The 115,343-nt window shown below is 71.4% G+C and carries 93 protein-coding genes and 1 pseudogene (1 of these 94 running past the window's edge); 24 read left to right on the forward strand and 70 right to left on the reverse strand.

The genetic code is table 11. The features are described 5' to 3' along the window. Positions 1 to 588 (reverse strand): carboxyl transferase domain-containing protein (locus JOC24_RS26370; protein WP_275588603.1); only part of this gene is annotated, 588 nt, incomplete at its 3' end. A gap of 597 nt (positions 589 to 1,185) precedes the next feature. Between JOC24_RS26370 and JOC24_RS26375 the strand changes: the two genes are divergently transcribed. Together JOC24_RS26375 and JOC24_RS26380 are read left to right on the forward strand one after the other, a co-directional pair. Next, complete coding sequence (locus JOC24_RS26375) at positions 1,186 to 2,397, forward strand: glycoside hydrolase family 64 protein (RefSeq protein ID WP_205023008.1); 1,212 nt, start codon at positions 1,186 to 1,188, stop codon at positions 2,395 to 2,397. Positions 2,398 to 2,516: 119 nt separating this feature from the next. Next, positions 2,517 to 3,839 (forward strand): metal-dependent hydrolase family protein, encoded by a 1,323-nt coding sequence (locus JOC24_RS26380; protein WP_205022896.1) that lies wholly within the window; start codon positions 2,517 to 2,519, stop codon positions 3,837 to 3,839. A 151-nt stretch (positions 3,840 to 3,990) separates the two neighbouring features. Here the strand turns inward: JOC24_RS26380 and JOC24_RS26385 are convergent, their stop codons facing one another. Beyond that, positions 3,991 to 4,515 carry a hypothetical protein gene (locus JOC24_RS26385; protein WP_205022897.1) on the reverse strand — a complete coding sequence of 175 codons (525 nt, stop codon included), beginning with the start codon at positions 4,513 to 4,515 and terminating at the stop codon, positions 3,991 to 3,993. A gap of 240 nt (positions 4,516 to 4,755) precedes the next feature. Between JOC24_RS26385 and JOC24_RS26390 the strand changes: the two genes are divergently transcribed. After that, complete coding sequence (locus JOC24_RS26390; protein ID WP_205022898.1) at positions 4,756 to 5,370, forward strand: YceI family protein; 615 nt, start codon at positions 4,756 to 4,758, stop codon at positions 5,368 to 5,370. Positions 5,371 to 5,700: 330 nt separating this feature from the next. Here the strand turns inward: JOC24_RS26390 and JOC24_RS33500 are convergent, their stop codons facing one another. The 3 genes and pseudogenes from JOC24_RS33500 to JOC24_RS33510 all read right to left on the reverse strand — a co-directional run. Continuing rightward, positions 5,701 to 6,339: an SAM-dependent methyltransferase gene (locus tag JOC24_RS33500; RefSeq protein WP_239581021.1), complete on the reverse strand. Its 639-nt coding sequence runs from the start codon at positions 6,337 to 6,339 to the stop codon at positions 5,701 to 5,703. Then, entirely contained in the window at positions 6,336 to 7,376 is a 1,041-nt protein-coding gene (locus JOC24_RS33505; protein ID WP_239581022.1) for an NAD(P)/FAD-dependent oxidoreductase, read from the reverse strand. The genes JOC24_RS33500 and JOC24_RS33505 overlap by 4 nt, the downstream gene beginning before the upstream one ends. Positions 7,377 to 7,752: 376 nt before the next feature. Next, positions 7,753 to 7,863: pseudogene (locus JOC24_RS33510) on the reverse strand (RNA polymerase subunit sigma-24); the annotation flags it as partial. Between the two features lie 302 nt (positions 7,864 to 8,165). Between JOC24_RS33510 and JOC24_RS26405 the strand changes: the two are divergent. Further along, entirely contained in the window at positions 8,166 to 8,900 is a 735-nt protein-coding gene (locus tag JOC24_RS26405; RefSeq protein ID WP_205022900.1) for a translation initiation factor IF-2, read from the forward strand. A gap of 28 nt (positions 8,901 to 8,928) precedes the next feature. Here JOC24_RS26405 and JOC24_RS26410 read toward each other — a convergent pair whose 3' ends face one another. Further along, a complete protein-coding gene (locus JOC24_RS26410) occupies positions 8,929 to 9,987 on the reverse strand; it encodes an RNA polymerase sigma factor (protein ID WP_205022901.1) in 1,059 nt (352 codons plus the stop codon). A gap of 120 nt (positions 9,988 to 10,107) precedes the next feature. Next, the gene (locus JOC24_RS26415; RefSeq protein ID WP_205022902.1) at positions 10,108 to 10,329 is read right to left on the reverse strand and encodes a hypothetical protein; all 222 of its coding nucleotides are present in this window, start codon (positions 10,327 to 10,329) and stop codon (positions 10,108 to 10,110) included. 579 nt (positions 10,330 to 10,908) lie between these two features. Here JOC24_RS26415 and JOC24_RS26420 point away from each other — a divergent pair. Further along, complete coding sequence (locus JOC24_RS26420) at positions 10,909 to 11,787, forward strand: SMI1/KNR4 family protein (RefSeq protein ID WP_205022903.1); 879 nt, start codon at positions 10,909 to 10,911, stop codon at positions 11,785 to 11,787. 25 nt (positions 11,788 to 11,812) lie between these two features. Here JOC24_RS26420 and JOC24_RS26425 read toward each other — a convergent pair whose 3' ends face one another. Next, positions 11,813 to 12,265, reverse strand: a complete 453-nt coding sequence (locus JOC24_RS26425; RefSeq protein WP_205022904.1) for a hypothetical protein — start codon at positions 12,263 to 12,265, stop codon at positions 11,813 to 11,815. Positions 12,266 to 12,548: 283 nt separating this feature from the next. Between JOC24_RS26425 and JOC24_RS26430 the strand changes: the two genes are divergently transcribed. Continuing rightward, positions 12,549 to 13,919 carry a cellulase family glycosylhydrolase gene (locus JOC24_RS26430; RefSeq protein ID WP_205022905.1) on the forward strand — a complete coding sequence of 457 codons (1,371 nt, stop codon included), beginning with the start codon at positions 12,549 to 12,551 and terminating at the stop codon, positions 13,917 to 13,919. 321 nt (positions 13,920 to 14,240) lie between these two features. Further along, the gene (locus JOC24_RS26435; RefSeq protein ID WP_307792760.1) at positions 14,241 to 15,455 is read left to right on the forward strand and encodes a M23 family metallopeptidase; all 1,215 of its coding nucleotides are present in this window, start codon (positions 14,241 to 14,243) and stop codon (positions 15,453 to 15,455) included. A 106-nt stretch (positions 15,456 to 15,561) separates the two neighbouring features. Here JOC24_RS26435 and JOC24_RS26440 read toward each other — a convergent pair whose 3' ends face one another. The 12 genes from JOC24_RS26440 to JOC24_RS26500 form a co-directional block, all read right to left on the reverse strand. Next, on the reverse strand, positions 15,562 to 16,851 hold the full coding sequence (locus tag JOC24_RS26440; protein WP_205022906.1) for an NADase-type glycan-binding domain-containing protein: 1,290 nt from the start codon (positions 16,849 to 16,851) through the stop codon (positions 15,562 to 15,564). After that, on the reverse strand, positions 16,848 to 17,441 hold the full coding sequence (locus JOC24_RS26445; protein WP_205023009.1) for a phage tail protein: 594 nt from the start codon (positions 17,439 to 17,441) through the stop codon (positions 16,848 to 16,850). Before JOC24_RS26445 ends, JOC24_RS26440 begins: the two co-directional genes overlap by 4 nt. Before the next feature lie 62 nt (positions 17,442 to 17,503). Next, positions 17,504 to 19,462 carry a putative baseplate assembly protein gene (locus JOC24_RS26450; protein ID WP_205022907.1) on the reverse strand — a complete coding sequence of 653 codons (1,959 nt, stop codon included), beginning with the start codon at positions 19,460 to 19,462 and terminating at the stop codon, positions 17,504 to 17,506. Further along, positions 19,462 to 19,905 (reverse strand): GPW/gp25 family protein, encoded by a 444-nt coding sequence (locus JOC24_RS26455; protein WP_205022908.1) that lies wholly within the window; start codon positions 19,903 to 19,905, stop codon positions 19,462 to 19,464. The genes JOC24_RS26450 and JOC24_RS26455 overlap by 1 nt, the downstream gene beginning before the upstream one ends. Continuing rightward, positions 19,905 to 21,776: a VgrG-related protein gene (locus JOC24_RS26460; protein ID WP_205022909.1), complete on the reverse strand. Its 1,872-nt coding sequence runs from the start codon at positions 21,774 to 21,776 to the stop codon at positions 19,905 to 19,907. The genes JOC24_RS26455 and JOC24_RS26460 overlap by 1 nt, the downstream gene beginning before the upstream one ends. Next, positions 21,776 to 22,498 carry a CIS tube protein gene (locus JOC24_RS26465; protein WP_205022910.1) on the reverse strand — a complete coding sequence of 241 codons (723 nt, stop codon included), beginning with the start codon at positions 22,496 to 22,498 and terminating at the stop codon, positions 21,776 to 21,778. Before JOC24_RS26465 ends, JOC24_RS26460 begins: the two co-directional genes overlap by 1 nt. A 3-nt stretch (positions 22,499 to 22,501) precedes the next feature. Beyond that, the gene (locus tag JOC24_RS26470; protein WP_014153878.1) at positions 22,502 to 22,939 is read right to left on the reverse strand and encodes a phage tail protein; all 438 of its coding nucleotides are present in this window, start codon (positions 22,937 to 22,939) and stop codon (positions 22,502 to 22,504) included. Positions 22,940 to 23,036: 97 nt separating this feature from the next. Continuing rightward, entirely contained in the window at positions 23,037 to 23,186 is a 150-nt protein-coding gene (locus tag JOC24_RS26475) for a hypothetical protein (RefSeq protein WP_205022911.1), read from the reverse strand. Between the two features lie 3,662 nt (positions 23,187 to 26,848). After that, positions 26,849 to 27,007, reverse strand: a complete 159-nt coding sequence (locus JOC24_RS26485; RefSeq protein ID WP_198959632.1) for a DUF6760 family protein — start codon at positions 27,005 to 27,007, stop codon at positions 26,849 to 26,851. Beyond that, on the reverse strand, positions 27,004 to 27,486 hold the full coding sequence (locus tag JOC24_RS26490) for a hypothetical protein (RefSeq protein ID WP_205022912.1): 483 nt from the start codon (positions 27,484 to 27,486) through the stop codon (positions 27,004 to 27,006). Before JOC24_RS26490 ends, JOC24_RS26485 begins: the two co-directional genes overlap by 4 nt. After that, positions 27,486 to 27,929: a phage tail protein gene (locus tag JOC24_RS26495; RefSeq protein WP_014153883.1), complete on the reverse strand. Its 444-nt coding sequence runs from the start codon at positions 27,927 to 27,929 to the stop codon at positions 27,486 to 27,488. The genes JOC24_RS26490 and JOC24_RS26495 overlap by 1 nt, the downstream gene beginning before the upstream one ends. Before the next feature lie 75 nt (positions 27,930 to 28,004). Next, entirely contained in the window at positions 28,005 to 29,627 is a 1,623-nt protein-coding gene (locus tag JOC24_RS26500; RefSeq protein ID WP_205022913.1) for a phage tail sheath family protein, read from the reverse strand. Between the two features lie 343 nt (positions 29,628 to 29,970). On the opposite strand from JOC24_RS26500, the gene JOC24_RS26505 reads away from it, so the two are divergent. Further along, positions 29,971 to 31,503 (forward strand): COG1470 family protein, encoded by a 1,533-nt coding sequence (locus JOC24_RS26505; protein WP_205022914.1) that lies wholly within the window; start codon positions 29,971 to 29,973, stop codon positions 31,501 to 31,503. Positions 31,504 to 31,579: 76 nt separating this feature from the next. Here the strand turns inward: JOC24_RS26505 and JOC24_RS26510 are convergent, their stop codons facing one another. The 3 genes from JOC24_RS26510 to JOC24_RS26520 form a co-directional block, all read right to left on the reverse strand. Beyond that, positions 31,580 to 33,712, reverse strand: coding sequence for an ATP-binding protein (locus JOC24_RS26510; protein ID WP_205022915.1), 2,133 nt, complete (start codon positions 33,710 to 33,712; stop codon positions 31,580 to 31,582). Next, positions 33,709 to 34,398 carry a Pvc16 family protein gene (locus tag JOC24_RS26515; RefSeq protein WP_205023010.1) on the reverse strand — a complete coding sequence of 230 codons (690 nt, stop codon included), beginning with the start codon at positions 34,396 to 34,398 and terminating at the stop codon, positions 33,709 to 33,711. Before JOC24_RS26515 ends, JOC24_RS26510 begins: the two co-directional genes overlap by 4 nt. 293 nt (positions 34,399 to 34,691) lie before the next feature. After that, the gene (locus tag JOC24_RS26520) at positions 34,692 to 35,330 is read right to left on the reverse strand and encodes a helix-turn-helix transcriptional regulator (RefSeq protein ID WP_205022916.1); all 639 of its coding nucleotides are present in this window, start codon (positions 35,328 to 35,330) and stop codon (positions 34,692 to 34,694) included. A gap of 126 nt (positions 35,331 to 35,456) precedes the next feature. Here JOC24_RS26520 and JOC24_RS26525 point away from each other — a divergent pair, with 126 nt between their 5' ends. Both JOC24_RS26525 and JOC24_RS26530 read left to right on the forward strand, forming a co-directional pair. Next, entirely contained in the window at positions 35,457 to 38,417 is a 2,961-nt protein-coding gene (locus JOC24_RS26525) for a helix-turn-helix transcriptional regulator (protein WP_205022917.1), read from the forward strand. Between the two features lie 195 nt (positions 38,418 to 38,612). Then, positions 38,613 to 40,733 carry an eCIS core domain-containing protein gene (locus JOC24_RS26530; RefSeq protein WP_205022918.1) on the forward strand — a complete coding sequence of 707 codons (2,121 nt, stop codon included), beginning with the start codon at positions 38,613 to 38,615 and terminating at the stop codon, positions 40,731 to 40,733. Positions 40,734 to 40,839: 106 nt separating this feature from the next. On the opposite strand, the gene JOC24_RS26535 is transcribed toward JOC24_RS26530, so the two are convergent. Next, a complete protein-coding gene (locus JOC24_RS26535; RefSeq protein WP_205022919.1) occupies positions 40,840 to 40,980 on the reverse strand; it encodes a hypothetical protein in 141 nt (46 codons plus the stop codon). Between JOC24_RS26535 and JOC24_RS26540 the strand changes: the two genes are divergently transcribed. Then, positions 40,961 to 41,704: a DUF4097 family beta strand repeat-containing protein gene (locus tag JOC24_RS26540; protein WP_205022920.1), complete on the forward strand. Its 744-nt coding sequence runs from the start codon at positions 40,961 to 40,963 to the stop codon at positions 41,702 to 41,704. The genes JOC24_RS26535 and JOC24_RS26540 overlap by 20 nt on opposite strands. Before the next feature lie 16 nt (positions 41,705 to 41,720). Here JOC24_RS26540 and ppk2 read toward each other — a convergent pair whose 3' ends face one another. From ppk2 to JOC24_RS26565, 5 genes are all read right to left on the reverse strand, one after another. Next, a complete protein-coding gene (gene ppk2, locus JOC24_RS26545) occupies positions 41,721 to 42,674 on the reverse strand; it encodes a polyphosphate kinase 2 (protein ID WP_205022921.1) in 954 nt (317 codons plus the stop codon). 68 nt (positions 42,675 to 42,742) lie between these two features. Beyond that, positions 42,743 to 43,768: an iron-siderophore ABC transporter substrate-binding protein gene (locus JOC24_RS26550; RefSeq protein WP_205022922.1), complete on the reverse strand. Its 1,026-nt coding sequence runs from the start codon at positions 43,766 to 43,768 to the stop codon at positions 42,743 to 42,745. Between the two features lie 31 nt (positions 43,769 to 43,799). After that, positions 43,800 to 44,621 carry an ABC transporter ATP-binding protein gene (locus tag JOC24_RS26555; protein WP_205023011.1) on the reverse strand — a complete coding sequence of 274 codons (822 nt, stop codon included), beginning with the start codon at positions 44,619 to 44,621 and terminating at the stop codon, positions 43,800 to 43,802. Positions 44,622 to 44,667: 46 nt separating this feature from the next. Beyond that, complete coding sequence (locus tag JOC24_RS26560) at positions 44,668 to 45,741, reverse strand: FecCD family ABC transporter permease (protein ID WP_205022923.1); 1,074 nt, start codon at positions 45,739 to 45,741, stop codon at positions 44,668 to 44,670. Continuing rightward, the gene (locus tag JOC24_RS26565; protein WP_205023012.1) at positions 45,738 to 46,775 is read right to left on the reverse strand and encodes a FecCD family ABC transporter permease; all 1,038 of its coding nucleotides are present in this window, start codon (positions 46,773 to 46,775) and stop codon (positions 45,738 to 45,740) included. Before JOC24_RS26565 ends, JOC24_RS26560 begins: the two co-directional genes overlap by 4 nt. Positions 46,776 to 46,972: 197 nt before the next feature. On the opposite strand from JOC24_RS26565, the gene JOC24_RS26570 reads away from it, so the two are divergent. Beyond that, the gene (locus JOC24_RS26570; protein WP_205022924.1) at positions 46,973 to 47,569 is read left to right on the forward strand and encodes an MSMEG_1061 family FMN-dependent PPOX-type flavoprotein; all 597 of its coding nucleotides are present in this window, start codon (positions 46,973 to 46,975) and stop codon (positions 47,567 to 47,569) included. Between the two features lie 126 nt (positions 47,570 to 47,695). Here the strand turns inward: JOC24_RS26570 and JOC24_RS26575 are convergent, their stop codons facing one another. From JOC24_RS26575 to JOC24_RS26615, 9 genes are all read right to left on the reverse strand, one after another. Then, entirely contained in the window at positions 47,696 to 49,066 is a 1,371-nt protein-coding gene (locus JOC24_RS26575; RefSeq protein ID WP_205022925.1) for a hypothetical protein, read from the reverse strand. Positions 49,067 to 49,127: 61 nt separating this feature from the next. Continuing rightward, the gene (locus JOC24_RS26580; RefSeq protein WP_205022926.1) at positions 49,128 to 52,214 is read right to left on the reverse strand and encodes a glycoside hydrolase family 3 N-terminal domain-containing protein; all 3,087 of its coding nucleotides are present in this window, start codon (positions 52,212 to 52,214) and stop codon (positions 49,128 to 49,130) included. A 24-nt stretch (positions 52,215 to 52,238) separates the two neighbouring features. Continuing rightward, positions 52,239 to 53,651 carry a GH1 family beta-glucosidase gene (locus JOC24_RS26585; protein ID WP_205022927.1) on the reverse strand — a complete coding sequence of 471 codons (1,413 nt, stop codon included), beginning with the start codon at positions 53,649 to 53,651 and terminating at the stop codon, positions 52,239 to 52,241. A 51-nt stretch (positions 53,652 to 53,702) separates the two neighbouring features. Further along, positions 53,703 to 54,689 carry an ABC transporter ATP-binding protein gene (locus JOC24_RS26590; protein ID WP_205022928.1) on the reverse strand — a complete coding sequence of 329 codons (987 nt, stop codon included), beginning with the start codon at positions 54,687 to 54,689 and terminating at the stop codon, positions 53,703 to 53,705. Then, positions 54,686 to 55,723, reverse strand: coding sequence for an ABC transporter permease (locus JOC24_RS26595; RefSeq protein WP_205022929.1), 1,038 nt, complete (start codon positions 55,721 to 55,723; stop codon positions 54,686 to 54,688). Before JOC24_RS26595 ends, JOC24_RS26590 begins: the two co-directional genes overlap by 4 nt. 5 nt (positions 55,724 to 55,728) lie before the next feature. Then, complete coding sequence (locus tag JOC24_RS26600) at positions 55,729 to 56,709, reverse strand: ABC transporter permease (protein WP_205022930.1); 981 nt, start codon at positions 56,707 to 56,709, stop codon at positions 55,729 to 55,731. Then, complete coding sequence (locus JOC24_RS26605; protein WP_205022931.1) at positions 56,706 to 57,761, reverse strand: ABC transporter ATP-binding protein; 1,056 nt, start codon at positions 57,759 to 57,761, stop codon at positions 56,706 to 56,708. The genes JOC24_RS26600 and JOC24_RS26605 overlap by 4 nt, the downstream gene beginning before the upstream one ends. Before the next feature lie 19 nt (positions 57,762 to 57,780). Further along, positions 57,781 to 59,460, reverse strand: coding sequence for an ABC transporter substrate-binding protein (locus JOC24_RS26610; protein ID WP_205022932.1), 1,680 nt, complete (start codon positions 59,458 to 59,460; stop codon positions 57,781 to 57,783). A gap of 141 nt (positions 59,461 to 59,601) precedes the next feature. Beyond that, positions 59,602 to 60,576 carry a LacI family DNA-binding transcriptional regulator gene (locus JOC24_RS26615; RefSeq protein WP_205022933.1) on the reverse strand — a complete coding sequence of 325 codons (975 nt, stop codon included), beginning with the start codon at positions 60,574 to 60,576 and terminating at the stop codon, positions 59,602 to 59,604. A gap of 280 nt (positions 60,577 to 60,856) precedes the next feature. Here JOC24_RS26615 and JOC24_RS26620 point away from each other — a divergent pair, with 280 nt between their 5' ends. Then, on the forward strand, positions 60,857 to 62,725 hold the full coding sequence (locus tag JOC24_RS26620) for a ricin-type beta-trefoil lectin domain protein (protein ID WP_205022934.1): 1,869 nt from the start codon (positions 60,857 to 60,859) through the stop codon (positions 62,723 to 62,725). A 9-nt stretch (positions 62,726 to 62,734) separates the two neighbouring features. Here the strand turns inward: JOC24_RS26620 and cimA are convergent, their stop codons facing one another. The 5 genes from cimA to JOC24_RS26640 form a co-directional block, all read right to left on the reverse strand. After that, positions 62,735 to 64,342, reverse strand: coding sequence for a citramalate synthase (gene cimA, locus JOC24_RS26625; RefSeq protein ID WP_205022935.1), 1,608 nt, complete (start codon positions 64,340 to 64,342; stop codon positions 62,735 to 62,737). A 437-nt stretch (positions 64,343 to 64,779) separates the two neighbouring features. Next, entirely contained in the window at positions 64,780 to 65,883 is a 1,104-nt protein-coding gene (locus JOC24_RS26630) for a branched-chain amino acid aminotransferase (protein ID WP_205022936.1), read from the reverse strand. Between the two features lie 284 nt (positions 65,884 to 66,167). Then, a complete protein-coding gene (locus JOC24_RS26635) occupies positions 66,168 to 67,211 on the reverse strand; it encodes a 3-isopropylmalate dehydrogenase (protein WP_205022937.1) in 1,044 nt (347 codons plus the stop codon). A 138-nt stretch (positions 67,212 to 67,349) separates the two neighbouring features. Continuing rightward, entirely contained in the window at positions 67,350 to 67,478 is a 129-nt protein-coding gene (locus tag JOC24_RS33870) for a hypothetical protein (RefSeq protein WP_275588604.1), read from the reverse strand. Positions 67,479 to 67,756: 278 nt separating this feature from the next. Next, positions 67,757 to 68,356 (reverse strand): TetR/AcrR family transcriptional regulator, encoded by a 600-nt coding sequence (locus JOC24_RS26640; RefSeq protein WP_205022938.1) that lies wholly within the window; start codon positions 68,354 to 68,356, stop codon positions 67,757 to 67,759. Between the two features lie 187 nt (positions 68,357 to 68,543). Here JOC24_RS26640 and JOC24_RS26645 point away from each other — a divergent pair, with 187 nt between their 5' ends. Next, a complete protein-coding gene (locus JOC24_RS26645; RefSeq protein WP_205022939.1) occupies positions 68,544 to 70,835 on the forward strand; it encodes an exo-beta-d-1,3/1,6-glucosidase in 2,292 nt (763 codons plus the stop codon). Positions 70,836 to 70,937: 102 nt separating this feature from the next. Here the strand turns inward: JOC24_RS26645 and pruA are convergent, their stop codons facing one another. After that, on the reverse strand, positions 70,938 to 72,569 hold the full coding sequence (gene pruA, locus JOC24_RS26650) for an L-glutamate gamma-semialdehyde dehydrogenase (RefSeq protein WP_205022940.1): 1,632 nt from the start codon (positions 72,567 to 72,569) through the stop codon (positions 70,938 to 70,940). A gap of 93 nt (positions 72,570 to 72,662) precedes the next feature. Then, a complete protein-coding gene (locus JOC24_RS26655) occupies positions 72,663 to 73,589 on the reverse strand; it encodes a proline dehydrogenase family protein (protein WP_205022941.1) in 927 nt (308 codons plus the stop codon). Between the two features lie 176 nt (positions 73,590 to 73,765). On the opposite strand from JOC24_RS26655, the gene JOC24_RS26660 reads away from it, so the two are divergent. Further along, positions 73,766 to 74,905, forward strand: coding sequence for a PucR family transcriptional regulator (locus JOC24_RS26660; protein ID WP_205022942.1), 1,140 nt, complete (start codon positions 73,766 to 73,768; stop codon positions 74,903 to 74,905). A 195-nt stretch (positions 74,906 to 75,100) separates the two neighbouring features. Here JOC24_RS26660 and JOC24_RS26665 read toward each other — a convergent pair whose 3' ends face one another. After that, a complete protein-coding gene (locus JOC24_RS26665) occupies positions 75,101 to 76,006 on the reverse strand; it encodes an NADP-dependent oxidoreductase (RefSeq protein WP_205022943.1) in 906 nt (301 codons plus the stop codon). Positions 76,007 to 76,120: 114 nt separating this feature from the next. Between JOC24_RS26665 and JOC24_RS26670 the strand changes: the two genes are divergently transcribed. Continuing rightward, positions 76,121 to 76,555: a MerR family transcriptional regulator gene (locus JOC24_RS26670; protein ID WP_205022944.1), complete on the forward strand. Its 435-nt coding sequence runs from the start codon at positions 76,121 to 76,123 to the stop codon at positions 76,553 to 76,555. Between the two features lie 209 nt (positions 76,556 to 76,764). Here JOC24_RS26670 and serA read toward each other — a convergent pair whose 3' ends face one another. The 6 genes from serA to JOC24_RS26700 all read right to left on the reverse strand — a co-directional run bounded on the left by serA (position 76,765) and on the right by JOC24_RS26700 (position 86,436). Then, entirely contained in the window at positions 76,765 to 78,357 is a 1,593-nt protein-coding gene (gene serA, locus JOC24_RS26675) for a phosphoglycerate dehydrogenase (RefSeq protein ID WP_205022945.1), read from the reverse strand. A gap of 297 nt (positions 78,358 to 78,654) precedes the next feature. Continuing rightward, on the reverse strand, positions 78,655 to 79,656 hold the full coding sequence (gene ilvC / locus JOC24_RS26680; protein ID WP_205022946.1) for a ketol-acid reductoisomerase: 1,002 nt from the start codon (positions 79,654 to 79,656) through the stop codon (positions 78,655 to 78,657). Between the two features lie 105 nt (positions 79,657 to 79,761). After that, entirely contained in the window at positions 79,762 to 80,289 is a 528-nt protein-coding gene (ilvN, locus tag JOC24_RS26685; RefSeq protein ID WP_031091631.1) for an acetolactate synthase small subunit, read from the reverse strand. 22 nt (positions 80,290 to 80,311) lie between these two features. Next, on the reverse strand, positions 80,312 to 82,162 hold the full coding sequence (locus JOC24_RS26690) for an acetolactate synthase large subunit (RefSeq protein ID WP_205022947.1): 1,851 nt from the start codon (positions 82,160 to 82,162) through the stop codon (positions 80,312 to 80,314). A gap of 223 nt (positions 82,163 to 82,385) precedes the next feature. Further along, a complete protein-coding gene (locus tag JOC24_RS26695) occupies positions 82,386 to 85,217 on the reverse strand; it encodes a putative bifunctional diguanylate cyclase/phosphodiesterase (RefSeq protein WP_205022948.1) in 2,832 nt (943 codons plus the stop codon). Between the two features lie 268 nt (positions 85,218 to 85,485). Next, entirely contained in the window at positions 85,486 to 86,436 is a 951-nt protein-coding gene (locus tag JOC24_RS26700; RefSeq protein ID WP_205022949.1) for a 2-hydroxyacid dehydrogenase, read from the reverse strand. A 94-nt stretch (positions 86,437 to 86,530) separates the two neighbouring features. On the opposite strand from JOC24_RS26700, the gene JOC24_RS26705 reads away from it, so the two are divergent. Continuing rightward, complete coding sequence (locus tag JOC24_RS26705; protein ID WP_239581023.1) at positions 86,531 to 87,523, forward strand: aldo/keto reductase; 993 nt, start codon at positions 86,531 to 86,533, stop codon at positions 87,521 to 87,523. A gap of 309 nt (positions 87,524 to 87,832) precedes the next feature. Then, entirely contained in the window at positions 87,833 to 89,053 is a 1,221-nt protein-coding gene (locus tag JOC24_RS26710) for a PQQ-dependent sugar dehydrogenase (protein ID WP_205022950.1), read from the forward strand. Positions 89,054 to 89,199: 146 nt separating this feature from the next. On the opposite strand, the gene JOC24_RS26715 is transcribed toward JOC24_RS26710, so the two are convergent. The 12 genes from JOC24_RS26715 to JOC24_RS26770 all read right to left on the reverse strand — a co-directional run bounded on the left by JOC24_RS26715 (position 89,200) and on the right by JOC24_RS26770 (position 105,600). Next, entirely contained in the window at positions 89,200 to 89,844 is a 645-nt protein-coding gene (locus JOC24_RS26715) for a hypothetical protein (protein WP_239581024.1), read from the reverse strand. A 255-nt stretch (positions 89,845 to 90,099) separates the two neighbouring features. Further along, a complete protein-coding gene (locus tag JOC24_RS26720; protein WP_205022952.1) occupies positions 90,100 to 92,316 on the reverse strand; it encodes an MMPL family transporter in 2,217 nt (738 codons plus the stop codon). 224 nt (positions 92,317 to 92,540) lie between these two features. Then, complete coding sequence (locus tag JOC24_RS26725; RefSeq protein ID WP_205022953.1) at positions 92,541 to 94,652, reverse strand: phosphocholine-specific phospholipase C; 2,112 nt, start codon at positions 94,650 to 94,652, stop codon at positions 92,541 to 92,543. 196 nt (positions 94,653 to 94,848) lie between these two features. Beyond that, entirely contained in the window at positions 94,849 to 96,357 is a 1,509-nt protein-coding gene (gatB, locus tag JOC24_RS26730) for an Asp-tRNA(Asn)/Glu-tRNA(Gln) amidotransferase subunit GatB (RefSeq protein ID WP_205022954.1), read from the reverse strand. Between the two features lie 16 nt (positions 96,358 to 96,373). Then, positions 96,374 to 96,607 (reverse strand): hypothetical protein, encoded by a 234-nt coding sequence (locus JOC24_RS26735; RefSeq protein WP_205023014.1) that lies wholly within the window; start codon positions 96,605 to 96,607, stop codon positions 96,374 to 96,376. Positions 96,608 to 96,612: 5 nt separating this feature from the next. After that, entirely contained in the window at positions 96,613 to 98,115 is a 1,503-nt protein-coding gene (gene gatA, locus JOC24_RS26740; protein ID WP_205022955.1) for an Asp-tRNA(Asn)/Glu-tRNA(Gln) amidotransferase subunit GatA, read from the reverse strand. A 5-nt stretch (positions 98,116 to 98,120) separates the two neighbouring features. Then, entirely contained in the window at positions 98,121 to 98,417 is a 297-nt protein-coding gene (gene gatC / locus JOC24_RS26745; protein ID WP_014153935.1) for an Asp-tRNA(Asn)/Glu-tRNA(Gln) amidotransferase subunit GatC, read from the reverse strand. A 154-nt stretch (positions 98,418 to 98,571) separates the two neighbouring features. Continuing rightward, the gene (locus JOC24_RS26750) at positions 98,572 to 100,716 is read right to left on the reverse strand and encodes a putative bifunctional diguanylate cyclase/phosphodiesterase (RefSeq protein WP_205022956.1); all 2,145 of its coding nucleotides are present in this window, start codon (positions 100,714 to 100,716) and stop codon (positions 98,572 to 98,574) included. A gap of 331 nt (positions 100,717 to 101,047) precedes the next feature. After that, entirely contained in the window at positions 101,048 to 103,243 is a 2,196-nt protein-coding gene (ligA, locus tag JOC24_RS26755) for an NAD-dependent DNA ligase LigA (protein WP_205022957.1), read from the reverse strand. A gap of 38 nt (positions 103,244 to 103,281) precedes the next feature. Continuing rightward, positions 103,282 to 104,307, reverse strand: coding sequence for a methionine synthase (locus JOC24_RS26760; protein ID WP_205022958.1), 1,026 nt, complete (start codon positions 104,305 to 104,307; stop codon positions 103,282 to 103,284). A 32-nt stretch (positions 104,308 to 104,339) separates the two neighbouring features. Beyond that, the gene (locus tag JOC24_RS26765) at positions 104,340 to 105,029 is read right to left on the reverse strand and encodes an SDR family oxidoreductase (RefSeq protein ID WP_205022959.1); all 690 of its coding nucleotides are present in this window, start codon (positions 105,027 to 105,029) and stop codon (positions 104,340 to 104,342) included. A 31-nt stretch (positions 105,030 to 105,060) separates the two neighbouring features. Continuing rightward, on the reverse strand, positions 105,061 to 105,600 hold the full coding sequence (locus tag JOC24_RS26770; RefSeq protein WP_014153940.1) for an LOG family protein: 540 nt from the start codon (positions 105,598 to 105,600) through the stop codon (positions 105,061 to 105,063). An 81-nt stretch (positions 105,601 to 105,681) separates the two neighbouring features. On the opposite strand from JOC24_RS26770, the gene JOC24_RS26775 reads away from it, so the two are divergent. Then, a complete protein-coding gene (locus tag JOC24_RS26775) occupies positions 105,682 to 106,017 on the forward strand; it encodes a DUF427 domain-containing protein (protein WP_205022960.1) in 336 nt (111 codons plus the stop codon). Positions 106,018 to 106,079: 62 nt separating this feature from the next. Further along, positions 106,080 to 106,883: an alpha/beta fold hydrolase gene (locus tag JOC24_RS26780; RefSeq protein ID WP_205022961.1), complete on the forward strand. Its 804-nt coding sequence runs from the start codon at positions 106,080 to 106,082 to the stop codon at positions 106,881 to 106,883. 87 nt (positions 106,884 to 106,970) lie between these two features. On the opposite strand, the gene mnmA is transcribed toward JOC24_RS26780, so the two are convergent. Next, positions 106,971 to 108,104, reverse strand: coding sequence for a tRNA 2-thiouridine(34) synthase MnmA (mnmA, locus tag JOC24_RS26785; RefSeq protein WP_205022962.1), 1,134 nt, complete (start codon positions 108,102 to 108,104; stop codon positions 106,971 to 106,973). A gap of 61 nt (positions 108,105 to 108,165) precedes the next feature. Here mnmA and JOC24_RS26790 point away from each other — a divergent pair, with 61 nt between their 5' ends. Continuing rightward, a complete protein-coding gene (locus tag JOC24_RS26790) occupies positions 108,166 to 108,852 on the forward strand; it encodes an N-acetylmuramoyl-L-alanine amidase (RefSeq protein WP_205022963.1) in 687 nt (228 codons plus the stop codon). Here JOC24_RS26790 and JOC24_RS26795 read toward each other — a convergent pair. Together JOC24_RS26795 and JOC24_RS26800 are read right to left on the reverse strand one after the other, a co-directional pair. Continuing rightward, positions 108,845 to 110,014 carry a cysteine desulfurase family protein gene (locus JOC24_RS26795; protein ID WP_205022964.1) on the reverse strand — a complete coding sequence of 390 codons (1,170 nt, stop codon included), beginning with the start codon at positions 110,012 to 110,014 and terminating at the stop codon, positions 108,845 to 108,847. The two genes, JOC24_RS26790 and JOC24_RS26795, sit on opposite strands and share 8 nt — an antisense overlap. A 118-nt stretch (positions 110,015 to 110,132) precedes the next feature. Next, entirely contained in the window at positions 110,133 to 111,917 is a 1,785-nt protein-coding gene (locus tag JOC24_RS26800; protein WP_205023015.1) for a serine/threonine-protein kinase, read from the reverse strand. Positions 111,918 to 112,065: 148 nt separating this feature from the next. Between JOC24_RS26800 and JOC24_RS26805 the strand changes: the two genes are divergently transcribed. Then, complete coding sequence (locus JOC24_RS26805; RefSeq protein WP_205022965.1) at positions 112,066 to 112,659, forward strand: TetR/AcrR family transcriptional regulator; 594 nt, start codon at positions 112,066 to 112,068, stop codon at positions 112,657 to 112,659. A 24-nt stretch (positions 112,660 to 112,683) separates the two neighbouring features. On the opposite strand, the gene JOC24_RS26810 is transcribed toward JOC24_RS26805, so the two are convergent. Both JOC24_RS26810 and JOC24_RS26815 read right to left on the reverse strand, forming a co-directional pair. Then, positions 112,684 to 112,986: a DUF4190 domain-containing protein gene (locus JOC24_RS26810; RefSeq protein WP_205022966.1), complete on the reverse strand. Its 303-nt coding sequence runs from the start codon at positions 112,984 to 112,986 to the stop codon at positions 112,684 to 112,686. A gap of 15 nt (positions 112,987 to 113,001) precedes the next feature. Beyond that, positions 113,002 to 113,157 carry a hypothetical protein gene (locus JOC24_RS26815; protein ID WP_205022967.1) on the reverse strand — a complete coding sequence of 52 codons (156 nt, stop codon included), beginning with the start codon at positions 113,155 to 113,157 and terminating at the stop codon, positions 113,002 to 113,004. A 104-nt stretch (positions 113,158 to 113,261) separates the two neighbouring features. Here JOC24_RS26815 and JOC24_RS26820 point away from each other — a divergent pair, with 104 nt between their 5' ends. Together JOC24_RS26820 and JOC24_RS26825 are read left to right on the forward strand one after the other, a co-directional pair. Continuing rightward, positions 113,262 to 113,885: a TetR family transcriptional regulator gene (locus JOC24_RS26820; RefSeq protein WP_205022968.1), complete on the forward strand. Its 624-nt coding sequence runs from the start codon at positions 113,262 to 113,264 to the stop codon at positions 113,883 to 113,885. Positions 113,886 to 113,895: 10 nt separating this feature from the next. Next, on the forward strand, positions 113,896 to 114,729 hold the full coding sequence (locus tag JOC24_RS26825) for an alpha/beta fold hydrolase (RefSeq protein ID WP_205022969.1): 834 nt from the start codon (positions 113,896 to 113,898) through the stop codon (positions 114,727 to 114,729). An 85-nt stretch (positions 114,730 to 114,814) separates the two neighbouring features. Here the strand turns inward: JOC24_RS26825 and JOC24_RS26830 are convergent, their stop codons facing one another. After that, positions 114,815 to 115,343, reverse strand: partial view of a thioesterase family protein gene (locus JOC24_RS26830; RefSeq protein WP_205022970.1) — the 3' portion only. Its footprint extends 344 nt past the window's final position; only the last 529 of its 873 coding nucleotides appear in the window; the start codon falls outside the window, past its right edge — the gene reads right to left on this strand; its stop codon occupies positions 114,815 to 114,817.

Here is a 115,343-nt window from a genome sequence, read left to right on the forward strand (position 1 = left end):
CATGAACACGAAGTCGGTCAGCGCCGGACTGTAGGCCGCGCCACCCGCACACGGGCCGAGCATCACGCTGATCTGCGGGATGACACCGGAGGCCCTGGTGTTGCGCTGGAAGATCCCGCCGTACCCGGCGAGCGCGCTGACACCCTCCTGGATACGGGCCCCGGCACCGTCGTTCAGCGACACCAGCGGGGCACCGGCCGAGATCGCCATGTCCATGATCTTGTGGATCTTCGTGGCGTGCGCCTCACCCAGCGCCCCGCCGAAGATCCGGAAGTCGTGCGCGTAGACGAACACCGTCCGGCCCTCGACCGTGCCCCAACCGGTGATCACACCGTCGGTGTACGGCTTCTTCGCCTCCAGGCCGAACCCGGTCGCCCGGTGCCGGCGCAGCTGCTCGACCTCCTTGAACGATCCCTCGTCCAACAGCAGCGCGATACGCTCCCGCGCCGTCAGCTTGCCCTTGGCGTGCTGCGCCTCGGTCGCCCGGTCGCTCGGTCCACGCCGGGCCTGCTCACGCAGCGCCAGCAGCTCGGCCACCCGGCCACGCGTGTCGCTCGGCTCGCCCGGGATTTCGTCCACAACGGTCATACGTCGACCCTACGAACCCGACCCGGAAAACCCTGCCGTTCACTCCGCACAGTCTCCTGCCCCGATTCCTGGAGGCACCTGACAGAAGTCGAGCAGCGGGCACCCGATCTGCCAGCTCATGGCGCATCGGCTTTGTAGGGCCTCGACAAAGGAGAAGATGTGACCCCAGCCACACGCCGGCCCGCGCGCCACGCCGTGGATCCACTTGGCCGGGCGACTCGACGCACCGCAATGGCTGAGGGTCCGCACCCGGGGCCGATCCCCGTCGGGCCGGGGCGACTGTACCCGCCCGCCACCCGGACGGGCCGACCGGGCGCACCCGCGAACAGCCCCGCACCGGTCGGCCGTCGCGTTCAGCTTCTGTTCACTCCGTGCATGCGATGGTCGACCAGGCGTGGCCAAAACCCTTCCGGCGACGTCGAGTTGTGAAGAACGACTACTTCTTGAGAGCGCTCTCAGTCATAAGTCTTGACGCTCGCCGAAGGCGTCGCGAGAGTGGTGCGCACCGCAGACGGCCCCACCTCCCCGCACCACCCCCCTGACCCCCGTCTGCGAACCCCCCCACACCTCGGGAGTTCCTTCGTGATTTCTCGCCGAATGTTCCTGACGGGCGCCGCCGCCTCCGCGACCGCGCTCACCTACCCCGTCTGGGGAAGCGCTCTGAGCCCCCGCACGTCGGCGGCCGCCGCGACGTGCGAACTGGCTCTGGAGAACCGCTCGTTGCCCGGAACGGTCCACGCGTACGTCACCGGCCACGAGCAGGGCACCGACCGCTGGGTGCTGCTGCGCCCCGACGGCAGCGTCTACCGCCCCGACTCCCCCGGCGCCCCGCAGACCCCGCTGCCGGTGGACTGCGCCATCCCCCTGAAGGCCGCGGGCGCCGGACCCGTCGTCCTGACCCTGCCCCAGATGTACGGGGCCAGGGTCTACTTCGTGCGCGACGACAAGCTGGACTTCTACCTCAACCCGGGGCCGTCCCTGGTCGAGCCGGCCTTCGCCACGCCCACCGACCCGAACTACGGCAGGACCTGGTCGTTCTGCGAGTTCACCTTCAATCCGCAGCAGCTGTACGCGAACATCAGCTACGTCGACCTGGTGACGGCCCTGCCCATCGGGCTGACCCTGGAGGGCGACTCCACGCACACGGTGGCTCCGCTCCCGGACGGCGCCGTCCAGCGCATCGCCGACGACCTCACCGCCCAGGCGGCCTCCGACGGCCAGCCCTGGGACAAGCTGGTCACCCGCGGCTCGGACGGCCAGGTCCTGCGGGTCGTCTCGCCGCAGAACCTGATGGCACCGTTCTTCGACCGCCCGGCCGAGATGCCGTTCCGGGACCTGTTCACCGCGCAGATCGACGAGGTCTGGGAGAAGTACCGCTCCACCGACCTGCGGATCGACCTGCAGGGCGGCCGGGGCACCCTGGCGGGCCGGGTCAGCGGGGACACGCTGACCTTCGAGGGCGGTCACACCTTCGTCAAGCCGACGTCGAAGGACATCTTCACCTGCAACCACGGCCCCTTCACGAACAACCCGGGCGACTCCGACGACAAGAAGGCGCTGCTGGCCAGGATCGCGGCGGGCTTCAACCGCTCGATCATGCTCAGTCATCCGCAGCAGCCCAACGGCACCACGGTGTCGGACTACTACAAGGGCGGTGTCACGAACCACTGGTCGCGCGTCGTCCACGCGAACTCCCCGATCGGTTACGCGTTCCCCTACGACGACGTACGCCCGGACGGTGAGCCGGACGTGTCCGGGGCGGCGCACGACGGCAACCCCCGGCGCTTCACGGTGAGCGTGGGCTCCTGACCCACCCCTGACACTGTGCCCGCCCGCCGCCGGTCCGCGGCGGGCGGGCACAGTCGCGTCCGCACCCGTGCGGCCCACCACGGCCTGCGCCGCCGGCCCCCGGGGCCGATCGTTGACAGATGTCCTCCCTCGGCGAGACCTCGGCCGGCGACCCCGGTGAGCGCGTCCTCCTCCACGGCCTGCGTCTGATCGACGGCACCGGCCGGGCTCCGGTACCGGACGCCGCGCTGCTGATCGAGGGTGAGGCCATCGGCTGGGCAGGCCCCTCGGCGCGGCTTCCCGGGGACCTCGGTCCGGTGCGACGGCTGGATCTGGCAGGCCGGACCCTGTGCCCCGGTTTCATCGACACCCATGTGCATTTCGCCCTGCCGGGACCGGCCGGCAATCCCCTCCAGGGCCTGTACGAGCTGCCGACCTACCGGACCCTGAAGGTCCTGGACCGGCTGCGCGCCACCCTGGAGAACGGGGTCACCACCGCCAGGGACCTGATGGGGCTGGACGCGGGCTTCCGGCAGGCCGTGGCGGAGCGGAGGGTCCCCGGGCCGCGACTGCTGGTCTCGGTCACCATGCTCAGCCAGCGTGCGGGGCACGCTGACTTCACCCTCGCCGGCGGGATCGACGGGCTCGCCGTCACCGTCGCCTTTCCCGAGAGCCCGCGCAGCCTGGTCGGTTCCGTCGACGACATGCGGGCGCGGGTGCGCGACCTGGTCGCGGCGGGTGCCGACTGCATCAAGCTCGCCACCAGCGGCGGCGTCACCTCCCCGCACGACCGGCCCGAGTGGCTGGGGCTGCGACCCGAGATGATCAGGGCGGCCGTCGAGGAGGCCCAGGCCTACGGCGGGCTGCCGGTCGCGGCGCACGCCATCGGGCGTCCCGGCATCGAGGCCGCCGTCCGCGCCGGGGTGAGCAGCATCGAGCACGGCTACGCCCTGGACGACGGGCTGCGGGCGGAGATGGTCGAACGCGGCCAGTACCTGGTGCCGACGCTGCTGGAGACGACGCAGGACCTGGATCCGGCGCGCACCTCTCCCTCGGCGTACGAGAAGGGAGTGCGCTGGCACCGGATCGCCCAGGAGTCGGTGGCCCTGTCCGCCGCCGCGGGGGTCAGGATCGCGATGGGGACCGACAGCGGCCTGGCCGTCGGCCACGGCAGGAACCTCCAGGAGCTGGGGCTGCTGGTCGACGTCGCCGGCCTGTCGCCCATGGCGGCGATCGTGGCCGCGACCGGCGACGCCGCGCGGCTGTGCGGCGTCGACGACGTCACCGGGACTCTGGAGGCGGGCAAGGCTGCCGACCTGGTGGTCACGGACGTAGACCCGCTGTCCGACATCGCTTCGCTGGGCGATCCCGCCCACATCCTGGCCGTGGTGAAGGAGGGCCGGATCGCCGTCGACCGCGCCGGCGTCCTCGGCGGAGGCGTCCTGCCCCCGCTCTGCCCCTGAGCCGGTCCGGCCCGCCTCCGCCGGGGCCGGGAGAGCAGCCGGAGGGTCGGGACGGCCACGCAAACGCCCCCGTCCGTCCCGGGTTCGGGTGGACGGGGGCGTCTCCGTGTGCGGGAGCAGGCGGTGCGGGTGGCCGGATCGCGCCGTCCGGTCAGCAGCCGCCGCAGTTGTAGTACGTCACGTCCCAGTGGTTGCCCTCGTCCGCGTAGATGTTGCCGGAGCCGGACTTGTACTGCGGCGCGCCGTCGCCGCGGACACCGATGTAGCTGAACACGCCCTTGACGTAGTTCGTCAGGCACGTGGTCTTGCCGAAGTCGAGCTTGTAGCCGTTCCAGTGCGAGTACGTGCCGCTCGCGTGCCCCGTCTCCGTGCCTCCGGTGATGTTGAGCGCGCAGCCCGTGGCGCTCTTCAGCGTCTGGGCGCCCTGGGCGCTGGCCAGGTTGAGCTGGTCGAAGGACGTGCAGGTGGAGACGTTCCGGTTGGAACAGCCGCCCGAGGACGACCAGGTGATCCCCGAGGAGCTGAAGCGGGAGGTCGCCTGGGAGTGGGTCAGCTTGGTGACGGCGTGCGCCTCGGTGGCACCGCCGCCGAGGACGCCGACGCCGGGCGCGAAGAGTGCGCCGAGGACGAGGGCGAGGGCGGTGAGGGCCGAGCGGAGTCTGGGGCGGGTCAGCATGGGGAGATGTCCTCCTGCTCATGACAATTAAGGGCAAGGAGATAGTGCCCCAGCTCTACGCGCGTCCGCCAGGGTGCGGCGGAGGCGCGCACGGCATTCCCCCCGACTTTCGGACCGGCCTGGACCCTTGATGTTGAACTTTGAACAAAAAGGGTCTACAGTCAATCTCGTTGAAGGTTAAACCAAACGTTCGGCGGTCTGCTCTGCAGAACGCGTCGGAACCGTCCCCGAGGAGGAGCCATGGCTCTGTTCAACCGCAAGAACGCCGCCCCGTCCACCACCGCCACCCTCGTCGTGGACCCGGCGCTGGCAGCCCTGACCGGCACCTACACGATCGACCCGGCTCACAGCAGCATCGGTTTCACCGTGCGCCACGCCATGGTCACCAACGTGCGCGGCTCCTTCGGTGAGCACGAGGGCACTCTGGTACTGGACGGGGCCGCCCCCTCCAACTCCTCCGCGTCCATCGACGTCAAGATCGCCAGCGTGGACACCGGCATCGCCGACCGTGACGGCCACCTGGTCAGCGGCGACTTCTTCGACGCCGAGAAGTTCCCCCTGATGTCGTTCCGCTCGACGCAGGCCGAGCAGCTCGGCGGCGACACCTACCGTGTCACCGGCGACCTCACGATCAAGGACGTCACCCGTCCGCTCGCCATCGACCTGGAGTTCAACGGTTCGGCCACCGACGTCTACGGCAACGAGCGCGTGGGCTTCGAGGGCAGCACCGACATCCTGCGCTCCGACTGGGGCCTGACCTGGAACGCCGCCCTGGAGACCGGTGGCGTGATGGTCAGCGACAAGGTGAAGCTGAACTTCGACATCTCCGCGATCAAGGCCGCCCCGCAGGCCTGATCCTCCGGAACCGAGCGCGCCCGCCGGCCCTCCCCTTCGGGGGGAGGACGGCGGGCGCTCGTCGTTCGCCCCGCGCGCGGCCGGCTTCCGCGCCCGCCCTCTCGGAGAGTTCAGCCGGCCGACGACCGGACGATCCCGCGCCCCGCCCGGGGTGCCGGGCCGAACGCGTCCGCGCAGCACCCCCGCCGCCCGGGGCGGCTCGCGTCGCGTGAGCGCCCACCAGCCGGGGAGACGGACCCACATGGCGAAGGACCCCCGGGACCGTCACGCGGGGCCCTCCGGGTTCCGGGGCCCCGCTGAAGGACGGCTCTCATCTGCTCCCGGGCCGGTTTACCGGCCTGCCACGCGGCGCACCTTCAGCGCGTTGTCGGTGCGCGTGGTGGGGTTGCCGTCCGGGTCGTTCTGAATGCGCTCGTGCTCCTCGCTGAGCAGCACCTCCCACTCCCCCTCCGGGAGTTCGAGGGAGGCGAGCACCTCGTCCGTCGTCGGCAGCTCCATGTCCGGGTGATCATGCTCCCAGGAGGGGAAGCCCGCGTGCCCGACGACGAGGAGCACACCTCCGGGCGCGACCACCGAGGCCGCCTGCCGCAGGATCCGCTCGCGCGGCAGGTCCCCCATGGAGTGCAGGAACTGGGCGGAGACCAGGTCGTACTCCCCCTCGGGGAACGAGGCCCCCAGGTCGTGCCACTGCCAGTCGATCCGGTCCGCGACCCCGGCGTCGGCCGCGTGGACCGCCGCACGCTCAAGGGCGACGCGCGAGATGTCCGTGGCGGTGACCGTCCAGCCGAAGCGGGCGAGCCAGACCGCGTCGGCGCCCTCACCGCAGCCCAGGTCCAGGGCACGACCGGGCGTGAGGCCCTCCACCTCGCGGACGAGGGCGGCGTTGGGGTTGCCGCTCCAGATCCGGTTGCTCTCGCGGTAGCGGTCGTCCCACATCTCGGCGTCGGTCCGGGTGCTGTCGGTGGTCATCGAATCTCCTGAAGTCCGTGACGACGGTCCCCGAGCACACGCTCGGTGACCTGGCGCTCGGCCTCGGCCGAGAAGGGTGCGCGGCGGGCGTCGACCGCGCGGCGGGTGTCGTCGGTGACGAGGTCCATGTTGATCATCGACGCCGCCTTGAGCCCGGCTGCGGCGGCTCCGACGACCTGCTCCATGAGGTTGGCGACGTTACCGGCCACCCACACGCCGGGCACGTCGGTGGCGCCCGAGGGGTCGGCCGCGATGTAGCTGCCGACGACGTGGTCGCCCATCAGCATCTCGGTGGGCGCCAGGCCGAGGCTCTCCAGCACCGCCGACCGAGCGGTGAAGCGGGGCTGGACGACGACTGCCTCACGCGGGACGACCGTGCCCCCGGCCAGCCGCACACCGGTGAGCCGGTGGTCTGCCGCCTCCAGCCCGGCCACCGTGCCCTCCATCACGCAGATCCCACGGGCGGCGAGCTGCTCGTACTCCTCGTCGGTGAAGTCGGCCTGCTCATGGCGGAACAGCATCACGTCATCGGTCCACTGCCGCCAGAGCAGGGCCTGGTGCACGGCCATGGGGCTGAGCGCCAGAACACCGACCGGCCTGTCCCGTACCTCCCAGCCATGGCAGTACGGGCAGTGCAGTACCTCGTTGCCCCAGTGCTCGGCGAGGCCCTCCACCGGCGGCAGCTCGTCCACGATTCCCGTGGTCACGAGCAGTCGACGGGCCTCGACGACTTCCCCGTCCGCCCGCACGACACGGAAACCGCCGCCGGGCAGCTTCTCGGCCGAGACGACCTCTCCCCGGACGATCTCGGCGCCGTAGTCCGCCGCCTCGGCCCGGCCGATGGCCAGCAACTCCAGGGGCGGAATGCCCTCCCGGCCGAGGTAGTTGTGGGCGTGGGACGCGGGTGCGTTGCGCGGGCTGCCCGCGTCGATCACCAGCACGGAACGCCGTGCCCGGGCCAGGGCGAGCGCCCCGCTCAGCCCGGCGGCCCCACCACCGATCACCACTACGTCGTACCGCTGGTTCGTCTCGCTCATGCGGATCACCTCCTGTTGTGGAGATGGTGCGCGCGCGGCGCCGGTTCGACAAACTTACTTGCCGAAGCGGCAAACTCGCACCAGGCGGTCTCCCCGGATCCCGCTTCTCCGCCCCCAGGCGCCCTGACGATCACCAGCCCGCGCCCGCACTCCGCGTCCGGCGCGGGCCGCGCGGCCTCCACGGCCTCGCCGCCACCGCTGTCGCGCACCTCGATCCGGAGCACGCCCCCAGGGTGAGCTGGATGTGTGGCTCCCCGAGCGCGCCGGACTCGCGGGCCCGATGGTGCTTCCGGAGACCCCTGACCACGACCATCCGGCCTACGTGGAGGCCCGGCCGGCCAGCAGGCTCCACGACGATCCGGATGACGCCGGCGCCCTCGGCATCGGCCGCCGGGCCGAGCATCTCGTAGGCGGCGGTGAAGGGGAGCAGGCCGCGTCGGGCGACGAAGGTCTCGGTCGCCAGGTCAACGGCATGTCCATCACCCATGACTTGATCATCTCCCCCTCGACTGCCCCAGGTCTGGGCGGTTCGAGCGGTTCGAGCTCAAGACACCACCTGCACGGCCCCGGTGACAGCATGTGACCCGCATCACTCGCCGTGCGTGGCTGAACGGACGAACACCGGCCGGCCTGCGGGACGCCGCCGGGCAACTGACACCGGATCCCGGCTTCCACGTTCCGAGGCGTCGGGACGATGTCTGATCGTCACACCGGCTGCGTACGATCACCTGTACCGGTCCAGGTACGTGAGCGGCCGGCCGCCGCGCGCGGCACCGGAAGGGTGGACACATGCGTCAATTGCTGCTTCTCGCACCGCTGTTGCTGGTCACCGTCGGCTGCGGAGTCGTGCAGTCCTCCGAGGGTGAGGCGACGGACGAAGCGCGGGGTGTGGCCACGACCGTGGGCGAACGTCTCCACGGCCAGCGTCCGCGCACGGCGGAGGAGGTGGGGCGCTTCGCATCCGGCATCGACGGGGTGGAGGTGATGCGGGTGACGGGCAACTCCACTCATGACGGGGACGGCATCGACGTGGTCGTCCGCACATCCGGTTCGGCGTACAACGGATGGTTCGACGTGGAGGAGATCACCGTGCTGCGCTGTTTCGCGGTGCGGGTGTCGCCCAGGTCGGAATGGCGTGAGGAGCCCGATGACGTCGACTGCCCTGACAGCCGTCCGCTGACCTTCGCCCCGCCGCCCGAACCGCCCCGACTGCCGTACGAGGAGCTCCGTACGAAGCTTCCCCGGGTGCCTGAGAGCGGCCAGGTGGACGAGGCCGAGGTGCGCCGCAGGGTCGCCGCCCTGGACATGGATCCGGCGATCCGTACCGAGGTGAAGGCGGACGGCGGCCGGGTCGGCGTCCTGCTGTCGGTGAAGGGCAACGGCTACGACCCGCAGGACTGCCTCCTTGGCCGCGTGGCTCCCGGCGCCACCAAGGTGTGGGTGCCGGCCCGGATCCAGCGGATGCCCGGAGAGGGTGGCTGCACCATCGCCAACGCCCTGGACCCGCTGCCGCCACCGCACTGATCGCGGACCGGAGCACGGGGCGGCCCGGTCATCCGTGGGTCAGCCCGTCGGGCAGGTCGACTGTGCCGTCGACACCGACGGTGGTGACGGCGGACGGTGCCGAGTGCGCCTCCCGACGACGGACGTCCGACGCGTCGACCGGCAGTGCCGGTATCGACGTGGAGGCGGCCACCGACGGCAGCGCGGGCGCCGCGCGGCCGGATCCGATCGATATCTCCACGGCCACCGTGTCCAACTGCCCGTCGGTGCTCGGAGGCACCCTCGGGACGGGCCGGGAGGTGTCCTGGCGCGCCCGGTCGACGCGACGGGGAACCGGAGAGGGGGTTGCCGCCGGCGGACGTGCCGGAGCCGCACGGGGAGCGGGTATCTCCGCGGCCGGGGCGGCCCGCGGCGCCACGGTCTCGGGCCCGTCCCCCGGAGACCGGCCGTCCGGCCGGTCGAAGGGTCCGGCAGGGAGCACGAGTCCCGCCACGGCGAGCGTCACCGCCGCCGATGTCACCCCGGCGGACTGGGTGACACCCGTACGAGGAAATCTGCGTGCGCACATCCACACGGTCGCGGCCAGTGTGAGGCTGCCGGCCAGGACGTCACGCAGCGACCGTCTGGCTCGGGCCAGCAGTGACTCGGTCGCCCGGTAGCTCAGCCCCATGGTCCGGGCGACCTGTCCGACGTCGAGGTCCTGTGCCTGGAGCCGCAGCGCATGCGCCTGGCGTGCGGGCAGCAGTTCAGCACTGCGGTCGGCCAGCCATTCGGCCTCCGCGCGGTCGCATGCCCTCTCCTCCACCGGGAACGGCTCGACCGGAGCGGCGGAGAGGCTCCTGCTCAACTCGCGGTCGCGGGCGACCTGACGGTGCCGTTCGGCGCATGCGCGTACCGTCGCGGTCCTGAGCCATGAACGCACCCGACCGTAGTGGACGTCGGGGTTCTCGACCGCGCGGATCATCGCTTCCTGCACGGCGTCCTCGGCCTCTTCGGCACTCGAGGAGCGACTGTGCGCGATCTCCAGCAGTTCGTCCCGGTGACTCCAGATGAGCTCCCACCGGTTGCCCGGGCCACCCGGACGGCGAGCGGTGGACGGGTCGCTCACGTTCGAAGCCTCTGGTCCGTGGGTTTCAGGTCCGGTGTTGCCTGGACCATGGTGCCTGACGGCCCCTATGCCCCGCGACCCGGCAGGTCGGGTTCCGGGGCATACGGGCTCAGCGCCGGATCAGACCGAGAGCGTGGCGGCGGAGCCGAGACCGGCGACACCCAGCACGTTGCCGCCGACGGCGCCCGAGACGCTGCCGGAGAGCAGGTCGGCGTCGAGCCCACCCACGACGCCACCGACGAGGGGCGCCTCGACGGAAGCAGCGCCGGCGAGGCCGCCGGACACGACGTCCAGGTCCGCGTCGGAGATTTCCTGGGTCTGAATCTGGGGGGCGGAGCTCATGATGTGCATTCCCTTCGCATTAATTCCGAATGGCTCGGGCCAAATCCGCAGTGGGGATCGGCACGTGCCGCTTTCACGGTCACCGGAGCGATTTCACGGTTCGCCCGGAGGCGTCGAATTTCCCTGCGGCTTCCGCGATGTGAGGGATGTAAGCACGCGAGGCCGTGACGAAGCCACCCTCCACCGCTTTCACGCATGGCATTTCGACATCGAGGGGCCGACGCGGTCACATTGCTTCCCGGACCGGTACAGCTTCTTCACTCGACCGACCGACGGACGTTCCGTGGGCCGCATTCTTGATCCGCCGCGAAAAGGGACATAGTCGGCCGCGGACATGATGTATACGGTCCGCCCCCGGAGAACCTTCGGGTGCGCCTCGCCGCCTGCGGACACCGTGTGCAGATCCGCCGCAGACACCCCCGGGCCCGCCCATCGGGAAGCTCAGCCGGTGCGGGTGCGACCGGGGATCTGGGATGCTGCCGATGCCGTCGCGTGTCCGCCGGAGGCACGAAGCGCCGGCCCGCCGGACGACCTTCCTGGAGAAGTCATGACGCGTACAGCAACCGCCGAGGTGGGGACGTGACCGGTCCGCACAGCTCCGTCGCCCGGGTGATCGAACGCGTGCGCCCTCCCGTGACCGCGGTGGACGGGTACGGCGACTGGGGGGAGGCCGAGCGCGCCCTGGGCACCCCGCTGCCCGAGGACTTCAAACAACTGGTCACGACGTACGGGCGCGGGGACTTCTGGGGCGCGCTGTGCCTGTGCACCCCGTTCGGTGACGACAACCCGGTCCCGCTCAGGGGGGAACTCCTGGAGGACTACGGTCCGCTGCGCGACGACTCGCCCGACCAGTACCCCTACCCCCTCTTCCCGGAGCCCGGCGGGCTGCTCGCCTGGGCGGTGACGGAGAGCGCGGCGCACGTGTGCTGGCTGACGGAAGGGCCTCCGGAGTCCTGGCCCGTGGTGATCTGGTCGCGGGACGACGACTACGAGCGGTTCGACTGCGGGGCCGGCGCGTTCCTCGACGGGGTGACGAGCCGCGGCATCACCTCCGAGCTCCTGCACCACGACCCGGAGATCGCCCCCTGGTTCGACCCCGCGATCGAACTCGACCACGTCTACGTCCGGCTGGGCGAGGGGCCCCGCCCCTACGAGGAGCGCCTGCGGATCCTGCGCGACGCGTTCGCCCCCACGTCCGACCGGGGTGACTACGAGTACAACGGTCAGCGGCAGGACCACTTCGCCGTCGACGGCACCGGCTGGCTCATGACGTACGAGTGCGCCTACGGTCATCAGCTCCGGGTCGCGTTCCCGCCCGCCGACAGTGCGGACGCCCGCCGCGCCGTGCTGGCGGCGGTGGATCTGATGGGGTGCCCCGTGCTGTCGGCGGACACCGTGCACGGCACCTCGTCGTGGGGCTCCGAGGCCGGACCGGCGGACGGGTCTCCGTCGCGGTGAACCCGCGGCCCGGCCGCGGCCGGTCTCACCGCTGCGCCCGCGTGAACGCCGGATCGTGCAGATCGAGATGGAGCAGATTCCCCCAGTCATTGGTGAAGACCGCTCGCGCCCCCTCGTGACGCACGCCCACGAACGGGTTCGACAACCACATGGCGAGGACCCACACCAGGGTGCGGTCGGCGTCGAGGCGGGCGAGGTAGCCGATGTTGCCCATCCCGCTGCCGCCGCCCGACATCCAGCCGGATCCGTCGGGCAGCGGGTGCTCGAAGCCGGGGTCCGCTTCCGTGGAGCCTTCGGCCTCGACGGCCTCGGCCACGTCGAACGGTCCTCCGAGGCGGAAGGGAACGGGCTGCCCGGCCTCCGGGTGGTAGGCCCCCGGGCCCTCCACATACACCTCCAGGCCGGTGTCGTCCGGTCGGTAGAGCCCGTCCCGGACAGGGAACTCGCCTGCCATCCAGAGGCGTTCGACCACTCCCATCCGCCTCACCTTCCCTTCGTCGCGCCCGAAACGTGTTGCGTAGGCCCTCATCCTGCGACAGATCACCGTGCGGGAGATGCCGGGTCCCCCGCGTGCGGCCAGGAGTTCTTCACCGTCCCGCCCCCGCCAGGGCCGGGGCGCGATGCCGTTCCTCCCGTACGGCACTTCGTCGAATGCCTGTCGAATCTCTGTACGCGCGTCCGCGTACCGGTGTACGGTCTCGGGCCGATGGACCTTGGGAGCGCTCCCACATCTGATTCCGCTTCGCACGAGGAGGAACACCATGAAACGCCTGTTCGCCTTACTGGCGACCTTCGCGACCGTCCTGGGTCTGACGGCGGCGTTCGGACCCCAAGCCGCGGCCGCCACGGGCTGCAAGGTCGAGTACACGGTCGCCAGCCAGTGGCAGGGAGGCTTCCAGGCCGGAGTGAAGGTCACCAACCTGGGAGCCCCTGTCAGCGGATGGACGCTCCGGTTCGCCATGCCGGACGCCGGACAGAAGGTCGCCCAGGGCTGGAACGCGACCTGGTCGCAGTCCGGTTCGGCGGTCACCGCCGTCGGCGTCGACTGGAACCGCACCCTGGCCACCGGCGCGGTCGCCGACCTGGGCTTCTCCGGTACCTTCACGGGCGCCAACCCGAAGCCCACGGCGTTCACGCTCAACGGCGTCGCCTGTACGGGATCCGTCGACGAGCCCACCCCCGACCCGGTCGCAGGCACCCCCGTGGAGGTCAACGGCTCGCTCCACGTCTGCGGCGTGAACCTGTGCAACCGGTTCGACCGCCCCGTCCAGCTGCGGGGCATGAGCACGCACGGCATCCAGTGGTTCGACCAGTGCTACGACGCCGCGTCCCTGGACGCGCTGGCGAACGACTGGAAGTCCGACCTGCTGCGTATCTCCATGTACGTGCAGGAGGACGGCTACGAGACCGACCCGGCGGGCTTCACCAGCCGTGTGAACCGTCTCGTCGACATGGCCGAGGCCCGGGGCATGTACGCGTTGATCGACTTCCACACCCTGACGCCGGGTGATCCGAACTACAACCTCGACCGCGCCAAGACGTTCTTCGCGTCCGTCGCCGCGCGCAACGCCGGCAAGAAGAACGTGATCTACGAGATCGCCAACGAGCCCAACGGCGTGAGCTGGCCGGCCATCAAGAGCTACGCCGAGCAGGTCATCCCGGTGATCCGGGCGGCCGACCCGGACGCCGTCGTCATCGTCGGCACCCGCGGCTGGTCCTCGCTGGGCGTCTCGGACGGCTCGAACGAGAGCGAGGTCGTCAACAACCCGGTCGCCGCCGCCAACATCATGTACGCGTTCCACTTCTACGCCGCGAGCCACAAGGACTCCTACCGCTCCACGCTCAGCCGGGCGGCCTCGCGACTCCCCCTCTTCGTGACCGAGTTCGGGACGGTGAGCGCCACCGGCGGCGGGGCGATGGACGTGGCGAGCACCACGGCGTGGCTGGACCTGCTCGACCAGCTGAAGATCAGCTACGCGAACTGGACCTACTCCGACGCCCCCGAGAGCAGTGCCGCGTTCCGTCCCGGCACCTGCGGCGGCGGCGACTACAGCAGCAGTGGTGTGCTGACGGAATCCGGGGCGCTGCTGAAGAACCGCATCAGTACGCCCGACAGTTTCCCCACCGGCTGACCTCCGTCGGGGCTCCGGCAGGTCCGGAGCCCCGACGGCTCTCTCGCGACGCGTCCGGCCGGCAGGTCGAGCGCACGGCGAACGGGCCGACAACGGCCGCACGTCACGGACCCTGACGGCGCGCGCGCCCGGACGGCATCGGACATCTCCGCGAGCCTCCCGCGCACCCGATCACGCCGCCCGGGACTGCGCAACGGCGCGGCACTCGCCGATGCGTCCCGCGGTTCCCGGCGCGGGATGCGCGGGCCCCGGCCGGGCCTTCCGGGGCGGATGACATAGTGATCCTCATCGCGACGGTCGAGTTGGGGGAGAACCGGGCCTGTGAAGATCGCTCGCTGGATGGTGCCTGTCATCGTCGGGGTCGTGGTGACGCCGTTATCCATCGGAGTCGGGGGCCTTCTGCTCGGGACCTTCGACGACAGCGAGACGGCCGGCGGGGAGGTGCCCGCGCCGATGAGCACCGAGTTGAAGGCGGGCGACGTGGGGGTCCCCGTCGTCTACGCGAAACTCATACGCGACGCCGCGGCCGACTGCGACGAGAAGCTCCTCACCGCGCCCGTGCTGGCCGCCCAGTTGAAGCGGGAGAGCAACTTCAACCCGAGGGCCAGGTCCGTGGCCGCCGACGAGCCGGTCGGCGACGAGGGCTCGCTGACGGATCCACGGAGCGAGGAACAGCGGGCAGAGGACGGGGACCCGGCAGAAGACGGCCTCACCGGTGAGGACTCTGCCACCGGCTCCGCAAACGCCTCCTCGGGCGGGGAACTGCCCGACGTGGCACAGGCCGAACGCCCCGTCACCAGGGGCATCGCGCAGTTCTCCGACGCCGACTGGGCGGCCGCGGGCATCGACGGCAACAACGACGGCGTCAAGGACGTGCTGGACCCGGCGGACGCCATACCGGCGCAGGGCAGGAAGATGTGCGAACTCCTGCGGACCGCGAAGCAGCACCCGGGCTACCGGGGCGCCCCCCTCGAACTGGCACTGGCCGGCTACCGCGTGAGCTGGAAGACGGTCGAGGAGTACGGCGGTGTGCCGCGGGCGAGCGGGGCGGACGGGGAGACGTACGAGTACGTCGAGGCCGTCATGAAGTCCTACCCGAAGATGGTCGTCCCGGTCGGCGGGGCCGTGTCCGGCGGCTGGACCCTTCCCGTCGAGGGCCCGGCCGGCACCCCGTACCACCAGCGTGGCTCGTCCTGGTCCACCGGTCTGCACACCGGGGTCGACTTCGTGGTCCCCACCGGGACGCCGGTCAAGGCCATCGGCCCCGGCGAGGTCGTCACCGCCGGGGCGGGCGGGGACTACGGCAACCAGGTCGTGATCCGCCACGAGGACGGTACGTTCAGCCAGTACGCCCACCTCTCCGAGGTGAAGGCAGTCGTCGGCCAGAGCGTCCAGGGCGGCACGCTCATCGGCTGGTCCGGAGAGACCGGCAACGCCTCGGGGCCGCATCTGCACTTCGAGATCCGCACGGGGCCCGCGTTCGGGTCCGACCTCTCCCCCGTGCCGTATCTGCGCGCCAAGGATCTGATCCTGTGAGGACGTCCCGGCCGTGAGCGCCTGAGGGACACACGGCCGCCCCCTCGACGCGACGCTCCGGGGAGCCGGTCGAGGGGGCGGGACCCCGCGGATGACGGGACAGACCTCAGGTGCCGCTGGTCGTGGCGCGGGTGAAGAACTCGATCTCGGCTATCGAGACCTGCTTGTCGGAACCCACGTTGAACGCCGAGCGGATGATGAACCGTACGCTGACGACGTTCTGCGCCCGGAACTTCCGCTGCTGGGGGCCGCTCATCTGGTCGAGCTTGATGTGACGCGTGCTCTTCTTCCCGTCGGCCGTGGTGATGACCGCGTCCATACGGTGCGGCAGCGCGGCCTCGGAGAGGTCGGAGGGCTTGGTCGAGATGCCGGACGTGATGAGGATGTCCAGCAGACGCGTGGGTTCCAGGAAGCGCGCCTCCACCCATTCGCCCTCGGCGGACTGCGAGACGCCGGGGCCCCACCAGCTGTTGTTGATCTTGTCGAAGATCGCCTTCGGTGGGTGGCCCTTGAAGGAACGGGACGCCTCGGCGGCGTCCGGGCTGATCTGGGCCCGCTTCGCGAAGTGGTCGCGTCCCGCGTTCCATGCGTTGTCCACGTGGAACGCCCCGTAGATCACCAGGCCGAGCGCGAGACCGTAGGCGACCCAGGTGAAGATGCGGCCGATGCCCCGGCGCAGCCTCGGGCGTTCACCCGCCCAGGGCGTCGGGCGGTCGCCGAAGCCCCGCATGCGGCGCCACCAGGGGCGCCGGGCTTCCGGGACGCCGGGGCGCTCCGCGAGGGACATGCCGCAGCGTCGGCAGAAGTGCCGGTCGGGGCGGTTGCCGACCTCGCACCAGGGGCACGGGGGGCCGGTCTCGTCGGCCGGCTCACCGCTGGGGGCCTGGACCCTGGGGCGGGCCGCGGCGGGCATGCCGGGCAGGACCGGGGCGACTTCCGGTGCCGGGTCGACGGCCCGCTGGTCGGCGACCGGTACGAGCAGCGCCCTGGCCCGCGCACTCGCGTCCGGTTCGGGGTCCGGGGTCGCGGCCTGTGGAGCGGGCTGCGTGGCGGAGATCACCGGGATCGAGGTCAGGGTGTCGTCCTCCTCCTCGGGCTCCGCCCTCGGCGCGTCGGCACGCGCGGGTTCGCGCGCCGGGTCCGTGGTCCCGGCATCCGCTTCCGCGCCGGCCGACGTTGCCGGGTCCTGGTCGGAGTCCGGAGCACCAGGGGTGTCCGTGGCGGCGACCCATCCCCTGCGCGGGGTCCAGCCCAGTACCGCGCCGCAGCCGTCGCAGAAGGACTGCCCGGGGGTGGGCAGCGTGCCGCATTCGGCACAGTGACGTGGCTGGTCCCCCGTGTCTCCGGTGCCTGTGGAAGAAGGTGGCGTGGAGGGGGAAGCCTGCTGACTGGTCACCTGTCGGAAGTCCTTTCGGCGGTGATCACTTGGACCGTGTAAGGCATGTGTGCGGGGCGAGCTGCCGCTACGAGGCGCTCCAGCCGGTGCTCGGCGGCGGGGCCGGGCTCCGGCAGCCGTAGGGTGACGTGCAGATGGGGGCGGTTCTCCCCGGGGACCGGGCCCAGGGGTCTGGCGTCCCAGGCGGCCGCGCCGCTCTCGGTGATCTCCGGCTCCACGCCGAAGGCCAGCCGTACCGCCTCGGAGAGTCCGCGCCGGGTGCCGCGGATGCGGTGGAGCCGTACGGCGGCGGTCACCGCGGCGCGCAGCGCGGCCGTCGCCTCCGTGTCCTGCGGGTGGCCGGTGGACGGAGCGGTGAGCGGGGCAGGGTCCCCGCCCGCGGGTGCGTCGGTGTCGCCGGCCGTCTCCGGGTCCTCGGTCTCCGCGCCCACCCAGCCGCCGAGCCAGCGGGTGAAGTCCGCAGGCGCGAGCGACGGCGTGAAGTAGGCGTCCAGGCAGTCGAGCACGTTGTGGAGCGGAGCGAGGACCTCGTCGATACCCGCGACGAAGCGCTGGGCGAGGTCGTCCTCGGCGAACACCGCCGGCAGCATCACGCCCAGCGGTGCCGAGGAGCCGAGTCCGTCGACGGAACCGCGCGTGCTCCCGCTCGTGGTCACGAGTCGTCCCCTATCACCCGGACGCGGTGGTCGAACGAGAAGACGAGCGCGGGCGGTTCGAGGTCGATCCGCTCCGTGGGGTCGCCGCGCTTGCCGCTGAGCGGGTCGGCGGGGTGCAGCAGCACCTCGTCCACCAGCTCGACGCCGGGCACCCTCTGCAGCACCGCGAACACCTCACCGGCCTGGACGGGGCGGCCGAAGGGCCAGCCCGCGCCGTGGGCTCCGCCGGTCAGCGGATCGAGGTGGCGGTACAGGGCGTCGTGCGCCTGCCGCCTGACCCGGTCGGTGTCGGTGCCGCGGAAGGCGTGCACCGTCGCGACGACCGTCACCCCCTGGTAGAACGGCGGCCCGACCGCCAGCCGGGTGCCGATCAGGCGCCGCTCGTCCAGGTAGCGGGTGATGCGTCCCAGCAGGGCGTCGCCGGGGACGAGTTGCTCGAAGCGCAGCCGGCCGCCGGGGTCGGACACCGCCTGCGGGACGACCAGCACCCGCACGGCGTGCGCGCCGTGCTCGTCCGGATCGGCCGCGAGGCAGGTGATGCGCGCGGTCTCGGGTGCCGCGCGCCGCGCGAGTTCCTCGTAGTCCCGCAGGGTCACGGCCCGGTCCTGCGCGCTCAGCGCGATGGGCGCCCTGCGCTTCGCCTCCTCGACGCTCTCGCCGTCGACCCCGCCGCGCGCGGCCTCCCGGTTGATGACGTCGGAGATGTAGGGGATCGAGTCGCGCAGCACCTGGATGGCGCCCCGCGCGACGTTGCCCGCCTTTCCGCCGCCCGTACGGTAGCGGCGGGCCCGGATGGGCGCGCCCTTGGGCGGTACGGCCCCGTACTGGCGCAGGGTGCCGTCCGGTTCGCGGACGGACGGGCCGAAGGCGATCTCGCCGGTGGTCGCGTCCAGGGTGATGTGCCGGTCGGTGGGGCCCGAGGCGGCGAAGTGGCCGACGGTCTCCCAGCCGATCCAGCCGTCCCGCTCGGCGACCTCGAGGAGCAGGGGCTGTGTGTCGCCGACGACGGGGCTGTTGGCCAGCCGCAGCCGGTGTCCCGGCAGCCCGGTGGACTCCCCCAGCGCTTCGTCGCGCACCGTGTCGGCGTGCACGACGCCGGTGGTGCCGCCGATGCTGAACGCCTCGGCGGACCGGATGGTGGGCGAGGTGGTGTAGAAGGGCTGGCCCTGTGCCGGCTCGGTGACGCGGCAGCGCAGCCAGCCCGCCTCGCGCCGCCCCGTGCGGGAGAGCGCGTGGCCGCCGGGGACGTGCAGCACGACCTCGCCGGGGCGGTTGAGTCCGCCGGTGGTGTCCCGCTCGACGTCGCAGTCGATCCAGCCGTCGGCGGTCCACGCCTCCCAGGCGAGCGGCGGCTGCCTGGGGTCGACACCGACACCGTCCACCTGGCTGTCGAGCTCCAGCACGACCACGCACTCCGGAACGGCGGCGCTGAGCCCGAACAGCATGCGGTCACCGGGGTTCGGAGCCTCGGTGAAGCAGTGCACGTCCTTGGACTCGGCGAGGTCCGAGGTGCGGTCGACCGCCTCCTGGTCGACCCGCTGGACCACGAGGTACGACAGCTCGCACGGGATCACGGTGAGTTCGCGTTCGGTGGCGAAGACCACCGCGTCCTCGGTCTGTGTGCGCACCGTGGCGACCTCGGTGCCCGTCGCGAGCACGACGGGCTGCTGCTGCGGCGCCGACAGCCAGAAGGTGACGTCGGCACGCGCGGCGGAGGGCGGGAAGAGCGTGATCCCGATGAGGTCCAGGAACGCCAGGTGGTTCTTCTCGGGGACCCGGTTGAGCCGGTACACGATCTGGTCGGCCATGTGGGCGACCGTCTCGACGAGGGTCACACCCGGGTCGGAGACGTTGTGGTCGGTCCACTCGGGGGCGCGCTGCTGGATGTAGCGCTTGGCGTCGTCGACGAACTGCTGGAAGCGCCGGTCGTCGAGGTTCGGGGAGGGCAGGGCCATCAGCGGTCGCTTCCATGGTGCTCGTCGGGCGTGCCGGACCCCTCGGGCCCGTCGTGGGAGGGGATCACGTAGAACGGGAAAACCAGGCTGCGCGGGTTGTTGGTGCCGGTGATCGAGTAGCGGACGTCGATGAAGAGCACGCCCTGTTCCGTGCCGGCTGTCACCGTGACGTCGTCCACCTCGATGCGCGGTTCCCAGCGGTCGAGGCAGCTGTGCACCTCGTGCTGGATCCGACCCGCAGTGGCTTCGTTGACGGGGGCGAAGACCATGTCGTGGATGGCGCAGCCGAATTCGGGCCGCATCGGCCGCTCGCCGGGGGCGGTGGACAGGACGAGCCGGATGGCCTCCTCGACCTCGCGTTCCCCGCTGACCATGGCGATGCCGCCGGTGGGGCTGATGCGCAGCGGGAAGGCCCAGCCGGATCCGACGAACTGTTCTGCCATCAGGCTCCTCCTACCGTCAGCACCGGCTTCATGTTGAAGAGCAGGGTGAGGGGCGGGGATTGCAGACCGATGTTGATGGCCGCGGTGATCCGGACCGCCATCCCCGCGGTGAGCGACGCGGCCCCGCCGGCCGTCATGTTGAGCGCCGCGCCCGCGGACACGGACAGGGTGCTCGCCCCGTTGATGCTCATCGGTCCACCGCTGCGGATCGACAGGGAGCCGCCCGCTTTCAGCGAGAGATTGCCGCCCGCTGTGATGCTCACGGCCTGTGCCCCTCTGATGGAGACCCTTCCCTTGCTGTCCACGACGATCTCGGTCTTCGTCCGGTCCAGATTGACGGTGAGCCGGTTGTCGCCGGTGGAGAGCCGCACCCCGCGCTTGAGGCCGACGCTCTGGTCGAGCAGGTCGACACGGTTGTTGCTCCGGTCGGACAGGGTGCGCCGGGTGACCTTCCCGCGCGTCGGGTCGTACACCGGCACGTCGACGGGATCCGGCTTGTCGACGCCGTTGTAGAGGCCGCCGATGACGTACGGGTGGTCCAGGGCGCCGCGGTCGAACGCCACCAGCACCTCGTCGTCCACGTCCGGTGAGATCATGCTGCCGCCCTTGGCCCCGCCGAACTGGACGGTCCGGGTCCAGTCGCTGACGTACATGTCGTCCAGCCACGGGAACCTCAGCTTGACCCTGCCCTGCCTCAACGGGTCCTTGATGTCGGTGACCAGGGCATTGGCGACGCTCGGCAGGCCGGCCGGGCCCGTCCCGCCGCCTCCGGAGGTGAGCCCGTACAGCGAACGCCACTGACGGCCGCTGACGTTCAGGTACGTCTCGTAGTGCTCCTGGTCGCCGAAGGTGTGGCGGGCCGCCGTGACCGTGTACTTGCCCTGGAACGGCTTGCCGACGTCCGTGACGGTGACGGCGACCCCGGGACGCAGTTCGGTGTTGCCCCGCGCCGTGATCTCGACCTCGGCGAAGGAGGAGGTCACGTCGTCCGCCACGGCGTCGGCGGCGTGTTTGACCTCGTCGAGTTTGTCGTACGGCGTGTCGGTCACGACGAGGTCGGCCTTGCCGAACATCTTGGACACCTCGGACGGCGTCGTACCGATGGCGAAGCCGGTGTTGTCCAGGGCGGGCGACTTGGAGACCAGGGGCTGCTTGGTGGTGACGTTCCAGCCGCGTGCCTCGACAGCGGTCACCTGGTCGGCGGAGGTGACCGCCGCGCGGCAGCGCAGGATCTCCTCGCCTCCCCTCAGAAGGAGCGCGTTCTTTGCGCTCGGCGTGCTCGGCGTGCTCTCCGAGGGCGCCGACGCGGCGTGCTGCCGCTTGACGAACTGGAATCTGCCCTTCGAGTTGATGGACATCACCATCTCGTTCTCGTCCGCGAGCCGTTGGACGAAGTCCCAGTCGGTGACGTTGGCCTGGCTGATGAACTCGTACTGGCCCTTGGTCCGTTGGGTCTTGCCCATCGGAATGCCGCTCTTGCGCGCCAGTTCGACCGCGATCTCGGTGGCGGTCTTGTTCCTGTACGCCGCCACCCTGCGCTGCCGCAGCATGCGGTGACCCTTGTCGTAGCCGCGGATGACGGTGAAAGTACCGGTGCGGTCGTAGTCGGTCTCCAGGGCGGTGACCTCGCCGGTGATCAGTGGCGTGCCCTTGCCGTCCGAAAAGGGGGCGATGACCACCGGCACGCCGATCTCGGCGTTCAGGCCGGAGAGGATGTCCTTCTTGTCGTCACGGAAGGTGAGCTGGAACGCCCCGGGCACGCCCGCACCGAAGTCGACGCGGCCGGCCACCAGTTTCCTGTCCTCCGGGGACTTGAGCTTCCTGCCGGCGATCTGCACCGTGAGGACGTTGGAGAAGCCGATGTCGGGCATCAGGCGCCGACCTCTTCCGCGGCGGGAAGCATCAGTTCGACGCCGGGCGTCAGCGCCTTCGGGTCGTCGATGTCGTTGGCCTCGGCGATCGTGCGCCATGCGGTCGCGTCGCCGTACTCGCGCCAGGCCAGGAGCGGGAGCGAGTCACCGGCCACGACCCGGTGCACCCGGCGGGTGGTGAGCGCGCCGGAGGTGGGGTTCTGGCCGAGGGTGCTGCTCGGGATCTCGTGCAGGTTCACCTGGCAGACGGCCCGGATCGGCATCCCGTTGGTGTTGAAGAGGGTGTACTGGGCCTCCACGGAGCTGACGTAGGCGTTGAAGCGGGCCGTGGAGAAGGCACCCCATTCGAAGACCACCCACGGGGTCGACGGCTGCTTCGCCGCGATGCTCGCGGTGGTCGTCTCGCAGCAGGAGAAGAGGGCTTCGACCTTCTTGCGCACGTCGTTGCTGTCCGGATCCTCGGAGCGGTCGAGGAAGATCTCCACCGTCATCTCCCGGGGCTCGGGCCCCATGAACTCCGGGACCGCTCCGTCCCTCACCGCGGCGGTGGGCGTGGTCTTCCACTGGGCCCTGCGGGTCAGCGACAACTGGGACGGGTTGAAGTCGAAGTTGAACGTCTTCATGAGCGCGCCGGGTTTGGTGCTGCTGCCGATCGGTGGCTGATGGATGGCGAGCGTCGCCCGCACCAGGCTGTCACCGATGCCGAAGCTGGAGAGGTTCATCGGCTACGCCTCCCCCGCGTCCGTGAATCCGTGATGGGCGATCTCCAGGACCTCGGTGGCCACGGCGGGGCTCGCCGGGTCGAAGGACGGACCGCGCCAGCTCACGGGGAGTACGTCGATCAGCCCCCACTGGGCGACCATCGAGCCGTCCGCGCGCAGCGCGGCGATCTGCCCGGTGGGACGGGTCACCCCCGTGGTGACGGAGGAGATCCACTCCGCCACCTTCGCGGTCTCCTCGGTGAGGGGCCGGGTCAGCGTGATGTTGGAGAAGGTGACGCGGGAGGGCAACTGCCAGACGAACCCGTTGTTGCCGCCCTCCTGCCGCTGCTCGATCTCGACCTGGGAGGAGAGCCCTTCGCAACCGTTGAAGTTGCCCAGGCTCTCACCGTCGATGGTGAGGTTGAAGAAGATGGTGGAGCCTGCGTCGAGTTCCTGGGGCATCGGGTGGGGCCTTCCTGCGGTTCCACGTGAGGTCGGGGCGGGGTTCCGGCGGGGGTTCGGCCGGGGTCGGACGTAACGGGCGTTCTCGCGGGGCCTGTCAGTGGCGCGGGTCGCGCAGCCTGCCGATCCGCTCACGGTCGAGCCGTAGCTCGGTGCGCAGCAGCCGGGTCATCGGCCCGATCAGCCGGTGGACCAGCTCCGCCACCTGGTCCTCCTTGAGCTCACGCGGATGCAACTGGCTCGTCACGGAGGGCGCGGGCCTGTCCGGGCCCTCGCCGCCTCCGCTCCGTCGCACCGGGACGGAGGTGGCACGTGGCGGTGCGGTCACACGCCTGGGAGCGGGTGCCGGCGCCCGGGCCGGGACCGGGGCGGCGACGGGTGGCGGAGCGGGCACCTCGGCCGCGCCTGCGGGCGCCCGCTGCACGGGGAACGCGGCCGGTGGGAGAGGCCGGGCGGGCGTCAGGGACACCACAGGGCTCCGGACGGGCCGGGCCGCCGGGGCTGCGGGGGTGTGGGAGCCGTCGGGAGCGTGAGCCGTCGGGGTACGGGTGGTGCCGACGCCCGGGACGGGCGGCACCGGTGCGTACACGGACCGCTGAACGGCCGGGACGCCGGCGCCACCGGGAGGAGGTCCCCCGCTGCCGGGCCGCGGGGGCGCGGCAGCGGTGGTGGAGCCGGTGACGGAGGGGATGGGACCGGCGGCCGTACGGGGCAACGGGCGCACCGCTGGGGGCGGCGACGACGCCACGGCACGCTGGACCGAGGGCCGGGGAGCGCCACCGGCGGGCCCCACGCTCGCCGGGGCCGGGGCCCGAAGGCGGTGTGGCCGCACGGCGTCCGGGGTGTTCGGCGCAGTCGGGGAGCTGGGTGCGGTCCTGGCGCCCGGTGCAGTCGAGGAGCTGGGTGCGGTCCGGGTGCTCGGCGCAGCCCAGGTGTTCGGCGTCGTCCGGGTGCCGAGTGCCGTCGGGGTGCTTCGCGTGGTCGGGGTGCTCCGCGTCGTCGGCGCGGGGGGCGACGACTGCGGGGATCGTTGTACGGCACGGGAGACGCCCGGCAGCGCGGAAGCCGCAGGAGCGGTGAGGCGCCGCGCGGGAGCGGCGACGGGCTGCGGGGCCTCGTCGCGTCGTCCCGGTCCCCGCGCGGGAACACCGACCGCCGCCGCGGCAGGAGCCACGGACTGCGACCCCGTGGGCGACGGCGTGAGCCCGGCGGCCGCGACCGGCCGTGAGGAACCCACCAGCGGGGCGACCGTGGCGGGGCGCGGCGCCGGCAGAGCCTCGGCCGGCGCCACGCACACGGCGGGAGGTCGCACCGAGGAGGGCCCGGCACTCATCGGGGCCACAGGGGTCCGGGGGGAGGCCTGTGCCTGGGCGGGGACCGAGGCAGACGTCCGGGGCGTGGGCCGGGCAAGGGGCGCACGCCGCACGGGAGGCGGGCCGGCCGGGCGACCGGATCCGGACGCGCCGCTCGCGCGGGGCAGCACAACGGGCTCCGGGTTCACGGTGCCGGTGGGCGGACCGGGTGCGGGCGGCGCCTGTGTACGGCGCGTGGGCGGGGCGGCCGGAGCCGCCCCCGGCCGCCGCAGCGGCACAACGGGCAGCGCTGCCCGCTGCACTGCGGCCGTACGGGCGGCTCCGGAGCCGCCGGTCCCTGCGGGCCGCACCGGACCCACGGGCGGCGGAGCGGCCTTGCCGGCGGCATCCGCCGGGGGCCTGCTCGACGGCCGTGGACGCGGGCCGGGACCGGGCACGGCTGCCGGGCCCGTGACTGCCGGTCCGATGGCTCCCGGACCTTGGACTGCGGGGCCGGGACGCCGAACCGCCGCGGGAGGCGCGGGTGCCGACGGAGGGCCGGTCCGGGTTTCGGGTGCGGAACCCGGCGCGGGTGCGGGAAGCGGCCGTACCGGCGGTTCACCCGTAGGACCCGAACCGCCGGCCGGCCCGCCCGGCGCGCTTTTGGAGTCGGCCGTTCCCGAGCCGGCAAGCCTCTGCACCGGTGGTGCGCCGGCGTTCCGCCCCGCGGTCGAGCCGCCCGCCACCGCGGAGTTCCCACGCGTGGGAACGACGGCACGCCCAGCGGCGCCCTGCCCCGGCACCGCGCCGCTCACACCCGCGCCGGGGTCGGAGGAGCCGGAGGGACGGGTGGAGCCGGAGGGGCTGGAGGAGCCGGAGGGGCTGGAGGAGTCGGCGTACGCGGAGGGACCGGCCCCGGTGCCGGTCGCCCGACGCCCCATCGATGACGCGGCGTCAGCAGCGGTGCGCCGCTGCACGGGAAGCGCCGGAGCAGGAGTACCTGCGGGCGCCACGGGACCGGGTGCGGACCGCGCAGGCCGTACGGGCGAGGACGCCGGGACGCCCGGTCGGCCGCCGGGCGAGGAGGAGCGCTGCACGGAGGGTGCGCCGTCGGGAGCCCGGGCGCCGGCCCGCCGACCTGCCTCCGGGGCAGCCGCAGGCTTCGCGGCCCGACCGTCGGCAGGCCTGCTCGACGGCGCGCCCAGCCTCGGCCGGACAGCCGGACGCGGCCCCGGCGTACGGGCCCGTCCGGCCGTACCCGTCGCGGGCGTACCCGCCGCAGGCGTGCTCGTCGCGGAGTTGCTCGTCGCGGACGCACCCGTTGTCCGCGCAGGCGTTCCTGACATGCTCGTCGTCGGCGTACCGGCACCGGGCGCGTCCGTCCGCGACGTGCCGGCCGGGCGCGCGACCGGCGCCGGACCGGCCTCCGTTGCCCGGCGGGCGGGCGGTGTTCCGCCGTTCCCGTGGCCGCCGTTCCCGTTGCCGCCGGGCAACTGCGGCCTCCTCGACGGCACTTCGCCCCCGGGGAGGCCCGGGGGCGTGGCTGCCGGTGATCCGGGCGCTTGCGGGGACGGTTGCACGACGGGAGCGCCGATGCCACTGCGCTGCTGCCCCGGGGAGGCCGTCGGCGCCGGAGGGACCCCCCGTCCTGACGACGGGCGTCCGAGCGTCGGACGCCCGGGCGGCGCGGCGGCGGCTGGTCCGGCCGCCCCGCCGGGAGCACCCGTGGCACGCCGCTGCACGGGGAGCGGGGCGGGGGAAGCCGCAGGGGTCCGGTCCGACGGGGCCGATCCGGACGCCGCCGGTCCCGGCCTGCGGGGGCCCGGCGGTTCGACCCGCGCGGAGCCGCCGCGCGGCCCGTCCTGGTCACCGTCCGGGCGCGGGCCGCGCTCAGCGGCAGCCGGACGCGCGGGCGAGGACGGGAGCGGGGACCGGGGAGCCGGGGACGAGTCCGCGGGAGGCGCTGGGGGCGTCGGAGCGGATGCCCGTGGGCCCGTTCCGGTCACCGGCGCGGTGGCCGTCCTCCTGGGCGCCACCGCGGGCAGCACCCGGCGGACCGTGCTCGGGGCGGGAGCCCGCGTCAGCACCGGCGGCGTGGCCGCCGCCCGGGGCCGGGCGGGCGCGACCCGCGGGCCCAGGGCACGCTGGACCGACGGCCCCGGCCAATCACGGCGGCCACCCGGTGCGTCGCCCTCCGCGTCACCGTCGCCGCCGGCCGGGGAGGCCGGGGAGAGCCTGGCCCCGGCGGCGGCAGCCGGTCCGGAACCCAGGGCGAAAGACGCCACGTCCTTGATGAGACCGGTGGGCGCGTCGTCCAGGACGGCGTGCGAAAGGGTTCCGGAGAAGGAGTGGTTCTGCCAGGCGGCCAGCGAGCCGGCGAACTCCGCGGACGCGACCGTCTGCCTCGCCGGCGGCTGCGTGGCGAGCCTGATCGGCGGCAGACCGGCCCAGTCCCGACCCCGGCCGGGAACACCGGCAGCGGTGCCCGAGACGTCACCGGGCGGCCCGGAGGCGGGGGCGGGGCCCGGCACCGTACCGTCCCCGCCCGCACTCCGCTGTGGGCCCCGGCCCTGATTACCGCCTCGGCCGCGGCCCTTGAGTCGGTCGAAGATACCCATCACCGCTCCGTTGCAGCACGCGTCACCAACGTGGCGATCTGATCGGCGAATCGCCGCCGCTCACGGTGTTCCAGGTCCAGAATGTCGTCGAGGTTCCAGTGGAAGTGGTAGGCGATGTACGCGATCTCCTCATGGATACGGTCGGTCGCGTACGTCACGATTCCCCCAGGCGGCTCCCGCCGAGCTCGACCTCGAACGGCTGCTCGCAGTGCGGGCAGGACACGCCGGCCCTGGTGTGGCCCTCGGCGTTGACCTGACGGTAGAAGTCCTGGAGGAAGGCGAGGTCGGAGGCGAACATGTTCTCCACCACGCCGTCGTGCATGTGTGCCACGGTGCCCAGCTGGGTGATGACCCGGCCGAGCAGTACCACCGAGAGGTACGCGGGGTTCTCCTGCACCCGCATGTCCCGCAGCGGGATCAGCTCGTCCCGGGCGGTCGCCAGGCGCATGACGCCCTCGCGGTGCACGGTTCCCATGTCGTCCACGTACCCGCGCGGCAGCTCGAACGCGAACTCGGTCCGCAACTGCTGCCGTACGGGCGGTGCTTCCGCCGGGGCGACGGCCGGGGCCGCCACGTCCGCGGGTGCGGACGTGGCGGCAGCGGCGTCGGTGGCGGGCCTGGCAGGTCCGCGGCGCATTACTCGGTGACCAGCTCTTCGTAGACGATCGTGACGGTCTCGGTCATCACGGAGGCCTCGCCGGCCGTCGCCGCCGCGCCCATCACCTTGGTGCACCAGGCGTTGCGCAGGTGCTGACGCCGGACCGGGTTGTACTGGTAGTCCATGTAGATGATGCTCGCGTTCTTACGGGCCGAGCCCATGTCGCCGCGCAGCGAGGCGTTGATCCACTCGTTGAACGCGGTGGACTGCTCCATGCCGCGCGTGACGGTGGTCTCGCCGGCCTTCTTCACACCGGGCATCTTCTTGGTGATCGGCTGGCCGTTCGCCGAGACCTGCTGGTACTCGATGACGTCCTGTTCCATCCCCACCTCGCCCACGGCGTGGAGGTACTCGACCATGACTCCGTCGATCTGGAGGCCGAAGTTGTGGGTAGTGAGGGCGTCACCCTGGGAGAGACTCATGAAAAGCCGTTCCTTCTACTGAGGCTGGACCTGTGGCTGTGCGTGAAGTCGAGCGGGAGCCCGAGGCTGCGGCGACTACTCCTCCAGCTCGCCGCTGCCGCCGGAGAACTGGGCCAGCCGGAAGATCACGAACTCGGCGGGCTTGACCGGCGAGACGCCGATCTGGCAGATGACCCGTCCCAGGTCCACCGACTCCGGCGGGTTGGTCTCGGCGTCGCACTTCACGTAGTAGGCGTCCTCCGGCGTGGCGCCGAACAGTGCGCCGCTGCGCCACTCCGTCACCAGGAACGCGGAGATGTTCCGCCTGATCCGGGCCCAGAGCGCCTGGTCGTTGGGCTCGAACACCACCCACTGCGTGCCGTTGAGGATCGACTCCTCCAGGTAGTTGAAGTACCTGCGGACGTTGAGGTAGCGCCAGGCCGGGTCGGAGGAGAGGGTGCGCGCACCCCAGACGCGGATGCCGCGGCCGGGGAAGGTGCGGATGCAGTTGACGCCGATCGGGTTGAGCAGGTCCTGCTCGCCCCGGGTGATCTGCATCTCCAGGTCCACGGCACCGCGTACGACCTCGTTGGCGGGGGCCTTGTGCACGCCGCGCTCGGAGTCGTTGCGGGCCCAGATGCCGGCGACGTGGCCGCTCGGCGGGATCAGCCGGGTCTGGCCGCCGGCGGGGTCGAAGACCTTGATCCAGGGGTAGTAGAGCGCCGCGTACTTGGAGTCGTAGTTGGACGTCTCCTGGCGCCACACCCGGATCTGGCGGGCGTTGAGGCCGGGCGGCGGGTCGATGATCGCCAGCCGGTCGCCCATCAGTTCGCAGTGGGCGATCAGACCGAGCTGTACGGCCTTCACGGCCTCCAGGTCGATCGCGCCGCGCTGGTAGGCGGCCATCAGGTCGGGGACGGCGACCATCGAGATCTCGTCCACCGCCTCGAGGCCGCCGAAGCCGGTGCGGTCCGAGGAGTCGCCCAGGTACTCGGCGATGCCGACCGACTCGCCCTCCGCCTCGTCCGGGACCGCGAGGGTCTGGGCGGCGGCCACGGGCACGTCGAGCGCGACCGTCTGGTTGTCGGGGCGGGCGAGCTGCGAGGCCGCCGCCCCCTCCAGCACGGAGATCAGCTTGGAGCGTTCCTTGACCTGCGTGACCACGTAGTTGCGGGCGCTCTTCTTCGCCGAGACGTCGAAGGTCTCGACGGCCTTCGCGCCGTCCTTGACGACCAGCCGGAAACGCTCGGCGGGGCCCTCGCCCTCCGCGTCCGTGACCTCGACGCTGAGGGTGCCGCTCTCGCCGGGCGCGACGGCCGACACCTTGAACGTGCCCAGAGCCGCGGACTCCCCGGCCGTCAGCGCGGCGGGCGCCGCACCGCCGGCGACGGTCTTCCGGCCGGCCTGTCCGCCGACCGCGTCGGCGCCTTCGCCCGTGCCGGCCACTCCGCCGGGCGCCCCGCCCACACGGACCACATAGGCGGCGGACCCGCCGTTGTTGAAGAACCCGTACACCGAGTGGGCCAGGAAGTAGCCGTCGGTGAACTCCCCGAAGGAGGCGACGTACTGGGTCCAGTTGGTGACCAGCGTCGGCTCGTTCAGAGGGCCGTCGGGCGCCAGCCCGACGAACGCGGCCACCGAGGTGCCGACCCCCTCGATCGGACGAGAGCCGCTCGCCACCTCTTCCACGTACACGCCAGGCGACAGGTAAGACGGCATGCTCTGCTCTCCTCGGGGTACCGATACAGGACCAGGCTCAACCCTCGTGGCCCGGGCACACGCGGGTAAACGTCCTTCAGTGCCTTGTCGAGGGCACCGAACATGCCCCCAGGGGCAACGGCGGGAAGGCCCGAGGCCCCCTCGCGCCACCAGGCCTCCTGGCGGAACCCTCTGCACGGCACCGGGCTCCGCACCGTCGAGTACGGCAGCGGGCGCGGCCCCGCGCCCACGGGCCGGAGTCGCGAGCGAAGGGTTTCGAGGGCAGCGCGCGCCGCCTTTCGGGCAGCGGCACTACCCCGCGGCCTCTGACGTCGCCTTCCCGGTGGGCAGTAGCGTCCGTCGGGTGACCACCTGGACATCCCTGGAGCCCGCCTCGACCACGGTCGACCCGGGCAGCAGCACCACCGTGCGACTGCGTCTGCGCAACACCGGTGACGTCGTCGATGAGTACCGCTTCGAGACGGTCGGCGACGTCGCACCGTACGTATCGGTGGAACCGCCGTCCATCAGGCTCTTTCCAGGCACCACCGGGATCGTGGAGCTGACGTTCGCCCCACCCAGAACCCCCGACGCGACCGCGGGGCCGCACCCGTACGGTGTGCGCATCCTGCCCACCGAGCACCCCGAGACCACCACGGTCACCGAGGGGAACGTCACCTTCACCACGTTCATGGAGGTGCGGGCCGAGCTGGTCCCGCAGACCGTCAAGGGACGCTTCAGGGGCCGGCCCAAGCTGGCCGTCGACAACCTGGGCAACACCGTCCTCACGGCGTCGATCGGCGGCGGCGACAAGGCCAGCGACGACCTCTCGTACGAGATCGTCCCGGCCAACGTCCAGATCCAGCCCGGTCGTGCCGCCTTCGTCGACACGACCCTCAAGCCCCGGCAGATCACCTGGGTGGGGCAGAAGCAGGAGCGGCCCTACGAACTGTCGGTGCGCCGCTCGGGGTTCGAGCCCCTGGCGGTGAACGGCACGTACGTGCAGCGCAGCCTGCTGCCGCTCTGGATGATGACCACGCTGAGCCTGCTGCTCGCCCTCACCATCACCGGCCTCGTGCTCTGGTTCACCTACAAGGCGCCGGTCCGCACCCTCGCGCAGCCGAAGATGGAGCAGGCGGCGGCCACCGCCCTGCCGGAGGAACCGCCGGAGCAGCCGACCCAGAAGCCCACCCAGGACCCCGAGCCCTCCGAGGAGCCGGAAGCGTCAGGCGGCGGCGGTGGGGAGGAGAAGCCCGAGGAAGAGGAGGAGAAGGTCGAGCGGGGCCCGCTGCCCATCACCTCGGAGGACAAGCCGAACCTCTTCGTGCAGTTCGCCCAGGTACGGCTGGTCGTGGGGGCGGGCGGCTGCAAGCTGACCGCCACGCACACGGTGGGCAAGCTGGACGAGGCGACCGAGAAGGCGCTGAAGTGCTTCCAGCAGTCCAACGACACGAAGTACGGCGCCTTCAGTCAGCTGGCGGAGAACGACGGGCTCGGCAATCTGGGCCGCTCCACGATGACGGCGCTCCTGGCATCGCACTTCGCCGACGCGAAGACGGTGCCGCTGGACGCGAAGGTGGCCAGCCCGGAGGTTCCGTGGGTGCGTAACGTCCTGCTCTGGGGAACGCAGGCCGAGATCGACGACGGCGACCTGGCGATCACGGTCGCCTGCACGAAGGCCAACATCGACTACCTGCGCAAGCACGTCCAGCTCAAGGAGAAGCCGTCACCGGGCCTCTTCAACAGGATCAAGGAGTACCAGGGCCTGTTCGTGGCCGAGAAGACCGGGGTTCTCGACGAGACGACGCTCAGCAAGACGAAGCTCGGCTGGATCAACGGGCAGGACGAGCCCGGCACGGTCGTGGCCAAGGACTGGCTCCCGGCCCCGATGGAATAGAGAAGCCCCTTCCGGCGCCCCGCGGGCCCGTGGCCCACCGTCCTGGTGAGCCACGGGCCCGCGGGGCGCGAGCGGCCTACCAGGACGCGTCGTCCAGGACCAGCCGGCCCGCCTTGCGGTATTCGCGCCGGGCGCCCGCCAGCAGGTCCTCCGTCGACACGCCGTCGCCGCGGCCCGCCGCCGCGTACGCGGCCGTGACGACCGCGCTGCGGATGGAGCCGCCCGCCAGCTCGAAGTCCGCCGCGCAGGACGCCGGATCGACGTCGTCGGCGCACGGGACATGGACGAGGCTGTGCCGCCAGAGCGCCAGTCGCTGCTCCTCGTCGGGGAAGGGGAAGTCGACCACCAGGTCCAGCCGGCGGGTGAAGGCGTCGTCGATGTTCGAGCGCAGGTTGGTGGTCAGCAGAGCGATGCCGTCGAACGACTCCAGACGCTGGAGGAGATAGGCGCTCTCCATGTTCGCGTGACGGTCGTTGGAACTGCTGACCTCGGAGCGCTTGCCGAAGACCGCGTCCGCCTCGTCGAAGAGCAGCACCGCGTCCGTGCGGTCGGCCTCGGTGAAGATCCGCTCCAGGTTCTTCTCCGTCTCACCGACGTACTTGTCCACGACGGACGGCAGCTGCACGACGTAGAGATCCAGGCCGAGTTCACCGGCGACCACCTCGGCGGAGAGGGTTTTCCCGGTGCCGGAGTCGCCCGCGAACAGCCCCACCACGCCCCTCCCCCGCCCGCCGCCCGCGCTCAGCCGCCAGTCGCCGAGCACCCGGTCGCGGTGCTGGGCGCGAAGGACCAGCTCCCGGAGCTGCGCCAGCGGCCCCTCGGGCAGGACGAGATCGTTCCAGCCGACGTCGGGCCGGATGCGGCGGGCGTGCCGCTCGAGACCCGACGCGGACTGCTGCCTGGCCGCGAGCCGCAGGTGCGCGGCGGACAGCTCCGTACCGTGGAACGCGGCGAGGCCCAGCGCCGCGCGCGACGCGCGGTCGATCCCGCCGGGCCCGAGCCGGTAGGCGGCGACGACCGGAGCCAGGTCGAACTCCGGCTCCCCGGGGCCGAGCGCCGCCCGCCAGGCGTCGAGATCGCCGGCACGCTGCCGGGGCGCGTCCAGCACGACCGGGTCGTGTCCCCCGTCGCACCACTGCGGGTCGTACGGGCGCGGGTCCGCGAACAGCACCGGGACGTCGTTCACCGCGAGCGCCCGGATCAGTTCCCCGGGCCTCTCGGGCAGCGAGCTCACCACGACGGCGCGGCCCGTGAGCCGTGCCTCGCGGAGCAGTTCCCGGTAGGGGATGTGCTCGGCCGGCGCGCGTTCCACCGGCGCGTGCTCCTCGGTACGGTGCTCCGACGGGCCCTTCCCCGGGCTGAGGTGCAGGGCCGGGATACCGGCCGCACCCAGGGCGACGGTGGCGAAGGCGAGCCCGTCGCCGTCACGGTGCTCCCGCAGGTAGACGGCGAGCGGACGCTCCGAGAGCCGTTCCGCCAGCCTCCCCGCCAGCGGGTCGATGACGAATGCCGCACCGCCGTCCTCCGCGTCCCCCGGTGGCAGGTACGGGAGCGGGCGTACGGTCCCGTTCAGCGCCGGGTCCGGGGTGTCGTCGCCGAGCAGATGGGCCACGACCCGGTCGGGAACACGCAAGGAGCGGCTGAGGAAGGGGCGTTCGGATTCGTCCACCTCGATCAGGCCGCGTGCGAGCAGCCGCGCGGCCGGATGGAACCGGGACCGTCCCGCCGCGGAGTGCGTGGGGACCCCGCACAGGTCGAGTGCGAGCGCGACGGTCGCCCGGCGACGGGTGACGTCGTCGTTGAGATAGGCGTACAGCGACTCGAACGTGCGATCCAGATCGGGTGCCAGCGCGATCAGCAGGATCTCGGTGTCGAGCGGGCTGAGGCGCAGCCAGTGGGCGAGCCAGTGGAGACGGTCCTCCTCGGACGGCTCGGACGGCTCGGACATCGCGGCCCCGTCGGGCCCCTCGGCGGCGTCCGGCTCCTCCGCCGTGGCCGGCTCCCCGCCCGGCTCGGTCGGCTCGGGGGGAGGTGCCGTGCCCTCCGCACCCCCGTACAGCAGACGGCGCACGGCGTCGTCCGTCAGATACATCCCGCGCATCGGATCGGTGGCCGTCGGGTCGGTGGCGCTGCGGTGCTCGACGAGGAGGGCCACCCGCTCGCGCAGTCCCGCGAGCCGTTCGAGCAGCGGAGAGGAGGAGTCGCTCACGTGCGCCGCTCCTGAGGCGTTCCGGTCGTGCCGTGCTTCTTCGTGAAGGCTTGCTTGGCCTCTTCGACGCTCTGCGCGCTGTGGTGGCGCGCGGGGCTGTCGTCGGGCCGGCCGTCCGCCCCGCGTACCTGGACGCCGAGCCCCTCCGTGACGGGCGGGCCGACCTTGTATTCGGGGTATCCCAGGAAGGGCGCGGTGATCACCACGTCGAGCGAGGGCTTGAGTTCGCCGCCGAGCGCGGACCAGATGTCCGCGAGCGAGCGGGCCTCGGTGTGCAGCCCCGCGACGGTCAGCGGGACGGAGAGGCCGAGCCCGGCGAGTGTGCCGGTCAGGTCCTCCGGGGGGAGGATCTCCTTGGGCAGCAGCGTGTGCAGCACGGCGGAGAGCATCCGGTGTTCGTCCTGCGGGCGCTTGGTCCAGGCCGTGACGAGGTACGAGAGCCGGAACCAGCGTGGCGGCTGGTGCTGTCTGAGCGTGATCCCCTGCTCGTCGCGGACCGACACCTTGCCGCGCTGGCGCCGCTTGGTGTCCTCGCGGATGTCGTAGAGGTACGCGTCGATGGTCGGGGCGTTGCGCCGGGCCGCCCAGTCGCGCGTGGGTGCGTCGAAGGCGACCTCGACGTCGGACCCGGCGAAGGCGCCGCGGACGAGCAGCCCTCTCAGGATGTCATCCACCTCGTGGATCACGGTGGCCCTGCCCTTCACGGTCGCCGCCCGTCACGGAACGCCCGTCGTCGAACGGACCGTCACGGAACGACCTGTCATGTGTCGACCTGTCGCGGATCGACCTGTCACTGCGCTCGGCCGAACCGTCCGTGGTCCAGCCGGTGGCGGGCGCCTCGGCACGGAGCGCCCCACCCCATCGTCGCCGTCGGACCGACCGCCCCGCGAGGCACCGGGGGGACGAACAAGGGGCAACGCGGCTGCCCCCGTGTCACCGCTCTCCTGTCCTCGGGGCCCTTGAACCGGCGGACGAGCCGTCAGATGTAGCCTTCCCGCAAGGCATAGGCCACGGCATGGGCACGGTTGCGGAGCTGCAGCCGGGTCGTCAGTCCGTGCATCACGTTCTTGACCGTGCGTTCGGAGTACGACAGTTTGCTGGCAATCTCCCCGGTATCCATTCCCTCGGCCACCAGCCGGAGGACATCGACTTCGCGTGGTGCCAGACCGGACGCCGTGGCGCCCGAGGCGCCGGTCGTGCCGCGCTGCAACGTGCCGACCTGGGCGATCAGACGCCCCAGCAGATCCGACGGCAGATCCCCGTCGCCCCGGGAGGCGGCGAGGACCGCTCTGAGGAGGCGGTGGCCGGTGGCCTCGCGCCGCCAGACGATGGCGCCCACGCCGTACTCGATCACCTGCAGCAGCTCGGCCTCGCGGATCAGGCTCGTGACGAGGACGGCCCTGGTGCCTTCCGCGCGGGTCAGCCGCCTCAGCCGCGACAGCGTGGGTTCGTCCAGAGCCTCGGCGAGCAGGACCGCGACCGTGCCCGGGCGGCCCGCGCCCTCCTCGAGCAGCTCCACCTCGGAGTGCCGGCGGAGCTGGCTGACCGCTCCGTCCATGGACAGCGGGTCCGACGCGTGGACCTCCACGGGGATCCTGACCGGGGGCCGAAGAGCCATGCCTGTACGTCCTCGCGTCTTGCCTCAACGGAGCAACCCGTTCGTGCTCCTCCCATCCTTCCTTCGCGGGCAGGACGCAACCAACGTGGCCCACCACGAGATCGACCACGAGATCGGCACGTCCTCATGACAGCGTTATGGAGTCGGCCCCACCCCTGTCCGCAGCCCCCGGCCACGTCGTGCGGCCCCGCCTCAGCAGGGCTGCTCGAACGCGAAGCGGCGCTGGGCCTGCTGGCGGCGGAGGCCGAGCGGGCTGTGACCGGATCGGGACGGCTCGTCCTGTTCCGCGCCCCCACCGGGACGGGCCGCAGCGCGCTGCTGGAGGCCGCCTCCGAACTGGGCGCGGGACTCGGCATGCGGATCCTGCGCGCCCATGCCTCCGCCGAGAGCTCCGGCATCCCTCTCGCTCTCGTACGGCAGTTACTCGACCCGCCGCACCACCTCGGCGGCCTGCACGACGACACCCCGGACACCCCGCACCATCTCGGTTACCCGTCCCGTCTCTGGCAGTTGCTGTGCGACCACGCGGCCCGGTCGCCCCTGCTGGTCACCGTCGACGACGCGCACCTCGCCGACCGGGACTCCCTGCGCTGGCTGACCGAGGGAGCCCGGCGGCTGAGGGGGATGCCGGTCCTGATGGTGATGACCGAGCGCGGGCAGTACGACATCTCGCCGCCCACGCCGGGCCTCGCGTACTCCCTGCCACCCGGCGTGGTGCGGGTGCACCCGGTGGCCCCGCTGAGCCGTCCCGCCGCCGAGGAGCTCGTACGCGGCGCCCTGGGGCCGGACACCCACGACACCTGGGTGGACGGCTGCGTCCGGGCGGGCGCCGGGAACCCGCTGCTGCTGCGCGCGCTGCTCGACGATCTGCGGGCCGTCTTCCCGCACGGCGGCCGGGCCGGAGCCGCGGACGGCGGCGGCCCCGAGGCGGGACTGCCCGAGGACTGCGCCGAGCTGTACCCGGGGGCGTTCGCGGCGGCGGTCTCGTGGTGGCTGAGGAGCGCGGGCACCGGAACCACCACGGTGGCCCGCGCGCTCGCCGAACTGGAGGACTCGGCACGGTACGACGAGGGGGGACACGGGCCCCCCGGGACGTCCGGCACCCGTTCGTGCCACGCGGGACACGAAGATCCCGGCCCGGGCCACGGAACCGGTGACGAGTTCACCGACTTCCTCTCCGAGCTCACCCGTGCCGATCCCGACCGCGTCGGCGGCTGGGTCACCGCGATGATCCGGCTCGGACTGCTGCGCCGCACCCCCGGAACCGGCGTCCCGCGCTTCGCGCACCCCCTGCTGCGTGGAGCGGTCCTCGACGGCTGGCCGCGCTCGCAGCGGCAGGCCCTGCACCTCCGCGCGGCAGAACTGCGGCAACGCCGGGGACACGGGGTCGAAGCGGTGGCCGGACATCTGCTGCGTACCCACCCCGGCGGTACGGAGCACGCCGCCAAGGCCCTGCTCGACGCGGCGGCCGACGCGTCCAGGGCCGGCAGGACCGGCGCCGCCGCGCACTATCTGCGCCGCGCGCTGGACGAACCTCTACCGCGCGAGCGCCGGGCGGCGGTGCTGACGGAGCTGGGCGAACTGGAGTTCGCCACCCAGCGGACAGGCGGGGTGCCCCGCCTGGCCGAGGCGCTGCGCCTCCAGGAAGAGCCCAGGGACCGGGTGCTGGCGGCGGTCAGCCTGGGCAACGCCCTGGCCCACCGGGGCAGGGCGCACGCCGCGCTCGACGTCATGCGCGATCTGGGCCCGCTGGAGGGGGAACCCGTCCTCGCCCGTACGATCCAGACCGCGTCGGCGTTCTTCTCGGACCACGACCCGGAGATCCGGCGCGCCGTCTACACCCGGCTGCGTGAGCGCGCCGAGCGCTCCCCGGAATGGATCAGCCCGGCCCTGCGTGCCCTGCTGATCCGGTACGAGTCGACGGCCGGGCTGCTGTCCGCCGAGGCCGCCATGCGGCAGATCCGGCGGCTGCTGACGTCAGCCGAGGACCCTCTGCTGGTGCCCTATCTGCTGGGTACGGCCGCCGCCGTGGCGCAGTGGTCCGACGCGACGGACGACGCCGAACGCATCATCAGGGCCGGGCTGACCGCGTGCCGGGTGTCACCGCTGCATCCCGTCCACCGGTCGCTGCTCAACGTGCGGGTGGACACCGCCGCCGCACGCGGTCAGTACCGCCGGGTGCTGGAGGAGACCGCCGGAATGCTCCGGGAACCGGGCGGCCCGCCCCGCACCGGTGCGAGCAACTTCCTGGCCCACCGCGTCATCGCACTCGTCGAGTGCGGCCGTCCTGCCGAGGCCGAACGGCTCGTCGCCGGTGTCGACTTCACCGAAACCCAGGGAGGTTGGGAACAGAATCGATTCCTCTACGCGCGCGGTGTGCTGCGTGCGTCCGTCGGCGATGCCGCGGGCGCCCTGGCGGACTTCCGGGAGTGCGGCAGGCGCCAGTCCGGCCGCGACGTGGAGAGCCCCGTCGTCACGCCGTGGCGTTCGGCCGCCGCCGAGTGCCACCTCTCCCTGGGGCAGACGCCGGAGGCCCTCGCACTCGCCGGGGAGGAGAACCGGTACGCCGCCGTGTGGGACACGCCCCGGGTCCGGGGCCGTGCCCTGCGCGTCCTCGGCACGGCCACCGGCGGCCGGCGCGGTCTCGAACTCACCGCCGAGGCCGTCGCCGTCCTGCGCGGCACGTCGCTCGACGTCGAGCTGATCCCCGCGCTCATCGCCCACGGGCTCCAGCTCACCGCCGCCGGACAGCCCCGCAGCGCCCGCCCGCTGCTCAGGGAGGCCGCGACGGCGGCCGAACGGCTCGGCGCGGTCCGGCTGTCGGGGAGCGCGGAACTGGCCCTGCGCGCCAGTGGCGCCCGCCGCAGGAACGCCTCCCTCACGGGCCGCGGCTCACTGACCGCCAGCGAACGCCGCATCGCCGAACTGGCCGCAGACGGACGGACGAACGCGGAGATCTCGGAGCTGCTGCACCTGGCACGGCGTACCGTGGAGACCCATCTGACCAGCACCTACAAGAAGCTCGGCATACGGCGCAGAGCGGACCTCCCCGCCGTACTGAACGGCGCTACGGACGAGCCCTCGTGACCGGCCGGCCGCTCCGCGCGCGGCGCGACGGCCGGCCCGGCGGCCCGCCCGTCCGGAGGTTCCCGGCTTCGCACGTTGCCCTCGCGGCCCTCAGGCGCACCCGTCCGCACCCGGGTCCCTGCCCTCACGGCCCTCCCGCGGCCCGCGTGTGACGGGTGACCATGCTTGATCAGGCGTTGAGTGGCGAGGAGTACCGTGCGCGCGTACAGAGCACAGCCCCGGCAGTCCGGCGGGCGGGAGAGCGGCCGGACGGCGGCGGCGCCGACCACGTTCACGCAACGGGTTCTGGCTCTCCAGCGCTCTGCGGGAAACGCGGTCGTGGCCCGCGCCATCGAGGAGGAACGGCACGAGCACGGCGCCGCGTGCGGCCATGAGACCGCCGGACAGCCCGCCGTCGAGAGGTCGTCCGCGCAGCCGTCGTCCGTGCTCGACGCCGTCCGCTCGCCGGGCCGTCCGCTGGACGCGCGTGTGATGGAGAAGGCGGAGCAGGGCTACGGCATGTCCTTCCGCCACGTGCGGGTGCACAGCGACCCGACCGCGCAGCGTTCGGCTACGGCGTTCGGCGCCCGCGCCTACACCACGGGCCATGACATCGTCGTCGGCCCCCAGGGCGCGGACGACGAGACGATGTTCCACGAGCTCGACCACGTGCGCCAGCAGTCCATGGGCCCCGTCGCGGGAACGGACAACGGGTCGGGCGTGGCGGTCTCCAGCCAGAACGATCCCTTCGAGCTCCAGGCCTCGGCGAACGGCCGGAGGATGGCCCGGGGCGGCATGCCCGACCTGTCGGGGCCCGGCTCCGGCGCTTCGGCGGGGGCGGCCACGCCCGCCGCGAGCGGCGGCGAGATCACGGTGGCGCGCATGATGTCCGGCAGCGGCCGGAAGATGCACAAGAAGGACCGCGGCCAGATGTTCGAGATCATGAGCGAGCGCGGCCCGGTCATCGGCCGCTATGTCCGGTCCCAGTCGGACGGGACGGAGGTCTTCGACACCTCGCAGGGGAAGCGCATCGCCGTGTACCCGACCGACATCATGGGCCCCAGGGCCACGGTGGGCGGCCTCCACCCGGAGGGCCGGATGCGCCCGCCGGAGCAGAATCTGCGCGACCGGGACCAGATCCTCCTGTCCGAGGCCGACCTGTCCGGGGCACGGGCGCGGGTGCGCCGGGATCCCAGCCAGGCCCGCAGGATGGCCGCCACCACCTTCGAGGAACGGCCCGACTACGAGGAGTACGAGAACAACCGCGAGGATCTGCGGCGTCTGGGTGTCCCCGTCCTCAACAACGTCGACCTGAGCCGGCCCGAGACCGCCGAGCGCTTCCGTGACGTCGGCCCGAACGCCAACATGCACTTCCAGATGCCGCGTGTGCCACGGGGAACCCGCGGCTACTCCACCCAGGAGCTCATCAGGGACACCGGGCGGCTTCCCGGACGCGCGGGCCGCGACGACGTGTCGGTGAGCGTCACGACGCCCCACCCGTCCAGGTACTCGAAGCCCGGTACGCACAACGGGTTCTACGGCATGGAGAACCGGAAGGCCGTGCCGGAGGGCATGAGGCTCGCCGGTGAGCACTCCGACGACGACGCGGACCTGGAGGAGTACGGCTACGGCCACCGGCAGTCCACGAAGGACGTGGGTGCCGCGGTGGCCGACCGGCGGAAGACCTACCGGTTGGAGCCCGACCGGCGCAGCAACAGCCCCGAGGACGAACCTGGCCCTTCGTACCGCAGCCGGAGCAAAAGCCGTGCGAGCGAGGCTCCGCCGCCCACCCGCCGCCGCAAGTCGTCGAGGCCGCCCCTGACCACGACGGGCCGCCGTCACGCCGCGGCCCCCGTCAACTACGCGGCGGTGGAGGACGAGGACGAGATCTTCGGCAGTCAGCAGCCCGAGAGCAGCAGCCACCGTCGCCGCCGGAGCAGCCGCGCCCCCAGCTACGTCGTGGAATCCGCCGACGAGGGGGCGTCCCGACGGAGGAGCCGGAGCCGGCGCCCCGTGGACTCGTTCGAGCCCGAACCCGAGCGGGAGCGCAGCCGCAGCCGCCGGCGCAGGTCCAGCCGGGCACCCGCAGGCATGTCGGACAGCCGTCCGATCGACCTCGACGACGCCGTCTCGTACGGAGAAGGACCCATCGACGCCGAACCCCGGCGGGAACGTGGACGCAGCCGCCGGCCCTCGTCCTCCCGGGTCTTCGTCACGGACAGCGGACGGAGCACCCGCGCCCCCGTCAGCTATGCCGAACCCCAGTACGAGGAGGACTTCGCGTACGAGGGCAATCCGTTCGCTCCCGCGCCTCGGGATTACAGCCGCCGCCATTGAGGGCGGCCCTGTCACAGGGCCGGCCCCGCACCGGACGGGCGAGGTCGTGGAGTCACGTCGGCTGCCGAAGCCGGTTGCGTCGGCTTCGGCAGTCGTTCGCGGTCCCTCAGCCGAGGCGGCGGCGCAGCCACCGGACGCGGAAGCCGGTGAGCAGACCTGCCGGAGCCAGGAGGACGCCCGTCTCGATCCACTCGATGGACGGCCCGATTCCGGGAAGGCGAAGAGGTATGAGTTCCAGAACCTGCACGCACGGACGTCACCTGGCCGCGCTGCTGCTGGCCACTCCCCTCGTCGCGGCGTGCGGTGGCGGGGACTCCGGCGGACGGCTCGGTCCGACAGCGCCGGAGATGGCCCGCGGGCAGCACCTGGTGATCACCACCGTGGACGGCGTGCGGCTGCGGCCGTCCGACGACGGCCGGGCCGTCACCGATCCGCGGGTCGCGAGCCGCTGGTCGCACCGCGAGGACACCTGGGCGCTCGACCTGTCCTGCGAGGACCACGACGAGCGGTGCCCCCGTATGCCGGTGGTGGACGTCCCGGCCGGCGTCCTTGTCGCCGTCACCGCACGGAACGCGGGCATCGAGGTGACCGGACTGCCGGCAGGACTGGACCTGACCACCGTCAACGGCGACGTCACGGTCGTCCGGTCCGGCGGGGACGACGCCACCGTCCGGCTCGTCACCCGCAACGGCTCCGTCCGCGCGAACGGCCTGCGTTCCGGGACGTTGCACGCCGAGACGGTCAACGGCGACGTGACACTGGGCAGCGCGGCCTCACCCGCGCGCGTGACCGCCACGACCGAGAACGGTTCGGTGCGTGTGGACCTTCCTCCCGGCGCACCCGCCTACGCCGTCACAGCCACCACACGGAACGGCCGGACCTCGGTCGCCGTCCCCACCGACGCGGAGGGGGCCCGGCACAGCATGAGGCTCGGCAGCGTCAACGGCGACGTCACCGCCACACGCGGCTGAGGGAGTCCGCGCGGGCCTACGGGTGCTCCCCCGGCCCGCCCGGGTTCGACGCGAGGCGGGTGGGCGAGAGGGCGGCGTCCTCCTCCCCCGGCTCCAGCAGGGTGGCGGCGGCGCCCACGATGAGGCGGTCCGGTTCACCGACGGCGTCGGCGTCCTTCGCCGCGTAGTCGATGCGCGCGAGCAGGCTGCGCATCGCCTCGAGGCGGGCTCTGCGCTTGTCGTTGCTCTTCACGACGGTCCACGGCGCGTAACCGGTGTCGGTGGCCCGGAACATGTGGATCTTCGCCGTCGTGTAGTCGTCCCAGCGGTCGAGGGAGTCGATGTCCGTGGGCGAGAGCTTCCACTGGCGCACCGGGTCGACCTGGCGTATGGCGAAACGCGTGCGCTGTTCGGCGCGGGAGACGGAGAACCAGAACTTGACCACGATGATCCCGTCGTCGACGAGCATCCGCTCGAAGGCAGGGCACTGCCGCAGGAACAGTTCGTACTCGGGCGGGGTGCAGAAACCCATGACCCGCTCGACTCCGGCGCGGTTGTACCAGGACCGGTCGAAGAAGACGATCTCGCCGGGCGCCGGCAGATGGGCTGCATAGCGCTGGAAGTACCACTGGCCCCGCTCACGGTCCGTGGGCTTGTCCAGGGCCACGATGCGTGCCCCACGGGGATTGAGGCGCTCGGTGAAGCGCTGGATCGTGCCGCCCTTGCCGGCCGCGTCACGCCCCTCGCAGACCACGACGATCCGGGCGCCGGTGTCCTTCGTCCACCGCTGCAGTTTCAGCATCTCGATCTGCAGGATGCGCTTGATCCGCTCGTACTCCCTGCGGCGGATCTTGCGGTCGTAGGGGTAGTTCTCACGCCAGGTCTTGATCGGCCTGCCTTCTTCGTCCAGCAGGATCGGCTGCTCCGGCCTGCTGGTGTCGACGGTCAGGCCGTGCAGGAGTTCCTTCTCCACCCGGTCACGGTTCACCATACAAAGCCTGTCACCTCATCGCGCCCGCGCAAACCGGAAGCACGGAGGTGATGAGGCGGCGGCGCGGCCTACTTCATCTTCTCCGCGAAGAGCGGGACGACCTTCTCCAGCGCGTAGCCGGTGGACAGCACCGAGTCGGTGGCGAACGCCGTGCTGATGCCCTTGTCGTCGAAGACGAGGGAGCGGCCGGCCTTCACCGAGGGGACCGCCTCGTAGAGCGGGTCGTCGCTGATGTCGGTGGCCGGGATGCCGATGGGGGCCATGACCGTCAGGTCCGCGTCGAGGAGGTCCAGGTTCTCCTTGGAGACGGAGACCGAGAAGCCCTCACCGGCCTCGGCCTCGATGGCCGGGTTGTTCTCGAACCCGAGCCGCTCGACGAAGTCGACCCGGCCCGTGCCGGAGACGTAGGCGCCGTAGCCCTCGGAGGTGCGGGAGCCCAGCGTGATCGTGCTGCCCTTGAACTCGGGGTGCGCCTTCACGGCGTCAGCGAACTTCGCCTCGGTGGCGGCGATCAGCTTTTCGCCCTTCTCCGGGACACCCATGGCGGCGGCGACCATCTCGGTCTGCTTCTCCCAGGAGAGCTTGTACTGGTCGCCGCCCTCGGGCACGCCGACGGTCGGGGCGATCTTGCTCAGCGTGTCGTACCGCGTCCGGTCCCCGCTGGACTTGGTGTCGAGGATGAGGTCGGGCCGGAGCGCCGCGATCTTCTCGTACTCGGGCTCCAGCGTGCCGATCATCTGCGGGCTCTCGTCGTACCTGCCCTCGGCCCACGGTCCGACGCCCTCGCCGCCGAACGCCAGCCAGTCGCTCGCCCCTACGGGCTGCCCGCCGAGCGCGAGCACCGTCTCGGCGTCGCCCCAGCCGAGCGCGACGACGCGCTGGGGGGCCTTGTCCACGGTGACCTCGCCGAACTTCGTCGCGACCTTCGCGGGGAAGGCCCCCTCGGTCGCCCTGCCGGAGGCGGAGGAGCCGGAATTGGCGGTGTCGCCGGAGGAGCCGCAGGCCGTCAGGCCGACGAGGAGGGCCGCGACGACACCTGCCAGCAGGGCCGGAGTGCGACGGGTACGGCGGACACGTGGAGCTGAATCGTTCATGCGTCTTAGGTTAGCCTAACCTAATGCGCGATCAGGTGGCAGGGTGGCCCGGAGCGCCCCGCACATGGTGACGGCCGAGCGGCACCACCATCGGTGTGGCCGACGCCGGGTCCTCCATCACCGAGCAGCGCATCCCGAAGACCTCACCGACCAGCGACTCCGTCACGATGTCGGAGGGCCGTCCCTCGGCGACGATCCGCCCGTCCTTCATGGCGATCATGTGGTCCGCGTAACGGCAGGCCAGGTTCAGGTCGTGCAGGACCGCCACCATGGTGACCCCGTGCTCGTGGTTCAGGTCGGTGAGCAGGTCCAGGACGTCCAGCTGGTGGCTGGCGTCCAGGAACGTGGTCGGCTCGTCCAGCAGCAGGATGTCCGTGCGCTGCGAGAGCGCCATCGCGATCCACACCCGCTGGCGCTGACCGCCCGAGAGCTCGTCCACCGGGCGTTCGGCGAGGTCCAGGGTGCCGGTCGAGAGCAGCGCCCGGGCGACCGCCTCATCGTCCTCGGCGGTCCACCGCCTGAACCATCCCTGGTGCGGGTAACGCCCGCGTCCGACCAGGTCGGAGACCGTGATGCCCTCGGGCGCGGACGGGCTCTGCGGGAGGATGCCGAGCACGGCGGCGACCTCCTTCGTCGGCATCTCCTGGATGCTCCGCCCGTCCAGCAGCACGGCGCCCTCCGACGGGGCGAGCAGCCGCGCCATCGCCCGCAGCAGGGTCGACTTGCCACAGGCGTTCGGTCCGACGATGACCGTGATCCGCTCCGGCGGGATGTCCACGTCCAGACCGGAGACGATCTCCCGGTCGCCGTAGCCGAGGCGTACGCCCTCGGCTCGGAGAGTGTGCTCGGCCACGGCGCGGCCACGCCCTTCCTTGTCGTCCGTCCCGGATGTGCGCAGGTCAGCCACCGCTGCCCCCGCGGTTGGCGCGGGCCAGGAGCAGCAGCAGATAGGGGGCGCCGATGATGCTGGTCACCACACCCACCGGCAGCTGGACCGTCGGCAGCAGGTGCTGCGCGCCGAAGTCGGCGACCAGGACGATCAGTGCCCCGGTCAGCGCCGCGTGCGGCAGGGCGGCGCCCCTGCCCGGGACCAGCCGGCGGGCGATCGGCCCGGCGACGAACGCCACGAAGCCGACGGGCCCCGCCGCCGCGGTCGCGACGCCCGCGAGGGCGGTCGCGCAGCCGAGCAGCGCCAGCCGGCCGGGCTCGACGCGGGCGCCGAGCCCGGCCGCCGCGTCGTCCCCGAGCTGGAGGGGGCCGAGCGCGCGGGCGGCGAGGGCCGTGAGGGGGACGAGTACGGCGACGCAGCTCAGCAACGGCCACACCTCGCCCCAGGAACGGCCGTTGAGGGTGCCCGTCAACCAGAGGTAGGCCTCCTGCGCGTCGGCGGTGTCGGAGCGGGCCATCACGTACCAGACCACGCTGCTCAGTCCGGTTCCGAAGCCGACGCCGATCAGCACGAGGCGCTGGCCCGCGATGCCCTGGCGCCAGGCGAGCAGGTAGATCGCCGCACCGGCGGCAACCGCCCCGGCAAGTGCGCTCCCGGACAGTGCGAGGCCGCTGACCTGGAAGAGCAGCGACGCGGTGACGGCGACCGCGCTCGCCCCGGCACTGATCCCGATGACGTCGGGCGCGGCCAGGGGGTTGCGCAGCACGGACTGGAAGACGGCGCCGGAGAGCCCGAAGCCGAGGCCGACGAGGACCGCCAGCAGGGCGCGGGGCAGGCGGAGTTCCAGCACGACGAACCGCGAGCCGCCGTCGCCCCCGCCGGCCAGGGTCTCCACGACCTTGCCGAGAGGTGTCACCATGTCGCCGACGGCGAGCGAGACGGCGAACATCGCCACCACGGCCACCAGCAGACCGGCCGCCGCCACCACGGAGCGCCCGCGCCCCCGGCCGCGGACCCGTGCAACCGCGCGTACGGCGTCCGCGAGGCGCGCGTCTGGCGTCTCCCGGAGCAGGGTCCCGGTCACAGTTCGACCTGCTTCCTGCGCCGGACCAACCAGATGAAGGGGATGCAGCCGATCGCCGCGGTGACCACGCCCACCTGCACCTCGCCGGGCGGGGCGACGACCCGGCCGACGATGTCCGCGACCAGCAGCATGATTGGGGCGAGCACCATGCTGTACGGGAGTACCCAGCGGTAGTCGGGGCCGGTGATGAGCCGGGCGGCGTGCGGTACGGCGAGGCCGACGAAGCCGATCGGGCCGGCGACGACGGTCGCCGCCCCGCACAGCAGCACCACGGCGAGTGCCGCGGTCAGGCGGGCGAGGCCCACCCGCTGCCCGAGGCCGCGGGCCAGGTCGTCGCCGAGGGACAGGGCGTTGAGCTGCGGGCCGAGCAGCAGCGCGAGAACGGCGCCGGCCGCGATGAACGGGGACACCTGCTGGAGCACGTCGGCGTCCCGGGCGGTGAGCGCGCCGAGCTGCCAGAAGCGGAAGCGGTCGTAGCTCTCGCGGTCCTGGAGCAGGACCGCGCTGGTCACGGAGGTGAGGACGGCGCTCGTCGCCGCGCCCGCCAGCGCCAGCTTCACCGGGGTGGCGCCCTCACGGCCGAGCGAGCCGACGCCGTACACGAGGAGGGCGGCGAGGAGCGCGCCGAGGAAGCCGAACCAGATGTACTGCGTGGCGACCGTGAATCCGAAGAAGCTGATGGAGCAGACCACGGCGACCGAGGCACCCGCGTTGATTCCGAGCAGTTGGGGATCGGCCAGCGGGTTGCGGGCGACGCCCTGCATCACCGTGCCCGCGAGTCCGAGCGCCGCACCGGCGAGCAGTCCGGCGACGGTCCGGGGGACACGGACCTCCTGGACGATGAGCTGCCCCTTGACCCCGAGGTCCGGGGCGAACACGCCCTTCAGCACGTCGTTGAAGGGCACCTCCCCCGAGCCGGTCGCGAGGCTCGCCAGCACGGTCAGCAGCAGGACGGCCACGGCCGCGAGGAGTCCGAGCGTCAGGACGGGGCGGCCGCGGGTGCGACGCCGCCCGGATGTCCCGGCCTTCCGTATCCCGTCCCGGACGGGCGTTCCCTGGAGAACCGGGGCGCTCACAGCCGGATCGCCCGGGGCGGCATGCGGTTGTGCACTGTCCCTCACCTTGCTTGTCGCCCCCGGGACGGGGCGCACCCGGGAACATAAGTAAGGTGAGCCTAACAGTGCCAGGTCAGCGTTCCGCTGCTGCGCCCCCACGAGGTTCGGAGTACCCCTTGTCGAACGCCGCGCCCGCGGCCGTCACGGCCGCCCCCGTCGACACCGCGGACCCCCTGGCCGGTGCCGTGCCCCTCGAGTCGGCCGAACAGCTGCGCGAGATCCTGGGCGAACCCTGGCCGATCGTCATCGACAAGGTCCACGACGAACTCACGGAGGCCGACCTCGACCTGCTGGCCCGCTCGCCGTTCTGCTCCGTGTCCACCTCGGACGCCGACGGCAACTGCGACACCTCCCCGCGCGGCGGGGAACCCGGCTTCACCCGGGTCCTGGACCCGCGCACCCTCGTGCTGCCGGACCTGCCGGGCAACCGGCGCGGTGACAGCTTCCACAACATCCTGTCCAACCCGCACGTCGGCCTGCTCTACCTGATACCGGGTGTGATGACCGTCCTGCGGATCAACGGCAGGGCACGCGTCCTCACGGACGCTCCGGTCTTCGACGAGTTGAAGGTCAAGGGCCGCCGGCCGGACCTCGCGCTGGTCGTGGACATCGACGAGATCTACCTGCACTGCCCGGCGTCGATCAAGCGCTCGGGCCTGTGGGCGCCGGAGACGTGGGAGGAGCAGCCTGCGGGGAGGAAGACCCGGGCCTGAGCGCCGCCGGCCGCTCGTGGCAGGACCGGGAGCGGGAGGGGCCGAAACGGCTGGGCGGGTACGGGCATCGGCAGGGCAGGCCGGGAGCAGGCGGGGGCGGGAACGGTGACGGGCGGGGCGGTACCGCTAGAATCCGCCGCCCCCGTCGAAGCCACCGCCCCCGAAGCCTCCGCCGTCGCCGAAGCCGCCACCTCCGAAGCCGGAGGAGTCGAAGTCGGAGCCGGAGAAGTCGCCGCCGCCCCAGTCGCCTCCCCCGAAGTCACCGCCGCCGTACTCCGCCGCGTACGCCGGGGTGGAGAGCATCGAGCCGAGCACGGTGCCGACCAGCAGGCCGGGGAGCAGGCCTCCGCCGAAGTAGCCGCCGGCCCAGGGGCCGTAGGCCGGGCCGGCCTCCCAGTAGGGACGCCGTCGGCCGTCACCGACGTCGACCGTGCGGCTCATGGGGTCCTCGCCCTCGCGCAGCCGGACCTCGTCGGCGGCGCAGACCGGGACCTCGCGCGTCGACCCGCCGGACGGCGTCCACCGGACGTCCGCGACCGAGGGCCCGTGGCGCGGGTCGAAGAAGCAGGGCGGACGGCGCGCCGGGAGCGTCCGGCCCTTGCGGCGGGCCTCCAGGACCGTGAGCGAGAAGCGGCCGTCCTCCAGGGCCTGGGTGACCCCTCGTACGTCGGAGGGGTGCCGGGCGTCGCCCATACGGGACTTGGCGTCCTCATAGGAGTCGAGCGCGCGTTCGTAGTCGATGCGCATCGCGTCGTCGGCGCCCTTCTCGCCGGGATGGAAGTCGAGCCGGTCCAGGGTCTCGCCGTACGCGGTGATGTCCTCGTCCACGACGACCCGGAGCTTCTCCAGAGCCTCCTGCTCTTCCTCCTCCTTGCGCTTCCTGTTGCGGCGGGCGACCGCGAAGGCGGTGCCTCCGCCCGCGAGGACCAGCCCTCCGAGGACGACCAGACCGGTCACCGGTGCGCCGCTCGCGCCGCCGTCGGCGCTGCCGCCGGACCAGGAGGCCGGGGCGCTTCCCTTCGCCTCCTGGACGGCCCGGTCGACGAACGCGTTGAGCTGGGTCGCGGCGTCGGTGTCCGTGCCGGGTGCCTTCACAGCGGTGGTGAGGTTCTCGACGGCCCGGGTCGGCATCACCTGCGGGTCCGCGCCCGCGTCGAAGCCGTCGCCGAGACGGATCGCGTAGACGCCGGTGACTCCGGTGTCGGTGCGCAGGTTCTGCAGGAGGTTCTCGGGCGGGTACTGGGACGTCGCGGGCAGCACGGCCACGAAGACCGGCTTGTCGGCGTCCTTGATCTTCTTCTCCAGGGCCGCCTCCTGGGGCGCCGGAAGCTGTCCGGCCGCCGCCGGGTCGACGTACACGGGACCCTGGCGCAGGGCGCTCGCCGCGTCGCCGATCGTGGAGGGGGCCGCCTGGGCAGCGGGGGTCATGGCCAGCACAGCCGCCGAGAGAATCAGCAGCAGGCAGGCCCACAGGGGAGCGAACAGCCTCTTCCGCATACTCCGAAAGTAACCCGAACGGGCGACGAATGCGTCGCCCGTTCGGGTTCCGTTTCTGCTGTTAAGCGGCGCGGTACGCCGTGCGCAGCTTGGACACCGCTCCGGTCAGATCACCGGTGAGCAGCAGATGATCGGCCTCGGCGAACGGCTTGGACACCGCCGCGGTCAGCGTTCCGCCGGTCCTGTGCTGGACCAGGAATCTCGCCCTGTCCACGATCTCCTTGCCGGCCGCGGTCTTCCCGAGGCCCGCCCGCTCGGCGAGCTGTGCGGCGACGGCGAGACCGGCGAGGGCGGCTTCCCCGCCCGACGGGGCCTTCTTCAGGGTGGTCAGTCCCCAGCCGTACGGGAACTGCGGGTCGTACGTCGCGTCGCCGACGTTGATCGGCAGCTGCGACTCGGACTTCGGCCAGGTCACCGGGAGCTGCCCGGTGAAGGCCCGCTTGCCGTAGAGGACGTCGGCGACGCCGTCGCCCTCGGTGCCCGGCAGCCAGGAGGCGACCAGGGCGTCGATGTCGCCGAGGCGGTCCCCGATGAGCTGCGGCCGTCCGGAGACGACGAGGACCGCGCACTTCATCGCGGCGCAGACCGTGTCGACGGCCGCCTTGTCGGCGTCGGTGAGCTCCAGGTCGTGGCCGTTGCCCACGTCGCCGATGCCCTCGGCGTACGGCTTCTCGCCGACGACCACCACTCCGGCGTCGTACCCCTCGGTCGGGGCGGAGGCGTCCTTGGAGAAGGTGGCCGATGAGGTGTTCTTCTCGATGCCCTTCAGGATCGTCGTGCCCGTCGTGGTGGCACCGGAGGCGCCCTGCCAGCTGACGGTCCAGCCACCGGCCTGGTTGCCGAGGTCGTCGGCGTTGGAGCCGGCGACGTAGACCTTCTGGGACGCCTTGAGCGGGAGCACGGCGCCGTCGTTCTTCAGCAGCACCTGGGACTTGGCGGCCGCCTCGCGGGCGACCGCGCGGTGTCCGGCCGATCCGACCTGGTCCAGGTTCGACGTGTCGGCGTACGGCTTCTCGAAGAGCCCGAGGCGGAACTTCTGGGTGAGGATCCGCGCGACGGCGTCGTCGATGCGGTCCTGGCCGATCCGGCCCGCGGTGACCTCGTCCTGGAGCGTCTTCGTGAAGTCCTGGTAGGCGGTCGGGACCATGATCATGTCGAGCCCGGCGTTGACCGAGGTGCGGACGTCGCTCGCGTAGTCACCGGGGATCTGGTCGATGGCCTGCCAGTCGCTGATGACGAAGCCCTCGAAGCCCATCCGGTCCTTGAGCACGCCGTTGATCATCTCGGCGTTGGCGTGCATCTTCACCGGCCCGGCGTCGTCGCCGAGGACGTCCAGCGAGGAGTACGAGGGCATGACCGTGCCGACGCCCCGCTTCACGGACTCGGCGAACGGCGAGAGGTGGACGGCTTCGAGCTCCTCGCGGGTGACCTTCGTGACGCCCTGGTCGATGGTGTAGGAGCCCGTGGTGGACGAGCCGAACTCCGTGCCTCCGTCGCCGACGAAGTGCTTGGCACTGGCCAGCACCTTGTCGTTGCGGTCGAGGTCCTTGCCCGACGGGCTGCCCTGCATGCCGGTGATGACCGTCTCCATGGCCTCGACCAGGGCGGGGTCCTCCCCGTACGCCTCGTAGGAACGGCCCCAGCGCTCGTCACGGGTGACGCAGACACAGGGGGCGAAGTCCCACGGGATGCCGGTGGCGCGGACCTCGTTCGCGGTGACGGCGCCCGTCTTCCCGGCCAGCTTCGGGTCACGGCCCGCGCCGATGCCGATGTTGTGCGGCATGATCGTCGAGCCGATCACGTTGTTGTGGCCGTGCACCGCGTCCACGCCGTAGATCAGCGGGATCTGGAAGCGGGTCGCCTGCGCGCGCAGCTGGTAGGCGTCGACCATCCTGGCCCAGGCCTCGGGCGTGTTCGGGGTGGGTACGGAACCCCCGCCGGAGAGCAGCGAGCCGAGGTCGTACGCGGCGATGTCGCCCTGCGACTTCAGCGCGTTGCGCTCGGCCTGCGTCATCTGGCCGGCCTTCTCGGCCGGGGACATCCGCGACAGCAGGTCGGCGACGCGCTTCTTCACCGGGAGCTTCGCGTTCTGGTAGGGCAGCCCGTGGGCGTCGATGACGACCTGCGGGTTCTCCTTGGGCGCCTTGGCGCCGGTGACGGTGAGCTCCAGCGGTATCGTCTCCGCCGACTCGGCTCCCTTGTCCTTGACCGTGGCCACGGAGACGGTGTGCGTGGTGCCGGAGGCGGTGCCCGCGGGGAAGGTGTGGGTACCGGTGACCGGTGTGTAGTCCTTGCCGGGTTCGGCGCTGCCGCCCTTGGTCGTGTACGCGACCGTGACGGGCTCCTCGGTGGGGACGGAGCCGGTGGTGGCGACGGAGATCGTGATGTCCGCCGTGCCGCCCTCCTTGACCGGGTGCACGGCGGAGTCGACGACGACGCTCGACTTCAGGGCCGGGTCCGCCTTGCCGTACAGCTCCACGGCGTCCATGGCGAAGGAGCCGGGGGCGCCGGTCGGGAGGGTCAGCGCGTAGCCCCACATCTCGTTCAGGCCGAGGACCTGGTCGATGCCGCCGACGGGCTGGTAGTCGGCCCGGTAGACGAAGTCCGCGAAGGGGATCTCGACCTGGTGCCAGCCCTCCCAGTCGTCGGTGAAGGAGGTGGTCCACAGCTCCGAGGCGCCGCCGTTGGCTCCGCCGTCCTTGATCTCGAAGTTGATCCGCTTGCCCGAACCGGGCGGCAGGGGCGCCTTGTTCTGCCCGTACCACCAGAAGCGGATGCCCTTGTGTGCGGTCCAGTCCTTCGGGGGCTGGTCGACGGCGAACTCATGGCTGAGTCCGCCCCAGGCGCTGATGTCGTAGGTGCCCTGGAGCACCTTGCCGCCCTCGGGGGCGTCGGTGCGCTCCTCGAACTTCAGGGCGGGGTGGTCGTCCGCGTCGCCGCCCCAGGTGAACAGGGAGTCGGCGGGCGGGCTGCCGAACGGGACCTCGCCCTCGAAGCGGTCGACGAGGACCGGTGCGGGTTCCTCGGTGCCGGCCGCCGCGCTGGGGACGGCCCCGGCGAGCAGTGAGGCGAGGACGGCGGCGGCGGCGAGCGCGGCGGTCGCCGGTCTCGCCCGGTGGCGGGCGCGGACGTGCGGTGTACGGGGCATGGGCGGCTCTTCTCTCGTACGGAGTCAGTCGGTCCGGGCGTTCCGGGTGAGCCGGATCGTGTCGCGGTACCACAGGGCACTGTCCTTGAGCGTCCGCACCTGCGTGTCGTAGTCGACGCGGACGATGCCGAACCGCTTGTCGTAGCCGTAGGCCCACTCGAAGTTGTCCATCAGCGACCAGGCGAAGTAGCCCCGGACGTCGGCGCCCTGCCGGCGGGCCTCGGACACGGCTGCGATGTGGTCGGCGAGATAGGCGGTGCGGTCGGTGTCGGGCACGGACCCGTCGGCGGCGACGGTGTCGTCGAAGGCCGCCCCGTTCTCGGTGATGACGGTCGGCAGGGCGTAGTCGCGCTGGAGCCGCAGCAGCAGGGAGGTGAGCTCCTCCGGGGTGATCTCCCAGTCCATGGCGGTGCGGGGCAGGTCGCGCTCGATCCCCCGGACGACGGGGAGGCCGTCGGCGTCGGTGGGTGAGCCCTCCTCGGTGACCCCGGAGAACAGTGCGCCACGGTAGAAGTTGACGCCGAGGACGTCGAGGGGGGTGGCGATGGCGTCCAGGTCGCCGTCCAGGACGGGCAGTTCGACGCCCTGGGCGGCCAGGTCGTCGACGACGTCCCTCGGGTACCGGCCGTGGACGATCGGGTCGAGGTAGAGGCGGGTGCCCATACCGTCGGCCCTGCGGCACGCCTCCCGGTCGGCCTCGCTTCCGGTCTCCGGGGTGGCGGTGCCCAGGTTGAGGGTGATGCCGAGCTCCAGCGGACTGCTCCCCGCCGCCTCGCGCATCTGCCGCGCGGCGAGGCCGTGGCCCAGGAGCAGGTGGTGGACGGCGCCCATGGCGTCACCCATGTCGGTCCGGCCGGGGGCGTGCACCCCGTAGGCGTAACCGAGCATCGCCGAACACCACGGCTCGTTGAGGGTCGTCCAGTGCTCGACCCGGTCACCGAGCGCCTCGTACGCGAGCATGGCGTACTCCGCGAACCGCAGGGCGGTGTCACGGGCAGGCCAGCCGCCCGCGTCCTCCAGCTCTTGCGGCAGGTCCCAGTGGTAGAGGGTGATCCAGGGGGTGATGTCGCGTCCCTGGAGCTCGTCGACCAGCCGCTTGTAGAAGTCGAGGCCCTTGGCGTTGGCGGGCCCCCTGCCGCCCGGCTGGATGCGCGGCCAGGCCAGCGAGAAGCGGTAGGTGTCGACTCCGAGGCCCGCGATCAGCTCCACGTCCTCGGGCATCCGGTGGTAGTGGTCGCAGGCCACGTCGCCGTGCTCCGCGTTGTGCACGGCGCCGGGGACGCGGCAGAAGGTGTCCCAGATGGACGGGGTCCGGCCGTCCTCGGACGCGGCGCCCTCGATCTGGTACGAGGAGGTGGCGACGCCCCAGCGGAAGTCGGCGGGGAATCCCTGGACGGCGGCGGGCTGCAGGCTGCTGCGGGGCGTGACGAGGTCCATTGTTCTCCGTAACTCCGTTGTGCTGCGGGGTGATGGGCGGGGGGCGGTCGGTCAGTGGTGCAGCCAGCAGGCGACCTCGCGGGCCTGGCCGGCGTCCGGTGCGGTGAGCACCGGGACCCGCTCGGAGCAGGGCTCGAAGGCCTTGCCGCAGCGGGGGTGGAAGGCGCAGCCGGCGGGCATCGCGGACAGGTGCGGGGGTGAGCCGGGGATGCCGGTGAGCTCGCGCCGGGGGCCGTGCAGGGCGGGGAAGGAGTGGAGCAGTCCGTCGCTGTAGGGGTGGCGCGGGTCCCGGTAGATCTCCGCCGCGCCCGCCTGCTCCACGATCCGGCCGCCGTACATGATCGCGATGCGGTCGGAGAACTCGATCAGCAGGGAGATGTCGTGCGTGATGAACACGACGGAGAAGGAGAGCTGTTCCCTGAGCTGGACGAGCTTGCGCAGGATCTGACGCTGCATCACCACGTCGAGGGCGGTGGTGGGTTCGTCCATGATGACGATCTCGGGTTCCAGCGCGAGCGCCATCGCGATCATCACCCGCTGGCGCATCCCGCCGGAGAGCTGGTGCGGATAGGCGGCGAGGCGGTCGGCGGAGATGCCGACGAGGGTGAGCAGTTCCTCGGCGCGGGCCGTCCGGTCGGCCTGACGCATGCCGGGGCGGTGCGCCTTGAGTACGTCGGTCAGCTGACTGTGGACGGTGTGCACCGGGTTCAGGGAGTTCATCGCCCCCTGGAACACGATCGACAGCTCCTGCCAGCGGAAGGCGCGCAGCTCGTCCGGGGTCAGGCCGAGGATGTCGACGGGCTCGGCGCCCGGCCGGTGGTAGTGGACGTCTCCGCCGGTGATCACACCGGGCGGGGAGAGCAGCCGGGTGACGGCATAGGCGAGTGTGGACTTGCCCGATCCCGACTCCCCCGCGAGGCCGAGCACTTCGCCGCGGTGCAGGGTGAGGTCGATGTCCCGCAGCGCGTGCACGCCGCTCGTGCCGGTGCCGTAGTCGACGTTCAGGCCGCTGATGGTGAGGATCGGCTCGGCGGTCATGCGGAGTGCTCCTTGCTGGACGTGCCGGACGGCTCCGGCGTGGCACGGGCCGCTGGGTCCGCGGTGCCTCCGGGCGGCGTGCCCGTACGGGCCACGGGGGTGAAGCCGACCCGCATCCTGACCTTCCGCGAGGCGCCTGTCGCGGTGCGCAGCCTCGGGTTGACGAACTCGTCGATGCCGAAGTTGATCAGCGCCAGCGCGGTGCCCAGGAGGGCGATGCACAGGCCGGCGGGGACGAACCACCACCAGGCGCCCTGGGCCAGGGCCTGGTTGGACTGGGCCCAGAAGAGCACGGTGCCCCAGTTCCAGTGGGAGATGTCGGCCACCCCGATGAAGGCGAGGGTGATCTCCGAGAGGACGGCGAAGATGACGGTGCCCACGAAGCCGGACGCGATGACGGCGGTGAGGTTGGGCATGACCTCGAAGAGGATGATCCGCCAGGTCGACTCGCCGGTGGCGCGGGCCGCCTCCACGTAGTCGCGCCGCCTGAGGGACAGGGTCTGGGCGCGCAGGACGCGTGCGCCCCAGGCCCAGGACGTGAGGGCGATGACGGCCGCGATCAGCAGGTCCGTGGTGTCCTCGACGAAGCTCGCGATGATGATGATCAGCGGCAGGCCGGGGATGACCAGGAAGACGTTGGAGAGCATGGACAGGACTTCGTCGGCGGCTCCGCCGAGGAATCCGGCGCTGACCCCGATGACCACGGACAGCACGGTCGCGATGACCCCGGCGATGAATCCGACCAGGAGGACGCCCCGGGTTCCGACGAGGATCTGGGAGAGGACGTCCTGCCCGGTGTGGGTGGTGCCGAACCAGTGGTCGGCGGACGGTGGCTGGAGCAGTTGGTCGCTCATCGCGTCGGGGTCGTACGGCGCGATCCAGGGCCCGACGACGGCGAGGACCAGGAAGAACGCGAGGATCAGCAGCCCGGTGCGGGTCTTCCCGCCGCGCAGGAAGCGGAGCCTGGCCCGGCTCGGCGCGGCGGGGGCGGGGACGTCGTCCAGTACGGCTACGTCGGTGGCAGTGACGGACATGCCTGTCATGCCTCCTTACGGGTGCGGGGGTCCAGGAGGGCGTAGGCCATGTCGGCCAGCAGGTTCGCGGCGAGCACCGAGAGCGTGATGATCAGGAAGACGCCCTGCATCAGCGGGTAGTCCTTGGCGCCGACCGCCTGGAGGAGACGGAAGCCGATGCCCGGATAGTTGAAGACCATCTCGACGAGCAGCGTGCCGCTCACGATGAAGCCGAGGGAGAGAGCGAAGCCCGAGATGTTGGGCAGGACCGCGTTGCGGGCGGCGTAGGCGAACATCACCCGCCGCTCGGAGAGGCCCTTGGCCTGCGCCACCATGACGTAGTCCTCGGAGGAGACGGTCACCATCATGTTGCGCATGCCGAGGATCCAGCCGGCGACGGCGCTGAGCACGATCGTCACCCCGGGCAGCACGCCGTGGTACAGGGCGCTGGAGATGAACGGCCAGTCGAAGGCCGGGACCAGCGAGTTGTCGTACCCGCCCTCGAAGGGGAACAGCGGCCACTTCACCGCGAACAGCGAGATGGCGATGAGGCCGAGCCAGAAGTAGGGGACCGACGAGATGAAGGTGGTGACGGGGAGCAGCCCGTCCAGCCAGGAGCCCCGCCGCCAGCCGCTGTAGACGCCGATGCCGGTGCCGAGCAGGAAGCTGATCAGCGTGGTGATGCCGACGAGCGCCAGTGTCCAGGGCAGCGCGTCGGAGAGCACCTCGCCCACCGGGGTCGGGAAGTAGGTGAAGGACAGGCCGAGGTCGCCGTCCAGCAGGCTCGACCAGTAGTCGGTGTACTGCGACCAGAGCGACTGGTTCTCGTCGAGCCCGAAGAGCGCCTTCAGGGAGGCGATGGCGCTGGTGTCGAGCTGTCCCTGGTAACGGCTCATCAGGGCCTCGACCGGGTCGCCCGGCATCAGCCGCGGGATCAGGAAGTTGATGGTGATGGCGGCCCACGCGGTGACGGCGTAGAAGGCGATCCGCTGGAGGATGTACTTCACTTCGCTGCCCCCTCGGCGGTCGTGCCGTCGTACAGCCAGCAGGCCGCCCACTGGCCGTCGGCCAGGTCGAAGCGCGGCGGGAGTTCGGTGCGGCAGCGCTCCATCGCCTTGGGGCAGCGTGGGTGGAAGCGGCACCCGGCCGGCGGGGTGATAAGGGAAGGCGGCTCGCCGCTCCCCGCCTCCTCCTGGTCCGCCTCGTCCGCGACCCGGTCGGGGTCGGGCGCGGAGGCGATCAGCAGCTGGGTGTAGGGGTGCGCCGGATGCTGGGTGACCTGCTCGCTGCCGCCGCCCTCGACGATGCGGCCGGCGTACATCACCAGGGTGGTGTCGGCGAAGTAGCGTGCGGACGCTATGTCGTGGGTGATGTAGAGGATCGCGAGGCGGAGCCGTTCCTTGAGGTCCCGGAGCAGGTTGAGGACGCCGAGCCGGATCGACACGTCGAGCATCGATACCGGTTCGTCGGCGAGCAGCACCTGGGGGTCGGCGCCGAGCGCGCGCGCTATCGCGACGCGCTGGCGCTGCCCTCCCGACAGCTCGTGCGGGAACTTGTCCAGGAACTGATGAGGAGGGGTCAGCTGGACGCGTTCCAGCAGGGCCGCGAGATTCGTCTCCAGCTCCGCGTCCCCGCTCCCCGCCCGGCCGTGGATCTTCAGGGCGCGGGTCAGGTGGTAGCGCACGGTGTGCACCGGGTTGAGCGAGGCGAACGGGTCCTGGAAGATCAGCTGGACCTGTTTGACGTAGGTGCGGAAGGACCGGCCACGCCCGGCCTTGACCGCCGCGCCGCCCAGCCGGACCTCGCCCGAGGTGAGCGGGTACAGCTGGGCGAGCAGCCGTGCGACGGTGGACTTCCCGGAGCCCGACTCCCCCACCAGCGCCGTGACGGTGCCGCGCCGGAGCTCGAGCGAGACGTCGTCGACGGCGTGGACGGTACGGCGTCTGCGGGCGACGAGGTCGCCGGCGGTGCGCCGTAGGGGGAAGTGCTTGGTGACTCCGCGTGCTTCGAGCACCACGTCGGTCCCGGTGCGCACGTCTGCGGTCTGTTCGGTGGTCATGGCCGGTTCGTCCCCGTGCTTACTTGGCGGGCTTCAGGTTCAGCACGACTTCCAGCGCGTCGGGCTGGGTGTGCTGCGGTGCTGCGTACGGGTCTTCCTCCGTGGGCCAGCCGACCCAGTTCTTCGTGGAGTACTCGGCGCCGATCGGGGCCGCGGCCGTCGGGATGACGGGCGCCTGCTCGACCATGATCTTCTGGAGCGTGTTCATGGCCTCGGTGCGCGTCGGGTCGTCCGTGGCGTTGGCGTACTCCTTCAGCGCGGCGGTGGCCTCGGGGCTCTTGAAGCGGCCGAAGTTGCCGAGCTGGGAGGTCTTGCCGACCGGCTGGAGGATCGCCCCGTCCATGATGTTCTGGTACATGTCGTAGGGCGTGGCGCCGCTGTTGGTCCAGTGCAGGGTGGCGTCGAAGTTGCCGGTGGCCACGTCGGTGCCCCAGGCCTCGGCGGTCTGCGTCTTGACCTTGGCCGCGATGCCGATCTGCTTGATGTTGTCCTTGATGATGGACAGCCCGGTGATGTAGTCGTTCCAGCCGGCCGGGTCGGTGAAGGTCAGCTCGACCGGCTTGCCGCTGGGGTCCTTGAGGACGCCGCCGCTGAGCTTGAACCCGGCGTCCATGAGGAGGGCCTTGGCGCCGTCCACGTCGGGCTTCGTGGTGGCGTTCTTGTACTCCGGCGCGAGGAAGGGCGCACCGGCGGGCAGCGGGATGCCGGTCGGGTTGCTGATCTCCGGGTAGAGGGTCGCCTGGGCCTGCACGTGGATCGCCTTGCGGTCGACGACCATGGCCATCGCCTTGCGCAGGGCCGGGTTGTCGAACGGCTTGCGGGCGGTGTTGAACCACAGGCCGTGGATGCCGAGCCCGGAGGGGAACCAGAGCTTGTGGTTCTTCGGGTCCTTGGCGACGTACAGCTGCTTGTAGTTCGGCATGAAGACGAACGACCACTCGACCTTGCCGTTGGCCAGGGCCGTGGTCGCCGCGCTGTTGTCGTTGTACGCGGTGTAGCGCAGCTCCTTGACCTTGGTCTCGCCCTTCCAGTAGGTGGGCGTGGCCGTCAGGGTGGTGGTCTGCGGTGTGAACGTCTTCAGCTTGTAGGGGCCGGAGCCGACCGGGGTGCGGTTCGGCCAGGTCTCCGGGTTCTCGACCTTCTCCCAGATGTGCTTGGGGACGACGTAGGTCGTGATGATCTTGTTCTGGTTGACGAACTGCGATTCCTTGAAGGTCAGGACGACCTTCTCGCCGTCGACCTTGATGCCGTCGTACGGGATGCCGTTGCCGTTCAGCGCCGGGTGCTTCTTCAGCAGCTCGAAGGTGAACGCGACGTCGGCGGCGGTCAGCGGTTTGCCGTCGGCCCACTCGGCCCGCTTGTCGAGCGTGAACGTGAGCTTGGTGAAGTTCGACTCCCAGTCCCACGCGGTCGCCAGCCACGGGTCCGCCTTGTCGGTGGGCCGGATCTGGTTCGTCATCGCCAGCGGCTCGTAGATCATGAAGCGGTAGCCGAGGGTGGCGCTCGCCGAGGTCGCGAGGAACGGGTTGCTGTTGTTCGTCTGCGGCCCGTCCGGCTTGCCGAGGGTCAGCACGCCGGATGCACCGGCGCCACCCCCCTTGTTGGCGCCCGAGTTGGCTGACGAGCAGCCGACGGCGAGCGCGACCACGGCGGTGGCGACTGAGAGCGCTCTCAGGGTGTGACGACGGCGTACGGACATGGCGACTCCAGGAGGACTGCGGGTCTGGGAGATCCGGTGGCGGGCAGCGCTCGACGCGCCGGGTGCGGGCGGTGCGGGTGGTGCGGGTCGCCGTGCGGCGGGTTCGGGGATGCGGACGGGTGACCGGCGGGGCCGGGTCCGTTACGGCGCCGAGTGGCGCACGACCAGTTCGGTGGGCAGCACGACCGGTCCGTCCGGTACGGCGGTGCCGCCGAGGCGGGAGAGCAGCAGGCGGGCCGCCGCCTCGCCCATCTGCCGGGTGGGCTGACGCACGGTGGTCAGCGGCGGTTCGGTGTGTTCGGCCATCGGGATGTCGTCGAAGCCGATCACCGCGATGTCGTCGGGTACACGGCGGCCGGCGGCTCTCAGAGCGCGCAGGACCCCGGCCGCACTGATGTCGTTGTGAGCGAAGACCGAGTCGAACTCCGTTCCCGCCGCCAGGAGTTCCTCCACGACGAGACGGCCCCGGCGTTCGGTGAAGTTCCCGTCCAGGACCAGGTCGGTGGGCAGGACCGAACGGAATCCCGCGAGCCGGTCGCGTACGCAGCCGAAGTGCCTCGGCCCGGTGAGGACCAGGGGTCTGGTGCGCCCCGCGGCCCGCAGGTGGCGGGCCGCCGATGCGCCCCCCTCGTGATTGGTGGTCACGACGGAGGGGAATTCCGGGTGGTGGCCCCGGTCGTCGATGAGAACGATCGGCAGACCGGACCGGTGGAGCGCGGTGAGCCGTTCGAGCGTGTTCTCCGGTTCGACGACGACGAGCCCGTCGAAGGCGCGCGCCGACACCTGGCTGGTGAAGCGCTCGACGGATTCCGCACCCCGGTTGCAGGTGAAGAGCAGCAGCCCGTAGTCGGCGACCTCGACCGTGTCGACGACTCCCTGAAGCACTTCCCCCATCCACGGCCAGGCCAGTGAGGGCACCAGCATGCCGACGGTACGGCTGCTGCCACGGGCCAGCCCGACCGCACCCGAACTGGGCACGTAGCCGAGATCTGCGATCACTTCACGAACGCGGGCGGCTGTCGAACCGTCCACTTCGCCCTTGAGGTTGATGACCCGCGAGACGGTCGTCTTGCTGACGCCGGCCTCGCGGGCGACATCGGCGATGGTGACACGCAACGGAGCCTCCGGGGGCAAGGCAGGACAGGGGTCGGGTCGGGACTTCGGTACCGGTTCCGGAACCGGTACCGGCGTTGCGGCTGGAGTTAACCGCGCCGGAACAGAGGCGTCAATACTTCACGCCGAGATTTGGTCCGTACCCATGATCGAAGCAGCTCCGCAAGGGCTTTCGTTCATTTCTTGAACGAGCGAACCTCTTGACGCGAGCACGTAAGAGCAGTTCACTCACGGCTCGTTCGACGGCACATCCCCCACGTCCCTGCCGAGAAAGGCAGCAGCCATGATTCGGACAAGCAGAACGGCGAGGGTCCTCGTCGCGACGGCGCTCGCGACCGCGGGACTGGCCGGGCTCTCCTCCGGCACCGCGCAGGCCGCCGGCGAGACCGTGAACATCGTGCTGACCACCACGGACGACTCCGGTGGCCGTCACGTCACCCGCGGCCTCCAGGCGCAGACGCCGACCGCCTTCGGCGCCGGCAACGGCGGTTCCGGCACGAACATCACGGTGGACGAGAACACCCGCTACCAGACGTTCACCGGCGGCGGCGCCTCGTTCACGGACACGGCGGCGTGGCTGATGAAGGGCAGCGGGGCACTGAGCCAGGCGACCCGCGACGCGACGATGAAGAAGCTCTTCTCCCCCACCGACGGCATCGGGCTGTCGTTCGTACGCAACCCGATGGGCGGATCCGACCTGGCCCGGTTCGGATACACCTACGACGACATGCCGGCCGGGCAGACGGACCCGGACCTCGCGAACTTCTCGATCGCACACGATCTGCAGGACGTGCTGCCGCTCACGAAGCAGGCCCGACAGCTCAATCCGGCCCTGACGACGGTCGCCTCCCCGTGGACGGCGCCGGCCTGGATGAAGGACAACGGGCAGCTGAACGGCGGCTGGCTGAAGGCCGAGAACTACGGCGCCTACGCGAACTACTTCGTGAAGTACCTCCAGGCGTGGAAGGACCAGGGCGTCCCGGTCGACTACGTCACAGCGCAGAACGAACCCACCTGTTGCTCCGGCTATCCGTCGATGAGCTGGAACGGCTCGGGCCTGGCCTACTTCACCAAGAGCGAGCTGCTGCCGAAGCTCCAGTCGGCGGGCCTGGCCACCAAGGTGCTGGCGCACGACTGGAACTGGGACACCTACGACGCCTACGCCGCCCAGACGGTCGACGACGCCGCGGTGCGCAGCCACCCGAACTTCGGCGGGATCGCCTGGCACGGCTACGGCGGCGACGTCGCGAAGCAGACGGCGGTCCACGACCGGTACCCGCAGCTGGACGCCTTCCAGACCGAGCACTCGGGCGGTACGTGGATCGCCGACCAGCAGCGCGAGGACATGCTGAACATCATCGACTACACCCGCAACTGGGCGAAGTCAGTGACCAAGTGGTCGCTCGCCGTCGACCAGAACCGCGGCCCGCACAACGGTGGTTGCGGCACCTGCGACGGGCTGGTCACCGTGCACAACGGGGACAGCAGGCACGGTCAGGTGGACTACACGATCGAGTACTACACGATGGGCCACCTGACGAAGTACGTCAGGCCGGGCGCCACCCGCGTCGCCTCCACCGCAAGCTCCACCGTGCCCAACGTGGCCTGGCGCAACCCGGACGGTTCGAAGGCCCTGATCGCCTACAACGGCTCGGCGTCGGCCCAGCAGGTCACCGTCAACTGGGGCGGGCAGAAGTTCACCTACGCGCTGCCGGGCCGCACCTCGGCGACGTTCACCTGGTCGGGCACCCAGTCCGGTTCCCCGGGCAGCAGCGGCGCGCTCGCCGGGCCCGGCGGCAAGTGCCTGGACGCGACGGGCGGCACCGGTGCCGACGGGACCCCGGTCCAGATCTGGGACTGCACCAGCGCGGCCAACCAGAAGTGGACGGTCGTGGGCGACGGCTCGGTGAAGGTGCTCGGCGCGTGTCTGGACGTCACGTCGGGCTCGACGGCCGACGGAGCAAAGGTCCAGCTGTACACGTGCAACGGTTCGGGCGCGCAGCGCTGGACGTACGACGCCTCGACGGGCGACGTGGTCAACACGGCGGCGGACAAGTGTCTGGACGTGACCGACCGGTCCACGGCGAACGGCACCCGCGTCCAGATCTGGACGTGTACCGGAGCCGCCAACCAGAAGTGGCAGCTCCGGTAACGGGCGGCGTCAGTCCGTCGGTTCCACACCGGCCCGCAGCAGGCCGTAGGTGTACGCGTCCTCCAGGGCCTGCCAGGACGCGGCGATGACGTTCTCGGCCACGCCGACCGTCGACCAGTCACCGGATCCGTCACCCGTGGTCACCAGGACGCGGGTGGTGGATTCGGTGCCGGTGCGGCCTTCCAGGATGCGGACCTTGTAGTCGACCAGCTCCAGCTTGGCGAGCTGCGGGTAGATCCGCTCCAGGCCGACGCGCAGCGCCCGGTCCAGGGCGTTGACCGGGCCGTTGCCCTCGGCGGTGGCGACGATCCGCTCGCCCTTGGCCCACAGCTTCACGGTCGCCTCGTTGGCGTGGCTGCCGTCGGGACGGTCCTCGACGATGGCCCGCCAGGACTCGACGCGGAAGTAGCGGCGCGGCCGTCCCTCGACCTCGGCGCGCAGCAGCAGCTCGAAGGAGGCGTCGGCCGCCTCGTAGGTGTAGCCCTTGAGTTCACGCTCCTTGACCCGCTCGACGACCCGGCCGACGAGTGCGCGGTCGTCCCCCAGGTCGATGCCGAGTTCCTTGCCCTTGAGCTCGATGGAAGCCCGGCCCGCCATGTCGGAGACGAGCATCCGCATGGTGTTGCCGACGCGCTCCGGGTCGATGTGCTGGTAGAGGTCCGGGTCGACCTTGATCGCGGAGGCGTGCAGTCCCGCCTTGTGCGCGAACGCGGAGACACCCACGTAGGGCTGATGGGTGGAGGGCGTGAGGTTGACGACCTCCGCGATGGCGTGGGAGATACGGGTCATCTCGGCGAGCGCGCCCTCGGGCAGGACGGTCTTGCCGTACTTGAGTTCCAGCGCCGCGACGACGGGGAAGAGGTTGGCGTTGCCGACCCGCTCGCCGTAACCGTTGGCGGTGCACTGCACGTGGGTGGCGCCCGCGTCCACCGCGGCCAGGGTGTTGGCGACGGCGCAGCCCGTGTCGTCCTGGGCGTGGATGCCGAGCCGGGCTCCGGTGTCGGCGAGGACGGTGGCGACGACGGCCTGGACCTGGGCGGGCAGCATCCCACCGTTGGTGTCGCAGAGGATGACGACGTCGGCGCCGGCCTCGTGGGCGGTGCGCACGACCGCCTTGGCGTACTCGGCGTCTGCACGGTAGCCGTCGAAGAAGTGCTCGCAGTCGACGAAGACTCGGCGGCCCTGCTCCCGGAGGTGGGTGACGGTGTCGCGGACCATCTCCAGGTTCTCGTCCAGGGTGGTGCGCAGGGCCAGTTCCACATGGCGGTCGTGGGACTTGGCGACCAGGGTGATCACTGGGGCACCCGAGTCGAGGAGCGCCTGCACCTGCGGGTCGTCGGCGGCCCTGCCGCCGGCCCTGCGGGTGGCGCCGAACGCGACGAGCTGGGCGTGCTCGAAGTCGATCTCCTGCTGCGCGCGGGCGAAGAACTCGGTGTCGCGGGGGTTGGCGCCGGGCCAGCCGCCCTCGATGAAGCCCACGCCGAAGTCGTCCAGATGCCGGGCAATGGTCAGCTTGTCCGCGACCGTCAGGTTGATGCCTTCACGCTGCGCACCGTCGCGCAGGGTGGTGTCGAACACGTGGAAGGTGTCGTCGGGGGCCGTGGCCTTGGTGGTCATGCTGATCTGACTCCTGTCGGGTGAGCGGATCCGGACGAATCGGCTCCACTTGCCCCCATCCTCTCGCGTGCCTCGCCCCGGCCGAGGTGTGGGCCGGAAAACGAAAAAACCCCTCGCGGGTGCGAGAGGTCTGCGCGCGGGTCTGGGGCACGATGCCCGTTCCGTACGTGGTGGTACGGGACGGTCACTGCGGACCGGCGCGCCTGCTGCCGATAATCATGGCGAACGAGGACACACACGCATTTTGGCACAGCGCCGCCTCCGGGTCCCGCCCGTCTCAGGATGCGGGCGTGATGTCCGTCGCAGGGGCGTTGGCTCGGGGTGGCGAGAGCGGCGTCGAGACGCGCGGGCGGTGGCGGGCACGGACGGCGAAGGCCGCGCCCCCGGCGAGGGGCACGGCCTTCGTACGTACGACCGTTCGTACGTCCTGTCTGTGGCTAGCCGAGCTCGTGCATCCAGCCGTGGGTGTCCTCGGCGATACCCCGCTGGATGTCCAGCAGGCGCTCGCGCAGCTTGACGGTGACCTCACCGGGCGTGCCGTCGCCCTGGACCCACTCGCCGTCCGCGGACTTCACGGTGCCGACGGGCGTGATGACGGCGGCGGTGCCGCAGGCGAAGACCTCGGTGAGGGTGCCGTTCTCGGTGTCGGCGCGCCACTGGTCGATGGAGACGCGGCCCTCCTCCGAGGTGTAGCCGAGGTCACGGGCGACGGTGAGCAGGGAGTCACGGGTGACTCCGGCGAGCAGCGATCCGGTGAGGGACGGCGTGACGATCCGCTTGCCGCCGTCCTCCTGTCCGTACACGAAGTAGAGGTTCATGCCGCCCAGCTCCTCGACCCACTTGTGCTCGACGGCGTCGAGGTAGGCGACCTGGTCGCAGCCCTGCGCGGCGGCCTCGGCCTGGGCGAGGAGGGACGCGGCGTAGTTGCCGCCGGTCTTGGCGTCGCCCATGCCGCCGGGGACGGCGCGCACCCGGTCCTGGGAGAGCCAGATCGAGACCGGCTTCACACCGCCGGGGAAGTACGCGCCGGCGGGAGAGGCGATGACGAGGAAGAGGTACTCGTTGGCCGGCCGGACGCCGAGACCCACCTCGGCTGCGATCATGAACGGGCGCAGGTACAGGGACTCCTCGCCGCCGTGCGCCGGGACCCACGCCTGGTCCTGCTGGACCAGGACGTCACACGCCTCGATGAAGGTCCCGACCGGCAGCTCCGGCATCGCGAGCCGGGCGGCGGACCGCTGGAAGCGTGCGGCGTTGGCCTCCGGGCGGAAGGTGGCGACCGTGCCGTCGGGCTGCCGGTACGCCTTCAGCCCTTCGAAGATCTCCTGCGCGTAGTGCAGCGTCATGTTGGCCGGGTCCATCGACAGCGGCCCGTACGGCACGAGCTGGGCGTCGTGCCAGCCGCGGCCCTCGGTCCAGCGGATCGTCACCATGTGATCGGTGAAGTAGCGGCCGAAGCCGGGGCTGGTCAGGATCGCCTCGCGTTCCGCGTCGGACAGCGGGTTCGAGGAGGGCTTGAGCTCGATCGTGGGCGTCGTCATGAGTGCGTGTCCTTCACCGGTCTTGTGTGTGATGGACCGCGCTCACGCCCGCTCCTGCCCGGCAGTCGCAGGGCAGGTTGTAGGACGTCCGAGCTCTACCGCGAGCCGCGGTCCCGCGTTCGATTATCTCCCGGGGGCGGCTCTGCACGAAATGCCGTGATTGCGGTGGCGCTCGCGCGACGTGCGAGAACGCGGTCCGGAGGTCGATGGTGGCACCCGGAGACCGCATGAAGAAGCCGCCGGGTGCGGTTGCGACCCGGCGGCTTCGAAGTGGAGACGTCGGGTCAGCTCGCTACGCGTACCGCGAGCGCGTCGCCGATCTCGTCGGTGGTGCGCGCCTGCTTGCCGTCACGCTCCGCGAGGTCGGCGGAAACGGCCTCCTCGATGCGCACGGCCTCGGCCTCGTAGCCGAGGTGGCGCAGCAGGAGGGCGACGGAGAGGATCGTGGCCGTCGGGTCGGCCTTGCCCTGGCCCGCGATGTCGGGCGCGGTGCCGTGCACCGGCTCGAACATGGACGGGAAGGCACCCGTCGGGTTGATGTTGCCGGACGCGGCCAGGCCGATGCCGCCGGTCACGGCCGCGGCGAGGTCGGTGAGGATGTCACCGAAGAGGTTGTCGGTGACGATGACGTCGAAGCGCTCCGGCTGGGTGACGAAGAAGATCGTCGCGGCGTCGACGTGCAGGTAGTCCGTGGTGACCTCGGGGAACTCGGCCGCGACCTTGTCGAAGGTGTTCTTCCACAGGTGGCCGGCGTGGACGAGGACGTTGTTCTTGTGGACCAGCGTCAGCTTCTTGCGCGGGCGCGCGGCGGCACGTGCGAACGCGTCACGCACGACACGCTCGACACCGTGAGCGGTGTTGACGCTCACCTCGGTGGCGATCTCGTGCTCGGTGCCCGTGCGCAGGGAACCACCGTTGCCCGTGTAGGGACCCTCGGTGCCCTCGCGGACGACGACGAAGTCGATCTCGGGGCGCCCGGCCAGCGGTGTCGCGGTGTTCGGGAAGAGCTTCGACGGCCGCAGGTTGATGAAGTGGTCGAAGGCGAAGCGCAGCTTCAGCAGAAGCCCTCGCTCCAGCACACCCGACGGTACGGAGGGGTCCCCGATGGCTCCGAGCAGGATGGCGTCGTGCCCCTTGAGGGCTTCGAGCTCCGCGTCGGGGAGGGTTTCACCGGTGCGGTGCCATCGCTGGGCGCCGAGGTCGTACTCCTTGGTCTCCAGCTTCACATCCTGCGGGAGAACAGCGTTGAGAACCTTGAGGCCCTGGGTGACGACCTCCTGGCCGATACCGTCGCCGGGGATCACTGCGAGATCGATGCTGCGAGACATACAGGCACCCTAGCCCGCCGTCCCACCCCATGACATTCGCCGTCCACGATACGGACGGAGCCGGCCCTGTGCGGGACGGCCCCGTACGGAACCGGCGCGGCCCCGCACAGGGCCGGTGTCAGGAGGTGGGGCCGCGCCTCAGTGGCCCGTCGACCCGCCGTTGTCCCGGCGGTCGAGGGCTCGCTGCAGGGCCGCGGCGGCGTTCTGGCGGTCCGAGTCGGCGGGGCGGGAGGTGTGGCGGACGCGGCGGACAGTGGTCTGGGCCATGGGGGATCGACTCCTTGAGATCGCGTGGATTTCGAGATCTGGACTTCACGACGGATATCGAGATCGGGATTTCGAGGTGCCGGCACGGCGGGAAGCGGATGCCGCAGGGGTTGCCTGCTTCGGGGCACGCTCACACACGCCGGTCGCTGGATCAGCGATTCGTTCGGCTCCTACAAAGCTAGGACAGCTCGGGCCATCTGTCTCTACAGATACTCGGACTTCCTACTATCTGAGACGGCGGCGTCGGAGGAACGCGCTCCGCGGAGCCCCTCGGACCCTCAGAGCTCCACGCTGAGCTGGGCCCGGACGTGCGCGCGCAGGACCCCGGCCATGTCCGTCGCACGGTCGTCGAGCAGCCACTGCACCTGGAGACCGTCCATCAGGGCGATCAGCTGCCGGCCCGCGGCGTCAGGAGCGACGCCCTCCCGCAGGGCGCCCTCCAGTCCCGCCTGCTCGTAGGCGAGCCGGGCACCCGCGACCGAGTTCCCGTAGCGCCGGACGAAGTAGCCGTGGGCCGGGTGGTCGGCGGCCGTCGCCTCGGCGGAGACCACCGAGAACAGTTCGACGATCCCCCGCCGCCCCGAGTTCAGCGCGGCCAGGTCGACGAACCGCCTCAGCCGCCCGACGCCCGTGGTCCCGCCGAGCGAGAGCCACTCGTCGTCCACGTCGTCGCGGTGCTCGAGCACCGCGAGCAGCAGCACCTCCTTGGTCGGGAAGTGGTGCAGCAGCCCGGTGTGCGAGATGCCGCACCGGTGCGCGATCACCCGGAGCGACGCCCCCCGGTAGCCGGCCTCACCGAACAGGGACATCGCCTGGTCCAGGATCTCGCGTCGTTTCGCACGGCCCTTCGCGTAGCCACGCCGCGCCTCGGCAGTCACTCGCCACTCTCCCGGTCCGCCGGCCCCGCCCGGGCCGGCACGTCGGTGCGTCGGATTCCCCCGTCCGGCCACCGGAGGCCCCGCCGCCGGAGTTCCGCCTGCTGGAGGAATCGGCCCCCTGAGATACCTACCAGGTGGTCGGGATTGACTCTATGGTGAACACGAACCGTGTCGCGAAAGGACCCCCGTGGCCCCCTCCCTGCCCTACCTCGACCCCGCGCTCCCCGTCGCCGAGCGGGTCGGAGACCTCCTCGGCCGCATGACCCTGGCCGAGAAGACCGGTCAGATGCTCCAGTTGAACGCCAAGGACGGGGTACGGCACCTCATCGAGGACCTGCACGTGGGTTCGATCCTCCACGCGTCACCCGAGCGCGTCCTCGAAGCGGCCGCGCTCACCGAGCGGACCAGGCTGAGGATCCCTCTGCTGGTCGCGGAGGACTGCATCCACGGCCACTCCTTCTGGGAGGGGGCCACGATCTATCCCACGCAGCTCGGCCTGGCCGCGACCTGGGACCCCGAACTCGTGGAACGCGTCGCCCGCGCCACCGCCGTCGAGGTCGCCTCGACGGGCGTCCACTGGACGTTCTCGCCGGTGCTCTGCATCGCCCGCGACCTGCGCTGGGGCCGGGTCAGCGAGACCTTCGGGGAGGATCCGTTCCTGATCGGCGAGCTGGCCTCGGCGATGGTCCGCGGCTACCAGGGCGAGGGCCTGGGCGACCCGACGGCGGTCCTGGCGTGCGCCAAGCACTTCGCGGGCTACTCCGAGACCCAGGGCGGCCGGGACGCCAGCGAGGCCGACATCTCGCGGCGCAAGCTGCGCTCCTGGTTCCTGCCCCCGTTCGAGCGGGTCGCCCGCGAGGGCTGCCGTACGTTCATGCTGGGCTACCAGTCCATGGACGGGGTGCCGGTCACCGTCAACGACTGGCTGCTGAACGATGTGCTGCGCGGTGAGTGGGGCTACACCGGCACCCTGGTCACCGACTGGGACAACGTCGGCCGCATGGTGTGGGAGCAGAGGATCTACGCCGACCACACCCAGGCCGCCGCCGCGGCCGTGCGGGCGGGCAACGACATGGTGATGACCACCCCCCAGTTCTTCGAGGGGGCGCAGAGCGCCGTCGCCGACGGCACGCTGGACGAGGCGGAGATCGACGCGGCGGTACGTCGCGTCCTGACCCTGAAGTTCGAGCTCGGCCTCTTCGAGAACCCCCGTCACCCCGACGCCGCCCGGCAGGCCGCGGTCATCGGCAGCGCCGGGCACACCGCGCTGAACCTGGAGGCCGCCCGCCGCTCGCTGGTCCTGCTCACCAACGACGGCACCCTGCCGCTGGGCGTCGGGCTCGTGCCGGGCCGGGACGGACGCGCCGTCGCCGGGACGGACCCGGCTCCGCGCACGGTCGCCGTCATCGGCCCCAACGCCGATGACGCGCAGACCCAGCTGGGCGACTGGGCGGGCTCCTCCGGCCAGGCCGACTGGCTGCCGGACGGTCACCCGCGCGCCATGATCCGTACCGTGCTCGACGGCTTCCGCGAGCACGTCCCGGACGGCTGGGACGTCACGTACGCGCGAGGCGCCGAGATCCTCTCCGTGGGACCCGACCCGGAGGGCGCGTTCTTCCCGGACGGGCAGCCCCGCCCGGACGTGGTCGTGCCCGCCGAGCCCTCCGAGGCCATGGTCGCGGAGGCCGTCGCCGCCGCCGAGGCCGCCGATTACGTCGTCGCCGTGGTGGGCGACCGTATCGAGCTGGTGGGCGAGGGACGTTCGACCGCGACCCTGGAACTCGTGGGCGACCAGGTCGCGTTGCTCGACGCGCTCGCGGCGACCGGCAAGCCGCTCGTCGTCGTGGTCATCAGCTCGAAGCCGCTGGTGCTCCCGCCGTCGGCCCTCGGTGCGGCCGCGGTCCTGCACGCCTTCAACCCCGGCATGCAGGGTGGCAGGGCGGTGGCCGAGGTCCTGCTCGGCCTCGTCGAGCCGTCGGGCCGGCTGCCCGTGTCCTTCGCCCGGCACGCGGGTCAGCAGCCCACGTACTACAACCAGGTCCGCGGCCAGCACGGCTCCCGGTACGCCGACCTCACCCAGCGTCCGGCCTTCGTGTTCGGCGAGGGTCTGAGCTACACGACCGTCGCGTACTCCGGCCTGGAGGTGCTCACGGCGGATGTCGGGGAGAGCGACACGCTGAGGGCCCGTGTCACCGTGCACAACACCGGTCAGCGCCCGGCCGTCGAGACCGTGCAGGTGTACCTCAGCGACACCGTGACCTCCGTGACCTGGGCGGAGAAGGAGCTCAAGGCGTACCGCCAGGTGACGCTCGCCCCGGGCGAGGTCCGCGAGGTGCTGCTGGAGCTGCCGGTCTCGGAGTGCACCCTCGTCGACGCGGCGGGCCGCCGGGTCGTCGAGCCGGGCGCCTTCGAGCTGCTCGTCGGCCCTTCCTCGCGGGACGACGCCCTGCTGCGGGCGGGTTTCACCGTGAAGGGCTGAGGCGGGGCGCCGGGGTGATGGAAACCGCCTCCCGGCCGGCGGGGGGAGCCGGTCGGGAGGCGGAGTGCGGGGCGGGGCGCCCGGTGCGGGCGCCCCGGGGTGTCAGCCCTGGTGGGGGTAGGTGTACTCGGTCGGCGCGACCAGCGTCTCCTTGATGGCGCGGGTCAGCGTCCAGCGCTGCAGGTTCTGCGGGGCGCCCGCCTTGTCGTTGGTGCCCGAGCCGCGGCCGCCGCCGAAGGGCTGCTGGCCGACGACGGCACCGGTCGACTTGTCGTTGATGTAGAAGTTGCCCGCGGCGTAGCGGAGCTTGTCCATCGTGTACGCGGCGGCCGCACGGTCGTTGGAGATGACCGCGCCGGTCAGCGCGTAGTCGGACACCGACTCCATCTGCTCCAGCATGGCGTCGTACTTCTCGTCCTCGTAGACGTGGACGGCGAGGATCGGGCCGAAGTACTCGGTGGTGAAGACCTCGTTGGCCGGGTCGTCGCACACGATGACGGTCGGGCGGACGAAGTAGCCGACGGAGTCGTCGTACGTGCCACCGGCGACGATCGTGCAGGTCGGGTCGGCGGCGGCGCGGTCGATCGCGGCCTTGTTCTTCGCGAAGGAACGCGCGTCGATGACGGCGCCCATGAAGTGCGACAGGTCGGTGACGTCACCCATGGTGATGCCGTCGACCTCGGCCGCGAACTCCTCCTTGAATCCGGAGTTCCAGATGGAGGCCGGGACGTAGGCGCGGGAGGACGCGGAGCACTTCTGGCCCTGGTACTCGAAGGAGCCGCGGGTCAGTGCGGTCTTCAGGACGGCGCGGTCGGCGCTCGGGTGTGCGACGACGAAGTCCTTGCCGCCGGTCTCGCCGACGAGCCGCGGGTAGGTGCGGTAGTTGGCGATGTTGTTGCCGACCGTCTTCCACAGGTGCTGGAAGGTGGGGGTCGAGCCGGTGAAGTGGACACCGGCCAGGTCGCGGTGGTTCAGCGCGACCTCGGAGACGGCGATGCCGTCACCGGTGACCAGGTTGATGACGCCCTTGGGCAGCCCGGCCTCCTCCAGGAGCTGCATCAGCAGCACGGCGGCGTGGGTCTGCGTCGGGGACGGCTTCCACACCACGACGTTGCCCATGAGGGCGGGCGCGGTGGGCAGGTTGGCAGCGATGGCGGAGAAGTTGAACGGCGTGATCGCGTAGACGAAGCCCTCGAGCGGGCGGTGGTCCATGCGGTTCCAGACGCCCGGGGAGTTCGCCGGGGGCTGCTCGGCGAGGATCTGGCGCGCGTAGTGCACGTTGAAGCGCCAGAAGTCGACGAGCTCGCAGGGACAGTCGATCTCGGCCTGCTGCGCGGTCTTGCCCTGGCCGAGCATCGTGGAGGCGGCCAGCGTCTCGCGCCAGGGGCCCGACAGCAGCTCGGCGGCGCGCAGGATGATCGCCGCGCGGTCGTCGAAGGACATGGCGCGCCAGGCCGGAGCGGCGGCGAGGGCCGCGTCGACGGCGTCCTGGGCGTCCTGCTCGGTGGCACCGGCGAAGGTGCCGATGACGGCCTTGTGGTTGTGCGGCTGTACGACGTCGACGCGCTCGCCGCCGCCCATGCGCTTCTCGCCGCCGATGGTCATCGGCAGGTCGATGGGGTTCTGGCTGAGCTCCTTGAGCTTCGCCTCCAGGCGGGCTCGCTCGGCGGTGCCGGGGGCGTAGGAGTGGACCGGCTCGTTGACCGGCGCGGGGACCTGGGTGACGGCGTCCATGAGTGCCTTGTCTCCTTGGTTGAGGTGGGTGGTCGGCCGGGCGGGTCCGCCCTGGTTCGGTCCTGGGCCGGGCTTGTGGCCCAGCCCTGCGGTTCAGCCCTTGGTGAGAACGGAGCGGCCGAAGAACAGCAGGTTGGCCGGCTTCTCAGCGAGGCGGCGCATGAAGTATCCGTACCAGTCGGTGCCGTACGCCGTGTAGACGCGCATCCGGTGGCCCTCGGCCGCGAGCCGGATGTGCTCCTCGCTGCGGATGCCGTACAGCATCTGGAACTCGTACTCATCCAGTTTGCGCCCGGCCTGGCGTGCGAGCTCCTGGCCGATGGCGATGAGACGGGGATCGTGCGAGCCGATCATGGGGTAGCCGTCGCCCTGCATCAGCGTCTTCAGGATGCGGACGTACGCCTTGTCGATCTCCGGCTTGTTCTGGTACGCGACGGAGGCGGGCTCCTTGTAGGCGCCCTTCACCAGCCGGACCCGGCTGCCCGCGGCGGCGAGGCGGCGGGCGTCGGCCTCCGTGCGGAACAGATAGGACTGGATCACGCAGCCGGTCTGCGGGAAGTCCTTCCGCAGCTCCTCGTGGATGGCGAACATCGAGTCGAGGGTGGTGTGGTCCTCGGCGTCCAGCGTGACCGTGGTGCCGATCGCGGCGGCGGCCTCGACGACGGGGCGGACGTTGGCGAGGGCCAGCTCGTGGCCGTTCTCGAGCGCCTGGCCGAACATCGACAGCTTGACGGACATCTCGGCCCGGGCCCCGAGCCCGAGCTCCTTGAGGCGGCCGACCAGTTCCAGGTAGGCGTCACGCGCGGCGGCGGCCTGCTCAGGGGTGGTGATGTCCTCACCCACGACGTCCAGGGTGACCTCGAGGCCCTTGGCGGCCGAGTCCTGGATGACGGGGACGACGTCGTCGACGCCTTCACCGGCGATGAACCGGTCGACGACCTGCTTGGTGCCCGGCGCTGCCGAGATGAAACGACGCATCTTGTCGCTGCGTGACGCGGCGAGAATCACGGGACCCAGCACGGGGCACCTCCACGGAGTACGGACGGGCCTGACCGGTACGCGAGTGAACGGACCGGGACGGCACGGAGAACCACTGTGAAATCTAGGGATCCCCCCGATCACGTGCCATCGACAGCTGTCACGCATCCGTGTACTGGATCTCAGACATATGTCTGAAGAGGTGCGAGAATGGGCGGGTGAAGGGCGATTACCAGGAGCTGGTCGACGAGATCTCCGCGCTGCTCAACGCCCCCGCGACCCTGGAGAACCGCGATTTCGGCCTGGTCGCCTTCGGGGCCCACGACAGCGACGACGACACGGCCATGGACCCCGTCCGTACGCGCTCGATCCTCACCCGGCGCTCCACCCCCGCGGTCCGCGCCTGGTTCGAGGGCTTCGGCATCACCCGCGCGACGGGCCCGGTCCGCATCCCGGCGGCCCCGGAGGCCGGAGTGTTCCGGGACCGCGTCTGCCTTCCGGTACGCCATCGGGGTGTCGTCCTGGGCTATGTCTGGCTGCTGGACGCGCACCCCGCGCCGACCGACGGGCAGCTGGCGTCGGCGATGGACGTGGCGGCCCGGATCGGTGCCCTGCTCGCCGACGAGGAGCGGGTCGGCGCGGACCTGTCACGGGAATTCGGGGCGGTGCTCGTCGCCGGGCGGGGCTGGCAGTACGACATGGCGGTGGCCGCGCTGCGCGAGGTCCTCGGCGCCGAAGCGGACGGACTGCACACGGTGGTGTGCGTGACCCCCTGGGCGGGCGAGACCCCGTCCGTGCGTACGGTGCCGTCGGCCGCCGTCCTCGCCGCGGTGACCGGTGCGGAGTCCCCGTCCCTCGCCGCTCTGGTCAGGCTCCGCTCCCCCGAGGCACTCGACCCGGCGACGACGGCCGCGGAGCGGCTGCGCGCCGTGGCGGGGCCTGACGCGACCGGCGGCGTCGCCGCCGCACGCCGGGGTCTGGCGGAGCTGGCGGAGTCCTGGCAGGAGGCCCTTTCCGCCGCCCGCGCGGCCCAGGCGGAATCGCGCTTCGGCCCGGTCGCCGACTGGTCGGCCATCGGCCCGTACCGGCTCCTGGCCGCGCTGCCCCGCACCTCGTACGCCGCCCCGGACCATGCGGTCCGCCCCCTGCTGGCCCCGCTCCACGCCGAACTGGCCCGCACCGCCGAGGTGTTCCTCGACCGCGCGGGCCAGGCGAGCCGGACGGCCACCGAGCTGGGCATCCACCGCCAGACGCTGTACTACCGGCTCGCCCGGATCCAGCAGCTCACCGGTCTCGACCTGAACGACGGCGAGGACCGGCTGCTGCTGCACATGGCGTTGAAGGCGGCACGGCTGTGAGCCGCCGGGGTCTCGCGGCCTCGTGAGCCCGTCCGCATGATCATCGGCACTGTCGAGCGGTTCCACGCGGTCATGAGCATCGGCAACGTCCAGTGGCTGTCGGCGGCCGTGTGCCGGCGGTGTCCGGCTCGGGTGGTGCGCCTACCGCCGCCCGGCCGGAACTGACTCCGCCTTCGCGGTGCACGGCAGGTGGGATCAGAGGATGACCACGATCTTTCCCCGCACGTGTCCGCGCTCGGAGTGGGCGTGCGCCTGCGCGATCTCCTGCAGGGAGTAGGTCTGTTCGATGCGCGGCACGTAGCGTCCCTGCTCGCCGAGAGCGCCCGCTTCGGCGAGGAGCGTGGAATCGTTGACCGCGTTGGCCACCCGGACGCCCAGACGCGGTGCGTTCACATGGTCGGCGACCGTCACCACGCGGTCCGGGCCGCCGGCGATCTCGACGAGATCGGCCAGGGAGCCGGAGGCGGCGGCGTCGAGAACGAGGTCGACCCCGTTCGGGGCCAGGCCGGCGAGACGTACTTCGAGGCCCGCGCCGTAGGCGACGGGAAGGGCGCCCAGGGACCTGAGATACGCGTGGTTACGCTCACTGGCCGTCCCGATCACGGTGGCCCCCAGAGCGCGGGCGATCTCGACCGCCGCGCCGCCGACCCCTCCGGCAGCCCCCTCGATCAGCAGGGTGCGGCCCTCGAGCCGACCGAGCGCCTTGAGTCCGCCCAGTGCCGTCACGGACGCCAGGCCTGCTGCGGCGGCCTCCGCGTCGCTCCAGTTGGCGGGGGCGGGAGCCCAGGCCGAGAGCACCGCCAGTTCGGCCGTCGCGCCCGTCACCCCGCCCAAACCGAAGACGCGGTCCCCGATGTCCACCGAGGTGACCCCCTCGCCGATCCTGTCCACCAGACCTACGACGTCGCGTCCCGGGATCGCCGGCAGATCGACCGGGAGGAAGTCGCGCACGGATCCGTTGCGCACCTTCCAGTCGACGGGATTGACGCCGGCCGCCGCGACACGGACGCGGATCTCTCCGGGCCCCGGCAACGGGTCCGGGGCCTGCTCGACGACGAGGGTGTCCGTACCGCCGTACTCGTGGTAACGGGCTGCGCGCATGATGACCTGCCTTGCTTGTCCGGACCGCTCGGTGTGACGTGACGTCGCCTACGCTAAAACCTGACGTCGGCGTGAGGTGCAAGTCGAGGCGTCAGCCGGGAGAGGGGAATACGCGTGCGGATCGGAGAGGTGGCCCGCCAGGCCGGGGTGAGCGTGAGAGCTCTGCGCTACTACGAGGAGCAGGACCTGCTGCGGTCCGAACGCAGCTCCGGCGGGCAGCGTCAGTATCCGGACTCCGCTGTCGACCGGGTGCAGCTCATCCAGCAGCTGTTCGCCGCCGGGCTGCCGAGCAGATCGGTGCGGGAGGTGCTGCGCAGCGTGTACGCCGGCTCGGTGGCGCCGGACCTGCTGGATCGGCTGGAGAGCGAGCGTGCGCGGATCAGCGGACGGATCACCGCCCTCCTCGCCGCGCGTGAACGGCTCGACGGGGTGATCGCCACCACGCGCAACCCGCCACCCGAGTGCGCCCACGGCCGGGCGTCCGACGGCCCGGCTCGCGGCGCCGCACCGAGCCGCCGCCCGTCCGCACTCGGAGCGACGGACAGGTGAGAGCCGCTCGTGCACTCCGCTCCTGAGCGGCTGCCGAAGGCGATGCCCATGGGCCACGGAAAGCCTGATCGCGACAGAAACCACTGCTGACGACATCACTGTCCCGGGCTCCCCGCAGTCGCGCCCCTGGGCCCCGCACATGCGAAACGGCCGCGCCCTGCCGACGGATCAGGATCCGTCGGCCGGGCGCGGCCGTGGTACGCCGTGGATCAGTCGGTGAGGTTCACCGAACGGGCCGAGGTGGCCCCGATCTCGTCGGCGATCTCGTTGAGGACCGGCTGCGGGACGGTGTCGTCGACGGTGAGGACGACCAGCGCCTCGCCGCCCGCGTCCTGCCGCGAGACCTGCATGCCCGCGATGTTCAGACCGGCCTCACCGAGGATCTTGCCGACGGCGCCGACGACGCCGGGACGGTCCTCGTACCGCAGGACGACCATGTGGTCGGCGAGCGCCAGGTCGACGTCGTGCTCGCCGATCGCGACGATCTTCCGGAGGTGCTTGGGGCCGGCCAGGGTGCCGGAGACCGCGACCTCCTCGCCGCTCGACAGCGTGCCGCGGACGGTCACCACGTTGCGGTGGTCGGGCGACTCGGAGCTGGTGGTGAGGCGGACCTCGACACCGCGCTCCTGCGCGAAGAGCGGGGCGTTGACGTATGACACCGTCTCGTCGACGACGTCCTCGAAGACGCCCTTGAGCGCGGAGAGTTCGAGCACCTTCACGTCGTGCTGCGTGATCTCGCCGTAGACCTCGACGTCGAGACGGGCCGCGACCTCGCCCGCGAGCGCGGTGAAGATCCGGCCGAGCTTCTCCGCGAGCGGCAGTCCGGGACGCACGTCCTCGGCGATGACACCGCCCTGGACGTTGACCGCGTCGGGCACGAGCTCACCGGCGAGGGCGAGACGGACGGACTTGGCGACGGCGATGCCCGCCTTCTCCTGCGCCTCGTCGGTCGAGGCACCGAGGTGCGGGGTGCAGACGACCTGGTCGAACTGGAACAGCGGGGAGTCCGTGCAGGGCTCCTTGGTGTACACGTCCAGACCGGCGCCGGCGACCCGTCCCTCCTTGAGGGCGGAGGCGAGCGCCTCCTCGTCGACGATGCCGCCGCGTGCGGCGTTGACGATGCGCACCGAGGGCTTCACCTTGTGCAGCGCGTCGTCGCCGATCAGCCCGAGCGTCTCGGGGGTCTTCGGCAGGTGCACCGTGATGAAGTCGGAGACCTCGAGCAGCTCGTCCAGCGTGAGGAGCTTGACGCCCATCTGCGCGGCCCGCGCGGGCTGTACGTAGGGGTCGTACGCGACGATCTTCATGCCGAAGGCGGACATGCGCTGCGCGACCAGCACGCCGATGCGGCCGAGGCCGACGACGCCGAGGGTCTTCTCGCTGAGCTCGACACCCGTGTACTTGGAGCGCTTCCACTCGCCGTTCTTCAGGGCGGTGTTGGCCTGCGGGATGTTGCGCGCGGTGGCGACGAGCAGACCGCAGGCCAGCTCGGCGGCGGTGACGATGTTGGACGTCGGCGCGTTGACGACCATCACACCGGCCTTGGTGGCCGAGGAGACGTCGACGTTGTCCAGACCGACGCCCGCGCGGGCGACGACCTTGAGCTGCTTGGCCGCGGCGATGGCCTCGGCGTCGACCTTGGTGGCGGAACGCACCAGGATCGCGTCGACGTCGGCGATCGCGGGGAGGAGCTCGGCGCGGTCCGCGCCGTTGCAGTGCCGGATCTCGAAGTCCGGACCCAGGGCGTCAACCGTGGCGGGCGACAGCTCTTCGGCGATGAGTACGACAGGTTTCGAGCTCACGTGTGTCCTCACAAGTCCAGTGCGGACGGCCGTCCCGACGGCCGCAGGCGGTGGAGGGGCTAGCCGCGTGGAAGACGCACGACACTGTGGGCCCTGACGCGTGTATGTGTTGAGCAGTGTAGTCATGCGGCCGGGCGCGGACCGCGCCCCGGTGGAAGGATCACCCGCACGGGGTGGACGGTCTGTACGGACGTACGGAACCGCCTTCCTGCCACCCGCCCCTCCCCGCAGTGACACGGGGTGTGAGACCGGCCGTGTGCCGGGGGCGGGCCCGTCGGACCTGCCCCCGGCGAGAACTCAGGCGTCCTCGTTGTCGACCCAGCTCATGAGCTTGCGGAGCTCCTTGCCGGTGGTCTCCAGCAGGGACTCGCTGTCGGCCTTCTTGTACTCGTTGTACTTGGGCAGACCGTTGTGGTACTCGGCCATCCACGCCTTGGCGAAGGTGCCGTCCTGGATCTCGGCGAGGACCTTCTTCATCTCGGCCTTGGTGGCGTCGGTGATGATGCGCGGGCCGGTGACGTAGTCGCCCCACTCGGCGGTCTCCGAGATGGACCAGCGCATCTTCTCCAGGCCGCCCTCGTACATGAGGTCGACGATGAGCTTCAGCTCGTGGAGGCACTCGAAGTACGCGATCTCCGGCTGGTAGCCGGCCTCGGTCAGCGTCTCGAAACCGGCCTTGACCAGGGCGGCGGTGCCACCGCAGAGGACGGCCTGCTCACCGAACAGGTCGGTCTCGGTCTCCTCGGTGAAGGTCGTCTTGATGACGCCGGCGCGCGTGCCGCCGATGCCCTTCGCGTAGCTGAGGGCGAGCTCCAGGCCCTTGCCCGTGGGGTCCTGCTCGACGGCCACGATGCACGGGACGCCGCGGCCCTCCTCGTACTGGCGGCGGACCAGGTGACCCGGGCCCTTCGGGGCGACCATGCAGACGTCGACGTTGGCCGGCGGCTTGATGAAGTCGAAGCGGATGTTCAGGCCGTGGCCGAAGAACAGCGCGTCGCCGTCCTTGAGGTTGTCCTTGACGGACTCCTCGTAGACCTGGGCCTGGATCGGGTCCGGGACGAGGATCATGATGACGTCGGCCTCGGCCGCGGCCTCGGAAGGCGTCACCACGCGCAGGCCCTGCTCCTCGGCCTTGGCCTTGGACTTCGAGCCCTCGTGCAGACCGACACGGACGTCGACACCCGAGTCACGCAGCGACAGCGCGTGGGCGTGGCCCTGGCTGCCGTAGCCGAGGACCGCGACCTTGCGGCCCTGGATGATGGACAGGTCGGCATCGTCGTCGTAGAACAGCTCGGCCACTGGGTCTTCTCCTTGGTGTGCAGGTGTTGCGTCCCACCGTACGGCGGGGTGCGTGGGGTACGTTGCCGGGTCTCGCCATACGAGCGGCGAGGTGGCCGGATGGGGTTACGCCGTACGGTCGAGTGCGCGCAGGGAACGGTCGGTGATCGAGCGCGCGCCGCGCCCTATGGCGATGGTGCCGGACTGGACGAGCTCCTTGATGCCGAACTGCTCGAGCATCTTGAGCATGGCCTCCAGCTTGTCGGCTCCCCCGGTCGCCTCGATCGTGACGGCCTCCGGGGAGACGTCGACGGTCTTGGCGCGGAACAGCTGGACGATCTCGACGATCTGGGAACGGGTCTCGTTGTCGGCACGGACCTTCACCAGGACGAGCTCCCGCTGGATCGCTGCGGCGGGCTCGAGTTCGACGATCTTCAGGACGTTGACCAGCTTGTTGAGCTGCTTCGTCACCTGCTCCAGGGGCAGGCCCTCGACGTTCACGACAATGGTGATGCGTGAGATGTCGGGATGTTCGGTGGTACCGACCGCGAGCGAGTCGATGTTGAAGCCGCGCCGGGAGAACAGGGCCGTGATCCGGGCGAGGACACCCGGCTTGTTCTCGACCAGGACGGAGAGTGTGTGCTTACTGGACATGGAGTCTGTCTCTCTCTGTCTCTCAGTCGTCTTCGTTGTCGCCGAAGTCGGGGCGGACGCCGCGCGCTGCCATGACCTCGTCGTTGGAGGTGCCGGCTGCGACCATCGGCCACACCATGGCGTCCTCGTGGACGATGAAGTCGATGACGACCGGGCGGTCGTTGATCGCGTTGGCCTCGGCGATGACCTTGTCCAGGTCGGCAGGGTCCTCGCAGCGGATCGCGTAGCAGCCCATCGCCTCGGACAGCTTGACGAAGTCCGGCACGCGGGTGCCCTTGGCGGGGAGGCCTTCCGTGTCCGCGCCGGAGTGCAGCACGGTGTTGGAGTACCGCTGGTTGTAGAACAGGGTCTGCCACTGGCGGACCATCCCGAGCGCGCCGTTGTTGATGATGGCGACCTTGATCGGGATGTTGTTGAGCGCGCAGGTGGTGAGTTCCTGGTTGGTCATCTGGAAGCAGCCGTCGCCGTCGATCGCCCAGACCGCGCGGTCGGGCATGCCCGCCTTGGCGCCCATGGCGGCCGGGACGGCGTACCCCATGGTCCCGGCGCCGCCGGAGTTGAGCCAGGTGGCGGGCCGCTCGTACTGGATGAAGTGCGAGGCCCACATCTGGTGCTGGCCGACACCCGCCGCGAAGATCGTTCCTTCGGGGGCGAGTTGACCGATGCGCTGGATGACCTGCTGCGGCGAGAGGCTGCCGTCCTCCGGCAGGTCGTAGCCGACGGGGTACGTGTCGCGCCAGCGGTTGAGGTCCTTCCACCAGGAGCTGTAGTCACCGGTGTTGCCCTCGGTGTGCTCCGCCTGGACCGCCTGGACGAGGTCGGCGATGACCTCGCGGGCGTCGCCGACGATCGGGACGTCGGCGGCGCGGTTCTTGCCGATCTCGGCCGGGTCGATGTCGGCGTGGACGATCTTGGCGTACGGCGCGAAGCTGTCCAGCTTGCCGGTGACGCGGTCGTCGAACCGGGCACCGAGCGCGACGATGAGGTCGGCCTTCTGCAGCGCGGTGACCGCGGTGACGGCACCGTGCATGCCGGGCATCCCCACGTGCAGCGGGTGGCTGTCGGGGAAGGAGCCGAGCGCCATCAGGGTGGTGGTGACGGGCGCTCCGGTGAGCTCTGCCAGGACCTTCAGCTCGGCGGTGGCGCCGGCCTTCATGACGCCGCCGCCGACGTAGAACACCGGGCGCTTGGCCTGGGTGATGAGCTTGGCGGCCTCGCGGATCTGCTTGGCGTGCGGCTTGGTGACCGGACGGTAGCCGGGCAGGTCCATCGTCGGCGGCCAGCTGAAGGTGGTCTTCGCCTGCAGCGCGTCCTTGGCGATGTCGACGAGCACCGGTCCCGGGCGGCCGGTGGAGGCGATGTGGAAGGCCTCGGCGATCGTGTGCGCGATGTCCTCGGCGCGGGTGACCAGGAAGTTGTGCTTCGTGATCGGCATGGTGATGCCGCAGATGTCGGCTTCCTGGAAGGCGTCCGTGCCGATGGCGCCGGAGGCCACCTGGCCGGTGATCGCGACCAGGGGCACGGAGTCCATGGCGGCGTCGGCGATCGGGGTGACCAGGTTGGTGGCACCGGGGCCCGAGGTGACCATGCAGACACCGACCTTGCCCGTGGCCTGCGCGTAACCGGTGGCCGCGTGACCGGCACCCTGCTCGTGTCGGACCAGGATGTGGCGGACCCGGGTGGAGTCCATCAGCGGGTCGTACGCGGGAAGGATGCAACCGCCGGGGAGCCCGAATACGGTGTCGGCGCCGACTTCCTCGAGAGAACGGATGAGGGACTGCGCGCCCGTGAGGTGCTCAACGGAGGCGGAGGACGGTCCGCCGTTACGGGCCCGCGGCTGCGGGTGCTGGGCCCCGGTTGCCTGCTCGGTCATCGGCCTTCTCTTCTCGAAGCTGAGGGTTTATGCGGTGTTTTTGCGGGGTTTCGAAAGGTCCCGGTGCAACAAAAAACCCCTCGTGCCGTGAGGCAAGCGAGGGGAGCGCGCCGGTGCGGTCTGCAGGGTGTACACGAGTGACCCTGCTTCAGCCGACGCGCTTTCCAAGTACGAGAATTCGGGTGCGCATGGCATTGACCCTCTCTCCGGCACGCATACGGTGTCAAGTGGGTGGGACGGGAGTCTCATCATGTGAGCGGCTCTGGAGTGGGATCACGCCGCCGGCGAGCACCGGCCGAGCACCCTGGCCGACGCCCGGGACGGGGTATTTCCCGCGGGTCAGGGTGCGCCGCAGCCGGTACTCGTCCAGCGGTCCGGAGAAGGCCATCCCCTGGCCGTGCGTGCACCCCATGGCACGCAGGGCGCGGACCTGTTCGGGCACGTCCACCCCGTCCGCCACCGACTGCATGCCGAGGTCCCCGGCGATCCGCAGCAGCCCGCCGGTGATCTTGTGCAGCCTCGCCGACTCGACGACGCCCTCCACGAGGCACCGGTCCAGCTTCAGGACGTCGATGGGGAGCCGGCGCAGGGCGTTGACCGCGGCGTACCCGCTGCCGAAGCCGTCGAGCGCGATCCGTACACCGAGCCGACGCAGGGCGACGAGCCGCTGTTCCAACTCGTCGAAGGAGATCCGCGGGTCACTGTCCGCCACTTCGATCATGAGGGCGCCCGAGGGCAGTCCGTACCGGGTCAGGAGCGCCTCGACCGACCCGGGGGGCAGTGCCCGGTCCAGGAGTCGGGCGGCGGACACGCGCACGGAGACGGAGACCGCGTGCCCGGCCCTGGAGCGGTCGGCGGCCTGCTCGACCGCCTCCTCCAGCAGCCAGGTCCCCAGCTCGGCGGCGCGTTCGTTGCCGTCGGCGACACGGAGGAACTCGGCGGGGGTGAAGAGGATGCCCTGCGCGGAGCGCCAGCGGGCCTGGGCGGCGACGGCCGCGACCGTGCCGCTGGCCAGATGGACGACGGGCTGGTGGAGGAGGGCGAACTCACCCTCGCGCAGGGCCGTGCGCAGTCGTGCCGCCAGCTCGGAGCGACGCACGACGTCCGCCTGCATCTGGGGGGCGTACAGCTCGACCCGGCCCTTGCCGTTCGCCTTCGCGCGGTACATGGCGAGGTCGGCGTTGCGCATGAGGTCCTTCGGTGTGATGGAGGGCTCGGCGAAGGCGACCCCGATGGAGGCGGCCACCCGGACCTCACCGGCGCCGATCCGGTACGGCTGGGAGAGTCTGAGGCGCAGCCGGTCGGCGATCTCGTGGACCTGGTACTCCCGGGCGGCCTGGTCCCGGGTGCCGTCGCCGACGATGAGCGCGGCGAACTCGTCGCCGCCGAGGCGGGCCGCGGTGTCCGAGGTGCGCACGGACTCCTGGAGACGGCGCCCGGCCTGGATCAGGAGCTCGTCACCCGCCTGATGGCCGATGGAGTCGTTGACCGCCTTGAAGCCGTCGAGATCGATGAAGAGCACGGCGGTGCCCGGGTCACCGGCCCGGCGGCCCCCGAGTGTCTGACCGACCCGGGTGGTGAAGAGTGCGCGGTTGGGCAGATCGGTGAGCGGGTCGTGTTCGGCGTTGTGCTGGAGCTGCGCCTGCAGCCTGACCCGCTCGGTCACATCACGGCTGTTGAGCAGCAGGCCGCCCTCGTGCCGGTTGACGGAGGACTCGACGTGGAGCCAGTCACCCGTGCCTGATCTGAAGCGGCACTCGATCCGGGTGGTGGACTCCTCGCCGGACGGCACGGCGAGGAAGCGCCGCAGCTCGTGGACCACCCCGCCGAGGTCGTCGGGGTGGATGATCGACGACAGCTCCGTGCCGACGAGGTCCTCCGCCTCGCACCGGTAGACCCCGGCCGCCGCGGGGCTGACGTAACGGAGGACGCCACTGGGCTCGGCGATCATGATCACATCGCTGGAACCCTGCACCAGGGAGCGGAAGTGGTTCTCCTTCTGGGCGAGTTCCTGGGTGAGCGCGATGTTGTCGAGCAGCATGATGGCCTGCCGCAGGACCAGCGCGAGCACCACCGTGCAGGCGGTGAGGACGACCACCCGGTCGACCCTGCGGCCCTCCACCACGTTGTAGAGGATGCCGAGGGTGCAGACCGCCGCGGCCAGATAGGGCGTGAGCGCGGCGAGCGACCCGGCGATCGGGCGGCTCGCCGCGCGTGACCCGGGGCCGGACGCTTCGACAGCGTTGTCCTGACCGCGGCCGGCACCCCAGGGCGCGTAGGCGAGGATCAGCGAACCGGCGAACCAGCCCGCGTCCAGCAGTTGTCCCGAGTGGTACGACGAGCGCAGCAGCGGGGCGGTGAACAGGGCGTCGCACAGCACGGTCAGGGCGAGGCCGGCGATGGCGGTGTTCACCGCGGAGCGGTTCATGCTGACCCGCCGGAAGTGCAGCGCGAGCACCATGGAGACCAGCACGATGTCGAGCAGCGGGTAGGCCAGCGAGAGCGCCGCCCTGGCCACGCTCTCCCCCGCGGCGTTCACGACATGCGCGGCCTGGGCGAGCGCGAGGCTCCAGGAGAGCGTCAGCAGGGAGCCGCCGATCAGCCACGCGTCCAGCACCAGGCAGACCCAGCCGGCCCGCGTGACGGGCCGCTTGGCCAGGACGAGCAGTCCCACGATGGCGGGCGGGGCGAAGCAGAGGAAGAAGAGGTCGGCGAGGGAGGGGGCGGGCACCGCACGGCCCAACACCACCTCGTACCAACCCCATACGGCGTTGCCTCCGGCGGCCATGGCCGAGGAGAGCGAGAAGAGCAGCCACGCGGGCCGGAACCGGCCGCCGCCGACGCGGGCGTACAGGAAGCACGACACCGCGGCGATCAGGGCAGCGGCGCTGAGTCCGAAGTCCCCCATGAAGAGCGCCACTTCGGGTGACCCCCAGCCGACGGCCGCCCCCACCGCGTATCCGGCGCACACGACGGCGAGGCCGAGTTGGGCGCGCAGCCCCGCCGTCCGTCCGGACGCCGGCTGCCGGGCGAGGAGGGCCTCGAGGGCGCTCACCGGAGAACTCCACGGACAGGCCCCGGCGCCCTGGCCGCCGTCGGCCTCCCCTGCCCGCACCGTCGCGTCGGTTCGTCTCTCCATTGGCCGAACATCGCCCGTCGCCCCCTCGCGTTGCGCTTCCTCCCCCGGCGCCGTCCCTTCCACGGCGCAGCCCTCTTCTGGACGATACACCAGACTCGTCACGCAGGGACATAGGTCATCTACTCTCCGTGACGACCTGGGGTGTTGAGGAGCCCCACGGTGCCCGGAGCGCTTCGGAGCGTGGTCAGCCGGTCGTGAGGACGAGGTTGTCGACCGGCTCCCCCGCGGCGAACCGGGTGAGCTGTCCGGCCAGCAGCCGTTTGGCCCTGGGCAGGAACGCGGAGGTGCTGCCGCCCACATGAGGAGTGATCAGCGTATTGGGAGCATGCCAGAGAGGGTGGCCCGCGGGCAGCGGTTCGGGGTCGGTCACGTCGAGCGCCGCACGCAGCCGCCCGGACTCGAGTTCGGACAGGAGGGCCGCGGTGTCGACGACGGCGCCCCGCGCGACGTTCACGAGCAGGGCGCCGTCACGCATCGCGGAGAGGAAACCCGGGCCCACCAGCCCTTGTGTGGAGGGGTTCAGCGGCGTGGACAGAATGACGACGTCGGCCTCGGGGAGCAGCGTGGGAAGTTCACCGATCGCGTGTACGGGGCCGCGTGCGGTGGCCCGTGCGGAGCGCGCGACGCGTACCACCCGCGCGCACTCGAAGGGTTCGAGCCGGTCCTCGATGGCCGCGCCGATCGATCCGTAACCCACCACGAGAACCGACTTGTCGGCGAGTGCCGGGTAGAAGCCCGACCGCCACTCCTCCTTGTCCTGACCGTGCACGAAGCCGGGGAACCCGCGGAGCGAGGCCAGGACCAGCGCGAGCGCGAGCTCGGCCGTCGAGGCCTCGTGCACGCCCTTGGCGTTGCAGAGCCGCACTCCGGCGGGCAGCAGACCGAGGCCCGGCTCCACGTGGTCTATGCCCGCGGAGAGGGTCTGGACGACCCGGACCGCGCGCATGCCCTCCAGCGGACGGACCGCGACCTCGGGGCCCTTCATGTAGGGGACGACGTAGAACGCGCAGTCGGCGGGATCTGCCGGGTAGTCCCGGCCACCGTCCCAGTAGCGGTAGTTGAGACCCTCGGGGAGGCCATCGACCTCATCGGCGGTGAACGGCAGCCACACGTCGGTGGCAGATGGAGAAGTCATGGTCAGGAGGCTATGCGAAAGGCGCGGAACGGCAGAGGCTACTTTGGGGTGCTGGTGGCCCCGTGATCATGGGACCGAGGGAGGGTTCGGGGAGTTGGAGCGCAGGACTATCGGTGCGGCGGCGCTCGCCGTGGGTGCGGTCGGGCTGGGCTGTATGCCGATGAGTTGGGCCTACAGCACGTCGCAGCAGCGAGGTGACCGCTCGGTGCGGACCGTGCACGCCGCGCTGGACGCGGGCGTCCAACTGCTCGACACCGCGGACATGTACGGGCCGTTCACCAACGAGCTGCTCGTCGGACGGGCGCTCAGGGGCCGTCGGTCCGAAGCCTTCCTCTCCACCAAGTGCGGTCTGCTGGTGGGGGATCAGCACATCGTGGCCAACGGGCGCCCCGGCTATGTGCGCCGGGCCTGTGACGCCTCGCTGCGACGGCTCCAGACCGATGTGATCGATCTCTACCAGCTGCACCGGGCGGACCCCGAGGTGCCGGTCGAGGAGACGTGGGGCGCCATGGCGGACCTGGTGACCGCCGGGAAGGTGCGGGCGCTCGGGCTGTGCGCCGTGGGTGCCCGGGCCGGCCGCGGGCCGGGGGCGCGGATGCACGACGGCACCGTTCGGCAACTGGAGCGGGTGCAGCAGGTCTTTCCGGTCAGCGCGGTCCAGACGGAGCTCTCCGTGTGGTCGCCCGAGGCCTTGGAGGACCTGCTGCCGTGGTGCGCGGCACGGGGTGTGGGTGTGCTGGCGGCGATGCCGCTGGGCAACGGCTATCTCACGGGCACCCTCAAGCCCGGCCAGGGCTTCGAGCCGGATGATCCGCGGGCCAGGCATCCGCGCTTCACCGCCGAGATGATGGCGGCCAACCAGCCCGTGGTGGCGGGGCTGCGCAGGATCGCGGAGCGGCACGGCGCGACCCCGGCGCAGGTGGCCCTGGCGTGGGTCCTGCGGCAGGGCCGCCATGTGGTGCCGGTGCCCGGCGCGAAGCAGGAACGGTGGGCCGTGGAGAACGCGCAAGCGGCGGGGCTGGCGCTGACGGACCGGGATCTGGCCGAGATAGCCGGGCTGCCGCGGGCTCGTGAGTCCTGGGACTGACGTGGGTCCTGGGGCCGGGTTCGTCGTGAGACTGATGTGAATCCTGGGGTCGACGTTCGTCCTGGGATTGACGTGAGTCCTGAGGCCGGCGTTCGTCCTGGGATTGACGTGAGTCCTGGGACTGGCGTTGGCCCCGGGACTGGCTCGGACGCGTGGACCGCCCCGCCGATTGGGACCGCCTGGGCTGCGCGGGACCTGACGACGTCGTGTGGAACCGACGACGCCGTGTGGGCCCGTTTGCCCGCGTGGCGCCGACTGTGTCGCGGGAGAATTGACGAAGATCGGGAACCCGGGGCGGAGTGGCGGTGTATGAACAGTAGTCGTGCGACCGTCGAAAGGATCGGTGCTGTGCAAACTCCCGCGCTCCGCAGGGGGGTAGTGGGCCTGCTCGTCTCGGCCTCCCTCCTGCTGTCCGCCTGCTCTTCCGATGACGGCCCGGCGGCCGGGGAGGGGGCCGCCTCGCGCCCGGCGAGCGGTGCGCCCACTCCCCCGGCCTCGGCGAGCCCGTCGGCGGAGCTGCCGCCGGCCAAGGGCTCGGTCGAGGTGGTGAAGACACTCACGGAGGACCTCGCGTCTCCCTGGGGCCTCGCGGCTCTTCCGGGGGGCGACCTGCTGGTCTCCTCGCGTGACGAAGCGACGATCACCCGGATCGACGGCGAGAGCGGCAGGAAGACGCTGCTGGGTTCGGTGCCGGGGGTGGCCCCGGCGGGCGAGGGCGGCCTGCTGGGCCTCGCCGTCGCCCCGACCTTCGGTGCGGACCATCTGGTCTACGCCTACTTCACCACCGAGTCGGACAACCGCATCGCCCGCATGCTCTACGACGAGAAGAAGCCCGCAGGACAGCAGCTGGGAGCCCCGGACACCATCCTTCGGGGCATCCCGAAGGGCTCCATCCACAACGGCGGGCGGATCGCCTTCGGACCCGACCGCATGCTGTACGCCGGCACGGGCGAGACGGGTGACACGGGTCTCGCCCAGGACAAGTCGTCCCCCTCGGGCAAGATCCTGCGGATGACGCCCGACGGCGAGCCGGTGCACGGCAATCCCGAGGCCGATTCCCTCGTCTATTCGTACGGGCACCGCAATGTCCAGGGTCTGGCCTGGGACGGCGAGAAGCGGCTCTGGGCATCGGAGTTCGGCCAGAACACCTGGGACGAGCTGAATCTGATCGAGCCGGGCAAGAACTACGGCTGGCCCGAGGCCGAGGGCAAGCAGGGCGAGTCGGGGTTCGTCGACCCGGTGGCCCAGTGGAAGACCTCGGAGGCTTCCCCGAGCGGCATCGCGTACGCCGAGGGGTCGATCTGGATGGCGGGACTGCGAGGCGAGCGGCTCTGGCGGATCCCGCTCTCGGACAAGGCGGACGGAGCACCGTTGGCCGACCCCCAGGCGTTCCTGGAAGGGAAGTACGGCCGCCTGCGCACGGTGCTCGCGGCGGGCGGCGACAAGCTGTGGATGGTCACGAGCAACACGGACGGCCGCGGCGACGTGAAGTCGGGGGACGACCGGATCCTGCTCCTGAAGGTGCGGTAGCCGGGCCTACCCCCGGCTGCCTGGTTCCGCACCATGAGGTGCGGGCGGTAGCGCTGCGCCGGCGGGGCCGCCTCCGGCCGGTGCGCGGCAGGAGCCGTGCACCGGAACCGGATGACGGATGCCTCGGCCGACCTGCTGCGGGGTCCTCAGCCCCCGGCGGCGGACGGCAGCGCGACGAAGAGGTCGAGGTACATGGCGACGGAGATCAGCAGACCGAGCACACCGAGTGCCACGCCCGCCGCGGCGACGGAACGGACCCATCCCGCCTGCGGAATCACGGAGGGGGTACCGAAAGCGGGCCGGACCAGGACGAAGACGCCGACGATCAGCGCGAGCAGCGCGAAGAGGCCGTTGACGAGGGCCGTGGTGTGCCAGGCGTCACCGTAGATTTCGGAGATCTGCTGGGCGGCACTGCCGCCGCCGGAGGTCTTGATCTGGCCGATCAGGGTCTCGCGCTCGGCGGCGACGCGTCCGGTCCACGCGCCCGAGAGCGAGACGATGCCGAGCCCGGCGGCCACGACTGCCGCGGCTCCGGTTCCGACTCCGGCTGCGGCGGTGGCATCGGCGTAGGGGCTCGGCTCGAGCTCCAGGCCGTCCTCCGCGGCTGCGTCGGTCGCGGCCACGTCCATCGCGGTCACGTCCGCCGCCGTCACGCCCGGTGCGACGCCGTCCGGGACGGCGTCCTCCTCGGAGGCGGCCTTCTTCGTCACGCCCGGCGCAGCGGCGGTCGCGTCGGAGGTCTTCTTCTCCTCGGTGTCGTCAATGGTCGGAGTGGAGGGGGAGGTGTTCATGCGCCGCACGCTAGGGGGCCCGTATGAGAACCTCCTTAACACCGGTCACCTCAGTTCTGTGCCGTACGCCATTCAGAGGCCGGGCCGCCCGGATCCCGTCGTCCCGGCGCTTGCAGCGGCACGGACGGGCCCGGACGTTCGGCTTCCGGACGCGCGGGTGACCGGGCCCCGGCCCTGCGCGGCTGCCTCCGGTGGACGGCCGTGGTCACAGTGTTCGCAGCGGCGCGGCTGTGCCTCCCCGGTCATCGCGGCAGCTCAGTGGAGATGCTGCGTGACGGGCCGGTCGGCGTCGCCGGTGCGCTCCCCCGGGATCTCCGCACGTGGTGCGGGGCGGTCCGGTGGCTCGATGCTGATGCGCGGAATCAGCCGGTCCAGCGGGCCGGGCAGCCACCAGTTCGCACCACCGAGCATGTGCATCAGTGCGGGCACCAGCAGGGTGCGCAGGACGAAGGCGTCGAGCGCGACGGCTGCGGCGAGCGCGATGCCGAACATCGCGATGACGCGGTCACCGCTGAGGACGAAGGCGAGGAAGACCGAGATCATGATCACCGCGGCCGAGTTGATCACCCGGCCGGTCTCCGCGAGTCCCACGCTCACCGAGCGGTTGTTGTCCCCTGTCTCCAGCCATTCCTCGTACATCCGGCCGACGAGGAAGACCTGGTAGTCCATCGACAGCCCGAAGAGCACCGAGACCATGATCACAGGAAGGAACGGCTCGATGGGACCGGCACTGCCGAGCCCCAGCAGCTCGCTCCCCCACCCCCACTGGAAGACCGCGACGACGACGCCGAAGGACGCGGCCACCGCGGCCACGTTCATCACGGCGGCCTTGAGGGGGATGGCGAGGGAGCGGAACGCCAGCAGCAGGAGCAGGCAGCCGAGCCCGACGACCACCCCGACGAAGAGCGGCAGCTTGCCGATGATGATCTCCGCGAAGTCGTCGTAACTCGCCGTCACTCCGCCCACGTGCATCCGGAGCGAGGTGTTCTCACCCACCGGTGGCAGGACGTCGTGACGCAACCGGTCGACGAGTTCGCTGGTCCGCTCCGACTGGGGCGCGGACTCGGGGACCACAGTGAGGAAAGCGGTGTCACCGCTGCCGTTGTACGTCACCGGACTCACCGAGGCGACGCCCTCGGCGGCCCGCAGCACGGCGGGCAGGCCGTCCAGGGCGAGCCGGTCGTCGGCTCCGTCGAGGTGGGCGGCTATCGTCAGCGGCCCGTTCACACCCGCGCCGAACCCGTCCGCCAGCAGGTCGTACGCCTGACGGGTGGTGGCCGTAACGGGGTTGTTGCCCTGGTCGGAGGTGCCCAGGTGCAGGGAGAGCGTGGGTACCGCGAGCACCGCCATGAGGACGGCGGCGACCGCTCCCAGCAGCCGGGGGCGCCGCTCGACGAAGGCAGACCAGCGGACGGCGAAGCCGGTTGCCTGTTCGCTCTGCGGCCCGTGCTCGGCGAGCCGCCCGCGTTCCCTCCGGCTCAGGGCCCGCATCCCGATGAAGGAGAGCAGTGCGGGCAGCAGGGTCACGGAGGCTGCGACGGTCAGCACCACGGTGAGGGAGGCGGCGATCGCGACGCCGTTGAGGAAGCTGAGGCGCAGGACCAGCATGCCCAGCAGGGCGACGCAGACGGTGGCTCCGGCGAAGACGACGGCACGCCCCGTCGTCGCGACGGCGTTCCGTGCCGCTTCGTGTACGGACAGGCCGCGCCTCAGTCCGCGGCGGTGCCGGGTGACGATGAAGAGGGCGTAGTCGATGCCGACGCCGAGCCCGATCAGCATGCCCAGCATCGGCGCGAAGTCGGCGACGGTCATGATGTGGCCGAGCAGCACGATGCCCGCGTACGCCGTGCCGACGGAGACGAGGGCGGTGGCGATGGGCAGCAGGCTGGCGGCGAGCGAGCCGAACGCGAGGAAGAGGACGACCGCGGCGACCGCGACCCCGATGGCCTCGCTCAGATGGAGGGCGGGTGCCTCGGTCGCGGCAGCGGTGCCGCCGAGCTCGACCTGGAGCCCCTGGCCGGCGGCTTCCTGCGCGGTGTCGGAGACGGCCTGGGCCTGCCCGGGCGGTATCTCACCGGCCCTGTGGTCGAAGGTGACCGTCGCGTAGGCGGTGCGCCCGTCGGCGCTGATCTGCCCCGCGGACGTCTCCCCGTAAGGACCGGTGACGTCGCCGACTCCGGGCAGCGCGCCGATCGTGTGCAGGGTCCTGGTCATCGTCCGCTCGACGTCCCCGTCGCGGACGGTGGAGTCCGGGGTGTGCCAGACGACGGTGGCGGTGTCACCGCCGAGGTCCTTGAACCCGGCTGCCAGGAGCTCGCCGGCGCGGCCCGACTCGGTGCCCGGCACCTCGTAGTCGTTGGAGTACGCGGACCCCGCGAACCCCGCGGCTGTGGCCACGCCCCCGAGGGCGACCAGCCAGATGAGGACGGCGGCGAGGCGGTGCGTGAGGCACCAGCGGGCGATGGCGGCCAACGGACGTGCTCCTGGGGTTCGTGGACCGTGGGGGGATATGCGTGGACATCCCGCGAAGTCGCATGACCTGAGAGCCTCACTCTGTCAGCCATTCCTGAGCTTTTGCCGCTTTCGTGGGCATGGTCACACGGCTTGACTTCCGCCCCTTCCTCCCCTTCCGCCCCGTTCGGCACCTCACCGCCCGCCCTTCCTCTCCACCACCCCCACCGCGCCCTCCCCGCCCGTCAGCCGGAGACGCTCGTCCTGCCGTTCTCGATGTGGCCCATCAGCCGTCGCCGGAAGGATCCCTCCTCGTCCGCCGTCACCACGAGGTCGTACCAGCCGTGGGCGTCGGCCGCCGAGTGCGCGACCGTGCGGCTGCGCCCCGGCTTGACCTTGACGGTCCGGGTCCAGTCCCGCAGGTCGTCCTCGTCGACGTATCCGAGGGGCCGCACGGTGAAGGTCAGCGTCCGCCTGCCGTCGTTGCGCAGCGTGAGGTGAAGATCCCGCTCATGGGCGTCGATGCGGGAGGAGACCTCGGCGCCGCCGTCGGCCGCTCCTTCGAACTCCCGCCGGAAGCCGTTCGGGCCGGTGACCGTGAAGCGGTACCCCTCACCGTTCGGTGGCACCGTCCACCGCGCCGTGCCCTTCACGTCCTTGTGCTGCGGAGCGGGGAACTCGTGGGCGTAGGGGTGGAGGGTGAAGTGCGCCGAGGACCGGCCGGTGTTGCTGAGGTCGACCCGCAGCCCTCCGTCCGCGTGCGTCACCCGGGCGTCGGGCTGGTAGGGCAGGGGCCGGGCCGGCCGGGTGCCCGGCTCCTGGACGGGCATGCGCTGGACGGCCGGCGGCTGCGGCTGCCAGCGCCCGCCGAACGGCGGTATCGCGGCGGGGAGTTCCGTCTTCGGCTGCCGCCGCGCCCTGGTGAAGTCGAAGGCCGAGGTGAGGTCGCCGGTGACCTGGCGCCGCCAGGTTCCGATGTTGGGTTCCTCGACCCCCGTCCAGCGCTCCAGGAGGCGGATCACGGAGGTGTGGTCGAAGACCTCGGAGCAGACGTATCCGCCGACCGACCAGGGGGAGACGACCAGCAGGGGCACTCGTACGCCCAGCCCTGTGGGCCGGCCCTCCCAGTGCTCCTCGGTCACCTCGGGCGGGGCGACCGGCGGCGGCACGTGGTCGAAGAAGCCGTCGTTCTCGTCGTAGTTGATGAGGACGACGGTGCGGCGCCATACGTCGGGGTGTTTGCCGAGCGCGTCCAGGACCTTGTAGACGATCGTCGCGCTGTGCGCCGGCGAGGAGACGCTGGGGTGCTCGGAGTCCACCGCGGAGGGGACCAGGTAGGAGACCTCGGGCAGGGTCCCCGCCGCCACGTCCCGGGCGAACTCGGCGGTGAGCGTGCCCGTCTCGACCCGGCGCAACCCCCGCTCGAACAGGCTGCGCTCGGCCCGGGTCAGGGTGGCGACGCCCTCGTCGAGCAGGCCCAGCAGCCGCCCCCGTTCCTCCCCCTCGTCCGCCTCACGCACAGTGGCGTAGAAGGACTCCATGTAGGTGTGCCCGCCGGTCCTTGCCAGCGCCTTGCGGGCGACGGCCTTGAAGGTGGCGAAGAACTCGATCTGGTTGTCGGTGAAGTTCTCCCACTCGGTGTACGTCTTCCAGCTCCGCCCGGCCTTCTCCAGCCGCTCGGCATAGGTGCCCCAGTCGTATCCGGGGTGGGTGCCCTCGTCGTACGCGTCGTTGCCCACGGCCCGCCTGCCGTCGGCCTCGTCACCCGTCCTGCCGCTCCACAGATGGTTGCGGTTCGGGCTGGTGGAGCTGTGGATCGAGGAATGGTAGGCGTCGCAGACCGTGAAGGTGTCAGCGAGTTCGTAGTGCAGCGGGATGTCGCCGCGGTCGTAGTAGGCCATGGTCGCGGCGGTCTTCGCGGTGACCCAGCCGTTCATCCAGCCGTCGGCCCAAGCCTTGGCGCCACCGCTCCACGAGTGGTCGAGGGCGCCGATGTACTGCAGGTCCTTCTTCTGGGCCGCCGCGGCCTCGCGCACGGGGAACGGCAGCACGGTGGTGCCCAGCGGGCCCGGCTGCTCGAAGACGGTTCCGCCGGTGGGGAGTTCGACCGCGTTGCGGTCGGCGAAGCCGCGCACTCCTCGCAGCGTCCCGAAGTAATGGTCGAAGGAACGGTTCTCCTGCATGAGGATCACCACATGCTCGATGGCTTCCAGCCCCTCACGACCCGGCCGCCCGGCCGGGGGCCCCGCGGCGAGCGCCGCCTGGAGCGACGGGGGCAGGAACGATCCAGCCGCCGCGGCGCCGAGTGCGCCGCCCCCGAGCGCGAAGAGCCGCCGCCGTGACATGTCCGTGGTCAAGTGAGCCTCCCGGTTCCGTGTCTACGGCTGGGAAACTAGTCACACCGGATGGCTGCGGGAAGGCCGCCGTACGGCCTGGCGGTGAAGTCCCGGCCGCCCCCGGGGAGGTGACGGCCCCGGCTCCGGCACGAGCAGCGAGAAGGGGGCGGTGGAACCGCAGCGCGGTTCCACCGCCCCCTTCGGGACGTGCCGGGGATCAGCCCTCGACGCCGAGCCTCTCCAGGATCAGCTCACGCACACGCGCCGCGTCCGCCTGGCCGCGGGTGGCCTTCATGACCGCGCCGACCAGGGCGCCGGCCGCGGCGACCTTTCCGCCACGGATCTTGTCGGCGATCGCCGCGTTGGCCGCGATGGCCTCGTCGACTGCGGTGCCGAGCGCGCCCTCGTCCGAGACGACCTTCAGGCCGCGCTTCTCCACGACGGTGTCCGGGTCGCCCTCGCCCGCGAGGACACCCTCGAGGACCTGGCGCGCCAGCTTGTCGTTGAGGTCGCCGGAGGCGACGAGCTCCGCCACCCGGGCGACCTGCACCGGGGTGACCGGCAGCTCGTCCAGGCCGCGGCCGGTCTCGTTGGCGTTACGGGCGAGCTCGCCCATCCACCACTTGCGGGCCTGGTCGGAGGGCGCGCCCACATCGGTCGTGGCGACGATCAGGTCGACCGCGCCCGCGTTGAGGATGGACTGCATGTCGTGCTCGTTGACACCCCACTCCTCCTTCAGCCGCTTGCGGCGCAGCCGGGGCAGCTCGGGGAGCCCCTTGCGGAGCTCCTCGACCCAGTCGCGGGCGGGTGCGACCGGCACCAGGTCCGGCTCGGGGAAGTAGCGGTAGTCCTCGGCGTTGTCCTTGATGCGGCCGGCCGTGGTGGAGCCGTCCTCCTCGTGGAAGTGCCGGGTCTCCTGCACGATCGTCCCGCCGGAGTTCAGCACCGCGGCGTGGCGCTGGATCTCGAAGCGGGCGGCACGCTCGACGGAGCGCAGCGAGTTCACGTTCTTCGTCTCGGAGCGCGTGCCGAACTTCTCGCGGCCGTGCGGGCGCAGCGAGAGGTTGACGTCGCAGCGCATCTGGCCCATCTCCATCCGGGCCTCCGAGACGCCGAGCGCCTTGATGAGCTCGCGGAGCTCGGCGACGTACGCCTTGGCGACCTCGGGGGCACGTGCGCCGGCCCCCTCGATCGGCTTGGTGACGATCTCGATGAGGGGGATGCCGGCTCGGTTGTAGTCGAGCAGCGAGTGGGAGGCGCCGTGGATACGGCCGGTGGCACCGCCGACGTGCGTCGACTTCCCGGTGTCCTCCTCCATGTGGGCGCGCTCGATCTGCACGCGGAAGATCTCACCGTCCTCCAACTGCACGTCCAGATAGCCGTCGAAGGCGATCGGCTCGTCGTACTGGGAGGTCTGGAAGTTCTTCGGCATGTCCGGATAGAAGTAGTTCTTCCGGGCGAAGCGGCACCACTCGGCGATCTCGCAGTTCAGCGCGAGCCCGATCTTGATGGCGGACTCGACGCCGATCTCGTTGACGACCGGAAGCGCGCCCGGCAGTCCGAGGCAGACCGGGCAGGTCTGCGAGTTGGCGTCCTGCTTGAGCTCGGTGGAGCAGCCGCAGAACATCTTGGTCCTGGTGCCGAGCTCCACATGGACCTCGAGGCCCATGACGGGGTCGTACGTCGCGAGGGCATCCTCGTACGACTCCAGGTCGATGACAGTCACGATGAAACTTTCCCTCTCAGCCCAGCAGGACGTCGTCGTCGCCGAGACGCTTGAGCTCGCGGTAGAGGATCGCGAGTCCGGTCACGATCGCGGCGGCGGATACGGCGGCGTCGATGAGCCGCAGCGTGTCGTTGTCCTGGCGGGCCATCCTCGCCTGCTTGACGACGCTGAGCGCGCCGAAGGCGGTGCTGCCCAGCGACACGTACACGCCGGACTTGGACTTCTTGAAGTTCTTGGCCTTCTTTGCCATGGCACTCACAGTGACGGAGCCTCCTCAAGCAGCGGGTGCCCCCACTTTTCCACGAAAGCGGCCTCGACGGCGGCTCCGACCTTGTACAGCCGGTCGTCCTTCATGGCAGGGGCGATGATCTGCAGTCCGACCGGCAGGCCGTCCTCCGGTGCCAGGCCGCAGGGCAGCGACATGGCGGAGTTGCCGGCCAGGTTGGTCGGAATGGTGCACAGGTCCGCGAGGTACATCGCCATCGGGTCGTCGGCACGCTCGCCGATCGGGAAGGCGGTGGTGGGCGTCGTCGGCGAGACGATGACGTCCACCTGCTCGAACGCCTTCTCGAAGTCCTGGGTGATGAGGGTGCGGACCTTCTGTGCCGAGCCGTAGTACGCGTCGTAGTAGCCGGAGCTCAGCGCGTACGTGCCGAGGATGATGCGGCGCTTGACCTCGTCGCCGAAACCGGCCTCGCGGGTCAGCGCGGTGACGTCCTCGGCGGACCGCGTGCCGTCGTCGCCGACCCGCAGGCCGTAGCGCATGGCGTCGAAGCGCGCCAGGTTCGAGGAGCACTCGGAGGGCGCGATCAGGTAGTACGCCGAGAGAGCGAGGTCGAAGGAGGGGCAGTCCAGCTCGACGACCGTGGCGCCGAGGGACTTCAGCAGCTCGACCGACTCGTTGAACCGCTGGACGACCCCGGCCTGGTAGCCCTCGCCGGAGAACTGCTTGACCACACCGACGCGCATGTCCTGTACGGAGCCGTTGCGCGCGGCCTCGACGACCGGCGGGACCGGTGCGTCGATGGACGTCGAGTCGAGCGGGTCGTGTCCGCCGATGACCTCGTGCAGCAGCGCCGCGTCCAGGACCGTACGGGCACAGGGGCCGCCCTGGTCCAGCGAGGACGAGAAGGCGACCATGCCGTATCGGGAGACACCGCCGTAGGTGGGCTTGACGCCGACGGTGCCGGTGACGGCCGCGGGCTGGCGGATGGAGCCGCCGGTGTCCGTGCCGATGGCGAGCGGCGCCTCGAAGGAGGCCAGTGCGGCGGAGGAGCCGCCGCCGGAACCGCCCGGGATACGGGTGAGGTCCCAGGGGTTGCCGGTCGGGCCGTAGGCGCTGTTCTCGGTGGAGGACCCCATGGCGAACTCGTCCATGTTGGTCTTGCCGAGGATGACGACGTCGGCCGCCTTCAGCTTCTTCGTGAGGGTCGCGTCGTACGGCGGGACCCAGCCCTCGAGGATCTTCGAGCCGACGGTGGTCGGCATGTCCTGCGTGGTGAAGATGTCCTTGAGCGCGAGCGGGACGCCGGCCAGCGGGCCGAGCTTCTCGCCCGCCTCGCGCTTGGCGTCGACGGCGCGGGCCTGCGCGAGCGCACCCTCACGGTCGATGTGCAGGAAGGCGTGGACCTTCTCGTCGATGGCGTCGATCCGGGCCAGGTGGGCCTCGGTGACCTCGACGGCCGTCAGCTCGCCGGAGGCGATCTTCGCGGCGATCTGGGCCGCGGTGAGCTTGATGATGGTGCTGATGTCCGTCATGACTGTTAGTCCTCCCCCAGGATCTGCGGCACCTTGAAACGCTGCTGCTCCTGGGCCGGGGCGCCGGAGAGCGCCTGCTCGGGGGTGAGCGACGGACGGACCTCGTCCGCCCGCATGACGTTGGTCAGCGGCAGCGGGTGGGAGGTCGGCGGTACGTCTTGGTCGGCGACCTCGGAGACGCGGGCGACGGCGCCGATGATGTCGTCGAGCTGACCGGCGAAGTGCTCTAGCTCTTCGCCCTTCAGCTCCAGACGCGCCAGCCGGGCGAGGTGGGCGACCTCCTCGCGCGTGATGCCAGGCATGCAGCGATCCTCAGGGGTTGGTGTGTGGTTTTGGCCCAATCCTATGGGGTCGCCGAGGGCGTCCGCGGCGGGCGGACGGTGCCTGGCCGTCGATAGAGGACAAAACGGCCGCCGGGTGGCCGTTCACCGCGCCGTGCCGGACCTAGGCCGGAGCTCAGGCGGTGGCCGGACCAGGATTCAGCGCGTGCCCCGCAGACCTGGGCGCGGGCTCGGGCCCCACCGCCGGGGCGGCCGCGGCCCCGCGCTCCGCCGGCCGCCGCCACCCGTGCTCGCCCCGCGCCCGCAGCCAGGCGGTCGTCTCCTGGGGCGGCATCGCAGCGGCGACGAGCCACCCCTGCACCGCGTCGCAGTGCAGGTCCCGCAGCCGCTCCCAGGTCTCGTCGTCCTCGACACCCTCGGCGACGACGACCAGGCCGAGCGAGTGGGCCAGGTCGATGGTGCAGCGGACGATCTCGGCGTCCTCGTGGTCCACGGCCAGCCGTGCGACGAAGGAACGGTCGATCTTGAGTTCGCTGACCGGCAGCTTCCGCAGATGGACGAGGGAGGAGTAGCCGGTGCCGAAGTCGTCGAGGGACATCTTGACGCCGTGCCCGGTCAGCCCCGCCAGGGTGTCGGCGGCCCGCTGGGGGTCCTCCAGCAGCACGTGCTCGGTTATCTCCAGTTGCAGCGCACCGGCGGGGACCCCGTGCCGGGCGAGCCGTGCGGCGACACTGCCGGCGAAGCCGGGGGTGTGGACGTCGCGCGGCGAGACGTTGACCGCCACGGGGACGAACAGCCCCTGGGCCCGCCAGCGGGCCACCTGGGCCAGCGCGGTCTCCAGCACGTACTCCGTGAGGTGGGGCATCAGCCCGGAGGACTCAGCGATCGCGATGAACTCGTCCGGGGGAACCCGGCCGCGCTCCGGGTGCACCCAGCGCACGAGTGCCTCCAGCCCGGCCACCTGGCCGTCGAAGAGGACCTTGGGCTGGTAGTGGAGTTCGACCTCGTGGGCGTCCAGGGCGCGCCGCAGGTCGCCCAGCAGACCCAGCCGGTCCGGGGTGTTGCTGTCGCGCTTGGACTCGTACACCTCGACGCCCGTACGGTCCCGCTTGGCCTGGTACATGGCCACGTCGGCCCGCCTGAGCAGCCCCTCGGCGTCCAGTGCGTGGTCGGGGTGGACGGCGACACCGGCGCTCGCCTCCAGCACCAGCGTGAGCCCGTCCAGGTCGAGGGGCGAGGAGAGCTCGGCGACGAGGTGACGGGCGACGCGCTGGGCGCTGGTGGCCGAGCCGGCCGCCGGCAGCAGGACGGCGAACTCGTCCCCGCCGAGCCGCGCGGCTTCCGCACCGCGTGGCAGTGCGAGGCGCAGCCGCTCCGCTATCTGGAGCAGGAGCCGGTCCCCGGCGAGATGGCCGAGGGTGTCGTTGACGGCCCGGAAGCGGTCGAGGTCGATGAGGACGAGCGCGGATCTGGCGCCGGTGCCGTCGGACTCCTCCAGCGCCGCCCATGTCCGTTCCAGGAGCCACTGGCGGTTGGGCAGGCCGGTGAGCGGATCCCTCAGCTGCTCCTCGGCCCGTGCGCGGGCGATCCAGAGCGTGGAGTCCAGGGCGATCAGCGGGACGGCGAAGAGCGGCAGCAGCACGGGTCTGGCGAACGCCACCACGCAGATCAGCGGGGCGATCCCGAGCAGTGCGACCACGACGAGGCCCTGGCGCAGTAGTGCGGTGCGGGCGACCGTCGGCAACCCGCCGCTCTGGGACGCCCGTGCGCACCACAACAGGGCGCGGGTGAGGAGTAGATACGTGCCCGCGGCGAGCAGCACGGTCGGCACGGCGTCGATGCCCCAGTCGAGTGGCCGCCAGGGTGCCTCGACACTCGGCACTTCTCCTAAGGCGGCCAGGACGAGCGCGGCCGCCCCGATGCCGAGTATGTCCACCGCCCCGTGCAGCAGCCCCTGCCACCAGCGATGCCGCCTGGCCGTACCGACGAGCACCACCACGACGAGGCTGACCAGCCCGGCGGCCACCCAGCCGTAGAGCAGCAGAACGGCGAGGGTGAGTGCGGCCCCGGAGCCGGTGCCGCCCCACCAGCGGTCGTGCCCGAGGGCGACCAGGTGGCCCACGACGATTCCGGTGAGCAGGGCGAGCGACCAGCCGGCGGTGCCCGCGGGGAAGAGCGCCCGGCCGTCGTGGACCGTCAGGTAGAACCCGGTCAGCAGCTGCACGGCGGCGACCGCCACGACGACGGCGCCCACTTTGGACGTGAGGCCCACGAAACCTTGCAGCCGCGACACCGGTACCGCGCTCTCGGTCGGTTCCATTCCGTCCCTCTCACAGCCGGCGGTGCCGATGTCCCACGGTGGCCCCCGCTCCCATGCCACCACGGCCCGAATCCCACGACGCGGCCAAGCACGACAGGTGCTCGTTCAACAGTAGGCCGACGACGGCCCTCGCGGGCAGCGCTCTGCAGGTCTTGCCCGAATGCGGTCCTGACACCCCTCACTGTCTGATATGCGCCGGTCGGGTGATACGGGCGGGCCGAGCCGGGCCCCTCGGCTCCGCTCCCGCTCCTCCGCACCGTCCACTTGATCCCCGCTGGGACCTGTCCCCACGCGTGACCGGTGTCTCGATCGCGCCTCGATCACGCCTCGATCATGCCTCGGCGGGGACGGCGGCCTCCCGGGCCGCGTCGGGCCCCTGCCCGAGGAGCACGGCGAAGCCGTCCTCGTCGAGGACGGGCACCTTCAGCTGCATCGCCTTGTCGTACTTCGACCCCGGGTTGTCGCCCACCACCACGAAGGAGGTCTTCTTCGAGACGGAGCCGGTGACCTTCGCGCCACGGCTCTGGAGCGCGTCCTTGGCGCCGTCCCTGGTGTGGGCGGTCAGCGTGCCGGTGACGACGACCGTGAGTCCCTCCAGCGGCCGCGGCCCCTCGTCCTCACCCGCGCCCTCGTCCTCCATGCGGACCCCCGCCTCCCGCCATTTGCGCAGGATCTCGCGGTGCCAGTCCTCGGCGAACCACTGCTTGACCGAGGCGGCGATGATCGGGCCCACCCCGTCCGCCGCGGCGAGCTCCGCCTCGGACGCCTCGTCGATACGGTCGACGGACCGGAACTGCCGGGCCAGCTCGACGGCGGCCACCGGCCCCACGTGCCGGATCGAGAGCCCGGTGAGGATCCGGGCGAGCGGGGCCTGTCTGGCCGCCGCGATGCCCTCCAGCATGCCGAGGGCGTTCTTCTTCGGCTCGCCCTGCTGGTTGGCGAATACGGTGGCGATCTTCTCCTCGCCGGTCTTCGGATCGCGCTTGGGCAGTCCGCTGTCCGCGTCCAGGACGTACGCCCGGATCGGCAGCAGTTGTTCCACCGTCAGCCCGAAGAGGTCCCCCTCGTCGAGCAGCGGCGGCTCGGCGGGCTCCAGCGGCTTGGTCAGGGCTGCGGCGGCCACGTAGCCGAAGTGGTCGATGTCCAGGCACTTACGGCCCGCGAGATAGGCGAGGCGCTCCCTCAACTGGGCGGGACACGAGCGGGCGTTGGGGCAGCGGAGGTCGATGTCGGCCTCCTTCATGGGGCGCAGCGGCGTCCCGCACTCGGGGCACTCGGACGGCATGACGAACGCGCGCTCACTGCCGTCCCGCAGGTCGACGACAGGCCCGAGGATCTCCGGGATGACGTCACCCGCCTTGCGGAGCACCACCGTGTCGCCGATGAGGACGCCCTTGGCCTTCACCACGTTCTGGTTGTGCAGGGTGGCGAACTCGACCTCCGATCCCGCCACCTCGACCGGCTGGACCTGGGCGTACGGCGTGACCCGGCCGGTGCGTCCCACGCCGACGCGGATGTTGACCAGCTTGGTGTTGACCTCCTGCGGCGCGTACTTCCAGGCGATCGCCCAGCGTGGTGCGCGCGAGGTGGCCCCCAGCCTGCCCTGGAGGGGGATCTCGTCGAGCTTGATGACGACGCCGTCGATCTCGTGCTCGACGGACTGGCGGTTCTCACCGAAGTAGGCGATGAACTCCCGCACCTCGTCCAGGGATTCGACCACCTTGTTGTGCTTGGCGGTCGGCAGGCCCCATTTCCTCAGCAGGTCGTACGCCTGGGAGAGCCGGTCGATGTCGAAACCCTCACGCGCGCCGATGCCGTGCACCACCATGTGGAGGGGACGGGTGGCGGTGACCTTGGGATCCTTCTGGCGCAGCGAGCCGGCCGCCGCGTTGCGCGGGTTGGCGAAGGGCTTGTCGCCGGCCTCGACCAGCCGGGCGTTGAGCCCCTCGAACGCTTCCATGGGGAAGAAGACCTCGCCGCGGATCTCGACGAGCGCGGGGACGCGCTCGCCCTTGAGACGGAGCGGGATGTCGGCGATCGTGCGGACGTTCGGGGTGATGTCCTCCCCCGTGCGCCCGTCGCCGCGGGTCGCCGCGCGGGTCAGCCTGCCGTGCTCGTAGGTGAGGTTGACCGCGAGGCCGTCGACCTTGAGTTCACACAGGAAGTGGTATCCGCCGCCGCCCACGTCCTTGGCCACGCGCTCGGCCCAGGACGCGAGTTCGGCGTCGTCGAAGGCGTTGTCCAGGGAGAGCAGACGCTCGCGGTGCTCGGCGGAGGTGAATTCCGTGGTGTACGGACCCGCGACCTTCTGGGTCGGCGAGTCCGGTGTGCGCAACTCGGGGTGCTCGCCCTCGATGGCCTCCAGCGCACGCATCTGCCGGTCGAACTCGGCGTCGTCGACGACCGGCTGGTCCTTCACGTAATACCGGAAGCGGTGCTCCTCGATCTGCTCGGCGAGCAGTGCGTGCTCCTCCCGCACCTCCGCCGGCACACCGGTCAGCTGCTGCGCCTGCTGTTCGCCGGCCATCGCGTGTTCCTCCGTTGCCCCGTTGACTCTTCGGCCCGTTACTCAGGGTTGTCCGCGAGCGACCTCGCGGCCCGGGCGCAGTGGGCGAGCGCGGCGCGCGCGTACGCGGGTGACGCTCCCGCCAGCCCACAGGAGGGGGTGATCACGACGGACTCGCTCAGAGTCCCCGGATTCAGCCCCAGCCTGCTCCACAACGTCCTGACCTCCTTGACGCTACCGCCCGGGTCCGACAATGCGGCCGAGGCGGCGTCGAGACCGGGGATCATGCCGAGGAGGAGCTGGGTGCCGCCTTCCACGGCCTCACCGATCGCCTCCTCCTCACGCTCGGTGAGCAGGGAGAAGTCGAAGGAGACCCCGTCCACCCCGGCACGGCGCAGCAGCGCGAAGGGCACCTCGGGGGCGCAGGAGTGGACGACGGCCGGGCTCTCACCGTTCACCGCCAGCAGGTCGCGCAGCGTCCCCTCGACGACCTGACGGTCCACGGCGCGGTAGGTGCGGTAGCCGCTCGCCGACCTGATCCGCCCCTGCAGTACTGCGGTCAGGGAGGGCTCGTCGAGCTGGAGCACGACCTCGGCGCCGGGGATCCGGCGCCGTACCTCCGAGAGGTGGGAGCGCAGCCCCTCGGCCAGCGAGCCCGCCAGGTCGCGGCAGGCCCCGGGGTCGCCGAGCATGGCCTCGCCGCCCCGCAGTTCCAGTCCCGCTGCAAGGGTCCAGGGACCGACGGCCTGGACCTTGAGCAGCCCTTCGTATCCCTGGGTGAACTCCTCCAGGGCGTCGAGGTCCTCGCCGAGCCAGGAGCGGGCGCGGCGGGTGTCGCGGCCGGGGCGGTCACTGATCCGCCAGCCGCTGGGCTCGACGTGACCGTACATCTCGACGAGCATGCCGACGGTCCGCCCGATCATGTCCGCGCCGGGGCCCCGCGCGGGCAGTTCCGCCAGATGCGGCATGCCCTGCCCGTCTGCGAAGGATCCGGTGACGGTCCTGGCCGCTTCCCGGGCGTCTCCCCCCGGCATGGACCCGATCCCGGTGGCTGCACTCTGGCTGAACCCGCTCTTCTCACTCACGCGGAAAGCCTACGGGCCCCTGCGGCGGGCTCTCAGCGGCCGGGGCGGACCGTCAGGTCGTTGATCTCCGCGTCGCGCGGCAGATCGAGCGCCAGCAGGATCGTGGTGGCCACCGACTCCGGGTCGATCCAGCGCGAGGCGTCGTACTCCTTGCCCTCCTGCTGGTGGACCTTGGCCTGCATGGGGCTGGCGGTGCGGCCCGGGTAGACGGAGGTGACCCTGACGCCGTTGCCGTGCTCCTCATGGCGCAGTGAGTCGGCGAGGGCCTTGAGCCCGTGCTTGCTCGCGGCGTACGCGCCCCACTCGGCGTGGGCCGCGAGTCCCGCCCCGGAGTTCACGAGGACGACGTGGCCCTGCGCGACGCGGAGCTGCGGCAGCATCAGACGCGTCAGCTCGGCCGGGGAGACCAGATTGGTGTTGAGCTGGTGGTGCCAGGCCTTGGGGGTCAGATCGCCGATCTTGCCGAGCTCGACGACGCCCGCGACGTGCAGCAGCGAGTCGAGGCGCTCGGGCATCGGCTGGTGGCCGAACGCCCAGGAGAGACGGTCGGGATTGCCGAGGTCGCCGACGAGCGTGCGGGCCCCGGGGTGGAGGGCGGCGAGTTCCTTGGCGCGTCCGGCGTCCCGGGCCAGCAGCACGAGTTCGTCGCCGCGTTCCAGGAGACGGCGGGCGACGGCGGCGCCGATGCCGGAACCGGCGCCGGTGATGAGATGAGTAGGCATGCCCCCATGCTCGCACCAGGGCGTGTCCGCATCAGAGCAGGCCTGCCGACTCCTCCAGGTAGGCCAGCGCGCCGACGCCGTCCTTGGCGAAGAAGACGAGCTCGGTGAGGGGCAGCGGCAGGAAGCCCTCGTCCTCCATGCGCTGGAACTGCTGGCGCAGGCCGTCGTAGAACCCCGCCGTGTTCAGCAGGACGACCGGCTTGGTGTGCTTGCCGTGCTTCTTCAGCTCCAGGATCTCCGTGGCCTCGTCGAGGGTCCCCGTGCCGCCGACCATGATCACGATGGCGTCGGACTTCTCCAGGAGCAGCGCCTTGCGCTCGGCCAGGTCCTTGGCGATCACCATCTCGTCGGCGTTCGTCCGCGCCTTGGCCGCCAGGAAGTCCACCGACACCCCGACGAGCCGGCCGCCGGACTCCTGGACCCCGTCGGCGACGACCTTCATCAGCCCGCTCTCCGACCCGCCCCAGACCAGGGTGTGTCCACCCCTGCCCAGCAGCTCCGCGAACTCGCGGGCGGGCACGGTGTAGCGGTCGTCGAGGTCGGCTGCGGAGAGGAAGACACAGATGTTCATGCGAACACCGTACGACCGCTCTCTAGTGCGGGGAGAAACCGGTACGGGAAGAAACCCGCGTTCCACGGGGCTGAACCCGGTATGGCCTCCATCACAGGACACACCGTCACCGTCGAACCGTCCGCCACCCACGTGCGCGCGGTGCACGACGGGCAGGTGCTCGCCGAGAGCCGCCGCCCGCTCGTGCTGCGCGAGACGGGCTGTCCGGACCGCTACTACCTGCCGCCCGAGGACGTCCGTACCGAGCTGCTGACACCCTCGGACACCCGGACGCACTGTCCCTTCAAGGGGGACGCGTCGTACTGGTCCCTGCCCGGTGCGGCGGACCTCGTCTGGGCCTATCCGGAGCCCAAGGAAGAAGTCGCTGCGATCCGGGGGCACTTCTGTTTCTACGCCACGGAGGTCGCCTCCGGATGAGCGTCAGGAATTTTTCTCCGCGGCGGCGATGAGTTCCGCGGTGCGCGGCAGTCCACCCTCGCATGGACAAGATTCTCTCCGGTGACGGTACGTCGATCGCGTACCGCCGCCACGGCGACGGGCCGCCGGTGATCCTCGTCGGCGGGGCACTGAGCACCGCAACCGACGGGGCGTCGCTGGCCGCTCTCCTGGCCCCGCGGTTCACGGTCGTCACCTACGACCGCCGGGGGCGCGGAGCGAGCGGCGACGGCGGCCCGTACACCCTCCGCCGCGAGATCGAGGACCTCGCGGCGGTCGCGGCCGCGGCGGGCGAGCGCGTCTCGCTGTTCGGGATGCTGTCGGGCGGGGCCCTGGCCCTCGAGGCGGCGGCCGCGGGACTGCCCGTGGATCTGCTCGCGGTCTACGAGCCGCCGTACACCCCGGGTGCCGCCGGTCTGCTGTACAAGTCCCGCTGTACGGCGCTGCTGCACCGGCTGCTGGCGAGCGGTGACCGCGGTGGCGCCGTCGAGCTGTACCTGACCGGGACCGGAGTCGCGGAGGAGACGATCGCCCGCATGCGCCGGGCCCCGCTCTGGGCCGGTCTCGAAGCGGTGGCACACACCCTCGCGTACGACGACGCCCTGCTGGGGGACGGCTCGGTGCCCGCGGCCAGGTTCGCGTCCGTCTCCGCGCGCACGCTGGTGGCGACCGGGGGCTTCAGCACCGCGTCGGCCCGGGAGACGGCCCTGACCCTCGCGGCGGCGCTCCCCCGGGCACGGCACCGCACGCTGACCGGCCAGACCCGTGACGTGGCGCCCCAGGCGATCGCGCCTGTCCTGGCGGAGTTCTTCGCCAGGAGCTGCTCCTTCCTGCGGGCGGCGTCCTGACGGGACGTCCTCGCGGGGCGTCTCCCGGCGGGGCATGTGACTCGGCCGGGTCGTCGCAGGGGAGCGACCCGGCCGGCCAGGCTTTCCTCAGCCGGCCGCCGAAGCCCTCTCCCGCCGCACCGTGGTCGCGATGGTGGCCGAGCCGACCACCCGCGTCCCGTCGTACAGCACGACCGCCTGGCCGGGGGCCACGCCCCGGACCGGTTCGGCGAAGGTGACGGTCAGGGTGCCGTCGGTCAGCTCGGCCGTCACCTCGGTCTCGCCGCCGTGGGCGCGGAGCTGCGCGGTGTACGTCCCGGGCCCGGACGGGGCGGTACCGCACCAGCGGGGCTTGATCGCCGTCAGGGCCGTGACGTCCAGGGCCTCGGCCGGGCCGACCGTCACCGTGTTGTTCACCGGGGAGATGTCCAGGACGTAGCGCGGCTTGCCGTCGGGGGCGGGGTGGCCGATGCGCAGGCCCTTGCGCTGGCCGATGGTGAAGCCGAACGCGCCCTCGTGGGTGCCGACCTTGGACCCCGACTCGTCGAGGATGTCGCCCTCGGCCGGGCCGCCGAGGCGGCCGGCCAGGAAGCCCTGGGTGTCGCCGTCGGCGATGAAGCAGATGTCGTGGCTGTCGGGCTTCTTGGCGACGGCCAGGCCCCGGCGCTCGGCCTCGGCCCGGATCTCGTCCTTGGTGGTGAGGGTGTCACCGAGCGGGAACATCGCGTGGGCGAGCTGCTTCTCGTCCAGGACGCCGAGGACGTAGCTCTGGTCCTTGGCCATGTCCGAGGCGCGGTGCATCTCCCGCGTGCCGTCGTCCTTGAGTACGACCGTGGCGTAGTGGCCGGTGCAGACCGCGTCGAAGCCGAGGGCCAGCGCCTTGTCGAGCAGCGCGGCGAACTTGATCTTCTCGTTGCAGCGCAGGCAGGGGTTGGGCGTGCGTCCGGCCTCGTACTCCGCGACGAAGTCGTCCACGACGTCCTCGCGGAAGCGTTCCGCCAGGTCCCAGACGTAGAAAGGGATGCCGATGACGTCCGCCGCGCGGCGGGCGTCCCGGGAGTCCTCGATGGTGCAACAGCCGCGCGCGCCCGTACGGAAGGACTGCGGGTTCGCGGAGAGGGCGAGGTGGACACCGGTCACGTCGTGGCCTGCCTCGGCGGCTCGTGCCGCCGCGACGGCGGAGTCGACTCCGCCGGACATGGCGGCGAGCACACGGAGGGGGCGCTGGGAGGTCTGAGTCATAGCTCATCCAGAGTACGGGGCGCCGGGAACCGAATGCTCGCGGATAAGCGTTGAGCAGCACATGGGGAACAACAGGAGTGCCGGGTCGCCGGGGAAAAGCCCTGGCCAGGGCATCAGTCGGCGCACACTGCTGATCGGCGGCGGGGTCGCCGCGGCGGGCACGGCCGCTCTGTCGGTGGACGAGGTCAGGCGCCTCTGGTGGCGGGTGCCGGGCGTGGAGAAGCCCCGCAAGGAAGGTGAGCTGGACTACACCCCGGCGCGCTGGATCGCGGCCTCCGAGGGGAACTGGCGGCGGGCCGACCGTCCCGACGACTACGGCGTGGACCGGGTGATCATCCACGTCACCCAGGGCAGTTACGCCAGCGCGGTCAAGGTCTTCCAGGACCCGGCGCACCAGGCGGCGACGCACTACATCGTCGGACAGAACGGCCGGGTGACGCAGATGATCCGGGAGCTCGACGTCGCCTACCACGCGGGCAACCGCTCGTTCAACGAGCGCAGCGTCGGCATCGAGCACGAGGGCTTCGTGGACCGCCCGCAGGACTTCACGGCGGAGATGTACGAGTCCTCCGCCCGGCTGACCGCGGCGATATGCGAGCGGTACGGGATCCCTGTGGACCGTGAGCACGTCATCGGGCACGTCGAGGTGCCCGGCACGGACCACACCGACCCCGGACCGCACTGGGACTGGACCCGCTACATGAAGCTGGTCCGCGCGGCGTCCACAGCGGGGACGCAGGCTAGCTGAGCCCCGCCGTCCTGGCCCGCTCGACGGCGGGTCCGATCGCCCGGGCGAGCTCTTCGACGTCCCTACCGGTCGAGGTGTGGCCGAGCGAGAAGCGCAGCGTGCCCCGCGCCAGAGCGGGGTCGGTGCCGGTGGCCAGCAGTACGTGGCTGGGCTGCGCGATGCCGGCGGTGCACGCCGATCCCGTGGAGCATTCGATGCCCTGGGCGTCGAGCAGCAGCAGGAGGGAATCGCCCTCGCAGCCCGGGAAGGTGAAGTGGGCGTTGGCGGGCAGCCGCCCGCCGGGGGCCGGGTCGCCGCCGAGAACGGCGTCGGGGACGGCCTTCAGCACGGCGGCGGCCAGTTCGTCCCGGAGCGCGCCGATCCCACGGGCGAAGTCGGCGCGGCTGTCGGCGGCGTGCCGACCGGCCACGGCGAACGCGGCCACGGCGGGTACGTCGAGCGTGCCGGAGCGAACATGGCGCTCCTGGCCGCCGCCGTGCAGCACGGGTACGGGGGTCTGGTCACGGCCGAGCAGCAACGCGCCGATGCCGAACGGGCCGCCGATCTTGTGCGCGCTGACCGTCATGGCGGCCAGCCCGGAACGGGCGAAGTCGACCTCCAGCTGCCCGAACGCCTGCACCGCGTCGGCGTGCATGGGGACGCCGAACTCGCTCGCCACCTCGGCCAGTTCACGTATCGGCATGATCGTGCCGATCTCGTTGTTGGCCCACATCACGGTGACCAGGGCGACGTCGTCGGGGTCGCGGGCGAGCGCCTCGCGCAGCGCCTGTGGGTGCACACGTCCGTACGTGTCGACCGGGAGGTACTCGACGGTGGCGCCCTCGTGCTCGGCGAGCCAGTCCACGGCGTCGAGGACGGCGTGGTGCTCCACAGGGCTGGCGAGGACCCGGGTGCGCCGGGGGTCGGCGTCGCGGCGGGCCCAGTAGAGGCCCTTCACGGCGAGGTTGTCGGCCTCGGTGCCGCCGGAGGTCAGGACCACCTCGCTGGGGCGTGCGCCGAGGGCGTCGGCGAGGGTCTCTCTGGACTCCTCGACGGTACGGCGGGCCCTGCGCCCGGCGGCGTGCAATGAGGACGCGTTGCCGGTGACGGCGAGCTGCGCGGTCATCGCCGCGATCGCCTCCGGCAGCATCGGGGTGGTCGCGGCGTGGTCGAGGTAGGCCATGGTGGTGACGATTCTACGAGCCCGTGGCGCGGGGCGTGCCGAGGGCGGTGCCAGGCGCCCCCGGCCCCGGCTCGTGACGGGCCGGCTCGGGCGCCCTCGAAGCGCCCGGCAGCGCTCCTCAGAGGGTCGTCCAGCGCTGGGACGCCGCTCCCGAGCACATGCCGGCCACGAGGCGGCCGTTATCCGCTCCGAGGCAGCCCCCGGTGCCGACGCTCACAAGGGTGCTTCCCGACCCCGCGCGCCAGCGACGTGACGCGTCCTCGTTGCACGAGAGCAGCAGGATCCCTCCGGCGCCCGCGCTGAGGCACGTCCTGCCCGACTCGTGGACGAGTTGGAAGGATCCGCCGGACACGGCCCGGATGCCCCAGACGGACCCCGACCCGTCGCAGTCGCCGGTGGTCGGGTAGCCGTTGTGGGCGTCGACGAGACACTTGCCGTTGCCGCCGTTGCGATAGCGGTTGTTCCCGGAGGGTGCGGTCCCCCCGGAGCTGGACCCTCCGGAAGCAGTGGACCCTCCGGAGGTGGTGGACCCGCCCGAGGTGCTGGAGCCGCCGGACGTGCCGGAACCACCGGAGCCGTCCTGGGAGCCACCCCCCGCGTCATCGGCCCCCTGGGCCGGCACGGAGGCGTCGTCCGAACCCCCTTCCCCCTCGTCAGCCTCCCCGCCCTTCTCCTCGTCCTTGTCCTTCTCCCTGCCGGTCGGCGACTTCTCCGGTGACGCCGAGCCGGACGGGCTCGCAACTGAGGAGGCGACCCCGGGCGAGGCCGGAGCCGAGGCCGTGGCCGACGGCCCGCCGGCCGCGTGGTCGTCCGCACCGAAGGTGTACGGCAGCAGCTGGAAGGCGAGCGTGGCCCCGCCCACGGCCACGACCACCGGCACGACGGCGAAGAACACGCGTGTGCGCCGCCGGCGCTCACGCTTCGGGCGGGCCTTCTGCCCCAGCCTCAGGGTCTCCACGGAGACGGGCGGCGGCAGTTCGATCTTCTGGACGTGTGCCGCGAAGGCGGCCTTCTCCGCGAGGTTCCCGCGGATGGAGTCCGGCCACAGCGGAGCGGTGAACGGCCCGTGCTCCGTGGCGATCCGTACCAGCTCGGACGCTGTGGGACGGGCGCCGGTGTCCTTGTCGAGGCAGGCGATGACGACCTCGGCGAGTGCGGGGTCGAGCGACCTCACCGCTTCGAGGGCGGGCTTCTCGTGCACGATGCGGTAGAGCACGGCCGGACCGGACTCCTCGCCGAAGGGCGGGCTGCCGCAGGCCGCGTAGGCGATGACCGAACCCAGCGCGAACACATCCGCGGCACCGGTCAGGTCGCGCTGCGTCGTGGCTTGCTCGGGAGCCATGTACGCCGGGGTCCCGACCACCATGCCGCTCATGGTCAGCCGGCTCTGCTCGGTGGCCCGGGCCACGCCGAAGTCGATGACCGTCGCGCCCTCGGCCGTCATCATGACGTTGGACGGCTTGAGGTCGCGGTGCACCATACCGAGGGCGTGCACCGGGACCAGGCCCTGGGCGGCCTCCCGCAGCAGCAGCCACACGGTCTCCGCGGGCAGCGGGCCCTTGTGCAGCGCGAGGGCCTCGCTGAGCGTGAGCCCGGGGACGTACGCGGTGGCGAGCCAGGGGGGCCGCGCGTCGCGGTCGCTGGCGATCAGCGGGGCGGTGGCCTCCGCGGGCAGCTTGGCGAGGTTGTCCAGCTCGTGCCCGAACCGGCGGACGAAGTCCTGGTCCTCACCCGCGATCGAGGGCAGCACCTGCTTGACGGCGACGTACCGCCCTTCGTGGACGCCGAGGTACACGCGCCCCATGCCGCCGGAGCCGAGCCGGCCCGCGAGCGGGATCCCGCCGATCTGCCGTGGATCGTCCGCTCCCAGCGGCTTGGCTCCACTGCCCGTCAGGTCCAACACACCCACACCGACTCCCCGTGACACACCTTTTCCGTACCGGAGGAAGTCTGACCAGTGGATACTGGCAATGGAGGCATATTCTAGAAAAACACTCCAGAAATTCACCGCGGAAGAGACCCGCCTCACGAACCACAGGGACGGCCCCTCGATGAGCCCCAAGCAGCACCGCGGCGAAGTCACTTCCGATCTGCTCCTGGACGCCGCACTGCGCGTGTTCGTCGAGTCGGGCGAGCAGGGCCTCACGGTCAACGCCGTCACCCGGGCGAGCGGCGTGAGCCTGGGCAGCCTCTACCACCACTTCGGCAGCCTCGACGGCCTGATCGGCGCCCTCGGCCACCGCTGGCTGGAGCGACTGCTGGGCGAACTGACCGAAGCCCTGCGGAACGCCGGAACGGCGCGTGCGGGCATCACCGGTGCCGTGGGGGCCTACCTGGGCTTCGTCCAGGAGCACCGCGGACCCGCCATGCTCCTGCATTCCCCGCTCGCCGACCGCAGGAGCATGGCGCGGGGCAGGGAGTTCCGTGACGCCCAGGAGGCCAGGGTTTCCGAGATGGGCCTGTGGATACGGCAGGGCATCGACTCCGGGGAGCTCGCACCGCTCCCGCCGCCGCTGATCGAGTCCCTGATCCTGGGCCCCGTCGTGGCTGTCGCCCGCCGGTCGCTGTCGGGCATCGAGGACGTCGACCTCGACGAGTCCGCGCGCATCCTGCCGGAACGGATCTGGCGGTCGGTGCGCGCTTAGCCCCGCACCGGCCGTGGCGCGAGGTCAGCCGGCGAGGCTCCAGGAGACGGTGCCGTTGCCCGTGACCAGGACGGCGAGGACCACCAGGTCGGCGACGCCGAGGGCCAGCCCGAGGAAGGCGCGGCCCCGGCGGGTGGTGGAGCGGGCGAGGGCGACGATCGCCATGACGATGGCGACCGGGCCGAGCAGGATGTTCATCACCAGCAGGCCGAGCAGGCCGAGCACGAACGAGGCGACGGCGAGCCCGTCCGCCTCCCGGGCGGCGGGACGGTCCTCGCGCGGCGCGGTGCGTGCGGAGGTCGCGGTGCGTGCCGAGGTGAGTGTCATGGTGCGGCTCCTTCGTCAGCGGGTGCGGTGGGAGAGGCGTTCACGGACACCGAAGACCGCCAGCCAGAGACCGATGACGGCCGCGGCGGTCAGGACCACGGGGAGCGGAAGGTGCGCGACCGCCCCGAGGACGACCCCCAGCAGGAGCAGGGCGGCGACGAGGACGAGCATGTCCGGCCTTTCTGTGAGCTTTGAGAGCACAACTGTTCACTGACTCCTGAGTCTAGACCCTCCACCCCTTCCGACGTTCGGAGAACGGTTGTTTACTGAATGGCATGAGTCACACCATCGGCATCCGCCAGGCCCAGAAGCTGAGGACGCGCCAGGCACTGCTCGACGCCGCCCTGGAGCTGCTGGAGCACCAGAGCCTGAGCAGCCTGGGGCTGCGCGAGGTGACGCGGGTCGCGGGCGTGACTCCGACCGCCTTCTACCGCCACTTCGACGGCACGGCGGCACTGGGCGTCGCCCTCGTCGAGGAGACCCTGGGGAGCCTGCACGGCATGATCGGCGCGATCCTGGCCGACACCGGGGACAGCGAGGAGAGGCTGGACCGGAGCGTCGGACTGATAGCGCGTCACGTCACGGCGCAGCCGGCCCACTTCCGCTTCATCGCCCGTGAGCAGCACGGCGGCGTCGGGCAGGTCCGCGAGGCCATCGCCGCACAGCTGCGCGGCTTCGCACAGGAGGTCGCCGACGTCCTCGGCTCCGAGCCGGAGTCCGCGGGCTGGGACCGGGACGACCTGCTGATGCTGGGCGGGCTGTACGTCGACCACATGGTGCTCACGGCCTCGGCCCTGCTGGACGCCGGTTCGGAGGGCGAGCAGGAGGTCGTGCGGGTGGCACGGCGCAGGTTGCGCCTGGTCACGCTGGGCCGGACCCACTGGCTGGACAGACCGTAGGCTCGGCGCCATGAGCGACTGGAGACTCGACCGGACCTTCCTCAGCTCCTCGGGCGAAGTGCGCTGGGCCGTGCTCGGCCCCGAACAGGCGCCGCCCGTCGTCCTGGTGCACGGCACACCCTTCGCCTCGTACGTGTGGCGGGGCATCGCCCGGGGCCTTGCACAGGACCACCGCGTCCACGTGTGGGACCTGCCGGGCTACGGCGCCTCCGCGCAGTACGCCGGCCAGGACGTCTCGCTGCGCGCCCAGGCCTGGGTCCTCACCGAGCTCCTCGAGCACTGGGGGCTGGAGGAACCAGCCGTGGCCGCCCACGACTTCGGGGGCTGCGTGGCCCTGCGGGCCCACCTCCTGCACGGCGTCCGCTACGAGCGCATGGCCCTCGTCGACCCGGTCGCGCTGGCCCCGTGGGGTTCACCCGCCTACCGGCTGCTCGGCGGGCAGGCCGAGGTCTTCGGCGGGCTGCCGCCGGACCTGCACCGGGCGCTGGTGACCGAGTACGTGAGCTCCGCGAGTCACCAGGGGCTGCGCCCGGCGGTGCTGGAGAGGCTGGTCGCCCCCTGGTGCACCGAGGCCGGGCAGCCCGCCTTCTACCGGCAGATCGCCCAGAACGACCAGCGCTTCACCGACGAGATCCAGCACCGCTACGGGGAGCTGGATCTGCCCGTGCTGATCTGCTGGGGCACGGAGGACACCTGGATCCCGGTCGCCCGCGGCCATGAACTGGCCGAGCTGATCCCTGGTGCCGAGCTGCGGCTGATCGACGGGGCGGGACATCTCGTCCAGGAGGACACACCTGCCGAACTCACTGCGGCCCTCACGCGTTTTCTGCGTACGGCCCCGTGACCGCGACCGCGGCCCCGATGGGCGCGGCGCGGCCGGAGGCGGCGGAGCAGGCGATAGGCGGGGCGGGGCGGGCGATAGGCGGGGCTCAGCGCGGGGCGCGGGCCAGTTGGCGGGACTGCGCGACGAGACGGTCGGCGCTGTCCCAGACGTCCGCGTCCTCCTCCAGGAAGCCGCCGGCCAGGTTGCGGGTGGTGATGGAGACGCGGAGCGGGCCCGGGGCCGGGCGGCAGCGGATGTGAGTGGTGAGCTCGATGGTGGGCGTCCAGCCCTTCAGACCCAGCTCGAAGGAGGTCGGCGGCAGGGCGTCCACGGTGAGGAGCAGCGAGAGCGGGTCCGCGTCGCGGCCGTCCGCGAGCCCGAACCAGCCCCGCATCTCGCCTTTGCCGGACGGCGCGCCGACGGCCCAGCCGACCGTCGCCGGGTCGAGCTTGATGTCCAGCCGTTCGGTGATCGCGGAGCTGCCGGGGATCACCGGCGCCCCGTCGCTCGTTCCGAGGCACTGCTCGAGGGGCGGGATGGCGGGCGGCTCCGCCGATGTGCGGATCTCGCCGGTCAGGCCGTCCAGGTCCCCATAGGTGGCCAGCACGCGGATGCGTTCGACCTCCGTGCCGTCC

This window comes from Streptomyces sp. HB132 (genome assembly GCF_016909575.1).
GTDB lineage: Bacteria > Actinomycetota > Actinomycetes > Streptomycetales > Streptomycetaceae > Streptomyces.

Bases quoted from the DNA above. Each gene is read 5' to 3' on its own strand.
- JOC24_RS26375 (WP_205023008.1), top strand. From the start codon at position 1,186: ATGTTCCTGACGGGCGCCGCCGCCTCCGCGACCGCGCTCACCTACCCC.
- JOC24_RS26380 (WP_205022896.1), top strand. From the start codon at position 2,517: ATGTCCTCCCTCGGCGAGACCTCGGCCGGCGACCCCGGTGAGCGCGTC.
- JOC24_RS26385 (WP_205022897.1), bottom strand. From the start codon at position 4,515: ATGCTGACCCGCCCCAGACTCCGCTCGGCCCTCACCGCCCTCGCCCTC.
- JOC24_RS26390 (WP_205022898.1), top strand. From the start codon at position 4,756: ATGGCTCTGTTCAACCGCAAGAACGCCGCCCCGTCCACCACCGCCACC.
- JOC24_RS33500 (WP_239581021.1), bottom strand. From the start codon at position 6,339: ATGACCACCGACAGCACCCGGACCGACGCCGAGATGTGGGACGACCGC.
- JOC24_RS33505 (WP_239581022.1), bottom strand. From the start codon at position 7,376: ATGAGCGAGACGAACCAGCGGTACGACGTAGTGGTGATCGGTGGTGGG.
- JOC24_RS26405 (WP_205022900.1), top strand. From the start codon at position 8,166: ATGCGTCAATTGCTGCTTCTCGCACCGCTGTTGCTGGTCACCGTCGGC.
- JOC24_RS26415 (WP_205022902.1), bottom strand. From the start codon at position 10,329: ATGAGCTCCGCCCCCCAGATTCAGACCCAGGAAATCTCCGACGCGGAC.
- JOC24_RS26425 (WP_205022904.1), bottom strand. From the start codon at position 12,265: ATGGGAGTGGTCGAACGCCTCTGGATGGCAGGCGAGTTCCCTGTCCGG.
- JOC24_RS26430 (WP_205022905.1), top strand. From the start codon at position 12,549: ATGAAACGCCTGTTCGCCTTACTGGCGACCTTCGCGACCGTCCTGGGT.
- JOC24_RS26445 (WP_205023009.1), bottom strand. From the start codon at position 17,441: ATGCTGCCGGCGGTGTTCGCCGAGGACGACCTCGCCCAGCGCTTCGTC.
- JOC24_RS26450 (WP_205022907.1), bottom strand. From the start codon at position 19,462: ATGGCCCTGCCCTCCCCGAACCTCGACGACCGGCGCTTCCAGCAGTTC.
- JOC24_RS26455 (WP_205022908.1), bottom strand. From the start codon at position 19,905: ATGGCAGAACAGTTCGTCGGATCCGGCTGGGCCTTCCCGCTGCGCATC.
- JOC24_RS26460 (WP_205022909.1), bottom strand. From the start codon at position 21,776: ATGCCCGACATCGGCTTCTCCAACGTCCTCACGGTGCAGATCGCCGGC.
- JOC24_RS26465 (WP_205022910.1), bottom strand. From the start codon at position 22,498: ATGAACCTCTCCAGCTTCGGCATCGGTGACAGCCTGGTGCGGGCGACG.
- JOC24_RS26470 (WP_014153878.1), bottom strand. From the start codon at position 22,939: ATGCCCCAGGAACTCGACGCAGGCTCCACCATCTTCTTCAACCTCACC.
- JOC24_RS26490 (WP_205022912.1), bottom strand. From the start codon at position 27,486: ATGCGCCGCGGACCTGCCAGGCCCGCCACCGACGCCGCTGCCGCCACG.
- JOC24_RS26495 (WP_014153883.1), bottom strand. From the start codon at position 27,929: ATGAGTCTCTCCCAGGGTGACGCCCTCACTACCCACAACTTCGGCCTC.
- JOC24_RS26500 (WP_205022913.1), bottom strand. From the start codon at position 29,627: ATGCCGTCTTACCTGTCGCCTGGCGTGTACGTGGAAGAGGTGGCGAGC.
- JOC24_RS26520 (WP_205022916.1), bottom strand. From the start codon at position 35,330: ATGGCTCTTCGGCCCCCGGTCAGGATCCCCGTGGAGGTCCACGCGTCG.
- JOC24_RS26525 (WP_205022917.1), top strand. From the start codon at position 35,457: ATGACAGCGTTATGGAGTCGGCCCCACCCCTGTCCGCAGCCCCCGGCC.
- JOC24_RS26540 (WP_205022920.1), top strand. From the start codon at position 40,961: ATGAGTTCCAGAACCTGCACGCACGGACGTCACCTGGCCGCGCTGCTG.
- ppk2 (WP_205022921.1), bottom strand. From the start codon at position 42,674: ATGGTGAACCGTGACCGGGTGGAGAAGGAACTCCTGCACGGCCTGACC.
- JOC24_RS26550 (WP_205022922.1), bottom strand. From the start codon at position 43,768: ATGAACGATTCAGCTCCACGTGTCCGCCGTACCCGTCGCACTCCGGCC.
- JOC24_RS26575 (WP_205022925.1), bottom strand. From the start codon at position 49,066: ATGCGGAAGAGGCTGTTCGCTCCCCTGTGGGCCTGCCTGCTGCTGATT.
- JOC24_RS26580 (WP_205022926.1), bottom strand. From the start codon at position 52,214: ATGCCCCGTACACCGCACGTCCGCGCCCGCCACCGGGCGAGACCGGCG.
- JOC24_RS26585 (WP_205022927.1), bottom strand. From the start codon at position 53,651: ATGGACCTCGTCACGCCCCGCAGCAGCCTGCAGCCCGCCGCCGTCCAG.
- JOC24_RS26590 (WP_205022928.1), bottom strand. From the start codon at position 54,689: ATGACCGCCGAGCCGATCCTCACCATCAGCGGCCTGAACGTCGACTAC.
- JOC24_RS26595 (WP_205022929.1), bottom strand. From the start codon at position 55,723: ATGTCCGTCACTGCCACCGACGTAGCCGTACTGGACGACGTCCCCGCC.
- JOC24_RS26605 (WP_205022931.1), bottom strand. From the start codon at position 57,761: ATGACCACCGAACAGACCGCAGACGTGCGCACCGGGACCGACGTGGTG.
- JOC24_RS26610 (WP_205022932.1), bottom strand. From the start codon at position 59,460: ATGTCCGTACGCCGTCGTCACACCCTGAGAGCGCTCTCAGTCGCCACC.
- JOC24_RS26620 (WP_205022934.1), top strand. From the start codon at position 60,857: ATGATTCGGACAAGCAGAACGGCGAGGGTCCTCGTCGCGACGGCGCTC.
- cimA (WP_205022935.1), bottom strand. From the start codon at position 64,342: ATGACCACCAAGGCCACGGCCCCCGACGACACCTTCCACGTGTTCGAC.
- JOC24_RS26630 (WP_205022936.1), bottom strand. From the start codon at position 65,883: ATGACGACGCCCACGATCGAGCTCAAGCCCTCCTCGAACCCGCTGTCC.
- JOC24_RS26635 (WP_205022937.1), bottom strand. From the start codon at position 67,211: ATGTCTCGCAGCATCGATCTCGCAGTGATCCCCGGCGACGGTATCGGC.
- JOC24_RS33870 (WP_275588604.1), bottom strand. From the start codon at position 67,478: ATGGCCCAGACCACTGTCCGCCGCGTCCGCCACACCTCCCGCCCCGCC.
- pruA (WP_205022940.1), bottom strand. From the start codon at position 72,569: ATGGACGCCGTCACCCAGGTCCCCGCGCCGGTCAACGAGCCGGTCCAC.
- JOC24_RS26665 (WP_205022943.1), bottom strand. From the start codon at position 76,006: ATGCGCGCAGCCCGTTACCACGAGTACGGCGGTACGGACACCCTCGTC.
- ilvN (WP_031091631.1), bottom strand. From the start codon at position 80,289: ATGTCCAGTAAGCACACACTCTCCGTCCTGGTCGAGAACAAGCCGGGT.
- JOC24_RS26690 (WP_205022947.1), bottom strand. From the start codon at position 82,162: ATGACCGAGCAGGCAACCGGGGCCCAGCACCCGCAGCCGCGGGCCCGT.
- JOC24_RS26700 (WP_205022949.1), bottom strand. From the start codon at position 86,436: ATGACTTCTCCATCTGCCACCGACGTGTGGCTGCCGTTCACCGCCGAT.
- JOC24_RS26710 (WP_205022950.1), top strand. From the start codon at position 87,833: ATGAACAGTAGTCGTGCGACCGTCGAAAGGATCGGTGCTGTGCAAACT.
- JOC24_RS26715 (WP_239581024.1), bottom strand. From the start codon at position 89,844: ATGAACACCTCCCCCTCCACTCCGACCATTGACGACACCGAGGAGAAG.
- JOC24_RS26735 (WP_205023014.1), bottom strand. From the start codon at position 96,607: ATGGCAAAGAAGGCCAAGAACTTCAAGAAGTCCAAGTCCGGCGTGTAC.
- gatA (WP_205022955.1), bottom strand. From the start codon at position 98,115: ATGACGGACATCAGCACCATCATCAAGCTCACCGCGGCCCAGATCGCC.
- gatC (WP_014153935.1), bottom strand. From the start codon at position 98,417: ATGCCTGGCATCACGCGCGAGGAGGTCGCCCACCTCGCCCGGCTGGCG.
- JOC24_RS26750 (WP_205022956.1), bottom strand. From the start codon at position 100,716: ATGGAACCGACCGAGAGCGCGGTACCGGTGTCGCGGCTGCAAGGTTTC.
- ligA (WP_205022957.1), bottom strand. From the start codon at position 103,243: ATGGCCGGCGAACAGCAGGCGCAGCAGCTGACCGGTGTGCCGGCGGAG.
- JOC24_RS26765 (WP_205022959.1), bottom strand. From the start codon at position 105,029: ATGCCTACTCATCTCATCACCGGCGCCGGTTCCGGCATCGGCGCCGCC.
- JOC24_RS26770 (WP_014153940.1), bottom strand. From the start codon at position 105,600: ATGAACATCTGTGTCTTCCTCTCCGCAGCCGACCTCGACGACCGCTAC.
- JOC24_RS26775 (WP_205022960.1), top strand. From the start codon at position 105,682: ATGGCCTCCATCACAGGACACACCGTCACCGTCGAACCGTCCGCCACC.
- JOC24_RS26780 (WP_205022961.1), top strand. From the start codon at position 106,080: ATGGACAAGATTCTCTCCGGTGACGGTACGTCGATCGCGTACCGCCGC.
- mnmA (WP_205022962.1), bottom strand. From the start codon at position 108,104: ATGACTCAGACCTCCCAGCGCCCCCTCCGTGTGCTCGCCGCCATGTCC.
- JOC24_RS26790 (WP_205022963.1), top strand. From the start codon at position 108,166: ATGGGGAACAACAGGAGTGCCGGGTCGCCGGGGAAAAGCCCTGGCCAG.
- JOC24_RS26795 (WP_205022964.1), bottom strand. From the start codon at position 110,014: ATGGCCTACCTCGACCACGCCGCGACCACCCCGATGCTGCCGGAGGCG.
- JOC24_RS26805 (WP_205022965.1), top strand. From the start codon at position 112,066: ATGAGCCCCAAGCAGCACCGCGGCGAAGTCACTTCCGATCTGCTCCTG.
- JOC24_RS26810 (WP_205022966.1), bottom strand. From the start codon at position 112,986: ATGACACTCACCTCGGCACGCACCGCGACCTCCGCACGCACCGCGCCG.
- JOC24_RS26815 (WP_205022967.1), bottom strand. From the start codon at position 113,157: ATGCTCGTCCTCGTCGCCGCCCTGCTCCTGCTGGGGGTCGTCCTCGGG.
- JOC24_RS26820 (WP_205022968.1), top strand. From the start codon at position 113,262: ATGAGTCACACCATCGGCATCCGCCAGGCCCAGAAGCTGAGGACGCGC.
- JOC24_RS26825 (WP_205022969.1), top strand. From the start codon at position 113,896: ATGAGCGACTGGAGACTCGACCGGACCTTCCTCAGCTCCTCGGGCGAA.